We start from the raw sequence: 115,343 nt of genomic DNA on the forward strand, positions 1-115,343 counted from the left end.
CTCTGACAAAATGCCAGCACCCGCTCATAGCTCAATGCTTCACCGGGGAAAGCACCCAGAGGCAGCAAAATAGCGACCAACAGAATAACAGCCGGTGCAATGATGGCACTCCACATGCCGCCCGCACCGAACAGACCCCAGAAGATAGGTTCATCGGAGCGCTTAGGGACTTGATTCATCTTGTTCTCCTCCGGGTTAGAGTAAGGCAACGGCCAGAATAATCGCGGTAGCCACGATAGTCACAACCCACAGCGCCTTGATAACTGGCTCTGGACCCATTTTTTCGTCTTTAATAATAATATTGGCGGCTTTCGGTGCCAGTTCAAACCAGGTTTTGGTATGTAACACGGCGGCCAATAACGTAATGATATTGATTAATAACACTAGCGGATTTTGCAAGAATCCGACGAAACCTTCCCACCCAGCCGGGCCGCTTTTCAGTGCGAACACTCCGTAAATCAGTAGGATACTGAACCACACTGTGGGCACGGAGGTGCCTTCACGCAACATATAAAAACGATAGAAACCGAGCTGTTGCCACCAGTTCGGGGCCATGGTACGGACGTAAGCTTTACGTTTAGTAGTCATTACTGTTTCCCCTCCCTTATTGTGGTTTCAGCATGGCGATCATGAAGTCTTTCGCACTCTCAACCTTGCCTTGCTGGATAGCTGCGGCAGGGTCTACGTGTTTTGGACAAACTTCAGAACAGTAGCCGACGAAAGTACAACTCCAGACACCATTTTTGCCGTTAAGCTGTGGCATACGCTCTTTCTTACCGTGGTCACGGTTATCCAGATTGTAACGATGGGCCAGAGTGATGGCTGCTGGGCCAATAAACTCAGGATTTAAACCAAACTGTGGGCAAGCGGCATAGCATAGGCCACAGTTAATGCAGCCAGAGAACTGGTGGTATTTCGCCATCTGAGCCGGAGTCTGCTTATTCGGGCCGTCTTTTGGTTTGCGCTCATTACCAATAATATAAGGTTTGATAGCTTCCAAACTCTCAATAAAGTGAGTCATATCAACCACTAAATCGCGCTCTATAGGGAAGTTACCCAGTGCCTCGACTTTCATCCCGCCGGTATATTCGCGCAGGAAAGTCTTACAGGCGAGTTTTGGCACTTTGTTGACCATCATGCCGCACGAACCGCAAATCGCCATCCGGCAAGACCAGCGATAAGACAGGTCAGGTGCCAAATTATCTTTGATATAACCCAGTGCATCCAGCAGAGAAGTCTGCTCATCGTAAGGCACTTCAAAGGTTTCGAAGTGAGGTTCGCTATCACGTTCTGGGTTATAGCGCATGACTTCCATTTTCAGGAGTTTCATATCAGTCATTCGCCTGCTCCTTATCCTTTAAATCTTTCGCATCTTTGGCGTCTTTAGCATCTTGCGCGGTGGCTTCACCACCATAAACGCGTTTTGCTGGTGCCAGTTTGGTGATTTTTACGTCGCTGAGTTCAAGGCGTGGTGCGCCGTTTGGATTATGGAAAGCGAGTGTGTGCTTGAGGAAATTAACATCATCACGCTCGGTACAACCTTCATCCAAGCGCTGGTGCGCGCCGCGGGACTCTCTACGGTTCAGTGCTGAGTGAGCCATACATTCGGCCACATCCAGACCATAACCCAGCTCAATGGTGTAGAGCAGGTCAGTATTGAAAACACTGGAGTTGTCGGTGATTTTCACGCGTTTGAAGCGCTCTTTCAGCTCTGCCAGTTTATCCACGGTTTTCTGCATCAGTTCCGGTGTGCGGTAAATGCCGCAGCCTTCTTCCATTGACAGACCCATCTCATCGCGAATTTTAGACCAGTTTTCAGTCCCTTCCTGCTTCATCAAGTTGCTCAGGCGGTTTTCCACATCACGGGCCTGGGCATCCAGCGCACTGCCGTTAGCCGGGCCGGTTTCCATGGCGCGCAAAGCGGCTTGTTCACCAGCAAGACGGCCAAAGACCACCAGTTCTGCCAATGAGTTAGAACCCAGACGGTTTGCACCGTGCAGACCAACAGAAGAACATTCACCGACGGCGAACAGCCCTTTGATTCGGGTTTCACACTGCTGGTTGGTTTCAATGCCGCCCATGGTGTAATGCGCGGTTGGGCGCACTGGGATTGGCTCTTTAACCGGATCGACACCGACATAAGCTTTTGCCAGTTCACAAATGAATGGCAAGCGCTCAAGTAGTTTTTTCTCGCCAAGGTGGCGCAAGTCCAGATAGACAACATCACCACGCGGAGTCGCGATAGTGCGGCCAGCACGCCATTCATGCCAGAAAGCTTGCGAAACTTTATCGCGCGGGCCTAATTCCATGTATTTGTTCTTTGGCTCGCCGAGCGGGGTTTCTGGCCCCATGCCGTAATCCTGCAAATAACGGTAGCCGTCTTTATTGACCAGAATACCGCCTTCACCACGGCAACCTTCCGTCATCAAGATGCCAGAACCCGGTAGGCCGGTTGGGTGATATTGCACAAACTCCATGTCACGCAGTGGAACGCCGTGGTGGAATGCCATCCCCATACCATCACCGGTAACAATACCGCCGTTGGTGTTATAACGATAAACACGACCTGCGCCGCCAGTGGCCATGATCACAGCATTCGCACGGATTTGCACCCGCGTGCCTTCCATCATATTCATGGCAACAACACCGCGAGCTTGGCCATCATCGACCAGAATATCTAGCACGAAATGCTCATCAAAACGTTGAATTTGCGGATATTTTAACGAGGTTTGGAACAGGGTATGCAGCATGTGGAAGCCGGTTTTATCCGCAGCAAACCACGTACGTTCAATTTTCATCCCGCCAAAGCGGCGAACGTTAACAGAGCCGTCGGGTTTACGGCTCCATGGGCAGCCCCAAATTTCCAACTGTGCCATTTCTTCCGGGCAGCTATGGACAAAGTGATCCACAACATCCTGTTCGCATAACCAGTCACCACCGGCAACGGTATCGTGGAAATGATAGTCAAAGGTATCGTGGTCCTGTGTGACAGCAGCTGATCCCCCTTCGGCAGCCACAGTGTGGCTACGCATTGGGTATACTTTCGAGATCAGAGCAATCTTCAGCTGAGGGTTGGCTTCCGCTGCGGCTATTGCTGCACGTAAACCAGCGCCCCCGGCCCCGATAATGGCAAGATCGGCGTTAAAGGTTTGCACTGCGCTTCTCCATTGTTCAAATGTTCAAGTGAAAAATATATAAAGTGAATCACTACTCTTAATGGTTTTTAATATTATTACCTGGCTAACTTATTAACTGTTAACCAGCATGATGCTATTAAGAATAGCTATTTCTTACTTTTTGCATGGGAATAATTATACCCAATGCTAAGTGGTAGAAATTTGATGTGATCGATTGTTTTGTTTTATTTGAACCGCCTCAAGGGCATTACTAACAAAAACGTGATCCCAAACAGGATATGCTGGGCAAAAGTCTTTTTTGCAGAGTGAAATGCTGAATCCGAGCCGGAAATCGGCGTCGTGAGTGACAGATTTGTCTGAGTGAGTAGATGCGAGTAGACTGCATCCCCTGTTTGATTTCGGAGTTAACCACCATGAGCGAAACGGCAAGCTGGCAGCCGAGTGCACCCATCGCCAATTTGTTGAAGCGCGCAGCAATAATGGCAGAGATCCGGCGTTTCTTTACCGATCGCGGCGTATTAGAAGTTGAAACGCCCACCATGAGCCAAGCGACAGTGACGGACATTCATTTGGTCCCATTCGAAACCCGGTTTGTTGGCCCGGGCGCTGCCGAGGGTTTGACGCTGTACATGATGACCAGCCCGGAATATCACATGAAGCGCCTGCTAGCGGCGGGCAGCGGTTCTATCTATCAAATGGGGCGCAGCTTTCGCAATGAAGAAGCTGGCCGTCATCACAATCCTGAATTCACTATGCTGGAATGGTATCGCCCGCATTATGATATGTACCGCTTAATGAATGAGGTCGATGACCTGTTGCAGCAAATTTTGGATTGCAACAGTGCAGAAACCTTGTCTTATCAACAAGCATTCTTGCGCCATTTGGATATTGATCCCTTGTCGGCGGACAAAGCGCAATTACGCGAAGCGGCGGCAAAACTGGATTTAAGCAATATTGCCGATAGCGAAGAAGATCGCGACACGCTGCTGCAATTGTTATTCACCGTCGGGGTTGAACCTCACATTGGCCGCGAAAAACCGGCTTTTGTTTATCATTTTCCCGCCTCTCAAGCATCCCTCGCCGTGATCAGCACTGAAGATCATCGTGTAGCAGAACGTTTTGAGGTTTACTTTAAAGGTATGGAACTAGCGAATGGCTTCCATGAGCTGACTGACGGTGATGAACAACTAAAACGGTTTGAGCAAGATAATCGCAGCCGTGAAAAACGCGGTTTGCCACAGCATCCCATTGATATGAATTTGATTGCTGCCCTGAAGCACGGCTTGCCGGATTGTTCTGGTGTGGCGCTCGGGGTTGATCGTCTGGTGATGTTGGCGTTGGGCGCAGAAAGATTGAGTGATGTTATTGCCTTCCCGGTCAATATTGCTTAATTCCTCTTCGTCCTTGGCGCCGCAGCGGTGTTCGCTGCACTCGCTCACCCGAATCACTTACTACAGTAAGCTCATCGGGATGCGCTTATTTGCTGCCTTGCTGTAACACCAATGACTTTGAGGAATGCGAGTGTTCTTGGCGCCGCAGCGGTGTTAAAAGAAATGCCCTGACCTGTGAAGGTTCAGGGCATTTTTGTTTCTTACTCACTGATCTTACAAGCTGCCCGGTGTGCGGCTGCGATTCGACGAAACCACGCGCCCACGGCCCAAAGTTTCCAGACGGGCCTGGAAAGGTGGGAATGGCAGAGTAATACCGTGCTCGCGGTAACCGGCCAGAATCAACTGATGAATCTCATGACGCAGCGGCATACGGTGGCCCATTTCGGCGGCGTAAATACGCAGCTCGAAAATTTGGATCCCTTGCTGGAGATCGACCAAATAGACCTCGGGTGGCGGGTTATCCAAGACCAAGGTACAGCGGCGCGCCGCGGTCAGTAATACTTCCGTCACTTCTTCGCTACTGGTTTCTGCTGGGGCCGGTACCGTCAAGACCACACGGGTAATGGAATCCGACAGCGACCAGTTAATAAATTGCTCAGTAATAAAGGCCTTATTCGGCACGATAATTTCTTTACGATCCCAATCTGAGATGGTCGTGGCGCGAGTATTAATTTTGGTGACGCTACCGGTGAGGTCACGGATAGTCACGGTATCGCCGATGCGGATCGGTTTTTCAAACAAGATGATCAAGCCGGAGACGAAGTTGGCGAAAATCTCCTGCAAACCAAAGCCTAGCCCCAAACCCAGAGCAGCAACCAGCCATTGGAATTTCGCCCATTCGATTCCCAGCATAGAAAAACCAACCAAACCCCCAATCAGGATCAACAGATATTTGGTAATCGTGGAGATGGCATAGCCGGTTCCGGGGGTCAGATCCAAATGTTGTAACAGTGCCAGCTCCAGCAGGGCTGGGAAATTACGCACCAGTTGGGTTGTCACGATCATCACCAGAATAGCGATCAGCAGTGATCCCATGGTGATCGCCTGTACTGACTCAATACCGTTTATCGTCGATGACGAGTCCCACAAGCGAATATTTTCCAGGAAACCAAAAGCTGAATGAATCTCAGACCACAGCACTATCACAGAAACTAACGCGATCATGGTCAGAATGGATCGCACCAGTCGCAGAGACTGCGCGCTGATCACATCCAGATCAATCACCGGTTCTTCAACATCAATGGAGCCTTCCGTGCTGTTATTGTGCGGTATTGTATCGTCTTCGCCACGGGCACGTTGCGCCAGAATATCAGCACGGCGCTGTTTGGCGCGATCAAAGGCAATGCGGCGGCGCTGAATCAGCATCCAGCGGCGGATAATATGATAAACCACCAACAAGAAGAACCAGATAGCGACCGAGGTTTCCAGACGGGCTAACAATGCTTGTGACGTGGTGAGATAACCCAGAGCAGATGCCAATGCTGCCATCAATGGCGCAGACAGTAAAAGCCCCCATAGCGCGGTGTTAACAATATTATCGCCAGAACCTTTTTTATCCAGATAGAGTGGAATACCCGCCCGCTTCAAGCTGTTGGTGACCAAACTTAAGGCAATACACAGCAAAATAAAGCACAGCCGGCCCAGTGTGCCAGCGAATTCGCGGTCGTTATAATTCTCGAATGTAATCAGCGCCATCATCAGTGGGATAATCAACCACACTGACATGCGATAGAAGCGCATTGCCCGGCCCACTTGGGTTGGTGACCAGCGGAAGTGGGTAATAAACAGGCCATGTGGATGGGCAAATGAGGCGCTTATCATAAATACCCACAGCACCGGCACGGTCGCGGTGACAGCATTACCAATGGCGATAGCCATCGGATATGACCAGGCATTTTGCAAACCATATCCGACCGCCGCCCATAAGACAGGCAACGGCAACGCCATCAGAATGGACCAGAATACGGTGCGCAACGTCAGGGAGAAATGGTCTTGTGTAACCTTGCCAACACGGCTGCTGGCGCGCTCCAGGAAAGCATGATAATGGCGGCGAGAGCTGATACTGAAACCGACAAACAGTAGCGCGCCAATAATTGGCAGCAATGTTTCTTGGCTAGTCATCATCATGACAAAGGCTTGGCTGAGCTGCGAAAGGGTGTCGAGTGACAGCAAACGGGTGAGGTCATGGGCGACGTTAAGCGGATAAGAGAGTGATATCGGGCTAACATCCGCCACCCAAAACAGGTAGCGGTGGGTCGCTTCGCGAACTTCACTTAAGGCATCCACTAACTGACTGTTGGCCACTTTCAGCTTGGTCAGCTCAAGAATCTGAGTGTCATAACCGGATAACAGAGAATTCAGTAATTCGCGCTGCGTGCGCCACTGAGCATCGAGAATTCGCTGTTGCTCAGTGGTCAGTGGCGTGCCATCGTCTTGTGTTAATTTGACATTTTGCTGCTGTAACTTCTCCAGCATGTCTTCATATTGCAGACGTTGAACTCGCAATTGGGCCATATCGCGATCCAATTGCTGATTTTTGGGCACATCGGGCAACCTCGCCACTTGTGCTCGCAATGCTTCACCCAATGCGGTTGAAACCCCCAACCATTGAGCTTGCTCACGGATAGTGCTAAGTGCCTGACGAACCTGCTGAGTTTGTGTGACGGCCTGGCGTTGCTGCGAGGAAATCAGGTCAATGCGCTGCACTTGCTGATTTAGCGCTTGAGACAAATCGCGGTTTATTTGCAACTGTTGGGTAATAGATTCAGGTAAATCACCGCCTTGTTCGGCCAGTAATTCTGTGCGCTCGAGCGCTTGTTCTGCGGCTTGTTGGCGCTGACTATTCAGGTTGTTACGCAAGCTCTGGAGTTGAGCATCGACCCGCTCCTGGCGCTTTTTGTATAGCTCGGCCCGTAGCCGGGAAAGCTCTTGGCGATTATTGGCGGAGAGTTGGGAAAGCTCCAGCTCATTGGCTTTCGCTTTGCGGGCCACGGCTTCAGCTTGCAATAATGCCAACTGCGCTTGTGCTACTGGGGTGGTGGGGCTACTTTGCGCCTGAAGTCGCGTGCTGATTTCTGCCAGAATGCGCCGGGCTTCTGATTGTTGTTGCGGCAGCTGATTCAGTGACTCACTGATTTCCCGTGCGCGGTCTTGCTCCTGCTGTGACAGGCGGCTTAACTCTAATAATTGGCTGCTGACTTGCAGCACTTGCTGTTCCAGTTCGGACGTGGACAGATTATTAGGGACTGGCAGGGGTTTATCCCCTTCCTGCGCCAATTGTTGGCGTAACTCACGGGTGAGCTTAGGAAAGTCATCAATGGCTTTTTGATACTGCTGGGCGCGGATATCAGATTCTTTGGCATCCGCTAACCAACTAAGAGCCCCTTGCAGCGCCTGAACAATTTCTGCCTGATTTACCATCCCTTTATTGGCTTCAGCCTGTTTCAGCTCTTGTCTGAGCTGATCTTCATTCGGCTGAGTTGCCGCATGAAGCGGCAGGGACAACAACATGACTAATGACAGTAAAATGGCTGAAAACCATGAAATTATTAGGCGCACGTAAGGGTTCCTTAACATCAATGTCTTGTCAGCCGAGAGCTAGCACGGCGGGGTCGCGGGGATAGCTTCGGCTAATACTTCACCCATGCGGGTAACCGAACCGCTGTTTAACTGTGGCGCTAAATGTACTTTGCCCTCAGCAAACAAGTTAATCACCGTCGAGCCCAACTTAAAGCGGCCCATTTCTTGCCCTTTCTCCAGCGTGACAGCACCTTCAGCCCCAGCCTGCGGGTAAGTCCAGCGGCGAATCACACCTTCCCGCGGTGGGGTAATAGTGCCCGCCCAGACGGTTTCTATGCTGCCCACGATAGTGGCACCCACCAGAATTTGTGCCATCGGGCCAAAGGCGGTGTCAAAGATACAAATGACGCGCTCGTTACGGGCGAACAGGTTAGGAACATTCGCTGCGGTCAATGGATTGACCGAGAATAAATCACCCGGAACATAAATCATTTCACGCAACACACCATCACATGGCATATGCACGCGGTGATAATCGCGCGGAGCCAGATAAGTGGTGACGAACTGCCCATTCTGGAACTCAGCAGCCAGCATATAGTTACCTGCCAACAAAGCTTCCACACTGTAGTCGTGGCCTTTTGCCTGCAAGATTTGCCCATCATGAATGGTGCCTAACTGACTGATAGCGCCATCAGCGGGTTGAACTAATAGATTTTCTTCAACCACAACGGGGCGCGCACCGGCACGGAGCGGGCGCACAAAGAATTCGTTAAATGTGCGATAAGCAGAGAATTCAGGTGCTTGTGCTTCTTTCATATCAACTTTGTAATAGCGAGCAAACGCCTTGATAACCAGTTGCGTCAACCAGCCACCTTGTTTATCTGCGCCCCAGCCCGCCAAACGGGTCAGACCAAGCTTAGGAAGTAAATATTGTAATCTGATTTTGAGACTATCCAGCACGTAGACCTCTTGGGTAAGCTGTTTGTGATAAATTGTATCGAATAGAAAGCTGCGACTAAAACATCATTTTTCGCCACTATTTCTCATCACTATCTGATGTCTTGCGCGGCTTCGCCTGCTCCATACTTTCCAGAATGCGATGATAATTATCAAAGCGCTCCTCGGCAATTTTACCTTGCTCTACCGCTTCGCGCAGCGCACAGCCGGGATCGGTGGTGTGGCTACAATCGCGGAACTTGCAATGACCAAGATAATCACGGAATTCGACAAAACCTTGCGTAATTTGTTCCGGAGCCAGATGCCACAGACCGAATTCACGTACCCCCGGTGAATCAATCACATCACCACCATGCTGGAAGTGATATAAACGAGCGGCGGTGGTGGTGTGCTGGCCCAGCCCTGAGTTGCCGGACACGGTATTGACCAAAATTTCATTATCTGTTGGCGGCAACAAGGCATTCAATAGGCTGGATTTACCCACCCCTGACTGACCGGCAAAGATACTTATCCGCCCAGCTAGCGCCTGTTCAAAGGCTTCCATCCCTTCACGGGTTTGGCTGGAAACTTCTAATACGTTGTAGCCAATACGGCGATAGATATCCATCATGCCATCAACGAATTTACGGCCATCGGCGTCCAGTAAATCGATTTTATTCAGTACGATTAACGGCTCGACATCTAATGTTTCACAGGCCACCAGATAGCGGTCGATGATATTGAGCGAAAGTTCGGGCAAAATCGCCGAAACGATCACAATCTGATTAATATTCGCGGCGATCGGCTTCACACCGTCATACAAATCAGGGCGCGTTAGAACGGATGTCCGCTCATGAACGGCTTCGACAATACCTTTAACTCGCACACCTTCCTGCGCTTGCAGGCCGGGACGCCAAACCACACGGTCACCCGTCACCAGTGACTTGATGGTACGGCGGATATTACAACGATGCTGAACACCATCGGCAGCTTCGACATCAGCATGCTGACCGAAGCGACTGATTACGATACCTTCTTGCGCATCGCCAAGCTGAGAGTCATCTAACTCAGGTTTTCTATCAGTGCGTAGCCGGCGCTGATGGTTAGCCTGTACACGGCGTTGCTGACCTTTCGACAGTTTATTCTTACTCACTGTGCCTCACTTGAATCTGCATTAATACCCTTAGTATTTGAAGCCGCAGGGGTGTTCGCTACGTTCACTCATCCGAATCACTTACTTGAGTAAGCTCATCGGAACTCGTTCGCTTGCTGCCTGCCTGCAACTCCAATTTCTTTGGGTATATCGCTGGTTGCGACCAAAAGGGCTATGATACACATTATTTTATCAATTAACCGTTTGTTCGGTAGCTCACCCGCTAACAGGCAGGAAAAATCATGGCAGAAAATCAAAATAATCTAATCTGGATCGATCTAGAAATGACCGGTCTTGATCCGCAGCGGGATCGGATCATCGAGATAGCCACACTGGTTACCGATGCTAACCTGAATATCCTGGCGGAAGGCCCGGTGTTGGCCGTCCACCAGTCTGATGAGCAGCTTGGGCTAATGGATGAGTGGAATGTGCGCACGCATACCGGCAGTGGCTTGGTTCAGCGCGTTAAAGACAGCCCCTTTAGTGATAGCGATGCTGAGTTGCAAACAATTGAATTTCTAAAGCAGTGGGTTCCGGCAGGCGTTTCCCCTATTTGCGGTAACAGCGTGGGTCAAGACCGGCGCTTCCTGTTCCGCTATATGCCAGAGCTTGAAGCTTACTTCCATTACCGTTATCTGGATGTCAGCACCTTAAAAGAACTGGCCCGCCGCTGGAAACCTGAGATTCTGGCGGGTTTTAAAAAGAAAAATACTCATCAGGCACTGGATGATATCCGCGAGTCAGTGGCCGAGCTTGCTTATTATCGCGAACATTTTATTCAATCTTAATCCCTTTCGGCCTTGAAGCTGTGGGGGTGTTAGCTGCGCGCACTTACCCGAATCACTTACTGATGTAAGCTCAACGGGATGCGTTTGCTGCCTGCCTACCCACAACTCCAATGACTTTGGGGAACCTTTCGGCCTTGAAGCTGTGGGGGTGTTAGCTGCGCGCACTTACCCGAATCACTTACTGATGTAAGCTCAGCGGGATGCGTTTGCTGGCTGCCTACCCACAACTCCAATGACTTTGGGGAACCTTTCGGCCTTGAAGCTGTGGGGGTGTTAGCTGGTAGCCTGGCCTGAAATTTCAATAACTTTGGGTTTATGCTTTGCATGGTGCTGGTAAAAACATCATATTGCTGTTTTAATCGGCACTTAAACCGAAAAATGATTTTTTTGCTTTCAGGGGCTTGCGGCAAAACGGATTTCTCGTATAATGCGCACCCCGTACCGATGAAGAATTCGCGAGCTTGCGCAAACAGATTCAGTACTGGAAAGTGTGACACAGAGCGGGAATAGCTCAGTTGGTAGAGCACGACCTTGCCAAGGTCGGGGTCGCGAGTTCGAGTCTCGTTTCCCGCTCCAATTTCTTGAATCAAAAGAGATTGGTCATAAAGAAATAATCAGTATAGAGATAAAAAGTATAGAAGTTGATGCGCTGTTTTTCTTTTATAGTGCATGACAGCGACGCGGGAATAGCTCAGTTGGTAGAGCACGACCTTGCCAAGGTCGGGGTCGCGAGTTCGAGTCTCGTTTCCCGCTCCAAATTTTTATTTTTTTGCGCTGGTCATTTCAGATAGTCAAATGCTGTTTTAACGGCATCTCAATGCGGGAATAGCTCAGTTGGTAGAGCACGACCTTGCCAAGGTCGGGGTCGCGAGTTCGAGTCTCGTTTCCCGCTCCAAAATGTTTCATTCAATCTTGTCTTAATTATCCACAGCCCAATCATACGCTGCGCCCCATTGCACATACATTGTATTAAATTCTTCAACAGAGTTATCCACAGATTCTGCTGTTTTTATATTCAGTTCATAAATCAACCGCTTTAATTTCCTGTTTTATAAATATTTGATTTGTTTGCATATATATTTATGTGAAAACGTTATGCTGATCACTTGTACTTTTTTTTTACACTTGATTGACAAGGTGTTTTTATTTTTATACACAGGAAAAGTCTGGGTTTATTCATAATAAAAATAGTTAAAAAAACTCTGCTCAAGATTAAGCAATATTAGGTAACCGCGGTATCAGGCATCTCGTGGCAGGCCTTTTTCAATCGCTCTCACCAGCCGTTTTTTCTGCGGTGACTGAACATCCCCAATCAGTGTAGACCGTCTTTTTAATTGTTGTGAAATTGCCCACTCAATATGTTCATCTAACATCGGATTAATGCCGCGGCGTGCTTTCAGTGCCAATACAACATTGTCGAGATAGGGCGCATTGCCCAATGCCACAGAGATATTACGCAACCAGCGCAGGTGCCCAATTCGCCGAATGGCGGAGCCTTCGGTTATCCGTAAAAATTTCTCTTCATTCCAGCTAAATAAATCCAGCAACTGTGGAGTGTGCAGCACTGCGCGAGGGCTGAAATCTTCTTCGTCAGTTAATTGGGAGAAGCGGTTCCACGGGCAGATAAGCTGGCAATCATCACAACCATAAATACGATTGCCCATCAGGGGACGAAACTCTTCCGGTATCGCGCCCTCCAACTCAATAGTTAGATAGGAAATGCAGCGGCGAGCATCAACAGTATAGGGCGCGACGATAGCCCCAGTCGGGCAGGTGGTCATGCAAGCAACGCAGCGCCCGCATTGTTCTTCTTGCGGTTTATCGACGGGCAGCGGCAGGTCAATGAGCAACTCACCCAGGAAGAACCAGGAACCGGCCTCACGATTTAAAATTAGTGAGTGCTTACCAACCCAGCCAATGCCCGCTTTAGCCGCCAGGGAACGCTCCATTATTGGCGCAGAATCGACGAACGGGCGGAAATTGACATCACCGGCCGCCTGCTCCAGACAATAATTTTGAATCATGTCACCCAATTTTTTCAGGCGTTGGCGTAACAATTTATGATAATCACGGCCTAAGGCATAACGGCTGATATAGCCGAGTTCTGAATTCTTTAATGTGCTGGCAAATGCGGCCTTGGCAGGCAGGTAATTCATTCGCACGCTGATCACCCGCAAAGTGCCAGGCAATAATTCATGCGCGCGCGCGCGCAGCATACCGTGGCGGGCCATCCAGGCCATTTCGCCATGATATTGTTTATCAAGCCACGCCTGTAACCGCGGTTCTTCGGCTGACAAATCTGTATCGCAGATACCGACTTGCTGGAAACCTAGCGATTGCCCCCATTGCTTGATATGTTGGGCTAATTGATTCAGATCGAGGGGGTGTGCCATGACGGACCATAGTAAGAAACAAATCGGTATTAGTTTACCACACTCTGTTTTTTCTGCGGACTGGGTGCGCCAGAATGAGGCGGTTGCCGCGGCACACTTCTCCCTGAGCTTATTTGACCTGATGGTGAGAGCAGGAAACGCCGCATTTGAACTGGCGCGAAAGCAATACCCCGCCGCGCACCACTGGCTGATTTTATGCGGCCACGGTAATAATGGTGGCGATGGCTACATTGTTGCCAGCCGGGCATTGGCCGCGGGTCTGAATGTGACACTGATTGCTTGCCCTGGCAATCGGCCCCTGCCCGCAGAAGCCCATCAGGCGCAATCTCAATGGCTGGCAGCGGGCGGCGTGATTAATCAACCTGATATCTTATGGCCACAACATATCGATTTAATTATTGATGGTTTGCTAGGTATTGGCCTGCGAGCCGCGCCGCAAGGTGTTTATGCTACGTTGATTGACACGGCAAACCGCCACCGTGCAGCAAAAATCGCCTTGGATATCCCGTCAGGGCTGAGTGCTGATAGCGGTGCGGCTCCCGGCTCCGTCATTCGCGCGGATCACACTCTGACGTTTGTCACCCTAAAGCCCGGTTTGCTCACTGGGCAAGCCCGTGATTGGGTCGGGCATTTACACTGTAATGATTTAGGATTGACACCCTGGCTGGCTGCTCAACCCGTCCAAATTGAGCGCCTGACCGCCGGTAATTTGCCACAATGGTTGAAACCGCGTCGCCCTTGCGCCCATAAAGGTGAGCATGGGCGGTTATTGCTGGTAGGGGGCGATAAAGGGTTTGGCGGCGCGATTCGCATGGCGGGAGAAGCTGCGCTGCGTAGCGGTGCTGGGCTGGTGCGAGTGCTTACTCACATTGAGCATGTGGCCCCGATTTTGGCCGCTCGTCCAGAGCTAATGGTGCAGGAGTTAACCCCTGAAACCCTGGCGCAAAGTATGAGTTGGGCTGATGTATTGGTGGTCGGCCCGGGGTTAGGGCAATCTGATTGGGGCCGAAATGCTCTGAATTTATTGCAACAAAGTGATAAACCAGCATTATGGGACGCTGATGCACTCAACTTGCTGGCATTAAATCCGCTGAAGCGTCAGAATCGGGTATTAACTCCCCATCCTGGCGAAGCTGCCCGCCTGCTCGGTTGCCGCGTTGCTGATATTGAGAGTGACCGCTTACTTTCTGCCCGTAACATCGTTAAACAATATGGTGGTGTGGTGGTCTTGAAAGGGGCTGGTACTCTTATTGCCAGTGAACAGGGCGAGATGGCGATTGCTGATGTCGGTAATGCGGGTATGGCCTCCGGCGGTATGGGGGATATTCTGTCCGGCATTATTGGGAGTTTGATAGCACAAAAGCTGGTGCTGTATGATGCCGCCTGTGCAGGTTGTGTTGTGCATGGCGTTGCCGCAGACAAACTGGCTGAAGTTCAAGGCACCCGGGGTTTACTGGCCACAGATTTGCTGTCAGTTATTCCGAAGTACGTTAATCCTGAGTTAGCAAAATAGATATCACAGAATGAAAGAACTCGTTTTACCTCTGCCTGATGAGGCAGCGACCGTTGCATTAGGGGGCACTTTGGCTCAGGCCTTCGAGGGTGCCAGCGTTATTTATCTGTTCGGTGACTTAGGTGCCGGAAAAACAACTTTTAGCCGTGGCTTTCTTCAGGCCCTTGGCCATTCAGGGCATGTTAAAAGCCCGACTTATACCTTGGTTGAACCTTATGCGCTAGCCCCAAGGCCGGTTTACCATTTTGACCTATATCGTCTGGCTGACCCCGAGGAGCTGGAGTTTATGGGCATTCGTGATTACTTTGATAAGCAAGCAATTTGCCTGGTGGAATGGCCACAACAAGGGGCTGGGTTCTTACCTCAAGCGGATGTTGAGCTGCATTTGACTTATCAGGCCGAGGGGCGCGAAGCCCGCCTGGTGGCCCTTTCTGATGCCGGCGCGGATGTATTGCGCCGTTTAGCTGCTGTGCAAGGACGATTTAATAATGATGCATAGCTCTACGCGACTAATAAATAGCTTTACGCGACCAGGTTGTTGGACGAAAAAGACTTTCTGGCGACCATCATTGGCTGCCGTAATGCTGATTATGGTGAGTTTATTTGCTCTGCCTTCTGCATTCGCCGCCAAGCTTACCGATATTAAGGTGAACAATGGCTCGACTGAAAGCAAAGTGACACTCAGTTTTGATGGTCAGCCGGTTTATGCTTTCTTTTCTTTAAATTCACCCGAGCGGGTGGTGCTTGATGTCCGTCAAAGCGGCAATCTTTCCGGATTACCACTGGAATTCAGTGGGCAGAATCTGCTGAAAAGAATCCGCTCCAGTACCCCGAAAGATGAACAAAGCACCCGTCTGGTGCTGGAATTGACACAAAAAGTCAAAACTCACGCGGTGACTCAGCAGTCGGGTAACAATTACACCGTCGTGATCACCATGACAGCGTCGGCGAGTGCCCCTGTGCGGCAAACTCAGTCTTTAAGCCCAAATAATACGCCGCTGAACCAAACCAATACGCCTAGCCCTAATGCCGGGCGGTTAACTTCACCGGCGACGAATGCGAATACGGAATCACGGATCACGAGCGCCAATACCACGTCAGTAGCTAAAAACCCGTTTAACAACAAGCCGACTGTGGTGGTGAGCAGCGAGAACATCACGACGAATACTGCGCGACCGATCAAAACTGCCCGCCAGACCAACACTGCCAGTGCGGCGAACAGCTCCCGAGTGGTGGTAGCGATTGATGCCGGTCATGGTGGTCAGGATCCCGGTGCGATTGGGCAAAATGGCTTGCAAGAGAAGAGTGTCACTATCGCCATCGCCCGTCGGCTTGAAGCACTGCTTAACAGTGACCCGATGTTTAAACCGGTATTGACCCGCAATGGCGATTATTTTATTTCGGTAATGGGCCGTTCTGATGTGGCGCGTAAGCAGGGCGCTAACGTGTTGGTCTCCATTCATGCTGATGCGGCGCCTAACCGCAGCGCAACCGGGGCGTCAGTTTGGGTATTGTCGAATCGCCGCGCTAACAGTGAAATGGGTAATTGGCTGGAGCAGCATGAGAAACAATCCGAACTGCTTGGTGGGGCCGGTGATGTATTGGCCAACACCGCCTCTGACCCTTATTTAAGTCAGGCGGTGCTGGATTTACAATTTGGTCACTCACAGCGGGTAGGTTATGACGTCGCCACTAAGGTGCTGAATGAGCTGCAAAGAGTGGGCGATATTCACAAACGTCGGCCGGAACACGCCAGTCTTGGGGTGTTACGTTCACCGGATATTCCGTCATTGTTAGTGGAAACCGGCTTTATCAGTAATAGTACGGAGGAGCGGCTGCTTGGCAGTAGCGCGTATCAGGAGAAAATTGCTCAAGCCATTTATAAAGGTTTGCGCAGTTATTTCCTCGCGCATCCGCTACAAGCCGACCCAAAGGTCGAAAACCGTCCGCTAATTGAAACCGCGGCGGTTGATTCTTCTTCACGGCGTTCAAGTGTTAGCCAGCCAGAGCCGGTGGTCAGCAACATAGCAAGCAGCGGCAGATCATCTGCCGCCAAACCGGCTGCGACGGGTAAAAGCCAGATTCATAAAGTCCAACGCGGCGAAACTTTATCCGGTATTGCCAGTCAATACGGCGTCAGCATGGCGGTGTTGCGGCAAAATAACACACTGAAAAATGATGTGGTCTGGGTGGGGCAGCGCTTGAAAGTCCCCGCCTCGGGAATCGCCGCGCCAAAAGCTGTGGCGAAAGCCAAGCCGAGCAAAAGCCAGCCGGTTAAGCATCAGGTAAAACGCGGTGATACGCTGTCGGCTATTGCAGCCAGATATGGTGTGTCGATGAGTGAGATTGAGCGGGCGAATAAGATAAAGTCAGGTAATGTCCAACTGGGGCAAACTCTCACTATTCCACAGTCGTAAGCGAAAGGAACTGCTATGCCAATTCAGATTCTACCACCACAGCTTGCTAACCAAATTGCCGCCGGTGAAGTGGTAGAGCGGCCTGCGTCGGTGGTGAAAGAGTTGGTAGAAAATAGCTTGGATGCCGGTGCGACACGGATTGATATTGATATCGAACGTGGTGGGGCGAAACTGATTCGTGTCCGTGATAATGGCTGCGGCATTGGTAAAGACGATTTGGTATTAGCATTGGCGCGCCATGCCACCAGTAAAATAAGCTCGCTGGAAGATTTGGAAGCCATCCTCAGTATGGGGTTTCGTGGCGAAGCACTCGCCAGCATCAGCTCAGTCTCGCGTCTAATGTTGACATCGCGCACCGCCGAACAAAATGAAGCCTGGCAGGCGTATGCTGAAGGCCGCGATATGGCGGTGACCATCAAACCTGCGGCTCATCCGGTCGGCAGCACCCTTGAAGTGCTGGATCTGTTTTATAACACGCCGGCCCGTCGCAAATTTATGCGGACTGAAAAAACCGAGTTTGGTCATATTGATGAAGTGGTGCGGCGCATTGCGCTGGCGCGTTTTGATGTGGCAATCAATCTTAGCCATAACGGTAAGTTAATGCGGCAGTATCGCGCCGCGCCTGACCCTTCCCAACATGAGCGCCGCCTGGCGAGTATCTGTGGCCCGGCATTTTTGCAGCATGCGCTGGCGATTTCCTGGCAGCACGGTGATTTGACGATTCGCGGTTGGGTAGCAGACCCTGCTGCCAGCCGTACACTGAGTGAAATGCAATATTGTTACGTCAATAACCGCATGATGCGCGACCGGCTGATTAACCACGCGATCCGCCAGGCTTATCAAGATTTACTCAAAGATGACCAGCAACCCGCCTATGTATTGTATCTGGATATTGACCCACATCAGGTGGATGTCAATGTGCATCCGGCTAAACATGAAGTGCGTTTCCATCAAGCGCGGCTAGTACATGATTTTATTTATCAAGCGGTTACCACGGTTTTACAGCAAGCCGCTACTCCGACTCTGAACATCAATGAAGATGGTGAAGAAATCGACGCCCCGCGCTGGCAACCAGAAAATCGCGTGGCGGCGGGGGGGAATAAATATGCTCAACCGGAACCGGCGAAAACCGCGCCAGTAGCACGAGTTTCTTCTCCGGAGCGGGCTGCCATGGCAGCACGGCCAGTCGCTCGTGAACCCGCCCCGACTTATAACGCCGGTCAACCCTACCAAAAACAACAAGGTGAATTATATCGCCAACTGGTGCAACCGGCCGTAGTGAATAAACCGGCGGCGGTTAGCCAACCTCCGGCCTCGCCTGCGCCACGTCAGAGACTTAATGACGAGCCACTGCACGGCGATAATTACAGCTTTGGCCGGGTGCTCACCGTGTTTCCGCCTTGCTATGCTCTTATTGAATATAAACAGGGCGTGGCATTACTGGAATTAAGGGTTGCTGAGCGTTGGTTGAAACAAGCTCAGTTGAATCCGCCCGCGGAAGGGTTGCGCCCTCAGCCGCTATTAATCCCCTTAAAACTGACATTGGATAAAAATGAAGCAGCCGCGTGCCAGCGTCATCAGAAATTGTTAGTGACCATGGGAATAGAATTGGCCGTGGAACACGAAAAGGCGACTTTACGCGCAGTATCTTTACCATTACGCCAACAAAATTTACAAAAACTGATACCGGAACTGTTAGGCTATCTGTCGCAGCATGAAGAGATATCGCCAGATGCTCTCGCCACATGGATTTCTCGCCATCTTGGCAGTGAACATGAGGTATGGAATGTGTCTCAAGCGATACAATTATTGGCAGATGTTGAACGTCTTTGTCCACAGTTGGTAAAATCACCACCAACTGGGCTATTACAACCTATTGATATAAAGGCTGCATTGGCAACCCTGAAACATGAATGATATTGAAAATCTAGACCGGCCACCGGCAATCTTTATTATGGGGCCAACTGCCTCGGGTAAAACGGCGCTCTCCATTGCGCTGAGACAACGGCTACCTGTGGAGTTAATCAGTGTCGATTCTGCCCTGATTTATCGCGGTATGGATATCGGCACCGCGAAACCCAGCGCAGAAGAGCTTGCATTAGCGCCACATCGGCTGATTGATATCCGCGATCCCGCGCAAGCATACTCCGCCGCTGATTTCCGTAAAGATGCATTAAAAGAAATGGCCGAGATTACTACCGCCGGGCGAATTCCGCTGCTGGTGGGCGGCACTATGTTGTACTTTAAAGCGCTGTTGGATGGGTTATCGCCATTGCCGAGCGCAGACCCGCAAGTGCGCCAGCGTATTGAACAGCAGGCAGCGGAACTGGGCTGGGAAGCATTACATCAACAATTGGCTGAAATCGATCCCGTCGCGGCGGCGCGAATTCATCCTAATGATCCCCAACGGCTCTCCAGAGCACTGGAAGTTTTTTTTATTTCAGGTAAAACTCTAACAGAACTGACTAAAATTTCGGGTGAAACCTTACCGTATCGGGTTCACCAATTTGCGATTGCGCCTGTTAGCCGAGAACTGTTGCACCAGCGGATTGAATTACGTTTTCGTCAAATGCTGGATGCAGGGTTTGAAACCGAGGCTAGGGCGCTTTTTGGCCGCGGTGATTTGCATACGGATATGCCAGCCATTCGTTGTGTGGGATATCGGCAGATGTGGTCTTATCTGTCCGGTGAGATTGATTACGACGACATGGTTTACCGCGGAATCTGTGCGACACGCCAACTGGCAAAGCGCCAAATGACCTGGTTGCGGGGCTGGGGTTCAGTCCAGTGGCTTGACAGCGATAAGCCGGGAGAGGCTTTAGACTCTGTAATACAGGTTGTTAGTGCATAGGTTGAATGATTGTGTACAATTGATTAGTACTCAACGCGCGGATTTTTTTACGCAGTTTATTTTCGAGCCGATAGGTTCTTAGTTAATAACAACAAGCAAATAAGGAAAATACAGAATGGCTAAGGGGCAATCTTTGCAAGATCCGTTCCTGAACGCATTGCGTCGTGAACGGGTTCCGGTTTCTATTTATTTAGTGAATGGTATTAAACTGCAGGGCCAAGTTGAGTCTTTTGATCAGTTTGTCATTCTGTTAAAAAATACAGTCAGCCAGATGGTTTATAAACACGCCATCTCTACTGTTGTGCCTTCTCGCCCGGTTTCGCATCACAGCAATAGTCCGAGTGGTAGCACTAATAATTATCATGGTAGTAATCCATCTGCGCCGCAATCACCGCAGCAGGATAGCGATGACGCTGAATAAAGCGCATTGCTGGTCAACCATGACGGGGAACATAAGCAACGGATTCGGGTTTATGTTCTCCGCACTAGCGGTTTTGATCCGTTTGAGAGGTTGCACGTTTGTTTGACCGTTATGAAGGCGGTGAGCAGGCCGTACTGGTTCATATCTATTTCTCGCAAGACAAAAACTCAGAGGATCTGCGTGAGTTCGAAGCGCTGGTATCTTCTGCGGGCGTAGAAGCTTTGCAAATTGTGACGGGTAGTCGCAAAGCTCCACATCCTAAGTTTTTTGTGGGCGAGGGAAAGGCAGTAGAAATTGCTGATGCAGTGAAAGCCAGTGGTGCGTCTGTTGTCTTGTTTGATCATGCCCTTTCCGCAGCGCAGGAGCGAAATCTTGAGCGTTTGTGTGAGTGTCGGGTTATTGATCGTACTGGGCTGATTTTAGATATTTTTGCCCAACGGGCCCGTACCCATGAAGGTAAATTGCAGGTCGAATTAGCGCAATTGCGTCATATTGCGACCCGCTTGGTACGTGGTTGGACGCATCTTGAGCGTCAAAAGGGGGGCATCGGCCTAAGAGGGCCAGGTGAAACCCAGTTGGAGACCGACCGCCGTTTGCTACGTGACCGCATCAGCTTGATTTTGAGCCGTTTGGAGCGAGTTGCAAAGCAGCGTGAGCAGGGGCGGCGCGCGCGCACCCGTGCTGATATTCCGACAGTATCTTTGGTGGGATATACCAACGCCGGTAAATCTAGCCTGTTTAACAAAATTACGGCAGCTGATGTTTACGCGGCTGACCAACTATTTGCCACGCTGGATCCCACTTTACGCCGTATTACTGTGGCTGATGTGGGCGATACAGTGTTGGCGGATACGGTAGGCTTTATCCGGCATTTGCCGCACGATTTGGTTGCTGCTTTTAAAGCGACATTACAAGAAACGCGGCAAGCCTCATTACTGCTACACATTATTGATGCAGCTGATCCTCGGGTGGCCGAGAATATGGCCGCAGTCGATTCTGTATTGGCAGAAATCGAGGCGGATGAAATCCCTACATTATTAGTAATGAATAAAATTGATTTGTTGGATGATTTCGTCCCGCGAATTGATTGCAACGAAGACAATCTGCCAGTCAGAGTTTGGCTTTCGGCCCAAACTGGCGCAGGTATCCCGTTGCTCTTTCAAGCGTTAACGGAGCGTCTTTCAGGTGAGATCGCACACTTTGAATTACGTTTGCCGCCTCAGGCAGGCCGTTTACGCAGCCGTTTTTACCAGCTTCAGGCAATTGAAAAAGAGTGGATAGACGAGGACGGGAACGTCGGTATGGTGGTAAGAATGCCTATCGTTGATTGGCGTCGTCTCTGTAAGCAAGAGCAAGATTTGGTCAGTTATATTACTAATGAGCCAGTACGGCTAATTAATTGATTATCTGATTGATTTTGCGAGATTAAGAGCCAGCTTCTTTGGCGTGTGCTCTTGGCCTGAAGAAAACCAATCATAGAAGAATGGAGCTAAAACATGGCGTGGAATCAGCCCGGTAATAACGGACAGGACCGCGATCCGTGGGGGAGCAGCAATAATAATGGCGGCAACTCTGGCGGAAATAACAATAACAATAATAATAAAGGTGGCCGTGACCAAGGGCCGCCCGATCTGGATGATATCTTCCGGAAACTGAGCAAAAAGCTAAGTAGCCTCACAGGCAAGGGTGGCGGCAACGGCAATGGCAATAATGGCGCGACACAAGGCCCTGCTTTCAGTGGGCGTATTGTGGGTATCGCTGTGGTTGCGGTTGTGGTTATCTGGGCGGCAAGTGGTTTCTATACAATTAAAGAAGCTGAGCGCGGTGTTGTGACTCGCTTGGGTAAATTAAGCCACATTGTACAGCCAGGTTTGAACTGGAAACCGACCTTTATTGATGAAGTTACTCCGGTTAACGTCGAGTCTGTACGTGAATTGGCGGCTTCAGGTGTCATGTTGACCTCTGATGAAAACGTCGTTCGTATCGAAATGAACGTCCAGTACCGCGTAACTGACCCGGCCGCTTATCTATTTAGCGTGACAAACCCGGATGACAGTCTGCGTCAGGCCACTGACAGCGCAGTGCGTGGTGTTATTGGTAAATACACCATGGACAAAATCCTCACCGAAGGCCGTACCATCGTCCGTAGCGATACTCAGCGTGTACTGGAAGAAACTATTCGTCCATACAAAATGGGTATTACTTTGCTGGACGTTAACTTCCAGGCAGCGCGTCCGCCGGAAGAAGTTAAAGCGGCATTTGATGATGCGATTGCTGCCCGTGAAAACGAACAACAATATATTCGTGAAGCAGAAGCTTACACCAACGAAGTTCAGCCTCGTGCTAATGGTCAGGCGCAGCGTCTGTTAGAAGATGCTCGTGCATATGCCGCACGTAAAGTGCTGGAAGCGCAGGGTGAAGTTGCTGGTTTTGCTAAGTTGTTGCCTGAGTATAAGGCTGCACCGGAAATTACCCGTGAGCGTCTGTATATCGAAACCATGGAGAAAGTCCTCGGTCATACCCGCAAAGTGCTGGCGAATGACAAAGGTAATAGTCTGATGGTGCTGCCGTTGGATCAACTGCTGCGTGGACAAGGTGCTACAGAGAAAACGGATGGCAACAAAGACACCAGTCTGATTCGTTTGAATCCGCCTTCCTCTGCTAATAGCAGCCAAGAATCTGGTGCAAGTAACTCGAATACCAGTTCAACCAGTGGCTCTATCATGGATCAGCGCCGGGCGAATGCTCAGCGTGATACTTCCACTCGCGTAGGGAGAGAATAACCAATGCGTAAGTCTATTTTACTTATCGTCGTTGTGGTGTTAGTCGCACTCTACGCTTCGCTGTTTGTGGTACAAGAAGGTCAACGCGGTATTGTACTGCGCTTTGGCAAGGTATTACGTGATAGTGAGAACAAGCCGCTGGTGTACGCGCCGGGCCTGCACTTCAAAATACCATTTATCGAAACAGTGAAGACGTTGGATGCCCGTATTCAAACCATGGACAACCAGGCCGACCGTTTCGTGACCAACGAGAAAAAAGACCTGATTGTTGACTCATACCTGAAATGGCGTATCAGCGATTTCAGCCGTTACTATCTGGCCACCGGTGGTGGTGATGTATCTCAGGCTGAAGTGCTGTTGAAACGTAAATTCAGTGACCGTTTGCGTTCTGAAATCGGTCGCCTGAATGTGCGCGACATCGTAACAGATTCACGCGGTCGTCTGACTTCAGATGTTCGTGATGCGCTGAATACCGGTAGTGTGGGCGATGAAGCCGTTACTACTGAAGCGGATGATGCTATTGCCTCTGCGGCAGCCCGTGTTGAACAGGAAACCCGTGGCAAACAGCCAGCGGTTAACCCGAACAGCATGGCGGCTCTGGGGATTGAAGTGGTTGACGTGCGTATCAAGCAAATCAACTTACCGGCAGAAGTCTCTGACGCTATCTTCCAGCGTATGCGTGCTGAACGTGAAGCGGTAGCCCGTCGTCACCGTTCGCAAGGTCAGGAAGAAGCCGAGAAGTTGCGTGCAACAGCTGACTATGAAGTGACGCGTACTCTGGCAGAAGCAGAACGTCAGGCGCGTATTACGCGTGGTGGCGGTGATGCAGAAGCGGCTCGTCTGTTTGCTGACGCATTCAGTAAAGATCCAGACTTCTATGCTTTCATCCGTAGCTTGCGCGCGTATGAAAATAGCTTCAGCAGCGGCAACGATGTGATGGTTCTGAGCCCTGAAAGTGATTTCTTCCGCTACATGAAATCGCCGGATAACTCTAGCAAACGTCCATAACGACTGCCGTGACAGCCGGTTTTTGACAGCAACAGTAAGGCCCGTTCACGCGGGCCTTTTCTATTTTAGGCCGCCTTTTCCATTTGATTGAGACAGAAAATGAATTCAACCATCTTGTTAGCATTGGGTTTGGTTTTGGTGCTGGAAGGGCTTGGCCCGATGCTTTACCCCAAAACCTGGCGCAAAATGATTCAGGCAATGACTGAATTACCTGATGCCACTTTACGTCGTTTTGGCGGAGGATTAGTGGTTGCAGGCGTCGTTATCTACTACATGTTGCGTAGCCGCATGGGTGGCTAAATGTAAGCACAAAAATTGTGCAGTTATGTGTTAAAAATTACTGAAAGCAGCCGAATGAGATGTTAGAATCCTTTTTTAAGCAACCTGGTGATTTTTGAGATGGGTAAGAACGTCGTCGTACTGGGCACCCAATGGGGTGACGAAGGTAAGGGCAAGGTCGTTGACCTGCTGACTGAACGGGCTAAATATGTTGTGCGCTATCAAGGTGGTCACAACGCTGGCCATACTTTGGTTATTAACGGTGAGAAAACCGTTCTTCATTTAATTCCCTCAGGTATTCTGCGTGAAAACGTAATCAGCATCATCGGCAACGGTGTTGTACTGGCACCTGACGCTTTAATGAAAGAGATGACAGAACTTGAAGCGCGCGGTGTGCCTGTACGTGAGCGACTGTTACTCTCCGAAGCATGCCCATTAATCCTGCCTTATCATGTAGCTCTGGATAATGCGCGTGAAAAAGCACGTGGTGCAAAAGCTATTGGTACTACCGGTCGTGGTATCGGCCCTGCCTATGAAGATAAAGTTGCTCGCCGCGGTCTGCGTGTAGGCGATTTATTCAACAAAGAAACTTTCGCGATCAAACTGAAAGAAATTGTGGATTACCACAACTTCCAGTTGGTGCATTACTACAAAGAAGAAGCTGTTGACTACCAGAAAGTGCTGGATGAAGTATTGGCTATCGCCGATATTCTGACCGCAATGGTCGTTGATGTTTCTGAATTGTTGGACGGTGCCCGCAAACGTGGCGATTTCATGATGTTTGAAGGCGCACAAGGCACCTTGCTGGACATCGACCACGGTACTTATCCGTATGTGACTTCATCTAACACCACCGCAGGTGGCGTAGCGACAGGTTCTGGCCTGGGTCCACGTTATGTTGATTATGTACTGGGTATCGTTAAAGCTTATTCCACTCGTGTAGGTGCAGGTCCATTCCCGACTGAACTGAATGACGAGACCGGCGAATTCCTGCGCAAGCAAGGCAACGAATATGGTGCGACCACTGGCCGTAGCCGTCGTACCGGCTGGTTGGATATCGTTGCGGTGCGTCGTGCTGTGCAGATCAACTCCTTGTCTGGCTTCTGCATGACTAAATTGGACGTGCTGGATGGCCTGAAAGAAGTTAAGCTTTGTGTTGGCTACCGCATGCCAGATGGTCGCGAAGTGACGACCACTCCGCTGGCTGCTGAAGGTTGGGAAGGTATCGAGCCAATCTACGAAACCATGCCAGGCTGGTCAGACGTTACTTTTGGCGTGAAAGAACACAGTAAGTTGCCACAGGCAGCCCTGAACTACATCAAACGTGTAGAAGAGCTGACAGGTGTTCCGGTTGATATTATTTCTACCGGCCCAGATCGTGAAGAAACCATGATCCTGCGCGACCCATTTGATGCATGATTAGTTAGCTGATAGCTAAATAATCAGAATTCAGATTCCAATAAACCGGGCTTACGTCCGGTTTATTGTTTATACCTTTCTTACTTGATGTTGCCGTGTTGTTAGTTGCAAAGCTAAGATTTTTGGGTATGACTGTGTGCAGAAGTGACCTCGGATAAGCCGTTTTACATCAAAAGACTCGCCCTCCATCTAAAAGATTAGCCGCAAGCTTTATGGCTGGTTTATCATTCAAACTATAAGTTTCTAAATAGCACTTAGAATCGCACTTATAATCTATCCAAAACGTGTCATCTTAGATGGGTTTAAGCCGAGTAAACTGATACTCAGGGGTATACGTGCAGTTAACAAGTTTTACCGATTATGGTTTGCGGGCGCTGACTTATATGGCCTCGCTACCTGAAGGCCAAATGACCAGCATTTCTCAGGTAACTGAGGTCTATGGCGTGTCTCGCAATCATATGGTTAAAATAATCAATCAGTTGAGCCGTGTCGGGTTGGTCACTGCCGTGCGGGGGAAAAACGGCGGCATACGGTTAGGTAAACCGGCTGACCAGATTCGAATTGGTGATGTTGTTCGCCAGTTAGAACCTCTTTCTCTGGTGAATTGCAGTAGTGATTTTTGTCATATAACCCCCGCTTGCCGCCTGAAACAAGTGCTTAATCAGGCAGTACAAAGTTTCCTTAACGAGTTGGATAACTATACTTTAGCCGATATGGTTCAAGATAATGCCCCGCTCTATAAGCTATTACTTGTTGAGTAGCTTTTTGTTTAATAAAAAGATACATATACCCAAAGAACGTGGAGTTGCAGCTAAAGCCCCTGCGGCTTCAAGTAAGACGGGGATAGCAACCTGCTGCTGACAACGGAGGAACCGCAATGTCACAAGATCCATTCTTGGAACGAGAAGCAGAGAAATATGAGTCACCGATCCCTAGCCGGGAATTCATTTTGGCTCATCTCGCCAAGCGCGAAACACCCGCCAGCCGTGAAGAGCTGGCCAATGAACTTAATTTATCTGGTGAAGAACAGCTAGAGGCGCTGCGTCGCCGCCTGCGCGCAATGGAGCGTGATGGGCAATTGGTCTTCACCCGCCGTCAGTGCTATGCCTTACCTGAGCGTCTGGACTTATTGCGCGGGACAGTTATTGGCCACCGTGATGGTTTCGGCTTTTTGCGTGTTGAAGGCAGTAAAGACGATCTGTATCTCTCCGCAGAACAGATGAAAACCGCGATTCATGGTGATGTGGTCTTGGCCCAGCCGGTTGGCGCTGACCGCAAAGGCCGCCGTGAAGCACGTATCGTGCGCGTATTAGTCCCGAAAACCAGCCAGATTGTCGGCCGTTACTTTACTGATGCCGGTACCGGTTTTGTGGTGCCGGATGATGGCCGCTTGAGTTTTGATATCCTGATTCCACCTGATGCTATCTGCGGTGCGCGGATGGGCTATATGGTCGTGGTCGAGTTAACTCAGCGCCCGACTCGCCGTTCTAAAGCGGTGGGTAAGATTGTTGAAGTGCTCGGCGAGAATATGGGTACCAGCATGGCGGTAGATATCGCGCTGCGCACCCATGAAATCCCGCATACCTGGCCGCCACAAGTTGAAAAGCAAGTTGCGGATCTGAAAGAGCAAGTGCCGGAAGAAGCGAAAAAAGGGCGGGTGGATTTACGCAACCTACCTTTGGTCACTATTGATGGTGAAGATGCCCGTGACTTCGATGATGCGGTGTATTGTGAGAAAAAACGCGGTGGTGGCTGGCGCTTGTGGGTGGCGATTGCTGATGTCAGCTATTATGTACGCCCGCGCACTGCGCTGGATGATGAAGCTCGCAGCCGTGGTAACTCGGTTTACTTCCCGTCACAAGTTGTTCCGATGCTACCGGAAGTGCTGTCCAACGGCCTTTGCTCCCTGAATCCACAGGTAGACCGCCTGTGCATGGTGTGTGAGATGACCATCTCCGCCCAGGGTAAGTTATCGTCGTATAAGTTCTACGAAGCAGTGATGAGCTCCCACGCGCGTCTGACCTACACCAAAGTGTGGCGGATTATTGATGGTGAAGAGTCGCTGCGTGAACAATATAAGCCGCTGGTGCCGCATTTGTTAGAGCTGCACACCATGTACAAAGCGCTGGATCAGGCCCGTGCTGAACGCGGCGGTATTGCCTTTGAAACCGAAGAAGCCAAGTTTATCTTCAATGCCGAACGGCGCATTGAGCGGATTGAATCGACGGTGCGTAATGACGCGCATAAGTTGATTGAAGAGTGCATGATTCTGGCGAACATTGCTGCGGCACGTTTTGTGGAAAAACACAACGAGCCGGCGCTGTTCCGGGTGCATGACCGTCCAAGTGATGACCATATCTCCGCACTGCGTAGCGTGCTGGGTGAGCTGGGCCTGACTCTTGGTGGCGGTTTAAAACCAGAGCCAAAAGATTATGCGGTGCTGATGGATGAAGTGGCGGATCGTCCGGATCATGAAATGCTGCAAACCATGTTGCTGCGCTCGATGAAACAGGCGATTTACGATCCGGAAAACCGGGGTCACTTTGGCTTGGCATTAGCGTCTTATGGGCATTTTACCTCGCCAATTCGCCGTTATCCTGATTTAGCCATGCATCGGGCTATCAAATACCAGCTCGCTAAAGAGCACGGCAATGTGAAAGAGCGCTGGACACCCACCGGTGGCTGGCACAGTGAATATGACGAGATGCTGCAATTGGGCGAACATTGCTCAATGACTGAACGCCGCGCTGATGAAGCTACCCGTAATGTGGCGGATTGGCTGAAGTGTGATTTTATGCAGGATCAGGTCGGTAAAGTCTTCACCGGGATCATTGCCAGTGTCACCGGCTTTGGTTTCTTCGTGCGCCTCGATGACTTGTTTATTGATGGTCTGGTGCATGTTTCCAGCTTGGATAATGATTACTATCGCTACGACAACATCGGCCAGCGCTTGATCGGCGAGTCTTCCGGTATGACCTATCGGCTGGGCGACACCGTAGAAATTCGCGTTGAAGCGGTACATATGGATGAGCGCAAAATTGACTTTGCACTGGTCTCCAGTACCCGTAAACCGCGCGGCGAAGGCAAAACGGCGCGTGATAAAGCCAAAAAAGCTGATGGTCAGCGCACTCTGCGCGATACCTCCACGGGGCGTGGTGGACGCGGCGCTTCATCTGGAGCACCGCGCCGTGATAGTGCACCGGCAGGAAGTGGGCAGAAACGCCCTCGTCGTGCTAAAAAACCGGCAAACTTTGAGCCGGATAGTGCTTTCCGTCCGGTAGATGCTGCCGCTAAGTTAGATGAAAAAGCATTGGCCGAGAAAAAAGCCAAAGCGAAAGCGAAAAGAGCATCAGCTAAGACTAAGAAAATTGCCGCTGCCACTAAGGCCAAGCGCGCGAAGAAAAAAACCAGCAGCGACCAATAATGGCCTGCTGATTGTCGGGCGGCCCTGGTCGCCCGAATTCATTGATATTTAATCATTTATAAAAGAGCATCATGAGCGAAATTATTTACGGCATTCATTCCGTCAAAGCCTTGTTAGACAATGATCCACAACGCTTTTTGGAAGTTTTTATTCTGAAAGGTCGTGACGATCGTCGCCTACAGCCCTTGATTGCTGAACTGGAAGCTGCCGGTTTAGTGATTCAGGTTGCCAGCCGTCAATGGCTGGATTCACAGGTTGAAGGCGGTGTCCATCAGGGGATTGTGGCGCGAGTCCGTGAAGGGCGTCAGTATCAGGAAAATGACTTGCCAGCATTACTGGAAAGTGTCGAAACGCCTTTCCTGTTGGTGCTGGATGGGGTCACTGATCCCCATAATCTGGGCGCGTGCTTGCGCAGTGCGGATGCGGCGGGTGTCCACGCGGTTATCGTGCCGCGGGATCGCTCAGCGCAGCTTAATGCTATTGCTAAGAAAGTCGCCAGTGGTGCTGCCGAAAACGTGCCATTAATTAAAGTGACAAATTTGGCGCGTACGCTGCGAGTGTTACAAGAGCACAATGTCTGGATTGTCGGGACGGCTGGCGAAGCTGACCACACGTTATATCAGAGCAAAATGACCGGCCCGATGGCGCTGGTGATGGGGGCCGAAGGTGAAGGTATGCGCCGCTTGACCCGCGAACACTGCGACGAGCTGATCAGCATCCCGATGGCGGGGAGTGTTTCCTCCCTCAATGTGTCGGTCGCTACCGGTGTGTGTTTGTTTGAAGCAGTGCGTCAGCGAACACTGAAAATCTAATATTCATTTCATCCCTGCATGTCAAAAAGGCCAACATTTTCGGATGTTGGCCTTTTGTTTGTCAGATAGGGGGATTTTTCACCACTATCAGTGATATCGAGTAGATCAATATCTGTTTGTGATAAGTCCGCCAGCAAAAAGCCACGTCTGCACCATACTTAACCCTGATTTATGAATGACGGTTTCATAATGAATATCGGAATGGAGGAAAGTATGGAGTGGCAGACTCACTTAGTTTTCAACCAACCAGAGCCATTATCGAACAGTAATTTATTTCTGTCTGATATGGCCCTGCGGGAAGCTGTGTTGCGGGAACATGCTAGCTGGGATGGGGAAAATCTTTCTCGGATTGGACTGCAACTGGGTTCGCAGGGGTCACTTGAGCTAGGGCGGCTGGCAAATGCTAATCCGCCAGAATTATTGCGCTACGATGCCGCTGGGCAGCGCTTGGATCAGGTGCGATTTCATCCGGCTTGGTATGTGTTAATGCAAGAGTTGGTCAGCCACCGGGTGCATAATTTGCCGTGGCAAGAAGATGCCCGGAGAGGCTCTTTTGTTGCCCGTGCGGCGCGCTTTATCCTGCATGCCCAGGTGGAGGCAGGGACGTTATGCCCGATAACCATGACATTTGGCGCGATCCCGCTGCTGCAACAAACACTTCCACCACTATTCCAAAATTGGCTACCGCCACTGCTTTCAGACCGCTATGACTCTCATCAAACCGTCGGTAGCCAGAAGCGGGGTTTATTGATTGGCATGGGCATGACGGAAAAACAGGGCGGCTCTGATGTATTAAGTAACTCTACCAGAGCCGAGCCGCTGGAAGTGCGCGGCCATGGAGAAGCTTATCGACTGGTCGGGCACAAATGGTTTTTCTCGGTGCCACAAAGTGATGCGCATCTGGTGCTGGCGCAAGCTGAGGGCGGTTTATCTTGCTTCTTCCTGCCGAAAATATTGCCGGACGGCACCGATAACGCCATCCGCTTAGAGCGCTTGAAAGAGAAACTCGGCAACCGCTCGAATGCCAGCAGCGAGGTCGAATTTGATCACGCCACCGCCTGGTTATTGGGGGAGGAGGGCGACGGCATTCGCCAAATTCTAAAAATGGGCGGATATACCCGTTTTGATTGCGCGCTCGGTAGCCATGGCCTGATGAGGCGCGCTTTTTCCGTCGCGTTATATCATGCCTGGCAGCGGCAGGCTTTTGGTAAAGCACTGGTTGAGCAACCTTTGATGCGGCAAGTCTTAAGCCGCATGGCATTGCGTTTAGAGGGCCACACCGCGCTATTAATGCGCTTAGCCAGCGCATGGGAAAAAACCGGCGAAATTCATGAGCAGATATTCAGTCGATTACTGACACCGGCGGCAAAATACCGCGTCTGTGGGCTGGGCAGTGGGTTTGTTGCGGAGGCGATGGAGGTGCTCGGCGGGATTGGCTATTGCGAACAAAGTGAGTTGCCGCGGATTTATCGGGAAATGCCGGTCAATAGTATTTGGGAAGGCTCCGGCAATATTATGTGTCTTGATGTGCTGCGCACATTCCGCAAACTCCCCTCTGCGATAGACATGCTTCAGCAAGAGTTTTATCCCGTACGAGGGCAAAACCGGCTATTTGACCGCGCATGGCGGCAATTGCAGCAGCGGCTGAAAAATCCTAAGGAAGAACAAGGGCGGGCAATAACCCAGCAACTGTTTGATTTATGCTGTGCATCGCAATTACTGCGGTTTACCTCACCGCCGTTAGCCGATGCCTGGTGCCATATGACGCTCGATCATCGGGATCAATATATGTTGCCGGAAGCTGTTTGCGCGCGGTTGTTGAGCCGCGCCACCGGGATTGCGGGCTGACAATTCAATAATTTACTTATACAACAGTGCGTTGGCATACCAAATGCCCGGATAAATACTGTCAGACATCATGATAATCAAATAGTAGGGCGCGCCACTGGCATTTGCCCTGCGTTTAATTTCAGCTTCGATATCCATTGGGCTGCCAAATACTTGAGCTGAGACGGTGCCCACTTTTTGTAAATTAAGGCTCTGTGCGCGGGTAATTTCCTGAGCATAGGGCTGAGCCACAGGCGGCGGGGCCGGGGTGACGTGAAAAGCACTGCAAGCTGAAAGTCCCAGAGTGATCAGTAGGAACACCATTGCGCGTTTTATCTTCATTTTTACCTCTTTGTCAGCAGGGCCGTCACCGCCCTGCCCATTATTTCTCAAGTGTAACGCTCAAGCGCCAAGATGAGGGAATATCTTGGAAGAAATTAGTTTAAGACTTTATACCCGCCATACTTCAAACTGCATTAAGTTTTTAAGTCTATAAATCAGTTTTTCGTATTGATGCTGTGCTTGATAAATAAAGGATTCTCGCCATGATTGAGATGTCGCTGGAAAACATTAATGGGATTGAGGTCATCCATGCGGCCCCTGCGGGTAAGCGCCAGCAGCCGCTACCGACCATTTTCTTTTATCACGGTTACACCTCGTCAAAAGAGGTTTATTCCTATTTTGCTTATGCTTTCGCACAAGCAGGTTTTCGCACTATCGTGCCGGATGCGGACATGCATGGCGCGCGTTTTGAGGGTAATGAAACTCGGCGACTTTCTCATTTTTGGGAGATCCTGAAATCGAATATTGATGAGTTGCCCGCGATTAAACAACATTATCAACAGGCGGGATTGATTGAGGGAGAGCGGATTGGTGTTGCGGGGGCATCAATGGGCGGGATGACGACGTTGGGCGCGTTTGCCCGCTATCCGTGGGTCAGTGTCGCCGCCGATTTTATGGGGTCGGGTTATTTTACCTCGCTGGCGCACACGCTGTTTCCTCCCTTGGAGGACGGACGCGAGGTCAGCGCGGCAGAGTTTGAGCGCCGTCTGGCACCTTTGACAGATTATGACCTTACCCATCAGTTAGAAAAAATTGCTGATCGGCCATTATTGGTTTGGCATGGTGAAGCGGATGAGGTGGTACCGGCGGCAGAGAGTGCGCGGTTGGTTCAAGCTCTGCAAATCAGTGGGCGCGATAAGCACCTAACCTATCTCACCGAAGCAGGGATTGGGCATAAAATCACCCCAACCGCCTTGGCTGCGGGGACGCTTTTCTTTAGTAAATATCTATAAAAAACCCCCGACAAGCGGGGGGAATGGGTCTGCGGGCAATCTTTTTCTTTCTCTGTATTTCTGGGTGTTTCTCTGGTGTTGTATTTATCTATTGAATCTTAGCGATAGAGAACGGCATTAACGTGTATGGAACTGTTATCGCCAGGTTCATGCATAGCAATTATCTGATAAGAACTGGCTCCGCGTTCATCGGCTAATTGACTGATTTGCGCCGTGGCGTCATCAGGAGAAACCACATTGTGGCCCAGTGACAATGCGCCGATACTGACGCGCTGTTGCTGCATAGCTTGTTGGGCGGTTATTTCTGTGGCAGCGAAAGTGCTGGTCGATAAGACCAAGCCGAGTAGGGTTGCGATGGTGAGTGTATGTTTCATCGGTGACTCCAATATCTTATTTATATACTTTGAATAACTTTCAGTTAGCTGCGCCGCTTGTTTTGCGGTGGATGTAATTAATTTTAGTCTCTTTTGTTAATTTAAAAATACGTGATAATTGATTCACTTTGTCAAAAAAAATGAATAATATTCATGCGGAGCTAATGATTTCATTGAAAGATTTAGCGGACTAATGGATTAACATCCATAGGTTCTGTCATGAACAAAAAGTGCGGTTTTAGCAGAGTAATGGTTAGAACAAGAATAAATCCCCGGCAATCCTTGAGTTTCAATCCGCCCGCAAGTATAGTTACGCGTCATTTTTCAGCCGCACACAAACACGTTCCTTGCCTCCATGGGCCGCGGTTGACCCTATCAGGAGGCTGAATAATCCGTAAGGAGCAATAATCGATGCGTCATTACGAAATCGTTTTTATGGTCCATCCTGACCAAAGCGAACAGGTTCCGGGCATGATCGAGCGCTATAGTGCAACAATCACTAATGCTGCTGGTACGATCCACCGTCTGGAAGACTGGGGCCGCCGTCAGCTGGCTTACCCGATCAATAAACTGCACAAAGCTCACTACGTTCTGCTGAACGTTGAAGCCCCGCAGGAAGCGATCGATGAGCTGGAAACAAACTTCCGCTTCAACGACGCCGTTATCCGTAGCATGGTTATGCGCGTTAAACACGCGGTAACTGAAGCATCACCAATGGTTAAAGCGAAAGACGAACGCCGTGAGCGTCACGACTTCGCGTCAGAAGCCAATGATGATTCTGAAGCTGGGGATTCTGAAGAGTAATTGCCGTGGTGACCACTAATCGTCTGGTACTCTCTGGCACTGTGTGCAAGACACCGGTTCGAAAAGTCAGTCCTTCTGGCATTCCGCATTGTCAATTTGTGCTTGAGCACCGATCAACACAGCAGGAAGCCGGATTCAGCCGACAAACATGGTGCAGAATGCCTGTTATTGTCAGCGGACAAAAGTCACAAGCATTAACTCACAGCATAACGGTCGGCAGTCAGTTAACCGTTGAAGGCTTCATTAGCTGCCATCAAGGTCGCAATGGGCTGAACAAATTGGTTCTGCATGCCGAGCAGATTGAATTTATAGATTCTGGAGACTAGCCAAATGGCACGTTATTTCCGTCGTCGCAAGTTCTGCCGTTTTACCGCGGAAGGCGTTGTAGAGATTGATTATAAAGATATCGCTACGCTGAAAAATTATGTCACTGAAAGTGGCAAAATTGTCCCGAGCCGTATTACCGGTACTCGCGCAAAATACCAGCGTCAGCTCGCCCGTTGTATCAAGCGCGCACGCTACCTGTCTTTGTTGCCGTACACTGATCGTCATCAGTAATCGGCCACTGTCCATTAACGACTTTGAGAGGATAAGGTAATGCAAGTTATTCTGCTTGATAAAGTAGCAAACCTGGGCAGCCTGGGTGACCAAGTGAATGTTAAAGCGGGCTACGCTCGTAACTTCCTGGTTCCACAAGGTAAAGCTGTTCCGGCAACTAAGAAAAACGTAGAGTTCTTTGAAGCACGCCGTGCAGAATTGGAAGCCAAATTGGCTGGCGTTCTGGCTGCTGCTGAAGCTCGCGCTGCTAAAATTAACGAACTGGTTAGCGTTACTATCGCTTCTAAATCTGGCGATGAAGGCAAACTGTTCGGCTCTATCGGTACTCGCGACATCGCAGACGCTGTAACTGCAGCTGGCGTTGAAGTGGCCAAGAGCGAAGTTCGTTTGCCGAATGGCGTTCTGCGTACCACTGGTGAGCATGAAGTTCACTTCCAGGTACACAGCGACGTATTCGCTAAACTGAACGTGATTGTGGTTGCAGAAGCGTAAGTTACGCTGCTGTTAACCTGCTAAAACGCCAGCCTTGTGCTGGCGTTTTGCTTTCTGGCGGTGCTTTGTTTTCTGACAGTGTCTGGCTTTCTGGTAAAAAGTAAATGGCCGTTAGGATGCTGATTCCGATGGCAAAATATCAAACTGACACTCCTCAGCCGCCACTTTTGAACAGTGGTAAATTTCAAGAAAAGCCGTCTGCTGATATTGCCAATGAGGCTTGCCACTGATGGAGACCGGCCAGGTTTTATTCCCGTAATACATATCTAACTGCCAACCCTCGGCCTGCAAGTTATAAATACACTTTTGAAATATCCCCTGATGGACGCTGTTTCCCTCCTCATTTTCACTATTGAGAATTAAAAGTGCCTCACTGAAATCTTTAATCGCGGTTTTGTTTTGCGGTATAGACCCTTGCAAGGAGCCTGTCCATTGCTCGTCACCGTCGGCTTCGGCGGAATAAAATAACCCTATTTGTTGGATAGTATTAATCGCCGGACAGTGCTGAGCCACTGCGCTAAATGGGGCGTAAAGTAGCCATAAAACAGGCAATTTATATTTCATAATCACTCCCTTGTGAGTATGGGTATTCGCTGGTGTTATGAATGGTGTGGACCATCCATAAACAACCTACTGCGGGAGCGGCGGGATAACATTATCAAAGAAAATAAGGCGGTAAACAGAAGTGGTTCTGGGCGGCTGGGGTTAACGTTCGCGACGATAACTGCCATCATTTTGCCGGGTAAATAGCGCTTCCGTACTATTGGTAGATTCAATGGCTTTGGTAGATTCAATGGCTTTGGTAGATTCAATGGCCAGCGCCACCACCACGCCTTCTGCATCCAGCATGATTTTAACTTCTTGTCCGGCTTTGAGATTACTGAGCGGTTTATCATTCCCTTCAACTTGCGCCATCGCAAAAACTTCATTCACCGGCAAGTTATTATCGCGGAACAACTGCGCCAGTGTTTTTCCTGATTGAATTTGATAACTCTGCCAGTTCCCTTGTAACGGCGGTATCTGTGGAGACGCCACCGTTGGAGGTGGCGGAGCATCAAGATTACCTTGTAATTGGGCCTGTAGTGGCACGTCAGTGGACGGCGCACTCACCGGGAAGGTGTTGGTATTATCACGGGAAGCCGGCCACAGCAGTGCCAGCAGTAATACCGTGGTCGCAATAATGACCCAGCGGCGGTGAAAGAGAGGCAACGGCTCCATCCACTCAAAACTGTCCGGTAAATGCCAGATTTTCAGTAACAGCCCTTTAATCCCTTTTTCCTGTGCAACTGCTGCGGCAGTTTGCGGGGACACATTATTTTCAGTCGAGGCGATATCCTCAGCAGGAGAAATGTGTTCAGACACACTGACTTCTGACATCAGATTTTGATCATCAGCATTTTTAGTCTCCGGCAATACCTTCTGCCGGATACTCAGCCAGGCGTGTAGCAATGGCTGATAAACTCGAGTGTTTTTCCTTCTCCTGGGCGCGATTCTGCCCATGGTGACCTCTCTTCAACAACATAAATAACAAAAGGGCAATTTACCCATAGGCTTCTAAGTATAACCTTTCTTGCTTGAAGCATGACGGGTATAAACGGGGATATTCCCCATTAGCTTGCTACCATTGTTTCTTTTTCTACGATAAAAGTCATCATTCACGAAGCAAGATTTTACCGCGCTCCCCTGCTGCTGTTATGCTGGCGGCTTCGACATGATTAGTGACTAAAGGAAAATCCATGACAATCCCTTCTTTTGATAGCGTTGAAGCGCAAGCGAGCTACGGAATTGGTTTACAAATCGGGCAGCAATTGCAAGAGTCCGGGCTGGAAGGTTTATTGCCAGAAGCATTGTTGGCAGGTTTGCGTGACGCGATGGAAGGGAATACACCGACTGTCCCTGTTGATGTAATACATCGAGCATTGCAAGAAGTGCATGAAAAAGCTGATAAAGTTCGCGTTGAACGCCAACAGGCTTTGGTAGAAGAAGGGAAAACATTCCTGGAAGAAAATGCCAAGCGTGATGATGTCACCACCACCGAGTCCGGCTTACAATTCTCTGTATTACAGGCGGGTGATGGCCCAATTCCATCTCGCCAAGACCGTGTACGTGTGCACTATACTGGTCGCCTGGTTGATGGCACGGTATTTGATAGCTCAGTTGAGCGCGGCCAACCAGCCGAGTTCCCAGTCAGCGGCGTTATTCCCGGCTGGATTGAAGCTCTGTCCATGATGCCAGTTGGGTCTAAGTGGAAGCTGTATATCCCACATAACCTGGCCTATGGCGAGCGTGGTGCTGGTGCGACTATCCCACCATTCAGCGCATTGATGTTTGAAGTGGAACTGCTGGAAATTCTGTAAGTTAGACAGAGAATGGCATGAGAAAGGGCGACATGATGTCGCCCTTTTTGCGTTTATTGAACGGGTCTGTAATCTACAGTGAGGTTATTCGCCATCCAGTGCGCGGGGAAACAGCAAATTATTTTCCAGATGAATATGTTCCATCAGGTCAGTTATGAATTCATTGATACCGGTATAAAGCGCCCGCCAGGTGTTACAGGCACCCTCTGGTGGCGTCATATTTTGTGTCAGTTGTTTAACCACTTCTAACTGTTGTCCTACCGCATCATGCTCAGCTTCCATGACAAATATTGGCCCACCGGCTTGTGACCCCATACCGCGTTTGATCATCGGGAACAGAATTTGCTCCTCTTTGTACATATGCTGGGTAAGTTCTTCTAAAATAGCGCTAAGTTCGGCCGCCACCCCCCGAGGACATGCTGGTTTTTCGCCATGAACGCGCTCAACCTTTTCAGCCATTAGAATCAATTCTGGCAGTTGCTCGCGATGGCGGTTGTGATAGCGGCTGATAATAAAATCAATGATGTTTGCCAGCGGTTGTTGCTGCCAATCTTCAGATGATTGTAGCTCGGTTTGCAAGGCGCTCAACTGCGCCTCTAGCGCGTCAATATCCAGATTTAGCTTAGTGGCTGCTCGTAACAGTGTTTGCTTGCCACCACAGCAGAAATCCAACTGATGCTGACGAAATAATTTTGTTGCCCGTGGAATGGCGATAGCCAAAGCACCCAGAGACTGATTGCGGTAATCCATGATGACACCTCATTGAGTAATTAAATATCTATAACATGCATAATAAATACATGTTATGGTTCGAGATATAGCTCTAAAGAGGTAAGCGAGCTAGCAACAGCGCTCCGTAAAGCGCTGTTGCTAGCAGTTATTTCTTCTGTAAATCAATTTGATACACTTCAAAACCAATCTCGTCCGTCCCCATTGCTTTCATTGGGTATTGTGCTTTTTGCTGAATAAATTCAGCGGCTTTGGCACTTGGCGAGGTTTCAAAGCGGATATCCAGCGGATGCTGACTCTCAAGAGTCGCCAGACGCCAGTTGTTATCTGCTTGCGGGGTCACTTGCCCCTGTTTTTTGGTTTCCGCACTGATATAAGCTGATAGAACCGCGCGGTTTTCATCCGGTGAGGCGAACGCGATATGACTATCACCGGTACCGGAAAACTTACCGCTATAGGCGCGATAATTGTTGGTCGCAATCAGGAAAGTCGCTTTTGGATCAATGGGTTTGCCGTTGAAAGTCAGATTTTTGATGCGCTCGGCTTTGTCATTAATCAGCGCACACTCGCCGTCATAGCGGGCAGGTTGGCTGACATCAATTTCATAGTTAACTCCGTCGATAACATCGAAATTATAAGTGCGGAAACCGTCCCAATTAATCAGCGATTGCGGCTTGCTGCTGTTGACATCAATTTGATTAAATTGCGCGGCAGAGCACTCCAGCCACTGCTTGACGTCCGCGCCACTGGCTTTGACCACCACTAAGGTGTTCGGGTAAAGGTACAAATCGGCGGCATTGCGGAAAGTCAGTTCGCCTTTTTCCACTTCGACAAAACTGGCTGGGTCATTCTTACGGCCACCGGCTTTAAAGGGGGCGGCGGCAGAAAGCACCGGTAAATCAGCTAAATCAGGATCGCCCTGAATAAAGTGTTCGGTATAGGCGCGTTGGGCATTATTGACAATTTGTACTGTCGGATCGTCTTGGATCAGTGACAAATAGCTGTACATATTATCCGAGGCTGTGCCAATCGGCTGGCTGACAAAATCGCGGGTGCCTTGGTGATCGGCAGCTAACACCTTGACCAGGTTTGTATTTTCGGCGGCTAATGATTTTTGTGTGGCTTTATCAAAGATAGGGCGAGCTTCGGCTTTGGCTTGAGTCACTTGCCATTGGCCTTGGTCATTATTCAACACAAAATCAACCACGCCAAGATGGTCACCCCACTGACCGGGCATCACTGCCGGAATACCGTTGAGTGTCCCTTGCGCGATATCCGCCCCTTTGATAGCGGCAAAATCTTTGCTTGGGAAGACAGCATGGGCATGACCAAACATAATGGCATCAATTCCCGGCACCTGGCTGAGGTAATAAACCGAGTTTTCCGCCATGGTTTTATAGGGGTCACTGGAGAGGCCGGAGTGGGGGATGGCGACCACTAAATCGGCACCTTGCTGGCGCATTTCCGGCACCCACTTTTTGGCGGTTTCGGTGATGTCATCGACGGTGACTTTGCCGGTGAGATTGGCTTTATCCCATATCATCACTTGCGGGGGCACGAAGCCAATATAGCCGATACGCAGATTATGGCTTTTCCCGTCGCGATCTTTGACCGGGGTGTCGACAATTAAATAGGGCTGAAACAGCGGTTTACCGGTTTTGACATCAATGACGTTGGCATTCACATAGGGGAATTTGGCCCCCGCCAGTGATTTTTTTAGGTAATCCAGACCATAATTAAATTCATGGTTGCCGATGTTACCCACGGTATAGTCCAGTGTATTCATCGCCTTATAAACAGGGTGAATCTCACCGGCCTTTAGCCCTTTGGCGGCCATATAATCGCCCAGAGGGCTGCCCTGAATGAGATCGCCATTATCCACCAGCACACTGTTAGTGGCTTGTTGGCGAGCGGCTTCAATAAGGCTCGCGGTGCGAACCAGACCAAATTTCTCGGTAGGTTTATCTTTGTAGTAATCAAAATCCATCATATTGCTGTGCAGGTCGGTGGTTTCCAGTACTCGCAAATCAACAGTAGCGGCTTGCGCGGTTGAGGTTGCGACAGCAATCAGGCTGGCAAGGAGGGATAACGTCAGTGGACGTTTAAACATGGCTTTCTCCATTGTGTCTTTTCCATTAACAAAACAATTCGACCTGTATCGCAAAAGAATATGTAAATTTAATAGGTCGTCATAGCAAAGTGTGAAGTTTGGCAGAAAATGGTTTCGGATAACGCCGAGATGCTCACAGTTGCAGCAGGTTAATTCCCCTGATCTCATTGGGCCTTATCCTGCAAAGGTGGCTATTTGGCTGGAAAATTATTAGTCTGCCAAAGGGGTGCTCGGCTTTGTCATGATTAATTTTTATTTTAGTTTTACGTTCTAAAATGAATATAGAGTGAGACCTTACAGGAACCCTTATTGATTTAAGCATCACTATCAATATTCGACATGACTCATAATACCAAGGGGTGGATGATGTTAGAGCAAATTTGCCAACTGGCCCGCGAGGCAGGCGTGGCGATTATGGCGGTCTATCAGGGCGAGAAGCCCCTGGATGTGGCCCACAAAAAGGATGATTCTCCCGTCACGGCGGCGGATCTAGCGGCTCACCAGATTATCAAAGCCGGGTTAGCGGCATTGACCCCCGATATCCCGCTGTTATCGGAAGAAGATCCCCCGACTTGGGCGGTGCGGCAGCACTGGCAGCGCTATTGGCTAGTTGACCCACTGGATGGTACCAAGGAATTCCTAAACCGTAATGGCGAGTTTACCGTCAATATCGCCTTGATTGACCAAGGGGTGCCGGTGCTGGGAGTAGTCTACGCCCCGGTGACCGAGGTGATGTACAGCGCGGAAAACGGTCAGGCGTGGAAAGAAGAGTGTGGTCGGCGCATGCAGATTGAGGTGCGCGATGCCGTCCCGCCGCTGGTGGTGGTCAGCCGCTCCCACAGTGATGCCGAACTGGAAGATTATTTGGCACAATTGGGCGAGCATCAGACGGTATCTGTCGGCTCATCACTCAAGTTTTGTTTGGTAGCCGAAGGAAAAGCACAATTATACCCCCGCTTCGGGCCAACGAATATATGGGATACTGCGGCCGGACATGTTGTTGCTATGGCCGCTGGGGCACAGGTTCACGATTGGCAGGGTAAACCACTGTCTTATACCCCCCGTGAATCTTTCCTGAACCCCGGCTTTCGGGTGTCTTTATTCTAGTTCTCTTGTTTTACGAGCTGGTGCAGTTGGTCGATGACCTGCTGCACTTCGGTGGGGGGCAGCGCGCCGTCTTTGAAAAATTTAACATTTCCTTGCTGATCCAGTACCACAATAGCCGAGCCTTTCTCTGCTAAACCCCAAGCCTTTTTGACATTCCCGGTGCTGTCGACTACAAACTGCGACCAGGGGAATTCCCGCTTATTGGTTTCGATGCTATTACGCACAAACACCGCGGTACCGAAGATAGCGTCATCGGTATTGACGATTGTCGTCGTTTGGTAATGTTCGTGTGGCAGATTAGCGTGCTTGATAGCTTCCACTAACGGCGCATTCAGTTCTTTTGCTGATGTGCGGCCTGCAATATGCTGGACAACTCGCACTTTTCCGGGCAATTGCGCGCTATTCCAGTTTTTGTAGCTAAACTGATCAGTAGCCTTATCGTAATTTAATTCGCCTTTATCGCTGACACCCACCGGCGGAACCCGCTGGCCAACTTGGATGGTGAGCGCGCTAGCCATAAAGGGGGTTAACAGCAGCGACAGTATAAGCAGGCTATTTTTTATCATGGGATGTCCTTTGGGATCTTATGGCTATTATGAATCATGTCGGTGCTTATTCCTGTAAACAGGCAAGCTACCCAATAATAGGTGCAGATCAGAGGTCTGTCCTGTTTGTCTAAAATAATTATTTCTGACAGTAACTAGATGGTTATTCTGTTACAAACTCTCACTCTCTCTCAATAACACTGTAATATTGTGCAAGTCCAGCATTAATGACTGGTTTTGCGGGAACTTAACACGATACTCTAGGTCTATTACTCTGCAATTATCTTACGCTACCTGCTCACTTGGTCGCTAAGGCGCCAAAGGGTGCGTATCAGTGCTATGGGAGGAAAGTAAAACAATGAGGATCTTCCAACGTTACAATCCGGCAAAAATCGCGATGTATGTCAAAACACTGTTTCGTGGCCGGTTGTATATCAAGGATATGGGGGCTTTTGAGTTTGATAAGGGCAAAATTTTAATCCCGAAAGTTAGGGATAAACGCCATTTTGAGGTGATGTCGGAAGTTAACCGGCAAGTGATGCGCCTACAAACAGATACCCTTCTTTCTTGAAGTCACAGCGTTGTTAGCGGCACTCACTCACCCGAATCACTTACTTGGGTAAGCTCATCGGGGTTTATTCGCTTGCTGCCTAGCTGTAGCTCCAATAACTTTGGGTATGACATCAGTCCGTACAGAATTAATTGCGGCCCCTAATTAGGGGCCGCTAATGTTTTCAGGAATCACGATTTTGGTTAGTTGGCCGGCTATGCATCGCTGCTTTCATGTGGCGCTTTTGGCAATATGGGGGTCGGCTGGTCACTGAATCTGGTCACTAACAACTGGTCGATTTTGTAGCTATCAATGTCCACCACTTCAAACTTGTAACCGGCATACTTGACGAAATCGGTGCGCTTGGGAATTTTGCGCAGCATATACATCATAAAGCCGCCGATGGTTTCATAATTGCCGGATTGCGGGAATTCATCAATATGCAGAACGCGCATGACATCTTCAATTGGGGTGCCGCCCTCAATCAGCCACGAGTTTTCATCACGGGCCACAATCTGTTCTTCTTGCCCTTGGCCGACTAAATCGCCCATCAGCGTGGTCATTACGTCATTCAGAGTAATTATCCCTACGACCAAAGCATATTCGTTGAGAATAACTGCGAAGTCTTCACCCGCCGTTTTAAAGCTTTCCAGGGCTTCAGAGAGTGTCAGTGTGTCCGGCACAATCAACGCCGAGCGGATTTGCACCCCACTGCTGAGTACCAAGCTTTGGTTGCCCAATACCCGGTTCAGTAAGTCTTTAGAGTCAACATAACCTACCACTTGATCAATATGACCATCACAGACCAAAAATTTTGAATGCGGATGGGTCGAAATCTTTTCTTTGATGCTGTCTTCACTTTCCCGCAGATCAAAATAAATCACACTTTCGCGGGATGTCATGGAAGAGGGGACGGTGCGAGATTCCAGCTCAAAGACGTTTTCAATCAGCTCGTGCTCTTGTTTGCGTAATACCCCCGCCAATGCACCAGCCTCTACCACGGCGTAGATATCATCCGATGTGATGTCATCATTGCGAACCATTGGCAGCTTGAATAGGCGGAAGATCAGATTCGCCATCCCATTGAAGAACCAAACTAATGGGCGACAAATCATTATGCAGAAGCGCATCGGGTTGACGATACGAACGGCAACCGCTTCAGGTGAAATCATACCGATGCGCTTCGGGGTTAAATCTGCAAACAAGATAAATAAGCTGGTCACCAGCACAAATGAGCAGATAAAGCTGACTTGATCAGCCAGCTCCGGCGACATAACGCGTTCGAATATCACTTTGAAAGAAGGGGAGAATGCGGCATCACCGACAATACCGCCGAGGATAGCAACGGCATTCAGCCCAATCTGCACCACGGTGAAGAAAATCCCCGGAGTCTCTTGTAATTTAAGTACCCGTAAGGCGTTGATATCGCCTTCATCTGCCAGAAGTTTTAATTTAATTTTTCGCGATGCTGCCAGTGAAATCTCGGATAACGAGAAAAAGGCACTCACTGCGATTAAAAATAGAATCAGTAAAATACTGTTTAACATAATCTGTCCGTGTCGTACCGACGATAGCGCCGGCGCTCGTAAGGAAGGGCCATACTGTTTTATTGGGTTAATTCAATGAGTTCAATGTTGAATTCAAGATGACGGCAGAAAGCCGCTATCGGGCTGAGTAAACAGCCTGAAGTAGTATAACCCGTCTTACTTTAAGTTGCAGCGGTGTTAGCTACGTTCGTTACTCGGCCCGTCCATGGGCCTCGCCTCTGCGAGGCCGCTGCAAGCAGCGTTCAAATCGGTTCCTGACCGATTTGTCACCCGAATCACTGACCCGTGTCAGCTCATCGGGATTTATTCACTTGTTGCCTACCTGCAACGCCAAGTCATTAGGGTTAGCAGTTGCGACGAGAGCACCGCCAGCCTTACAAATTAGGTGGCATACAAACGCCAATGCCGCCCAGGCCGCAATATCCCTGCGGATTTTTGTATAAATACTGCTGATGGTCATCTTCAGCATAGTAAAACGGCAGGGCGGCAGTGATGTCACTGGTAATCATCCGGCGGTCACCGGCTTTTTCCATGGCTTGCTGGAACAGTGCTTTGCTCTCTTGCGCTTGCACTTCCTGCTCGGGTGTCAGCACGTAAATGGCTGAACGATATTGAGTTCCGACATCTCCCCCCTGGCGCATTCCTTGAGCGGGATCGTGATTTTCCCAGAAAATCTGTAATAGTTGCTTATAGCTAATCACGGCGGGGTCAAAAACAACGCGCACGACTTCGGCATGGGCGGTGTGCCCGCTGCACACTTCATGATAAGTTGGGTTTGGGGTATATCCACCACTGTAGCCCGCAGCGGTACTATAAACGCCCGGTTGCTGCCAAAATAGGCGCTCGACACCCCAGAAACAGCCCATGGCGAAGATAGCAACTTCACTATTTTCAGGTACATGCGTCATGGAGTGCCCATTAACCACATGGAGAGTTGCCACTGGCATTGGTGTCAGTCGCCCCGGTAAAGCATTTGCCACATCAATGACGGTAGTTTTATCAAAATTTTGCACCACAATAGGCTCCAATGTTTACAGTTAGTCCAAAGTTTACAGTAAATAACTAACAAGATGTTTACAGTGAATGGTTATAGACAGTTGTATCTGATTGCGAGTTTGCACACAATAAGACCCATTCCACGTTAATGTAGCGGCTTAAGGTGGAGTTTTAGGGGAAACAGGCTTTAATCGGTCTTTGTACGCGGGATAATATACTCGTCATACTTCAAGCTGCATGTGCGTTGGCTACGTTCAATCACCCGAATCACTTACAAAACAGTAAGCTCATCGGGTTTCTCTCGTTTGCCGCCTTCCTGCAACTCGAATTATTTAGAGTATAGTGCATTTGATGCCACTTTTTTACATGCCCGTAAGATCGTTTTTTATAGGAAAGTACAATTCACTAGGAGTGCGCGTGCCACGATACCCTATTCTATGTTTTTTGTGTGTATTGCTCGCCACACCCATCGCCTATGCGGCCAATGTTCGGTTGCAGGTAGAGGGCCTTAGCGGGGATTTAGAGAGAAACGTCAGGGCGCGTTTATCCACAATTGGCACTGATGAAATCACGGCTGATGGGCGTTTTCGCTCGCGGGTGGATGAAGCCATTCGCCAAGGGCTACGGGCTTTGGGTTATTACGACCCCACCATCACTTTTGATTTACAACAGCGCCCAGCACCCGCGCGCTCCGTTTTAGTCGTCACCGTGGTTCCCGGAGAGCCAGTCTTGATTGCTGGTGTGGATATTGTGCTGCAAGGCGGGGCGAAAACAGATCCCGACTATTTGGCACTGGTGCGCCGCGATACGCCCAAAATTGGCTCGGTTCTTAATCATGGCGCTTTTGATAATTTCAAAAGTTCATTGACCGGTCTGGCATTACGCCGGGGTTATTTCGATGCCAATATGATCAAAAGCCAGTTAGGTGTTGCCGCAGAACTGCGCCAAGCTTTCTGGGATATTGATTTCGACAGCGGCGAGCGCTATCGCTTCGGTAAAGTTATCTTCCAAGGCTCACAAATCCGCGAGGATTTTCTGCAAAATTTAGTGCCATTTCATGAGGGGCAATTGTATTCCGCAGATGATCTGGCTGAACTGAACCGCCGTCTTTCTGCGACTAACTGGTTTAACTCCGTGGTCGTCTCACCCGATTTCCGCGATGCGAAAAAAACCAGAACTTTGCCGCTCGATGCAGTCGTGACGCCACGAACAGAGAATACCGTTGAGTTGGGGGGCGGTTATGCTACTGATATCGGCCCGCGTTTGACCGCCAGTTGGCGTAAACCTTGGGTGAACTCCTACGGCCACAGCCTCACCACCAGCACCACTCTCTCGGCTCCTGAGCAGACGCTGGATTTCAGCTATCGAATCCCGCTGTTAAAAAACCCGCTTGAACAATATTACCTGTTGCAGGGCGGGTTTAGACGCACGGATCTGAATGACACCGAATCAGATACCACCACCCTTAACGTCGCCCGCTTCTGGGATTTATCCAGTGGTTGGCAGCGGGCAATCAACTTGCGCTGGAGTCTGGATCACTTTACTCAGGGCAGTGTGACGGACACCACCATGCTGCTGTATCCGGGGGTGAGCATTAACCGCACCCGCCAGCGCGGTGGAGCAATGCCGGTCTGGGGTGATAGCCAGCGCTATTCCATTGATTGGTCTGATACCACTTGGGGGTCTGATGTTGATTTCGGCATCTTCCAGGCGCAAAACGTGTGGATACGCACCTTGGGTGAGAAAAACCGTTTTGTCGTGCGCGGCAATTTGGGCTGGATTGAAACCAATAACTTTGACCGCGTGCCGCCGTCATTACGCTTCTTCGCCGGTGGGGACCGCAGCATTCGCGGCTATAAATTCCGTGATGTTTCTCCGCGCGACAGTGAAGGTAAGTTAACCGGTGCCTCTAAATTAGCCACCGGCTCCCTCGAATATCAATATAACGTCACCGGCCGCTGGTGGGGGGCGGTATTCGTCGATACCGGTGAAGCGGTAAATGATATTCGCAAGAGTAATTTAAAAACCGGTGCCGGGGTCGGGGTGCGCTGGGCTTCCCCGGTTGGCCCGATTAAGCTGGATATCGCGAAACCTATTGGTGACAACGAAGCACGTGGCGTGCAATTTTATATCGGTTTGGGGCCTGAACTATGACTCAGATAAAAGAACCGACGCAGATAGAGGAACAGGTGCCGGTAGAGAAACCGATGCCGGTAAAGAGACTGAGGTGGGTAAAGAGACTTAGTATTGCGTTTCTGCTCATTATCCTGCTGTTGGTCGGAACTGTGGCGGGCTTACTCGGCACCACCAGCGGTTTGCATTTTTTGATCAACAGCGCCGCGCGTTGGGTACCTGGCTTGGATATAGCCAGTGTCAGTGGGGGCTGGCGTGACCTGACACTCAAAGGTATTCAGTACCAAATGCCGGGTGTCAGTGTGAAAGCCGGGCAGCTTCATCTGTCTTTACAGCTTTCATGCTTGAAACGCAGTGAACTGTGCGTCAATGCGCTGACCGCACAAGATGTGGATGTGGTGGTGGATACCAAAGCCATGCCGCCGGCGGCAGAAACCCCGGCCAGCACTGAGCCGATGGGCGAACTGAGTACCCCGTATCCCATAACTTTACGTTTGCTATCGCTGAATAATGTCAAAGTGACTATTGATGACACCGCGATTTCACTGGATGAATTTCGCTCGGGCGCACATTGGCAGCAACGGGCGTTAGATTTGATGCCGACTAAAATCAGTGGGTTATTGATAGCATTGCCGAAAACCGTGCCCGCTATTGTCCCTGATGCCGCTAAACCTGCAGTTGAAACCGCCATCGCCGTCAAAGAAGCGGTTGAGCAACAGGCCGCGGCTCCCGCACTACCTGAAACTCCGCTGGGCGACACCTTAAAAGAATTGTTTGCCAAGCCGTTATTGCCCGATTTGCCGGACTTCCGGCTGCCGCTGGATTTACAGATTAAAGAAATTTCAGGGCAACAGCTCCGGCTGACCGGTGATACCGATGTGCTTATCACCCATGTTTTACTGCAAGCCAGTACCCAAGAAAATCGCATCATACTGAATACGCTAGATATAAAATCGCCGCAGGGGACATTGTCCGCCCAAGGTGAGGCGACACTGGCGGATAAGTGGCCGCTGAGTATGACCATCAATAGTGGGTTGAATATTGAGCCACTGAAAGGCGAGAAAGTGAAGCTGACTGTGGGCGGCGCACTACGTGATCAACTCAAGGTCGCGCTTAATTTGTCCGGCCCGGTCAGTGCGCAACTAGAGGCCGAAACCGCGTTGGCGCAGGCGGGTTTGCCAATGGCACTCACTCTGCAAAGCAAGCAATTGCATTGGCCACTGAGCGGCGAACCTCAGTTTCAACTCGATAATCTTAGAATGCGCTTCAATGGGGCGGCGACAGATTATGCGCTCTCCATTCGCTCGGATTTTAAAGGAACCGACTTGCCGCCCGCGATTTTCACTTTGGATGGCAAAGGGAATGTCGAGCAATTCAATCTGACACGTTTACGTCTGGCGGCACTGCAAGGTAATTCTGACCTGACCGGGGTGGTGGATTGGAGCAAAGCGATCAGTTGGAACTCGGTATTAACTTTATCGGGCATTAATACCGCCAAACAGTGGCCGGAATGGCCAGCAAAACTGGATGGCAAGATTGTGACGCGCGGCAGTCTCCACGGCGGTAGCTGGCAATTACAGGTGCCGGAGCTAACACTGGACGGCAATGTAAAACAAAATCGCGTCACTGCGCGCGGTTCATTGACCGGCAATGCAGCGGGTCAGTGGCATATTCCGGGCATCAATCTGGCATTAGGGCGCAATAAGCTGGATGTCAAAGGCGACCTGAATGATAACTGGCTGCTTGATGCCAATGTCGATGCGCCACAACTGGATGGCGCGTTGCCGGGGTTGGGCGGTGTGGTTAAAGGGACGCTGAAATTACGCGGGAACCTGAAAGCGCCGCAGTTATTGGCGGATCTCACGGCGAATCGTCTGCAATGGCAAGAATTGACCATTAACCGGGTCAAAATTGATGGCGATGTTCGCTCGACAGATCAAATTCAGGGCCAGTTGGCCATCAGAGTCGAGCAACTCAAGCAAGCTGACTTGCTGGTCAGCCTCCTGACGTTGGATGCTCGTGGCAGTGAAAAACAGCATCAGTTACGCCTCAATATGCAGGGCGAGCCGGTTTCCGGGCAGTTGGCGTTGGAGGGAAGCTTCGACCGGCAGCAAGAGCGCTGGCGTGGAACGCTGAATAATACGCGCTTTGATACACCGGTCGGTGAATGGCGCTTAAGCCGTGCTATTGCATTGGATTACCAAAACACCCTCGAGCGGGTCACCATCGGGCCACATTGTTGGCTTAACCCGAATGCCGAGCTTTGTGTGCCGCGCGCAATTGAAGCCGGCCCGAGTGGGCAGGCGGCGGTGGTACTGAATCGCTTTGATTTAGCCATGATAAAACCTTTCCTTGGCCCAGATACCACCATGAGTGGCGTATTCAGCGGGCGGGCTGATGTGAGCTGGAAGGCAGGTGGCAGCTTGCCGGATGTGCGGGTGTCACTCAGTGGGAATGGCGTCAAAGTCCAGCAAACGGTGCAGGGCAACCCGCTGCCAATTGCTTTTGAAACCCTGAATCTGAATGGCGGTTTGGCGAATGGGCAGGTGCGGGCCGACTGGTTGATTAAACTGGTGAATAATGGTCAATTCTCCGGGCAGGTGCAGGTGGCTGACCCGGAAGGGCGGCGTAATTTATCCGGTAACATTGCTATCAGTAATTTCTCGCTAGCAATGATTAACCCGATTCTGAGTGACGGTGAAAAAGCCGCTGGGACACTAAACGCCAACCTCCGTTTGGGCGGCAATGCGAAAAGCCCGTTAGTCTTTGGCCGTCTGGCGCTGGATAACGTGGATGTCGATGGTAGCTGGATGCCATTTGATATCACTGAAGGGCGTCTGGCGATGAATTTCGACGGGATGACCTCGACACTGGAGGGGTTGATTCGCACCTCTCAGGGGCAGCTTAATCTCTCTGGCGATGCCGACTGGCGTGATATTAATGCCTGGCGGGCCAGAATTGCGGCGAAAGGCGATAAGTTGCGGGTCACTGTCCCACCGATGGTGCGGATTGATGTTTCGCCGGATATTGTTTTTGAAGCCACGCCGCAACTGTTTACTCTCAATGGCTCGGTTGATATCCCGTGGGCGCGCATTACCGTGCAAGAAGTGCCGGAAAGCGCGGTCGGCGTCTCGCCTGATGAAGTGATGCTCAATAATGATTTGAAGCCAATTTCACCGCGCTCAGCCAGTATTCCGATTAACAGTAATCTGGTGATTCGGGTGGGTAATGATGTTCGTCTGAATGCATTTGGCCTGAAAGCGCGTTTACAGGGCAATTTAAAAATGGTGCAGGATCAGCGCGGGTTAGGGCTGAATGGGCAGATTAATATCCCATCCGGCAGCTTCCGCGCTTATGGCCAAGACTTGATTGTTAACAAAGGGATATTGCTGTTCTCCGGGCCGCCGGATCAGCCGTTACTCAATATTGAGGCAATTCGTAACCCTGATGCGACCGCCAACGGCGTAACAGCGGGCGTGCGGGTGACCGGCATGGCGGATTCACCACGGCTAGAAATATTCTCAGACCCGGCGATGTCGCAGCAAGAAGCATTATCCTATCTGTTACGTGGGCAGGGCTTGGGCAATTCCGGGGCTGACAGCGGCATGATGACCTCAATGCTGGTCGGTATGGGCGTAGCGCAAAGTGGTAAACTGGTGGGTAAAATCGGCGAGGCATTTGGTGTCAGTAACCTGGCGCTGGACACTCAAGGAGTTGGCGATAGCTCACAAGTGGTGGTGAGTGGCTATGTCACCAAAGACCTACAAGTAAAATACGGTGTAGGTATATTTGATTCGCTGGCTACGTTAACATTACGTTATCGGTTGATGCCAAGGTTGTATCTGGAAGCGGTGTCTGGTATTGATCAGGCATTAGATGTGCTTTATCAGTTTGAGTTCTAACAATGCGAATTATTGTCTACGGTAGTTTACGGCGCAAGCAAGGTAATAGTCACTGGATGACGGACGCCCAGTTATTGGGCGAACATGACCTTGAAGGCTTTGATATGTACAATTTAGGTCATTATCCGGCAGTTGTTCCCGGAGACGGCACTGTGCATTGTGAAGTTTATCGGATTAACTCGTCTATTATGAATGAGTTAGATGAACTAAAAAGTAATACCAAGGATTATCGGCGTGAGTTGATCCAAACGCCTTACGGCAGTGCTTGGATATATCTTTATCGTTTACCGATTGAAGGGTTACCGCGCATTTACAGTGGTGATTGGCTCAAGCGCAATGACGAAAATGAAAAGCCACAAAGTTAGATATCCACATAAAGAAAAATAAAAACACCGCGCAATGGCGGTGTTTTTTGCTGTTCACTCAAAAGGCACCTTTTCAGAAGGTGCCTTTTTTGCCATGTGCTTTTTTCAATGTAAAACAGAGAGTTACTTCTTCGCACGCTCGAAAGAAGACAAGATCTCAGCTTTAGCTGCGGCGGCATCTTCCCAACCGTCAACTTTTACCCACTTGCCAGTTTCCAGATCTTTGTAATGCTCAAAGAAATGTTTGATCTGAGCTTTCAGCAGCTCTGGCAGATCTTGCACGTCTTTAATGTGATCATATTCTTTGGTCAGTTTGCTGTGCGGAACCGCAACCAGCTTGGCATCTTCGCCCGCTTCGTCAGTCATTTTCAACACGCCAACTGGGCGGCAACGAATCACTGCACCTGGCTGCAACGGATACGGCGTTGGCACCAGCACATCAACCGGGTCACCATCTAATGACAAGGTGTTGTTGATGTAGCCGTAGTTGCACGGATAAAACATAGCTGTAGACATGAAGCGGTCTACAAACAGAGAGCCAGTCTCTTTATCGATTTCATATTTGATCGGATCTGCATTGGCAGGGATTTCGATCACAACATAGATATCTTCTGGCAGGTCTTTACCTGCAGGTACGTCGTTCAAGCTCATGTCGGTTTCCTTTTATCAAACCAGAAATGGAGTGCTGGCTATTATAGCCAAGTCTTATCTGAATTCCTGTCCTTTTCATTGCTTGATGGCGGTGAGATTGCCTGAATCAGGGCTATTTCATTGAGATAAAATCCCGTCATTAGCTAAATGTATCTATTTTAAGCTGTTTTTCCGGTGATAGTTCAAGACGACTCTGTGACCGCCGATAACTTAATCAAACAATAAGACCGTCCTCTGTACTGCTAATACTTTGTAATCTTAACCATTTGCATATAACCGGAAAAAACCGATGTTAAAAAAGATTACCATTAAAAATGGGCTTATTGCTCAGTTAAGCATTATGTCATTGATTTTATTAATTGTTAGTATCATTGGCGTAAATTCAATTCGAGAAAGCTCACGCGCATTGCAAGCTATCAATCAAATCCAGGGGGAGGAACTGGGAGCGCTATCGAATAGCTTCAACGCCACATTAAGCGCCAGAACTGAAGCCGCGCTGGCAATCCATCAGTTAGAAATTGGGCTAATTGATGAATCATTAGAAACGGCAAAGCAGGCCGAAGAGTCATTGGCATTATCACAAAAGGAGATGGCCCATTTTATTAGCGCAGTATCTGAGCGGGGAGATGGACAGACACTGGCGACTAATATCCAGAAAAGCTATAAAGATTATGTAGATAATGGCGTGAATCCCATGCTCGCTGCTATTAAAGCGGGCTATGCGGATGAGTATTATGAGGTGCTGGAAAAGAGCATTACTGCTATCAGTAAAGCTTTTAATAATGATGTCGTGGCCTTTCGCAGTTATGCGCAGAATGCCGGCCGTCTACAAATTGATAAAGCCAATAGTGCCGCCAACATCAAACTGACGATCATTGTGGTTGCGGGGATAATTACCTTAGTTTCTGCGGTACTGGCCTGGTTTGCGCTTAAATACATTATTTTGCGGCCATTGGAGCAATCAATTCACCAGTTGGAATATATAGCCGCTGGTGATTTAACCCACAGTATTAACAGTGAAGGCAACACGGAATTGGCTCGGCTAGCAAGAGCACTGGAAACCATGCAGCAATCGCTGGTGGTGTCGGTCAGTAATGTTCGTGATGTTGGTGGGCAAATTGGGGTGGGTTCGCGGGAGTTAGCCGCAGGTAACACCCATTTAGCTGAACGAACGGAAGAATCAGCATCTTCATTAGAACAGACTGCGGCCAGTATGGAGCAACTGACCTCGACAGTGAAAATGAATGCTGAAAACTCAGATCAGGCTAATCGCTTGGCGATGAGTGTGTCGGACATCGCCAATAAAGGCAGCAAAGTCGTCAGCCATGTGGTTGATAAAATGCAGGCAATTACCACCAGTTCGCGCCGCATCTCCGATATTATTGCCGTCATTGACGGCATTGCGTTTCAGACTAACATTCTGGCGCTTAATGCGGCGGTTGAAGCAGCCAGAGCCGGTGAGCAGGGCCGTGGTTTTGCGGTGGTCGCGGGCGAAGTCCGTAACCTGGCACAGCGCAGTGCGCAATCAGCAAAAGAAATTAAAGATTTGATTATTGAATCGCAAAATCGTGTGCGGGAAGGCGCGGATATGGCTGAATCCGCAGGGAAAACTATGCATGAGATTGCTGATGAAGTCAGTCGCGTGACGGCATTGATGCGCGAGATATCAGCAGCTTCTTATGAGCAAAGTAGCGGTATTGAACAAGTGAATGTGGCAATTGCTCAAATGGATCAGGTTGCGCAGCAGAACGCGACATTGGTTGAACAGGCCGCTGCGGCGACGCGTTCATTGGAGGAGCAAGCTGATGCATTGTCAGCCAGTATGGCGGTATTTAAATTACAGGGTGATGAGCTGGCGGTTGTAGCATAAAAAAACAGCGGCTTAGTGGCCGCTGTTCTCGGATACAAAACGTAAATATCAAGCCACCCAATAGGTGGCTTTTATGATATTACTGAGCTTCTTCATCCGGGAATTTGGCGATAAAGCCTTCGGCATCTTCCACCATAGATTTAGTCCCGACGAAGAAAGGTGCGCGCTGATGCAGTTTCTCCGGCACGATATCCAGAATGCGGTTAACCCCATCGGTGGCTTTCCCGCCGGCTTGTTCTGCCAGGAACGCCATTGGATTGCATTCGTACAGCAAACGCAGTTTCCCTTGCGGATGGCTGGCGGTGCTTGGATAAATATAAATCCCGCCTTTCAATAGGTTGCGATGGAAGTCAGCGACCAATGAGCCAATATAGCGCGAGGTATAAGGGCGGTGAGTGGCTTCATCCTGCTCCTGGCAATATTTGATGTATTTCTTCACACCCAGCGGGAATTTAATGTAGTTCCCCTCGTTGATGGAATACATGCAACCGGTTGCGGGGTAGCGTACTTTTTCGCCGGATAAACAGAAAACACCCAACGACGGATCATAAGTGAAAGTATGAACGCCATAACCGGTGGTATACACCAACATGGTTGAAGAACCGTATACCACATAACCTGCGGCAACTTGTTTGGTGCCCGGTTGCAGGAAGTCAGCTTCAGTAATCGGTGTACCAAATGGTGTGATGCGACGATAGATAGAGAAAATAGTACCGACGGACACATTCACGTCAATATTTGAAGAACCATCCAGTGGGTCCATCAGAACCACATATTTGGCATTTTCTGCGCGGCCACCATCAAAGATAACAATGTCATCTTCTTCTTCGGAAGCGATACCGGCCACTTCGCCACGCGCTTTTAGGGCTGCTTTCAATTTTTCATTGGCAAACAAGTCCAGTTTCATCTGGTCTTCGCCCTGAATATTTGAAACACCACTGGCACCTAAAATATCAACCAGACCTGCTTTGTTGATGTCGCGATGAATGATTTTTGCGCCGAGTTTGATTGCTGAAAGTAATGCAGTTAATTCGCCGGTGGCGTGAGAGAAATCTAGCTGCTTCTCAACGATGAATTCGCCTAACGTTTTCATGACACAATCCCTGAATCTACGGTTAAATATCGATTTATTAACGAACAACTCACTTAATGGCAGCAGTGTAGCCCAAAGGTGAGAATGATTCATAGGCAATTCCATTTCTTCTCTTTGATTCTGAGCGGTAGAATGGTGACAAACTCGAAGCTTATTAATACGGAAAATTTATGCGCATTCACATATTAGGTATCTGCGGCACTTTTATGGGCGGCTTGGCTATGCTTGCTCGCTCATTAGGTCATGAAGTGACGGGGTCGGATGCTAACGTGTATCCACCGATGAGCACATTGCTGGAGAATCAAGGGATCAACTTGATCCAGGGATACTCTCCGACTCAACTGGATCCTGCTCCAGATCTCGTCATCATCGGCAATGCCATGACTCGCGGAAATCCCTGTGTTGAAGCGGTATTGGAACGAGGTATTCCTTATACTTCTGGCCCACAATGGCTGCATGATCATGTGTTGCCGGAGCGCTGGGTATTGGCCATCGCCGGTACTCACGGTAAAACCACCACTGCCGGGATGGTGACCTGGATACTGGAAGCTTGCGGTTATGAACCCGGTTTTGTCATTGGTGGCGTGCCGGGTAATTTCGATGTCTCCGCCCGTTTAGGTAATAGCCCATTCTTTGTTATTGAAGCGGATGAATATGATTGCGCCTTCTTTGATAAGCGCTCTAAATTTGTTCACTACAGCCCAAGAACTTTGGTCATGAATAACCTCGAGTTCGATCATGCTGATATCTTTGATGATCTTAAGGCGATCCAGAAGCAATTCCATCATTTGGTGCGCTTAGTTCCAGGGACAGGCAAAATTATCGTGCCGGATAATGACAATCATTTGAAACAAGTGATGGCAATGGGCTGCTGGAGCGAACAAGAAATGGTGGGCGAAACGGGCAGTTGGTTTGCACGTAAAGTTGCGGTAGATGCCAGTGTCTATGAAGTGTTCCTCGACAATGAGTTAGTGGGCGAGGTCAGCTGGTCATTGGTGGGCGAGCATAATATGCATAATGGTTTGATGGCCATTGCCGCCGCCCGGCATGTCGGCGTGTTACCAGCAGATGCTTGCCGGGCACTGGGTGATTTTATTAATGCGCGTCGCCGGTTGGAATTACGCGGCGAAGCTCATGGTGTCACGGTTTACGATGATTTTGCTCATCATCCCACGGCAATTCTCGCGACACTGGCGGCCCTGCGCAGCAAAGTGGGCGGAACCGCACGAATTCTGGCTGTACTAGAACCGCGTTCTAACACCATGAAGTTAGGTATGTGTAAAAATGAACTGGCGCCGTCATTGGGCCGTGCTGATGAAGTATTCCTGTTCCAGCCGCAGCATATTCCTTGGCAAGTCGTTGAAGTTGCCGAAGCCTGTATTCAGCCTGCGCATTGGAGTGCTGATATTGATACGTTAGCTGATATGGTTGTCAAAACAGCGCAACCAGGGGATCACATTCTGGTGATGAGTAATGGCGGTTTCGGCGGGATCCATGACAAGTTATTGAATACCTTGAGCCAAAAAGCAGAGTGCGAAGCTCAATCTCAGGAATAAGCCGGATAAAAAAATCCCCCGCATAGCGGGGGTAAAAGGGTTCGTCGGATAGACGACGAGGGATTATTCTGTTGCGGTGCTGATGTAATTCACCAACTTTTTTCAATCGATACTCTATTCAATATGCTGGAAATGAATGTTTCAACAGATTGAATAAACCATCATGCTGGAAAGTATGCCCCTACGAGCGGGGCATTTACTTTCATGCTTAGCGCATAATCTTATTTGTAAATCTTAGCTGTTGCGTGCCAGCCATTGTCATCATTAATGCCAATGACTTTGTAAGCAGTCGCGCCTTTGCTGTCTGCTTTATCGGCAATTGCCTGCTCAATATCAGAAGGTGCGCCAGTAATGCCGCTAACACTAATCGCACCCAAATCCGTCATTTTGCTAGCTTGAGCAGCATCGACTGATTGTGCTGCTGATGCGCCGAAGGCGACAACAGAAAGTAAACTTAAAGCGGTTAGCGTTGTTTTGATTTTCATGATGATTTCCTAGATAAAATTTAACAATCCAACAGCGCTTATTATGCATTTTGGTGCTTTTGGCCTGTTGGTTTTACTGCTGATTCAACTTAAATCTCAACTGTGGCTTTGCCGCCATTCTTTATATCTCGATGATAAATGACGACCAACTCAACAATTATTGGTAGATAGTGGCGGTGGCATGCCAATTATTCTCTTCACGAGCTTCAATCACTTTGTAAGCTTTAGCGCCCATAGCATCGGCTTTCTCAGACAGCGCCTGACGAATATCAGAAGGTGCGCCATTCAGGCCACTGACGGTAATAGTGCCCATCGGCTGTAAGTTTTTGGCCTGGCTTTCGCTGATTGAATCGGCTGCAAAAACACCAAATGACAGCGCAGATAGAATGCTAATGGTCGCGATGGTAGTTTTAACTTTCATATTATTGCCTCTATTTATTCTTTTATCACTTCAAAGGAAGTGTGATTTACGTCACGAAAATGAGTATACATCTAGTAACGGAGAATATTAATAGTCCGCTAATAATATTTAGAGTCACTTTACCCTTGGTTATTACTTTTTAAGAACTAAAAGGAATAAAAAATGATTAAAAAACAGCAGGTTTGTTAAAAAAGGTATTAATTTCAATGAAATGAGTATTTTTGACTAAAAGTGCGAAAGAGTCTGGTGGGTTTGACCGTTAATAAGAGGAAAACAGAATTATTTTGTGGTGTAGAAAGGAATAGGAAGTCGGATACTCTGGTTTAGAGCTAAAGAGGCAGATGATAGAGAGAATAGAGAAACAGGCTCAAAAGCATAATGCGGCGTATCACGCCGCACCAGATAAAGTGCCGAGTTAAAGCTCTTGCTCGAACAAGCGGAGGATAGCTTCATGTAACTGTTCGACAGTGAAACCTCTGGCCGGCGTGGTGAAAATGGTGTCGTCACCGGCAATGCTGCCTAGAATACCTTCCGCTTTACCTAATGAATCCAGCAGGCGGGCAATCAATTGGGCCGCTCCTGGGCTGGTATTAATCACGACTACCGAATCGTTATAATCGACATCTAATACCAAGTTCTTTAGTGGGCTGCTGGTTGTCGGAACCCCTAATTCAGCCGGTAAACAATAAACCATTTCCATTTTTGCATTACGTGTTCTGACCGCACCAAATTTGGTCAACATACGCGAAACTTTGGACTGGTTAATATTTTCGAAACCTTCTTCTTGCAAGGCTAAAACGATTTCACCTTGGGAACTGAATTTCTCTTCTTTCAATAACGCTTTAAACGCCTTGATAAGATCTTCTTGTTTGGCGGGGTTACGCATTGTTTATGCCCTGAACAGTCAATCGTGAATAGGATTATTATGCATATAAATGAATTTTTATGCAACATGACTATGGAGTATTGGCGATAAAAGCCCTGATATCAAGGTGCGCTGGAATGTTAACATCATCTCGCTGTTACAATTATGCTAAATATACTTTTATTAACATTTGGTTTGGGTAGCTAAAATGTTATTAAAATGATGTTGTTTTGATGTGAAAAAAGGGTGTAATGTAACCGCCGATTAACCTGTCATGAATACTGCGAGGAATTTTAGAATAATGTGCGCTATATCATTAATGAATAAGCGATTTACTCTAAAATATACAAACCTTATGCGCCTTTTTGATGCGTGATATCTCAATCTGACTGTTAATAGATTGTGTTTAAAATCGCAATAAATTATGGTTCGTAAATAGATGAATTCACGGCAAATTTAAATTAAATATAATAAGGAGTATAGGATGAAAGTTGCAGTTCTCGGTGCCGCTGGTGGTATCGGCCAGGCCCTCGCTCTTCTACTCAAGACCCAGCTTCCTTCAGGTTCAGACCTCTCATTATATGATATCGCGCCAGTGACTCCTGGTGTTGCGGTTGATCTGAGCCATATCCCGACTGCTGTTAATATTAAAGGCTTCAGCGGTGAAGATGCTACCCCAGCCCTGGAAGGGGCAGATATTGTTCTGATCTCTGCGGGCGTAGCACGTAAACCTGGTATGGACCGTTCAGATCTGTTCAATGTTAACGCCGGTATCGTGCGTAATCTGGTTGAGCAAATCGCGCGCACTTGCCCGAAAGCATTAATTGGTATCATTACTAACCCAGTGAATACTACGGTTGCTATCGCCGCTGAAGTGCTGAAAAAAGCCGGTGTTTACGACAAAAACAAATTATTCGGTATTACTACGCTGGATGCCATCCGTTCAAACACCTTTGTGGCTGAACTGAAAGGCAAACAACCTCAGGATATCGAAGTGCCAGTTATTGGTGGTCACTCAGGTGTGACTATCCTGCCATTACTTTCACAAATTCCAGGTATCAGCTTCACAGAACAAGAAGTTATTGATCTGACAAAGCGTATCCAGAATGCAGGTACTGAAGTGGTTGAAGCAAAAGCCGGTGGCGGGTCAGCGACTCTGTCTATGGGGCAAGCTGCTGCACGCTTCGGTCTTTCTTTGGTTCGCGCTCTGCAAGGCGAAAGCAATGTTGTGGAATGTTCTTACGTTGAAGGCGATGGTAAATATGCCCGCTTCTTTGCTCAGCCAATTCTATTGGGCAAAAACGGCGTAGCAGAACGTAAAGATATCGGCAAACTGAGTGCTTTTGAACAACAAGCGCTGGAAAGCATGCTAGATGTCCTGCACAAAGATATTGAGTTAGGCGAGCAGTTCGTCAAATAAATCTGTGTAGCAGGGGCTAACGTCGCCCCTGAAATGACACCATCAACCGCCGAAGCAGTTTATTGGCGGTTTTTTTATGCCTGGACAATAGGCTGGCGAATCCTCACTTTTCGGTCGATAAGGGCACCGGTTTTTGAATCAAAATAGCGTGTTGGCCAAATTTCGGAAGGATGAATGTCCAGGCATTCTGCAATCAACCATTCTCCCTTGGGCCAAGGGCGTGTTAATGCATTAGCAAGTGTGGATGAACTTAAACCTGCTTTTCGAGAGACCGCCGCCAGAGTGGTGTCTTTCTTACGAAGTGCAGCAATGATGTCGGCAGGGTGCCAATCAGATTTCCTTAAAATCATCTTTAATCCTTTTTTTTTTCTAAGCCGCTGACGTGTTAGTGATATAAATAACGGTACATTGTTAATCGTACGGTGAACAGAAAGTAATCATTTAGAAGTATACTAACATTTATTTTCTGAAAAATTTTAAATGTTTTCTAAATATTCCTTTTTTGTGTCATAACGCATATTAGGAAGCAACACCATGAAAAAAGAGTGGTTTGCCGCTAAGGAATTGGCAGGTCTTGATGGGTTACCGTCATCTCCACAAGGAGTCAACCTCATGGCTAAACGTGAGGGATGGGAACAGCGCCGTCGTCGTGGTGTTCAGGGTAAGGCTGTCGAGTATCATATTGAAAGTTTACCTGTCACCATATTGAATTCATTACAGTTAAGAGAAGAGCCAGCCCAATATATTACAACGAGGCAGGACCCTCTGGTGCTATGGGTTGAAGCGTATTATCGTTTTACAGAAGCCGAACGTGAGCAAGTTATCGCATTTATTTTTCGTGAGGGCGCTAAAAGCTTAATAGAGCGGTTGACGATAGATGAGTGTGGATAATGGTGGGCGAGGTGCAGCTTTTGTCATGAATGAAATACAACAGTTACAGGCTATTTAACTCTTTTAATATCAGTAGATTGATATGTATCTCAATGTTTTTGGTGACTAACAAAAGGAAAACTCCGGCAAGGTGCCAGAGTTTTCCTAATGGTTTCTTAAAATGAGCGTTGTACAGAAATATGAGCTAATCCTTCCAGTGCCAGTCGATATTCGCTTTCAGGGAGAACCTGCAAGGCAGCAATGGCTTTATCGGCTTCTTCTTCAGCACGCTGGCGGGTGTAGTCCAGTGATCCGCACTGTTGCATGGCAAGCAATACCGGTTCGAGTAAATGGCGGCCATTCCCTTCTTCAATGGCTTGCCGAATCATTGCGGCATGTTCCGGCGTCCCATTACGCATGGCATGCAGTAAGGGAAGTGTCGGCTTGCCTTCATTGAGGTCATCACCGGTATTTTTACCCAAAGTGGTGCCATCGGAGCTGTAATCCAGCAAGTCGTCGATAAGTTGAAAAGCGGTGCCCAGATAGCGGCCATAATTCTGTAATGCGAGTTCTTGCTCTTGCGTGGCATCAGACAATATAGCCGCAGACTGTGAAGCCGCTTCGAATAAGCGCGCTGTCTTGCTATAGATGACCTGCATATAGTTTTCTTCAGTGATGTCAGGATTGTTGCAGTTCATTAACTGCAAAACCTCACCCTCAGCAATCACGTTCGTGGCTGCTGACATCAATGTTAGCACCCGCAGTGATTCAAGGCTGGTCATCATCTGGAATGAGCGCGTATAGATATAATCGCCCACCAATACGCTGGCAGCATTACCAAAGGCGGCATTTGCTGTAGCCTTACCTCGGCGCATATCAGATTCATCGACGACATCATCATGCAGCAGAGTGGCCGTATGAATAAATTCAATCAATGCTGCGACCGTGATATGTTTCGTCCCTTGATAGCCAAGCGCTCGAGCCACCAAGACAGCGATCATGGGGCGAATGCGTTTGCCGCCACCACTGATAATGTAATGGCCCAATTGATTGATGAGAACAACATCAGAGTTCAATTGGTCGAGAATAGTTGTGTTTACAGCCGCCATATCTGGCGCGGTTAAGTCGATAATCTTTTCTAGGTTCATTGTTATATTCAGCTGTTTTTCTCTTTAACTGCGATGAGATTACCGCCCACATTATTACATGACGTTCCCTGAGACTATGATTGTACTTGAAAAATCCATCAAATAAACGAGATGTAAGAAACTGTGCTTTTTTTCTTCTCTTGAGCTGATTATATACTTGTCATTCACTACATTTTTGCGTAGAATTCGCGCCCTATTGTGAATATTTATAGTGCGCTCTGGACTACAAAAGTGGAGTGCGCGGAAAGCGGAGTTTTATATGTACGCGGTTTTCCAAAGTGGTGGTAAACAACACCGAGTAAGCGAAGGTCAGACCATTCGCCTGGAAAAGCTGGACATCGCAACTGGTGAAACTGTTGAGTTTGACCAAGTTCTGATGATTGCTAACGGTGAAGAAATCAGTATCGGCGCTCCTTTAGTCGATGGTGGCAAGATCAAGGCTGAAGTAGTTGCTCACGGTCGTGGCGAGAAGATTAAGATTGTTAAATTCCGTCGTCGTAAGCATTACCGTAAGCAGCAAGGTCATCGTCAGTGGTTCACTGATGTCAAAATCACCGGCATCAGCGCTTAAGATTTAGGAGAGCGGATAAATGGCACATAAAAAGGCTGGTGGCTCGACTCGTAACGGTCGTGACTCCGAAAGTAAACGTCTTGGCGTAAAACGTTTTGGCGGCGAAGCAGTTCTGGCAGGCAGCATCATCGTTCGTCAGCGTGGCACTAAGTTCCATGCAGGCATCAACGTTGGTTGCGGCAAAGACCATACTCTGTTTGCTTTGGCTGACGGTAAAGTCAAGTTCGAAGTTAAAGGCCCGAAAAACCGTAAATTTATCAGCATCGAAGCTGAATAAGTTTTTCGCGTCCTGTAAATAGATGTAAGCCCTGCAATTTCGTTGCGGGGCTTTTTACATTTCTGGGTTAACCCCCCTGGTAAAAAATGGATACGAAGCAGCAGGCTGGTTTAGGTATTTTTTTGGCACTGACCACTGCCGTATTCTGGGGTGCCTTGCCGATTGCAATGAAGCAAGTGCTCGAGGTCATGGAGCCTTATACCATTGTTTGGTATCGTTTTATGATGGCGGCTATCGGCTTGGGGATTATTCTGGCTTCACGCCGTCAGTTGCCCTCGCTTAAACTTTTTCGCCAACGTCGCTGGCTGGTATTACTGATTATTGCGACCTGTGGCTTGCTGGGGAATTTCATCTTCTTCAGTTCATCATTACAATATCTCAGCCCGACCACATCTCAGGTCATCGGGCAACTTTCACCCGTCGGGATGATGGTTGCCAGTGTGCTGATTTTAAAAGAGCAGATGCGCATCAACCAAGTTATTGGTGCGGTTATGCTGATTTGTGGCCTGATGTTATTTTTTAACACCAGTTTGCATGAAATTTTTACCCGTTTGACTGATTACACTCTTGGCGTGGTATTGGGAGTTTGTGCAGCGGTTGTCTGGGTGAGTTATGGTGTTGCCCAGAAGGTGCTATTAAGGCGTATGGCATCGCAACAAATCTTATTATTGTTGTACACTTTATGTGCAATTGCATTATTCCCATTAGCAAAGCCAGCCGTTATTTTTCAGCTAAATGGGTGGCAGTTTGCCTGTTTACTATTTTGTGGGGTTAATACCCTGGTTGGTTATGGTGCTTTGGCTGAGGCCATGGCGCGCTGGCAGGCAGCGCAGGTAAGTGCGCTCGTCACATTGACGCCGCTATTTACCTTGTTTTTTTCAATTTTATTGGCGCTGGCCTGGCCAGATATGTTCGCCGCACCATCTCTCAACTTTGTGGGATATGTAGGCGCATTCGTGGTGGTGGCAGGTGCAATGTTTTCCGCAATTGGGCACCGTTGGTGGCCACGTCGGACAGCGATAAACCCGGTTGCTGCGCAAAAATAGCAGCCTGGTGAATGATTTACGGAGAAAGTAAATGAAGTTTGTTGATGAAGCTACGATTTTGGTTGTAGCCGGTGACGGTGGTAACGGTTGTGTCAGTTTCCGTCGCGAAAAATATATCCCTAATGGTGGCCCTGATGGTGGCGACGGTGGCGACGGTGGCGATATTTACCTGCTGGCTGATGAAAACCTCAACACACTGATTGATTACCATTTTGTGAAATCTTTCCGTGCTGAACGTGGGCAGAATGGTCAGAGCCGCGACTGTACCGGTAAACGGGGTAAAGACATCACCATTAAAGTCCCGGTGGGTACCCGCGTATTGGATCAGGGAACAGGTGAGATTGTCGCTGATATGACCCGTCATGGTCAGCGTCAGATGGTCGCAAAAGGCGGTTTCCACGGATTAGGTAATGCCCGCTTCAAATCCTCAGTTAACCGTGCCCCGCGCCAGAAGACTATGGGTACTGAAGGCGAGACCCGTGACCTGACGTTAGAGCTGCTGCTGCTGGCTGATGTTGGGATGCTGGGGTTACCTAATGCCGGTAAATCAACCTTTATCCGCGCGGTTTCTGCTGCTAAACCAAAAGTTGCTGATTATCCATTTACCACTCTAATCCCAAGCTTGGGTGTGGTGCGTATGGATTACGAGCAAAGCTTTGTGGTTGCCGATATTCCTGGTCTGATTGAAGGCGCTTCAGAAGGTGCTGGCCTGGGTATCCGTTTCCTAAAACATTTGGAACGTTGCCGCGTGCTACTGCACTTAGTCGATTTGGCCCCCATTGATGAATCTGATCCGGTTCAAAATGCCAAAGTCATTATTAATGAGTTGCAGCAATACAGTGAAAATCTGGCTAAGAAGCCACGCTGGCTTGTTTTCAATAAGATTGACCTGCTAGACCCAGAAGAAGCTGAAGCACGCGCTAAGGCCATTGTAGAAGCTCTGGGATGGGAAGATAAGTATTATATGATCTCGGCTGCAAATCGCGACAACGTGAATGCGCTGTGCTGGGATGTAATGAACTTCATTAACTCGCAACCCAAAGAGATGGCTATTGCTGAAAGCGCGCCAGAAAAAGTTGAATTCATGTGGGATGACTATCACCGTGAGCAACTGGCTGAAGTGGAAGCTGAAGCAGAAGATGAAGACGATGATTGGGATGAAGAAGACGATGACGGCATAGAGTTTATCTACGAACGCTAATTTGTCCGTTGTAGTTTGTCTGTAAGAATTATAGTTTGTCTGTAAGAATTATAGTTTGTCTGTAATAATTATAGTTTGTCAGTAAGAATTATCGTTCATCAGTAAAAAAGAATTGAAACAAAGGCTACCTTTCATGGTGGTCTTTTTGTTTATAAAACAGATGATTATAAAGTTGATATTTGAACTGCTGACTTTAGCTATGGGTGGTCGTCGGTATCCAACATTGCGCTTTTAACCCGGAGCGATCAGTGCGATTCTCCAGCGTTAGACGGCCTTGGTGCAGTTGGGCAATTCGGATCACAATATTCAACCCTAAGCCGCTGCCGCCATAACGCTGATCCATACGGCGAAACGCCTGAGTCAGTTCACCGGCTTGTTCCTGCTTTATTCCCGGCCCTTCATCTATGATTTGCAACAGGTTGCCCTGAGCTTCGGTCGCGAGTTTGACGGATATTTGGCTGCCTACCGGGCTGTAACGATGTGCATTCTCCACCAAATTACGCAGCATCAAACGTAGTAATGTAGCATCGCCCTGAGTCTGAGCATCAGGGGGAAGTGCCCACAGTAGAGTTTGCTGGCGCTGAGCACACATTTCCTCCAGCTCTTCTTTCAGTGGTTGCACCACGTTTTCTATCCAATCGAGAGTCTGATAAAGGCCGCTGGCAAAGTTTTGCCCAGCCCTCGACAGCATCAATAATTGCTCAATGGTATGTATTAATAAATCAATCCGGCTGATAAGCGGTTTGCTTTCAGCAATACCTTGCTGTTCCATCAATTCAAGATGCAGCCGAATGCCGGCAAGCGGAGTGCGCAGCTCGTGCGCAGCATCGGCGGTGAACAAGCGCTCCTGTTGAATAGTATTGGAGAGCCGGGATAGCAGCTGATTAAGGGTCGAAGTGACCGAGACAATTTCTTGCATGTCACTGTTAACAATGACGGGCGTCAGATTATCGGCGGAACGCTCGGCTAGCTTCTGCTGTAATTGGTCCAGTGGCCGAATAATCCAACTGATTGCCCATAAAGAGAGCAGCAGGGTGATAGCCATCATGATGAGCGACGGCGCAAGTAGTGAGGCAATGGCTTCGGCGATTTCGGTATCAACCCGCTCATTGCGCACTTTGGCACTTAGGGTTTCATCGACCAGAAAGCTGATTTGCTCTTGGCTTTCATGCCATAACCAAAACGCGCTGATCAACTGAGTAATCAGTAATATTAACGCCAGCATTAAAATGAGACGGCGTCGCATACTGATCATCATAGTGCTTCCAGTCGATAGCCAATGCCCCGGACTGTCCGGATCCTGTCTTTACCCAATTTACGCCGCAGATTGTGAATATGTACTTCCAGCGTATTGGAGCCGAGATCGTCATTCCAGGTATACAGGTCTTGCTGCAACAATTCACGATTGACAGTTTGGCCAGCCCGCATAATTAAACGCGAGAGAATCGCAAATTCTTTGGGCGTGACTTCCAACTGTTGGCCCTGCAAACACACTTGCTGGGTAGACAGATTAAGACTCAGGTCATCTTGCTGGACCAGATTGTCACTTTGCCCTTGATAGCGGCGGATCAGCGCTCGAACACGGGCCAGCAATTCTGCGAGGGCGAAAGGTTTTATTAAGTAATCGTCAGCACCGGCATCCAGCCCGTCAACTCTATCCTCAAGTGCATCGCGCGCTGTCAGGATAAGCACCGGCAGCGTGACATGCTCGCGCCGCCATTGACGAAGCAATACGGCACCATCTTGATCCGGTAAACCGAGGTCAAGAATCACCATGCTGTACTGGCTGGTGAGCAACAAACTGTGCGCCTCTGCGGCGGTACCCGCGCAGTCACAGGGATAGCCCGCGTTAGTCAGCGCCATGGCGATCCCTCGTTGTAACAGTTCGTCATCTTCAACAATCAGTAGTTTCATGGTTTTTCGCTATCATAATAAGGATGTTAGTTATTCTGATAAATATCTTTATACAGGCGACTTTCGAAACGAACTAATGGTGCCCGACGATTTTTTTGGTCTTCAGGTGGTACCGCGTAGCCAGATAAAAATTGTACAAAGGCCATACGCTGCCCACTGGCGGTAGTTATAAATCCGGCCAGATTGTACACGCCTTGCAAAGCACCTGTTTTCGCTGAAACCTTGCCGTCAACCCCGGCTTCGTGTAGCCCACCACGATAACGTAATGTGCCGTCGTAGCCTGATAATGGCAGCATTGAGATAAAGTTAAGCTCTTGATCGTGTTGAGCAATATATTGCAACGTCTGCATCATGGTTGCCGGTGAAATAAGGTTATGCCGTGATAAGCCAGACCCATCCACGACAATACTATTTCCGAGGTCTACCCCCGCTTTTTGGCGCAATACTTGGCGTACAGCATCAGCGCCAGCGCGCCATGTACCTGGCACCCCAAACCGCTGATGACCAATAGTTCTAAATACCGTGTCCGCAATCATGTTGTCAGACTTTTTCAACATGATTTTCAATAAGTCATGTAGCGGCGCTGATTGCGCTTGAGCTAACAGGGTGCCTGCTGGATTTGGCGTAGTTTGACGGCGCAAACTGCCATCAATTTGGATATCAGCTTTCTTCAATTCATCCTTCAAAATAGCCCCGGCATAGCTGGCACCATTTTGTACTGCGAAGGCCAAGGGCAGCGGCTCACTGCGTTGTGTCAGGCAGCCCGTCAGTGTGAACCGGTTTAACTCACCGGGCACCACATCTAATTCGCAATATTGTGCATCAGGCGAACCTTTAGCTAAGGTGCGGACTTCACTGAACATCTGCACCGGGTAATAAGATGCGACTCGGATAAACGCCATGTCGCCGGGGTTCGGGGCGCTATAGAGGGAGACTGAAAAACAGTTCCGGTCGACAATCGCCGCAGCTGGCGGGGCGCTAAAGCATTGCGTCATGTCGTTCCACGGCCAACCAGGGGCTTTGTCATGGCTGGCAAAAACCGACGTATCGATAATCAAATCACCGGCGATTTGTTTTACACCCGCTTTTCTGAGTGTCGTCACCATATTACGCAACTGTTGGCGTGTTAAGGTGGGATCACCGTCAAAACGAGCAATTAAATTGCCACGTAATACACCATCCGTGATTGTGGCGTGGCTTTCTAATGTGGTATTAAAGCGAAAATCTGGGCCAAGTTGCAACAATGCCGCCAGCGCAGTCAGGACCTTTTGCGTACTGGCAGGTAATGCCATTTGCTGAGCGTGATAGTCTATTACCGGGGTTGTGGCCCCGATTTTTTGCACGACTAACGCAAGATTTGCCCCATCAGGCAGATATTGTGTGTAATTCTCAACTTGAGCCGCATTGGCATTAGATATGCTGATATTGATTGCAATAGCACAGGCCAATCCACTGACAATTCGTGAAAAATGCATAATTTCGATATAACTGCTGAATAACGTGTTGCCATACTACGGTGCAACGAGGGCGAAAGTAAACGATGACCCTAAAGGAACTCTACGTTAAAATGCATATCAAAATGCAAAATCGATCCTGACTTGGGGTTTTAGCTCCGGGGGTGATTTTTTTGTTTATCGCCTGGAGGCGGGTAAAGTATCTGACTTGCCGCATTTTCATTCGAAAACGTTAGGATGACGGTTTTTTGAACAGGATAGATTTAGAGGTATTTAAAAGATGAAACAGATTCCGATGACGGTAAATGGCGCAGAAAAATTGCGCGAAGAGCTGGATTTTTTGAAAGGCGTTCGTCGCCCTAAAATTATTGCTGATATCGCTACTGCCCGTGAACATGGCGACTTAAAAGAAAATGCGGAATACCACGCAGCCCGCGAGCAGCAAGGGTTCTGTGAGGGCCGCATTCAAGAAATAGAAGCAAAGCTCTCTAATGCGCAGGTGATTGATATCACCAAAATGCCAAATAATGGCCGCGTTATTTTTGGTTCCACTGTGCGTGTATTAAATGTGGTTTCTGAAGAAGAGCAGCAATACCGGATTGTGGGTGATGACGAAGCTGATTTTAAACAAAATCTTATTTCCGTTAACTCACCTATTGCTCGTGGCCTGATTGGTAAAGAAGTCGATGACGTAGTTGTTATCCGTACTCCAGGTGGCGAAGTAGAATATGAAATTCTTACCGTAGATTATGTGTAATACTTGTTCAACTGAACAGTAAGCATGCATTATTTATAAAAAATGAAGTTGTAAAGAAAAGTAAAAGGCCGCTTGCGGCCTTTTATCAGAACAAAGTGCATGGCACCTTTTCTCTAAAACAAGCGTCATTAACGCGGTAAAATAATTTTGCGCTCTTTTGCTGGACGATAGAGCACTAAAATATTACCGATGATTTGGACGTTAACGGCACCGGTCTCACGCACGATGGCATCAGCAATTAGGGCTTTGGTTTCACGCTCTTCAGCAGTGATCTTCACCTTAATAAGTTCATGATGTTCCAGCGTTTGTTCGATTTCAGCCAGCACCCCTTCGGTTAATCCGTTATTGCCTAACATGACTACTGGCTTTAATGGATGGGCCAAGCTTTTCAGGTGCTGTTTTTGTTTGTTATTCAGATTCATCGTCTTTTTTGCTTAAGTTGGGATTGAAAACGGTTCATTCTACCGCCATCTCATGTGTATCACCAAATCGGTCTACGCCGAGAGGGAGTTTACGCGAGCTAAGCAATAGATGCGCGGACTCTTAATTAAGATAGTTGGAAAAAGAGATGTCTAATAAAAAGCGTTCAGGTAGCTCGAGTCGCTGGTTACAAGAACACTTTAGCGATAAATATGTCATTCAGGCACAGAAAAAGGGGCTTCGCTCCCGTGCCTGGTTTAAACTTGATGAAATACAACAAAACGATAAACTTTTTAAACCCGGTATGACAGTCGTCGATTTAGGCGCTGCACCCGGAGGTTGGTCTCAATATGTTGTAACCCAGATCGGCGGTAAAGGGCGAGTCATCGCATGTGATCTTCTACCAATGGATCCTATCGTTGGTGTCGATTTCCTTCAGGGCGATTTTCGTGATGAACTGGTTCTGAAAGCTTTACTTGAGCGCGTTGGGGATAAAAAAGTTCAGGTGGTCATGTCTGATATGGCCCCGAATATGAGTGGTACTCCGGCAGTTGATATACCTAAATCAATGTATCTGGTTGAATTAGCTTTGGAAATGTGTCGTGATGTACTTGCACCAGGCGGAAGTTTCTTGGTGAAAGTGTTCCAGGGAGATGGCTTTGATGAATACCTACGGGAAATTCGCTCCCTGTTTACGAAAGTTAAGATTCGTAAGCCAGACGCTTCTCGTGCGCGATCACGTGAAGTGTACATTGTAGCGACAGGGCGGAAACTGTAGTACCCTAACGCTGTTTGTTAACACAGTTGTAATATGAGGTTAATCCCTTGAGTGACATGGCGAAAAACCTAATACTCTGGTTAGTTATTGCAGTCGTATTGATGTCTGTATTCCAGAGCTTTGGACCCAGCGAATCGAATGGTCGTAGAGTGGATTACTCTACTTTCATGTCCGACGTAACCCAAGATCAGGTTCGTGAAGCACGTATCAATGGACGTGAAATTAACGTCAGTAAGAAAGATAACAGCAAATATACGACTTTCATTCCGGTCAACGATCCAAAGCTGTTAGATGTCTTATTGACTAAAAATGTGAAAGTTGTTGGTGAGCCACCGGAAGAACCGAGCTTGCTGGCTTCTATCTTTATTTCTTGGTTCCCAATGCTGTTGCTGATTGGGGTCTGGATCTTCTTTATGCGTCAAATGCAGGGCGGCGGCGGCAAAGGGGCAATGTCCTTTGGCAAGAGCAAAGCCCGAATGCTGACGGAAGATCAGATAAAAACTTCTTTTGCTGATGTCGCCGGTTGTGACGAAGCAAAAGAAGAAGTCAGTGAATTGGTTGAATATCTACGCGAGCCAAGCCGTTTCCAGAAATTGGGCGGTAAAATTCCGAAAGGCGTATTGATGGTCGGCCCTCCGGGGACGGGTAAAACCTTGCTGGCGAAAGCCATTGCAGGTGAAGCTAAAGTGCCATTCTTCACCATTTCGGGTTCTGACTTCGTAGAAATGTTTGTTGGTGTGGGTGCATCCCGTGTCCGTGACATGTTTGAACAGGCTAAGAAAGCCGCGCCTTGTATCATCTTTATTGATGAAATTGATGCGGTAGGCCGTCAGCGTGGCGCAGGTCTGGGCGGCGGTCATGACGAACGTGAACAGACTCTGAACCAAATGCTGGTGGAGATGGATGGCTTTGAAGGTAATGAAGGCATCATCGTCATCGCGGCAACTAACCGTCCAGACGTTCTTGACCCGGCGTTACTGCGTCCAGGCCGTTTTGACCGTCAGGTTGTGGTGGGTTTACCGGATGTTCGTGGTCGTGAACAGATTTTGAAAGTTCACATGCGCCGCGTGCCATTAGATACCGATATTGATGCTTCCGTCATCGCTCGTGGTACACCAGGCTTCTCTGGTGCTGACTTGGCTAACCTGGTCAACGAAGCCGCACTGTTTGCCGCTCGCGGTAACAAACGTGTTGTTTCAATGTCTGAGTTTGAGAAAGCGAAAGACAAAATTATGATGGGTGCGGAACGTCGCTCCATGGTAATGACAGAAGCGCAGAAAGAATCGACGGCATATCATGAAGCAGGGCATGCGATTATCGGTCGCCTGGTACCTGAGCATGACCCAGTACATAAAGTGACCATTATCCCGCGTGGTCGTGCATTGGGTGTGACATTCTTCCTACCGGAAGGTGATGCAATCAGTGCCAGCCGTCAGAAACTGGAAAGCCAGATCTCGACTTTGTATGGTGGTCGTCTTGCTGAAGAAATCATTTATGGCCCGGAAAAAGTTTCTACCGGTGCATCGAATGATATCAAAGTCGCTACGTCTATCGCACGCAACATGGTGACACAGTGGGGCTTCTCCGAGAAACTGGGGCCGTTGCTGTATGCTGAAGAAGAGGGCGAAGTGTTCCTTGGCCGTTCTGTTGCGAAAGCCAAGCATATGTCCGATGAAACAGCGCGTATTATTGATCAGGAAGTTAAATTACTTGTCGAGCGTAACTATCAGCGCGCGCGTACTTTGCTGATGGAAAACATGGATGTTCTGCATACCATGAAAGACGCTTTGATGAAGTATGAAACTATTGATGCTCCACAGATTGATGACTTGATGAATCGCAAAGAAGTCCGCCCGCCAGCGGGGTGGGATGATGTAAACAAGACTAAATCATCTGACAACGATAGTACGCCAAAGGCACCAACACCGGTTGATGAGCCACATACACCAACGCCGGGCAATACTATGTCAGAGCAGTTGGGCGATAAGTAAGTCTACTGTTGGCATCTAAAAGCGATGTGATTAATATAAACCTCGGGCTTGCTCGGGGTTTTTCTTTTTTGAGGCGTAATAGTATGCATTTAAAGGCTAGAGGTCTGAAGTTGGATCTCACTCGCCCGCAGGTTATGGGTATTCTGAATGTCACACCAGATTCATTTTCGGATGGTGGGCATCACAATAATCTTGATAAAGCATTACAACACGCCCAACTGATGTTATCGGCGGGTGCTACGCTAATTGATATTGGTGGTGAGTCCACTCGCCCCGGTGCTGCTGAAGTTAGTGAGCAAGAAGAACTTGATCGGGTCGTGCCTGTGGTGGAAGCATTGGCGAAACGTTTTGATGTTTGGCTATCTGTAGATACATCCAAAGCAGCGGTAATCACTGAGTCAGCTCGTGTCGGCGCTCACCTAATCAATGATATTCGTTCGTTGCAAGAACCCGGTGCGCTTGAAGCTGCGGCAAAAACCGGCTTGCCGGTGTGCCTGATGCATATGCAAGGGCAGCCACAAAGTATGCAGCAGTCCCCTCATTACGATGATCTTATGACTGATATAAATCAGTTTTTTAAGCACCATATTGACCGTTGTGTTGCGGGCGGTATCGCAAAAAGTAAATTGTTACTCGACCCGGGCTTCGGTTTCGGTAAAAATCTGGCGCATAATTATCAACTACTGGCACGGTTGGCCGAACTTCACCATTTTGATCTGCCATTATTGGTCGGGATGTCACGAAAATCTATGGTTGGGCAGCTATTAAATGTTCCGCCACAACAACGGGTTATCGGGAGTGTCGCTTGCGCTGTCATTGCCGCAATGCAAGGCGCGCAGATTGTCAGAGTGCATGATGTCAAAGAAACTGTCGAGGCGATGTGTATCGTCGAGGCAACACTTTCAGCGAAGGGATAAATAAAAATTATGAGTAACCGTAAATACTTTGGTACAGATGGCATTCGCGGCAAAGTGGGTGACAGCCCGATTACGCCAGATTTTGTATTAAAGCTGGGCTGGGCTGCCGGTAAAGTTCTGGCTCGACATGGTTCTCGTAAAATTATCATCGGTAAGGATACGCGCATTTCTGGCTATATGCTGGAATCAGCACTGGAAGCCGGTCTGGCTGCTGCAGGGCTATCCGCTTCATTCACCGGTCCGATGCCGACCCCTGCGGTTGCTTATTTGACGCGAACTTTCCGCGCAGAAGCGGGCATCGTTATTTCGGCATCCCATAATCCTTTCTATGATAATGGCATTAAATTCTTCTCAATTGACGGCACTAAATTGCCTGATGATGTGGAAGAGGCGATTGAAGCCGAGATGGAAAAACCATTAACTTGCGTAGAATCTGCGGAGCTGGGCAAAGCCAACCGTATCGTGGATGCTGCGGGCCGTTACATTGAGTTTTGCAAAGGGACATTCCCGAGCGAACTCAGCTTGAATGAGCTGAAAATTGTGGTCGATTGCGCTAATGGCGCAACTTATCACATTGCGCCAAGCGTATTGCGCGAGCTAGGTGCAACCGTCATTACTATCGGCTGTGAGCCGGATGGTATGAACATTAACGAGCAATGTGGTGCCACAGATGTTCGCTTGCTGCAAGAACGTGTTCTTGCCGAAAAAGCGCATGTTGGGCTGGCATTTGACGGCGACGGTGACCGGCTGATGATGGTCGATCACTTGGGTAATAAGGTTGATGGCGACCAGATCCTCTATATCATTGCTCGTGAAGGTCTACGTCAAGGCCAGCTGAAAGGCGGCGCTGTCGGCACTCTGATGAGCAATATGGGGTTGCAACTGGCGTTGAAGGAGCTGGGCATTCCGTTTGTTCGCGCTAAAGTAGGCGACCGCTACGTGCTGGAAGCTATGCAGGAAAAAGGCTGGAGAATTGGTGCTGAAAACTCAGGCCACGTAATCCTGTTGGATAAAACCACCACTGGTGATGGTATTGTGGCTGGTTTGCAGGTGCTGACTGCGATGGTGCGTAACCATATGAGCTTGCAGGATTTGTGCAGCGGTATGAAGTTATTGCCACAAATTCTGGTCAATGTGCGTTTCTCTGGTGATCATAATCCACTGAAATCAGATTCAGTTGAAGAAGTGACCCGCCAGGTTGAAAAAGAACTGGGCGACCGTGGCCGAGTTCTGTTGCGTAAGTCAGGTACTGAACCATTAATCCGAGTGATGGTTGAAGGTGATGCTGAAGAGGCACTGATTTCTGAAATGGCGAATCGGATTGCTGATGCGGTAAAAGCGGCAGGATAATGATTTTTTAGCGGGGGAGGGGGTTCTCTCCCCTGTAAATTATGCTGAAGTTGAATAACTTGACGTTTTTTTCCGCAAATAAACCTATGTAATGAAATTGCCCTTGCGTGTACTAGACGCTTTGGTTAGTATTCACACCCGCTTAAGTGGGTGAATAAGTCCCCCGCTTGATGGGTGAGAAGCATTTGGCATGCGGTGAACCCGCAAGGATACAGGTACAACTATGTACGAAGCTCTTCTGGTTATTTTCTTGCTGATTTCGATTGGGCTAGTTGCTCTGATCATGCTGCAGCAAGGTAAAGGCGCGGATATGGGAGCCTCATTCGGAGCAGGTGCTTCTGCAACTCTGTTCGGTTCGAATGGTTCCGGTAACTTTATGACCCGCATGACGGCTGTATTGGCGGCGCTATTTTTCGTCATTAGCTTGATTTTGGGCAATATGAGCACCAACCAGGGCAATAAAGGCAGCGAGTGGGAAAATCTGGGTCAGCCAGCAAAAGCTGAACAGACTACAGCACCAGTAGCGCCGACTAAGCCGAGTAGTGATATCCCGCAGTAATGTTTCAAAAGAAGTCAGTAGTCAGAAATAGAAAGAAAGTTTTAAAGTGGTTGTGACGACTTAATCAGTAAAAACAACCATTTGAATCAGTGCCGGGGTGGTGGAATTGGTAGACACGCTACCTTGAGGTGGTAGTGCCCGATTGGGCTTACGGGTTCAAGTCCCGTCCTCGGTACCAAATCAGACAGATAACTTGCTTTTTTGTCGTTATCAACGTAATATTTGCCACGTTTTCGGACGCGGGGTGGAGCAGCCTGGTAGCTCGTCGGGCTCATAACCCGAAGGTCGTCGGTTCAAATCCGGCCCCCGCAACCACTTTCCTAAAGTGTTTTTTTTCAAATGTTGTATTCGGTAGACCTCAGATACTTTCGATTTCAATTTGAAAAAAATACTTGTCAGAAAGTTGTACCGAAGCCGCTTTGCGGCAAACAGGGTCCAGTTGCATAAAGCCCCGAATTTCGGGGTTTTTTGTTATTTGACAGCAGAATCACTGGGCTATTAGGCCCTTTTTTTATGTCTTGGGGGTGGGCTTGTCCACATTAGAACAAAAGTTAACAGAGATAATTTCAGCACCGGTAGAGGCCTTAGGCTATGAATTAGTCGGCATCGAGTTCATCCGGGGGCGCCAATCGACGCTACGAATCTATATTGATAGTGACGACGGAATCACTGTTGATGCTTGTGCTGATGTCAGCCACCAGGTCAGCGCTGTCTTGGATGTCGAAGATCCCATTACGGTCGCTTACAACTTAGAAGTTTCCTCTCCGGGCCTTGAACGCCCAATGTTCACTGCTGAACACTATACTCGTTACCTTGGTGAAGAAGTTACTTTGGTGTTGCGTATGGCTATGCAGAACCGCCGTAAATGGCAGGGCATTATCAAAGCCGTTGATGGTGAAATGATCACGGTTACTGTGGATGGAAAAGATGAAGTGTTCGCGCTGAGCAACATCCAGAAAGCGAACCTGGTACCCCACTTTTAAAGTTTGGATGAGGCAACTAGGATGAACAAAGAGATTCTGGCTGTTGTAGAAGCAGTTTCCAATGAGAAATCCCTTCCGCGCGAGAAGATTTTTGAGGCGTTGGAAACCGCTCTAGCGACAGCGACCAAGAAAAAATACGAACAAGAAATTGAAGTTCGCGTCAGCATCGACCGTAAAACCGGTGATTTCGACACCTTCCGTCGTTGGGTTGCCGTTGATGAAGTCACGATGCCAACTCGCGAAATTACGTTAGACGCGGCTCAATATGAAGATCCATCGCTCCAGTTGGGCGATTATGTTGAAGATCAGATTGAATCTGTCACTTTTGACCGCATTACCACCCAAACTGCCAAGCAAGTTATCGTACAAAAAGTGCGTGAAGCAGAACGGGCTATGGTAGTTGAACAATTCCGCCAGTATTTAGGTGAGATTGTTACCGGCACGGTTAAGAAAGTTAACCGCGACAGTATTGCACTGGATCTGGGCCATAATGCCGAAGCTGTTATTAACCGCGAAGACATGTTACCGCGTGAAAACTTCCGCCCAGGCGACCGTATCCGTGGTGTTTTGTACGATGTTCGTCCAGAAGCTCGCGGTGCTCAGCTGTTTGTCAGCCGTTCACGCCCTGAAATGCTGATCGAACTGTTCCGCATTGAAGTGCCAGAAATCGGCGAAGAATTGATCGAAATTAAAGCCGCTGCCCGTGATCCAGGTTCGCGTGCTAAAATTGCGGTTAAAACCAACGACAAACGTATCGACCCGGTCGGTGCTTGTGTTGGTATGCGTGGTGCCCGTGTTCAAGCTGTTTCCAGCGAACTTGGCGGCGAGCGCATTGATATTGTATTGTGGGATGATAATCCAGCCCAGTTTGTTATTAATGCCATGGCGCCAGCTGATGTTGCGTCAATTGTGGTTGATGAAGACAAACACACAATGGATGTTGCCGTTGAAGCCAGTAACCTGGCACAGGCAATTGGCCGTAATGGCCAGAATGTGCGTTTAGCGGCACAGCTGAGTGGCTGGGAACTGAACGTAATGACGGCGGACGATCTTCAGGCGAAGCATCAGGCCGAGGCTCATGCCGCTATTGATACCTTCACCAAATATCTTGATATCGATGAAGACTTTGCCACCATCTTGGTAGAGGAAGGTTTCTCTTCTCTGGAAGAATTGGCTTACGTGCCAATGAAAGAACTTCTGGAAATCGATGGTCTTGACGAAGATACGGTTGAAGCGCTGCGTGACCGCGCCAAAGCTGCATTGACCACGCTGGCCCTGGCACAAGAAGAAAGTCTTGGCGACCAAAAACCCGCTGATGATCTGCTGAATCTGGCTGGTCTGGAACGTAGCATGGCATTTAAATTGGCTGCGCGCGGTGTGTGTACGCTGGAAGATCTTGCCGAGCAGGGTATCGATGATCTGGCAGATATTGAAGGGCTTAGCGATGAGCAAGCCGGCGAGCTGATAATGGCTGCACGTAATATCTGTTGGTTTGGCGATAACGCGTAATAAACTGTAGCAGGAAGGAACAGCATGACAGATGTAACCGTAAAATCGCTGGCAGCTGAGATTCAGACTCCAGTTGATCGCCTGGTACAGCAATTTGCTGATGCAGGGATCAAGAAGTCTGAAGTAGACTCAGTTACCCAGCAAGAAAAAGAAACATTGCTGGCGCACTTAAACCGTGAACACGGTAGTGCGCCTAATAAACTCACGTTGCAACGCAAAACGCGTAGCACCTTGAATATTCCGAGCACCGGCGGAAAAAGTAAATCGGTGCAAATAGAGGTCCGCAAGAAACGCACTTATGTAAATACGCCGGAAGCTGAACAAGCGAAAGCGGAAGAGCAGGCACAGCGTGAAGCGGAAGAGCAGGCACAACGTGAAGCGGAAGCAGCAGCGCAGAAAATCGCTGAAGAAAAAGCTAAACGAGCGGCCGAAGAACAAGCCAAACGTGAGGCCGCTGAAAAAGCTAAACGCCAAGCAGCGGAAAAAGAAAAAGTGACGAATCAACAAACCGACGAAAAAACCAAGCCAGCTCAGACTGATAAAGCACGCCGTGAAGCTGAAGCTGCCGAGCTGAAACGCTCTGTAGAAGAAGAAACACGCCGTAAGGTCGAGGAAGACGCTAAACGCGTTGCTGAGGAAGCCCGTAAAATGGCAGCCGAAAATGAAGGTAAATGGCCAGCACCTGTGACTGAGCAGACTGAATCTGCCGATTACCATGTGACCACCTCACAACATGCGCGCGCCGCGGAAGATGAAAACGACGCCAAAGTTGAAGGTGATCGCCGCAGCCGCACTCGTGGTGGTAAAGCAACTAAACAGAAGAAAGGCAATAAACTCTCCGAGTCTAAAGCTGATCGCGAAGAAGCACGTGCTGTTGGCCGTAAAGGCAAACGTAAACCAAGCACATTACAACAGAGCTTCAACAAGCCTGTTGTTGCCGTTAACCGCGATGTAGTGATTGGCGAGACGGTAACTGTTGCTGAACTGGCAAACAAAATGGCTGTTAAAGGCTCTCAGGTCATCAAAGCAATGATGAAACTGGGTGCAATGGCAACCATTAACCAGGTTATCGATCAGGAAACAGCACAGCTGGTTGCTGAAGAGATGGGCCACAAAGTTATCCTGCGTCGTGAAAACGAGCTGGAAGAAGCGCTGATGAGCGACCGTGATACCGGCGCTGAAGCTGCAGCTGAGCACCGCGCTCCAGTTGTGACCATCATGGGCCACGTTGACCACGGTAAAACTTCTCTGCTGGATTACATCCGCTCCACGAAAGTGGCGTCAGGTGAAGCCGGCGGTATTACACAGCACATCGGCGCTTATCACGTTGAAACTGAAAACGGCATGATCACTTTCCTGGATACACCGGGACACGCCGCGTTTACTTCAATGCGTGCCCGTGGTGCTCAGGCGACTGATATAGTGGTGCTGGTTGTTGCAGCCGACGATGGCGTGATGCCACAGACTATCGAAGCTATTCAGCATGCCAAAGCGGCGAACGTGCCAGTTGTGGTTGCTGTGAATAAAGTCGATAAGCCAGCCGCTGACCCAAGCCGTGTTAAAACTGAATTGATTCAATACGGTATTATATCCGAAGATTTTGGCGGCGATGTTCCATTCATCGAAGTCTCTGCGAAAGTCGGTACCGGTATTGATAATCTGCTGCAAGCAATTCTGCTGCAAGCTGAAGTCATGGAACTGAAAGCAGTTCGTACTGGCATGGCAAGTGGTGTTGTTATCGAATCCTTCTTGGATAAAGGCCGTGGCCCAGTTGCTACCGTGCTGGTTCAACAAGGTACGCTGAACAAAGGCGATATCGTACTGTGTGGCTTCGAGTATGGCCGTGTACGTGCGATGCGTGACGAGCTAGGCCGTGATATCACGTCTGCTGGTCCTTCTATTCCGGTTGAGATCCTGGGCTTGTCCAGTGTTCCAGCTGCTGGTGACGAAGTTACTGTTGTTCGTGACGAGAAGAAAGCCCGTGAAGTTGCACTGTATCGTCAGGGCAAATTCCGCGAGGTTAAGCTGGCTCGTCAGCAGAAATCTAAACTGGAAAACATGTTTGCTAACATGACCGAAGGTGAAGTTTCTGAACTGAACATCGTCATCAAATCTGACGTACAGGGTTCTTGTGAAGCTATCTGTGATTCACTAGAAAAACTGTCTACCGATGAAGTGAAAGTCCGCATTGTGGGTTCAGGCGTTGGTGGTATCACCGAAACTGACGCAACACTGGCCGCAGCTTCTGGCGCAATCATCCTTGGCTTTAACGTTCGTGCTGATGCTTCAGCGCGTCGTGTAGTAGAAACTGAAGGCTTGGATCTGCGTTACTACTCAGTCATTTATAGCTTGATTGATGAAGTTAAGCAGGCGATGAGTGGTATGCTGGCACCTGAGTACAAACAACAAATCATTGGTTTGGCTGAAGTTCGTGATGTGTTTAAATCACCGAAATTTGGCGCCATTGCTGGTTGTATGGTTACTGAAGGTGTGATTAAGCGTAATAATCCAATCCGTGTTCTGCGCGACAACGTGGTTATCTATGAAGGCGAGCTGGAATCTCTGCGCCGCTTCAAAGATGACGTTAGCGAAGTTCGTAATGGCATGGAATGTGGTATCGGCGTTAAGAACTACAATGACGTCCGTACGGGTGATGTGATCGAAGTCTTCGAAATTATCGAAATCAAACGTACTATCGATTAATCGCCTTAGATCTGCTTATATCCATTTGGGGGGCCTTGGCCCCCCAATTTGTCTGGAGAATCCAAATGGCAAAAGAATTCAGCCGTTCTCAGCGTGTTTCACAAGAAATGCAAAAAGAGATCGCACTCATCTTACAGCGCGAAATCAAAGACCCTCGTGTTGGCATGGCGACCGTGTCAGGTATCGAGCTATCTCGTGATTTGGCTTACGCTAAAGTCTTTGTGACCTTCCTGAATGTGTTAACTGACAATGCTGATCCGGATACAGTAAAAAATGGCATTAAAGCACTGCAAGATGCCTCCGGTTATATCCGCACTCTGCTGGGTAAAGCAATGCGCTTGCGTATCGTGCCAGAACTGACTTTCGCTTATGACAACTCTCTGATTGAAGGGATGCGGATGTCTAACCTGGTGACTAACGTCATCAAAAATGATGCAGAACGTCAGGTTAATCCAGGAAACGACGAGGAGAAGTAATGGGTCGTCCACGTCGTCGCGGCCGTGACATTAACGGCGTTCTGTTATTGGATAAGCCGCTGGGCCTCTCCTCTAATGACGTTTTACAAAAGGTAAAACGCCTCTTTAGCGCAAACCGCGCAGGTCATACTGGTGCACTTGATCCTTTGGCGACCGGTATGTTGCCTATCTGTCTGGGTGAAGCGACCAAGTTTTCCCAATTTTTGCTAGATTCAGATAAACGCTATCGTGTTGTGGCCCGTTTAGGTCAACGGACTGATACCTCGGATGCCGAAGGCGCATTAATCAGCGAGCGGGAAGTTAATGTCACGCAGGCGCAGATGGATGCCGCTCTGGACAGTTTCCGTGGTGATAGCCAGCAAGTGCCATCCATGTATTCTGCGTTGAAGCATCAAGGCAAGCCACTGTATGAATATGCCCGTCAGGGGATTGAAGTAGAGCGCGAAGCGCGCAGTATTACTGTGTACGAGCTGCTCTTTATCCGCTGGGAAGGTAATGACCTAGAGCTGGAAATTCATTGCTCTAAAGGGACTTACATTCGCACCATTGTTGATGATTTGGGTGAATTGTTGGGTTGCGGCGCGCATGTCAGTTATTTGCGCCGTTTGCAGGTAGCGACTTATCCAAGTGATCGTATGGTGACTTTAGAGCAGTTAACGGCGATGGTTGAAGCGGCACAAGCAGCAGAGCGTTCGCCAAATGCGGAACTGGATGCGCTGCTATTGCCGATGGACAGTGCAGTATTAAATTTCCCTGAAGTCAATCTGTTACCTGCTGTTGCTGCTTATATAAAACAAGGGCAGCCGGTGCATGTAGCCGGTGCGCCAGGCGAAGGAATGGTTCGTATCACTGAAGGTGAAGAGCGTAATTTCATTGGTATTGGCACCATTGCAGAAGATGGCCGAGTGGCTCCTAAGCGCTTGGTTGTGGAATATGCTGAGTAGGGCCTAGCGGCCTACCTTGCGATCCCGCAGTTCAAAGAGTAGAATAGTGCGGCTTACATATTGGGTTGCTGAATTAGAGATCGGCGCCTGTCTTAATTTATCTATATATTTATATTTGGAGTTGTATCATGTCTCTAAGTGTTGAAGCGAAAGCTAAAATCGTTGCTGACTTCGGTCGCGGTGCCAATGACACCGGTTCAAGCGAAGTTCAGGTTGCTCTGTTGACTGCTCAAATTAACCATTTGCAAAGTCACTTCTCCGAGCACAAAAAAGATCACCACAGTCGTCGTGGTCTGCTGCGTATGGTATCCACGCGTCGTAAGCTGCTGGACTACCTGAAGCGTGAAGACATATCGCGTTATGCTTCCCTGATCGAGCGTCTGGGTCTGCGTCGCTAAGTCTGCGAGTTTCGGGAGAAAGGGGCCAAATTGGCCCCTTTTTTCTAAGAAGCAATGATAAAATACGTTAGTATATTGTTGTTGTTCTATATTTTAAAAAAAGGATCTTCCGGTGCAGAGGTTCGCGCGGCTAATGAGAGACTTTAACTCAATGGGAGTTAAGGGTTGTCATTAGTCGCGAGGATGCAGTGTGAAGGTATTAGTAACAGGTGGATGAGATCGTCAATACGATCCGGCACCGCATAGTATAAGGATACTATTTTGCTGACTCCGATTATTCGTAAATTCCAGTACGGCCAACATACCGTCACCATCGAAACTGGCATGATGGCTCGTCAGGCAACTGCTGCTGTAATGGTAAGCATGGATGACACAGCAGTATTCGTCACTGTTGTTGGCCAAAAGAAAGCCAAACCAGGCCAGAGCTTCTTCCCTCTGACAGTTAACTATCAGGAGCGTACTTACGCTGCTGGTCGTATCCCAGGCAGCTTCTTCCGTCGTGAAGGCCGCCCAAGTGAAGGCGAAACACTGACTTCACGTCTGATTGACCGTCCGATTCGCCCACTGTTCCCAGACAGCTTCCTGAATGAAGTTCAGGTTATTGCGACTGTTGTTTCGGTTAACCCACAAATTAACCCAGATATCGTGGCATTGATTGGTGCATCAGCTGCGCTAAGCCTGTCAGGTATTCCATTCAACGGCCCAATCGGTGCTGCGCGCGTTGGCTTTATCAACGACCAGTACGTGCTGAACCCAACCACTGACGAGCTGAAAGAAAGCCGTCTGGACTTGGTTGTTGCCGGTACTGCTGCTGCAGTATTGATGGTTGAATCAGAAGCTCAAATTCTGTCTGAAGATCAAATGTTAGGCGCGGTTGTCTTCGGTCACGAACAACAACAAGTTGTGATTGAAAATATCAACGCTCTGGTTGCTGAAGCGGGCAAACCGAAGTGGGATTGGCATGCAGAACCAGTGAATGAAGCGCTGCACGCGCGTGTTGCTGAGTTGGCTGCTGCTCGTCTGGGTGACGCATACCGTATCACCGAGAAACAAGAGCGTTACACACAAGTTGATGCTATCAAAGCTGACGTGACTGAAGCGCTGTTAGCGCAAGACGATACTTTAGATGCTGCTGAAATTCAGGATATCCTGGGCAGTGTTGAGAAAAACGTCGTGCGTAGCCGTGTATTAGCTGGCGAGCCGCGTATTGATGGCCGCGAAAAAGATATGATCCGTGGTCTGGATGTGCGTACCGGCGTATTGCCACGTACTCATGGTTCTGCGTTGTTCACCCGTGGCGAAACTCAGGCACTGGTTACTGCAACATTGGGTACTGCACGTGATGCACAAAATATTGATGAGCTGATGGGTGAGCGTACTGACTCATTCCTGCTACACTATAATTTCCCTCCATATTGTGTTGGTGAAACCGGTATGGTTGGCTCACCGAAACGTCGTGAGATTGGCCATGGCCGTCTGGCAAAACGTGGTGTGTTGGCAGTAATGCCAAGCCCGAGTGAATTCCCTTACACGATTCGTGTGGTTTCTGAAATCACCGAGTCTAACGGTTCTTCCTCAATGGCTTCTGTTTGTGGTGCTTCTCTGGCCTTGATGGATGCAGGTGTGCCGATTAAAGCCGCTGTTGCCGGTATCGCAATGGGCTTGGTTAAAGAAGACGAAAACTTTGTGGTGCTGTCTGACATTCTGGGTGACGAAGATCACTTGGGCGACATGGACTTTAAAGTAGCCGGTAGCCGTGACGGTATCACCGCATTGCAAATGGATATTAAAATCGAAGGTATCACCCGCGAAATCATGCAGGTGGCTCTGAACCAAGCTAAGGGTGCGCGTCTGCACATTCTGGGTGTTATGGAACAGGCTATCAGCACACCGCGTGGCGATATCTCTGAGTTCGCGCCACGCATCTACACCATAAAAATCAATCCTGAGAAAATCAAGGATGTGATCGGTAAAGGTGGTTCAGTGATCCGTGCGTTGACTGATGAAACCGGTACTACCATTGAGATCGGCGATGATGGCACCATTAAGATTGCGGCAACCGACAGCGAAAAAGCACAGCATGCTATCCGCCGTATCGGAGAGATTACTGCCGAAATCGAAGTAGGTCGTATCTATAATGGTAGTGTGACCCGTATTGTTGACTTCGGTGCATTTGTGGCCATTGGTGGCGGTAAAGAAGGTCTGGTTCACATTTCTCAAATCGCTGACAAGCGTGTTGATAAAGTGACTGACCATCTGCAAATGGGCCAGGAAGTTCCAGTGAAAGTAATAGAAGTTGATCGTCAGGGACGTATTCGCCTGAGTATCAAAGAAGCTTTAGAAACTGCCACTCCTGCTGTAGAAACTCCGGCAGCTGAGTAATTAGTATTCCACAGCTCCTTGCTGATGAGTGAGGGGCTGTGTTATCTCGAGGGCAGGATGCTCTTGTATTAAACAAATGGATGAAAGGATATTTATCCAATGTTTGTCTTCGGGAGTAGGAAATGAAGCCTTTCTTGCGCTGGTGTTACGTTGTGACAGCACTGATGCTGGCAGGATGCAGCAACCATGATTGGCGTAAAGACGAGGTGTTGGCAATTCCGTTGCAACCTACGTTGCAGCAGGAAGTGATTCTGGCGCGCATGGAACAAATCCTTGCAAGTCGGGCACTTACGGATGATGAGCGCGCGCAGCTTTTATATGAGCGCGGAGTGCTGTATGATAGCCTCGGGCTACGGGCACTAGCGCGAAATGATTTTTCGCAAGCGTTAGCTATTCGTCCTGATATGCCAGAAGTTTTTAACTATCTGGGCATTTATTTAACGCAGGCAGGCAATTTTGATGCTGCCTATGAAGCGTTTGATTCTGTACTAGAGCTTGATCCAACTTACAATTACGCGCGTTTAAACCGGGGTATCGCTCTGTATTATGGCGGTCGACTCCCGTTGGCGCAGGATGATCTGCAGGCGTTTTATCAAGACGATCCAAATGATCCCTTCCGTTCGTTATGGCTGTATCTGGTGGAAAGAGAAATCGATCCTAAGACAGCTGCAGTAGCGCTACAACAGCGCTATGAAAAATCGGACAGAGGGCAATGGGGATGGAATATTGTCGAATTCTACTTGGGCACAATCAGCGAAAAAACGCTGATGGAACGGCTCAAGGCAGATGCAATGGATAACACTTCGCTCGCTGAGCATCTCAGTGAAACTGACTTCTATTTAGGTAAACATTACCTAAGTCTGGGGGACAAGAACACTGCTTCGGCGCTGTTCAAACTGACGGTAGCTAACAACGTTCATAACTTTGTTGAGCACCGCTATGCATTGTTGGAATTGGCGCTTTTGGGCCAAGAACAAGACGACCTATCGGAATCGGACCAGCAATAGCTGACGAACAATTATTAGCCTGATATACCTTGGTTTTTACCAACGTTAATCACCCTAACAGGTGATGGCCTTTTTGTTCGTTTTATAATCTAATTTGAGCCGGTTCACACTTTTCAATGAAAATGACTGAAAATTTTCTCGACGAGTTATGTAGACTGGCTGCCATTATTAATGAGGCACGTGTACATGACTACTGAGCTTGAAACCTCTTTTGCTGATCTGGGGCTGTCCGCTCCAATTCTTTCCGCTCTGACTGATCTTGGTTATGAAAAACCATCTCCTATTCAGTTGGAATGTATTCCACACCTGTTGAACGGCCGTGATGTTCTCGGCATGGCACAAACCGGTAGTGGTAAAACAGCCGCATTTGGTCTGCCGCTGTTGCACAACATTGACCCAACATTGAAAGCGCCACAGGTACTGGTGTTAGCACCGACCCGTGAGTTGGCTATTCAGGTTGCACAGGCACTGACCGATTTTTCAAAACACATGAACGGCGTTAACGTGGTGGCCCTGTACGGCGGTCAGCGTTATGACGTTCAATTACGCGCTTTGCGCCAAGGGCCACAAGTTGTTGTCGGCACCCCAGGTCGTCTGTTAGACCACCTGAAACGCGGTACTCTTAACCTATCTAACCTGAGCGGTTTAGTGTTGGATGAAGCAGATGAAATGCTGCGTATGGGCTTTATCGAAGACGTCGAAACTATCATGGCGCAGATCCCAGCAGAACATCAGACTGCACTGTTCTCTGCTACCATGCCAGAAGCGATTCGTCGTATCACCCGTCGCTTTATGAAAGAGCCACAGGAAGTCCGCATTCAGTCTAGCGTGACGACCCGCCCTGACATTAGCCAGAGTTTCTGGAGAGTTGGTGGTGGTTATAACAAGAAAGAAGCATTGGTTCGTTTCTTGGAATCTGAAGATTTCGATGCAGCCATCATCTTCGTGCGTACTAAAAATGCGACGCTGGAAGTTGCAGAAGCTCTGGAACGTAGTGGTTACAACAGCGCTGCATTGAACGGCGACATGAACCAGGCGCTGCGTGAGCAGACACTGGATCGCCTGAAAGATGGCCGTCTGGATATCCTGATTGCGACTGATGTTGCTGCTCGTGGGCTGGATGTTGAACGTATCAGCTTGGTTGTAAACTATGATATCCCTATGGATTCAGAGTCTTATGTTCACCGTATCGGCCGTACTGGTCGTGCGGGTCGTGCAGGCCGCGCATTACTGTTCGTAGAGAACCGTGAACGTCGTCTGTTACAGAACGTTGAACGTACCATGAAGCTGACTATCCCTGAAGTTCAGTTGCCAAATGCAGAATTGTTGGGCGAGCGCCGCTTAGCTAAATTCGCAGCGAAAGTGGGCCAACAGCTGGAAAGCAGTGATTTGGATATGTACCGCGCGTTGTTGGCGAAGCTGCAACCAGAAGAAGAGTTTGATCTCGAAACTCTGGCTGCCGCACTGTTGAAAATGGCACAGGGCGAACGTCCTTTGATCCTGCCACCGGAAGCTCCGCGTCGTCCACAGCGTGAATTCAATTCTCGCGATGACCGTGGTAGTGATCGCGGCCGTGATCGTAATGACAGCCGTCGTGAACCTCGCTCTGACAACCGTGAAGGTGGCGAGCGTCCAGCACGTCGCGAACGTCGTGATGTTGGCGAGATGGAACTGTACCGCATTGAAGTGGGTCGTGATGATGGTGTTGAAGTTCGTCATATCGTTGGCGCTATCGCTAACGAAGGTGATATCAGCAGCCGTTATATCGGCAACATCAAGCTGTTTGCTTCGCATTCAACTATCGAGCTGCCAAAAGGCATGCCGGGCGAAATGTTATCTCACTTCACCCGTACCCGTATCCTGAACAAGCCGCTGAACATGCAGCTGTTGGGTGATGCACAGCCGCATGAGCGCCGTGAGCGCCCAGCGGGTGGTAACGGTGGTGGTGAGCGCCGTGGTGGTGCTGGCCGTTCAGCCGGTGGCGAACGTCGTGAAGGCGCAGGTGCTCCTCCTCGTCGTTCATTCGGCAGCGACCGTGCTCCAGCTGGTGGTGGCGAACAACGTCGTGGCAATCGTGATGGTCAGCGCTCAGCTGCACCAGCACCACGTCGCGATGATGCCGCAGCGCCAGCCGCACCCGCTCGCCGTCGTTTCGGTGATGCATAAGTCTTAGTCATCTTTGATGATTAAAAAAAACCAGCCCTCGGGCTGGTTTTTTTATGTCTGCAATGTTCAACCTGTGAGTGAATTACAGGCGCTCGGCGGGTTGCAAGTCTTGCTGCAAACCGGCCACTATCTCAAATGAATACAATCGTGCCTGGTGATCAAAAATCTGGCCATTGACCATCAATTCATCGGCCTGAGTTTCCCGCAATAGTGACTGAAGCCCGTGCCGGACTTTACTTTTATCGCCAATGATAGACAGGCGCAGCGCTTGGTCGACACCAAACTGTTCGGCTGGCGAGCAGATTTTTTCCATATCGTCGATAGGCGGCGGCAACTGGCCCGGTGTGCCACGGCGCAGATTGACAAACTGTTGCTGCATCGAGGTAAACAGAAAACGGGCATCACGCTCAGTATCTGCGGCGACGACATTCACACACACAATCGCATAAGGTTTTGGCCACTGAGTGGAGGGTTTGAAATTCTCCCGATACAGTTTGAGCGCCTGGAATAGCATGTCTGGTGCAAAATGCGAGGCGAAAGCAAAGGGCAGGCCCATGGCGGCGGCCAATTGCGCACTATACAGGCTAGAACCCAGCAGCCACAGCGGGACATGCAAACCCTGGCCGGGGACGGCTTGTACCGCTTGCCCTGGTTGCGCATCGGCAAAGTAGTTTTGCAGTTCGCGTACATCGGACGGGAAATTATCCACCTCACCAGAGAGATGGCGGCGTAGCGCCATCATAGTGCGCTGATCACTGCCGGGGGCCCGGCCAAGGCCGAGATCGATGCGGTCAGGATACAGCGAGGCAAGGGTACCAAACTGCTCAGCAATCACCAGTGGCGAATGGTTTGGCAGCATAACACCGCCAGAACCGACGCGGATGGTGCTGGTGCCACCGGCAATATAGCCAATCAGCACGGAGGTCGCGGCGCTGGCAATGCCAGTCATATTATGATGTTCAGCCAGCCAATAGCGGTGATATCCCCACTTTTCAGTATGTTGAGCTAAATCCAGCGAGGCATGAAATGCATCTCGTGGGGTCTTACCCAGTGCTATTGGTGATAAATCGAGAACCGAAAGCGGTACTGGCGAGCTATCTGCCATAGAAACGTTGTTATTATTCATAGAATCGTCCATCTTAACCTTAGTCGAGTCGCTTGAAGGGCGAGCGCGTTTATTGATAACCGCATTGATTTTAAAGAGATAACTACGGATTACTATATTCACCATGTGAATAAATCACAGCCATAACAGCCATGCATGAATAAGAGCATAATCGAAATAGTGTCTTTCGGGAGGGGAATAAATGCGGCCTGAAAGGGGACAGATTGTCTGCGTGAATAATCAATGTGAATAAATGGGGAGCCGTGGCCCCCCGCCTAATCTATTAGGACACCAATTCTAGCCCGGCTAATCGCCGCCAGTAGCCGTTACAATCGGCTTTATTGGCCAAGGTCAGGGGAACTAAACCTTGCTCGTTGGCGCGGAACTGGTCGATAACATTCAGTGTATCAATACCTTGTGGCGAAAGACGGACGATATCCACCAAACCTTGCATGGAAATCAAATCATTACCGAGGTTATAGCAGTAGCCACTCTGAGTTTGAATGCCATTGAGAATAAACACCTGCTGCTCTTCTTGTGACCGCACTGGCCGCCCTTGTGGGTACTTAATGCAGCAAGTTTCACATTGGTCTTTAGCTAGATTTTCTGAACGCGCAGTAAAACAGCGGGCAGAATAAGCCAATGGCAGATGGCCGTAGCTCAACACTTCGACTTCAAACTGATTGCGGAACCCCAGCTCTTCACACTGTTGCAGCACATTAGCCAGCCAATCGCGAGATAGCTCAACTGGCATACACCAGCGCATCATCCCCTGGCGATGTAAAATCCGCAGGGTATAAGCGTTGTAGCAATTGAGTGCATGACCGGCCACAAACGGCAAACCGCGTTCGGCCGCCATATTCACCGCACCCAAATCATTCGCTTCCAGCAAGAATTCGCCGTTTTCCACATAGCGCTTTAGTTCATTTAACTCTGATGGCGCTTGCAACAAGGCGAGAGTGGAAATCACCACCTGCTTACCGCTGGCGGCAACTTCTTTGGCTAAAGCTAACCAATCACCCACTTTCATTTCGCGGCGCTTGGTGCAAACATTCTCACCAAGATAAATGATATCGGCGCTGCTGCTGACTGCGGCCTGATAAAAAGCTTCAATATCGGTTTTTGGCCAGTAATAGAGCACTGCGCCTAAGGCGTACTTCATATTTCCTCCGGCTACTGCCACTTACGATGATAAGCGCCCAGGGTGGTTTGGGTGCCTTCGGACATTGCGCCCAGTTGTTCCATCCATTCTGCTTTAGCAGAAAATTGCGCAGGGTTTGCCTGATAGCGGTCAATTGCCTGCCGCCATACTTTGGCGACCTGGCTGACATAAGCCGGGCTGCGCTGACGCCCTTCAATTTTCACTGAGGCAATATTGGCGGCAAATAATTCTGGTAGCAGTTCAAGGGTATTCAGGCTGGTCGGCTCTTCCAGTGCATGATAGCGCTGGCCATCCACCAGATAGCGCCCTTTACACAGGGTCGGATAACCGGCGTTTTCGTTATCTTCATAACGGTCGATCAGCACCTCATTGAGGCGAGATTCCATCCCTTGCGGGGTTTGCTGCCAGCGAACAAAGCGCGCTGGTGAACAGGCACCCACGGTATTGGGGGATTCACCGGTCAAATAGGATGAAAGATAACAGCGGCCTTCGGCCATAATGCACAAGCTACCAAAGGCAAAGACTTCCAGCGGCACCGGGCTGGTGCGGGACAATTGCTTAACCTGATGCATGGATAGCACGCGCGGTAAAACGACCCGTGCCACATCAAAATGGCGTTGATAGAAACGGATAGCTTCATCATTGGTCGCAGATGCTTGCACCGACACGTGGCGCTCAACCTCTGGGTAGCGTTCAGCGGCATATTCCAACATGGCCAAATCCGCTAAAATCAGAGCATCGGCTCCCAGTTGCGCCGCCATATCCACCGCTCGCTGCCAACGGGAATAGCCGTCGGGGTGGGCGAAAGTATTAATAGCGATATGTAATTTGCGCTTGCGGCTGTGAACGTAATTGACCGCTTCCTGTAGCTTTTTCTCGGTGAAATTCAGTCCGGCAAAATGGCGGGCGTTAGTATCATCTTTCAAGCCGATATAAACTGCGTCAGCACCATTATCAATTGCGGCCTTTAATGCGGGTAAATTGCCGGCAGGACAAAGCAGCTCCATAGAATTTTCCCTATCCGAAGATGATATTAGAATATAGCGAAGGGCGATTTTAGTTAACCTGCTGTGAACTGACCTTGATTTAGGGCAGTTTCTTTGGCATTGGCACCATTCTCCTGATATTTAGCAAGACTTTCAGAGACAACTTGGTGCAAAATTTATCGATATAACATATTTATCTGGATTTAGAGGAGTCACCGCCTGTGTTGGGAGAACTACGAGCGCGCCTTGTGCGCCAAGGGCCTGCGCTGCTGCGGGGTCCGTTAAAATTGACACCATTTGCCTTACAGCGCCAGGTACTAGAACAGGTGTTGGGTTGGCAATTCCGTCAGGCACTGCTGGACGGTGATTTGGAATTTTTAGAATCTCGCTGGTTAAAAATTGAAGTGCGCGATCTCGCATTGCAATGGTTTATGACGGTAGAAAGCGGTAGGCTGGTGGTCAGCCAACAGGCTGAGGCAGATGTTAGCTTTAGTGGTGATGCCAACGATCTGATTTTGATCGCTGCCCGTAAAGAAGATCCGGATACACTGTTTTTTCAGCGCCGGTTGCGAATTGAGGGGGATACCGAATTGGGCCTGTATGTGAAAAATCTGATGGATGCCATTGAATTGGAATCCATGCCGACGCTACTGCGAGTAGGTCTGCAACAATTGGCTGAATTTATTGAAGCAGGTCAGCAAGAGGGTGCGGTGGGTGCTTCCCGTACATTAGCATCATGCTGATCCGGGTTGAAATTCCAGTCGATGCGCCGGGGATTGACACCTTATTGCGCGAGGCATTCAAGCGAGATGATGAAGCGGAATTGGTGCAACAACTGCGCGAGGACGGCTTACTGACGCTGGGTGTTGTGGCGACGGATGATGAGGGCGGTGTGGTTGGTTATGTCGCATTCAGCCCGGTAGATGTGGGCGGTGAGGACCGGCAATGGGTTGCGCTGGCTCCGCTGGCAGTGGAGGATGGCCTGCGTCGGCAAGGTCTGGCGGAGAAGCTGGTATATGAAGGTCTCGACTCTCTGAATGAGTTTGGCTATGCCGCTGTCGTGGTATTAGGTGAGCCAGCTTATTATCAGCGTTTTGGTTTTGTTCCTGCCACCCGTCATCAATTAACCTGCCGTTGGCCTGATACTGAAGAAGCCTTTCAGGTGTATGCGTTGGCAGACGATGCACTGACTGACGCTGATGGCGAAGTGGTGTTTTCTGCGCCGTTTAATCGGTTCTAACCTCTAGCAGAGATACCAATGAAGAAGGCTGGCTCATCACCAGCTTTTCTTTTTGCTGCTTACTAAGCTGTTTCACCCGATATTCTAGTTTTAAGGCAGTTGAACGATCCCCTGCTTCACAATGAAATACCAGCGCTAACTCCCCCTTGCCCCGCAGCGCTTTTGCGCCTTTTCCTGCTTGATGTTGCGTGAGTCTTCTGGCCACATCAGTGGTAATGCCGGTATACAGCATGCCGCTGGCGGTGCGCAGCAAATAAAGATGCCAAAGGCTGTCCGACATAATCTTATTCCAGTCCGGGGTGGCGGTTAGGAACATTATTACCGGAATTTCCTATTGCATCCTGACTTTTTTATCTGCTGGCACCTGATCAGTTTAAATTGGCCCTATCTTGCTCGATATGAGCCATTCTGTTGCTTATTTAGTCTTTGCTGCAAACTCAAAGCGCGGTGAAACCAAGCCGTACAGTGTCCAACCAAGGAACGTCACAATCGCGCCCCACGTCATGGCTTCCTGACCAGAACTGTAAAGCGCATAGAAGCTGTACATTGCACCAATAAAGGCAATGATATTGGCTTTGCGCGCTTTGGCTGGTGGAACATTGGCAGTTTTCTGAATAATCACCAGCGCTGCCATAGATAGAATGTATGGGATGATATTGGTCACGACCGCCAGATTGACCAGCACATTGAATTGTTTATTCAATGACGGGCTAATGGTCATTAGCGACAAGACACTCTGGATGACAACAATGGTCAGCATCCCTTTGATTGGCGCATTAGCTTTGCTGACTTTAGAGAAAATTTTCGGGAAGAAACCTTCATCAGCAGAGGATTTAAAGACCTGAGCAATGGTGAACTGCCAGCCGAGCAATGAACCGATACAAGACATAATCATCAATGCCATGATGATTTTACCCACGGCTGGGGTAAACATATAAGCGAATGCCAGGCCAAACGGCGCAGTTGAGTTCGCCAAATCCATATTCGGCACAATACCGGCGATGACGTTGGTCGAAATAATGTAGATAACTGCTGCACCTAAAGTCCCGCCCAATACCGCGATCGGAACGTTACGTTCAGGGTTTTCTACTGCATCGGTGTTGGCACAGGCAGATTCCAATCCCAGAAAAGCCCATAACGTCATAGAGATAGAAGAGCCGATAGCTTCAAAGGTCGGCACGTTATGTGGATTCCATGCTGCCATATAGGCCGAGCCGCTAAACCAGAACCAGCCCACAATAGAGATGCCTACCACCGGGATAATGACCCCCCAGATAGTGACGCTGCTGATTTGTCCGGTAATGCGCGCGCCACCGAAGTTAGCCACAGTTGCCAACCACAACACGCCGATGGTGGCGATACAAATACCGAGTGGCGTTAAAGTGGTACCCAGTAATTCTGTCCCGTACCCGACGGCTGATATCGCAATGGCGATATTGGCAATCAACAGGGATGCACCATAGGTATAGTTGGCCATAAAGTTGCCGGATTTGCCGAACGCGTATTCTGCATAACCGCCCATCCCCCCTGATTTGCGGCTGAACATCCCGCACTGAGCAAAGGCGTAAGCCAGTGCCATAGAACCCACTGCGGTAACTAACCACGAAACGATAGAAATCGTCCCAACTTCGGCGAGTTTGGTTGGCAGCATAATTATGCCGGACCCCATCATATTGACGGCGGTCAGAATAGTCAGCTGGACGACTCCCATCTTATTATTTGTTTTACTCATTTTTATTATCTCTTTTAAAATTTCAGAGACTGCGGGGATAATTCCCCGCAGGTTTGAGTTATTTATTTTTCATCATATAGCCGTATGCACGGTTCCATCCGTCTTCATCGACTTGTAAATAAACACCTTGTAATTCAGGTGCAAAACCGGGCAATAAATTAATACTTTCTTCAAGTGCCAAGAAATAACGTTGAGCTGCGCCGCCCCAAACTTCACCAGGGACAACACACAATACTCCCGGTGGGTAAGGAAGTGCGCCTTCAGCGGCAATTCGACCTTCTGCTTTGCACAATGGTACTAATTCGGCATGTCCACGGACGAATTCAATATTGGCATCCTGAGGATTCATCACGACTTTAGGGAAATATTGTTTGCGGAACATTTCTTTTTGCAGTTGTTTCACATCATAGCTGACATAAAGATCATGCATTTCCTGACATAGTTTTCCGATGGTATATCCTTTATAACGAGTTTCGTTATTACGATAAACAGTTGGTAATACCTCACTTAATAATGCATCTTCTTCAATAAAACGTTCAAAACGAGCAATTTGCGCCACCAAGTGTTGCATTTTTGCCAAGTCTTCTGCTGGCGTTAATAAGAACAGGATGGAGTTAAGGTCACATTTTTCTGGCACGATGCCATTTTCACGCAGGAAGTTAGCTAGAATAGTCGCTGGAATACCCGATGCAGTATATTCGCCAGTATTGGTATCAATCCCAGGTGTGGTTAATAATAGTTTGCATGGGTCAACAAAATATTGTGATTCTTCGTAGCCTTCAAAAGCATGCCATTTTTCGCCCGGAATAAAATTAAAGAAGCGTAAATCTTGTGCCATGGCATTGGTGTCATATTGTTGCCAAGGTTTACCATCAACCTCTACCGGAACAAAAGGCTTAATCATTTTACAGGTATTTAAAATCATTTTACGGGCTTCAATACCAGTCTTAACACAATCTAACCACATGCGCTGGCCACTTTTTCCTTTATGCATTTTGGCATTAACATCTAATGCCGCGAATAATGGATAAAATGGGCTGGTGGATGCGTGTAGCATAAAGGCATTATTAAAACGCTTATGGTTACAATAACGGTCCTGACCTTTAATATGTTTATCTTTCTTATGAATTTGCGAAGTTTGTGAGAAACCAGCCTGTTGTTTATGTACTGATTGCGTAACGATAATCCCCGGATCATTTTCATTCAGTTCAAGTAATAATGGTGAACAATCTTTCATCATCGGAATAAATTGTTCGTAGCCCACCCAAGCGGAGTCGAACAGAATATAATCGCAAAGGTGACCAATTTTATCCACGACCTGACGAGCATTATAAATGGTGCCGTCATAAGTCCCCAATTGAATAATGGCCAGGCGGAATGGGCGAGCTTGATTGGCTCGCTCAGGAGCGATGCTATGTATTTGTTCACGAAGGTATTTTTCTTCGAAACAGTGGGCGTCAATACCGCCGATAAAGCCGAATGGGTTACGGGCAGTCTCCAGATATACCGGTGTTGCCCCAGCTTGAATCAGTGCGCCATGGTGGTTGGATTTGTGATTATTACGGTCAAATAGCACCAGATCACCACGGGCTAACAGAGCATTAGTGGCCACTTTATTCGAGGCAGAAGTCCCGTTCAGTACGAAATAAGTTTTATCGGCATTAAATACTTTTGCTGCATGTTTTTGAGCATCACAAGGTGCGCCTTCATGAATAAGCAAATCACCTAATTTGACGTCAGCATTACACATATCAGAACGGAAAATAGTTTCGCCGTAGAAGTCAAAGAATTGACGGCCAGCGGGATGTTTACGGAAGAATTGGCCCCCTTGGTGTCCTGGGCAGGCAAAAGAGGAATTTCCCATTTCTACATATTTTTTTAATGTATTGAAGAAGGGCGGCAATAATTCTTTCTCATATTTTTCAGCGGCGGATTCCAGCTGTTTACCGTAAAAATCAGTATTGTCACCGCACAGCTCAAACACCCCATTTAAAGACGGTAATACATCAGTATTTAGTTCTTCTTCACAACAAACCGCCGCAAAAATAGGAATATCCAGACCTAATGAATGAATGTTTTCAATGACATCATTATTAATATCCTGAACAGAAAGCACCACAGCAGCAACATCAGTAAAGTCTGTGTGTAAAACATCTACTACTTCGCGTTGAGTTTCAAAGCAGGGTATTGCTGAGGTACTTGCCGCGATATTTAACTTTTTCATTTATTTTTCTCTCTTTTTTTATTTAGGGTATATGAACCCGTCCAACATTTTTTCAAGTTGGATTTAGTCGTTTAATAAATTCTGTGTATAGCAATCCGTATCAATGAATTAATATTCATTAATAAATAGTTTGCTTGTCTGCGCACACGTTGCCTTTATATCATTCATTTCTTTGGTATAAAAAAGGACTGAATTTAAGGCGCAGTTGTCCTTATGTCATGAAGCATCAATGACAAAGGTGACATTAATTTTTTACGAGATAGCTATGTTTCTGCTGAAAGACGTAAACATCGCACTAATAGAGATTGAGTCATAAAATGCACCCATCTGTTAGGCATGGAAATATTACGATTGTTCGTCTTTTCGAATAACGCAGACAATAGTTAACATTACGCCAAGGTAAGAACACGCTTTTCGTCGCTGTTAAAAATTGAGCATAGACAATGACTATCCAATAAAAATGGATGTCATCGCAGGAGGGAGATTATCTATAATGGTAATAAGAAAAATTAAAATAACTACGGTGTGCGGGCATCATTAAATGCGTTGTTCGCCTTATATGTGCCATTTTCTTGTTGTTATTTTCCATTTGTGTAAGGTCTCTGGTTTTTTAAACAAATTTCTGGTTTTAAACAAGGTTGCCGTTTTAAACAAGGTTTTCAAAAAATGAACTGATGGCGGCTATTCTAGTCATAACACTCATTCGTTCTGTGATTTGGGTCACGTTTTTATCCGATTTTTAAATGCCTTTTGACTAAAAAATGAATAAATAACTATTTTTATTCGTTTTTAACGGTATTTATTCAAAACTGTACTGGATGTTATGCAATACAGTAAGATTATATTTAACATGGCAGATACATTGGCGGGTTTATTATTATGCGATTGCCAGCAATGAGTGCGGCTTCTTAATAGATTTTGTATTTTATTTGTTAATCTATAATTATTTGTTACATCCGAACTTATACGCTTATTTTGCATATAAATTCATATGTATCTTATGTAGTAAATGCTAACTAAATCACGTTATCAGGCTGTTTCTCGCCATAAATCCTTTTCTATGGGGGGATGTGCTGGGAATGTCTCTGCTAAAAGAGATAAGTATCGACACAGAGGGGCAATGATTGCCCCATCCGGAATAAAATTAACTGAATAGCGGTAGGTTACTGTCGGTAAAGGGAATTTTTACCTGTATAACCTGCTGTTGACGAGTTAATTTGATGGATAATATCTCGCCATTATTGTCCACTTGAACATCCAACAGTGGGTCGTGGTTATTCATATCAAATACGCAAGTGACCAGTGACTCGGGTTGATGATGACGTAAAACCAGATAACTGATATCACGCACTGACGGGTTTGCTGGTGCCAGCCCTTGGAATAGGGTGGCATCCGCAGCGAGCCAAAGTGATAATGGGTGTGCTGCTGCTGTTTGATAGTGGCACTGAATCACGCCATTAAGTGGTTGGGCGGTAACCTGATGTAAATATTGCATCGGCCCACTGTTACTGAAGGTGGTACTTTCCCCGACTGATTCCATTGCCATGCCGTCAATATGCAGTGTCCAGCTCCACTCTTGCTGATGTGGATTAATGATACTGCTGAGGTCAATAATGGCGTCATCCAGCCACAAAATACGGCGACGGAATTTTACATCGCGATAAGCTTCGCAATCCCATTGAACACGAGTATGGCTGTCTAACTCGGGCGCTTTTTTACGCCAATCTACCTCTGTATCCAACCAACTAAATTTTGCCGATTGATGCCAGTTATGAATCACCGGCACAGCGGGCGGCTGATTTGCCTGGTTAATACTAAGCGTATTGTGAGTGGCGCTATTTTTGTAGTAACCATAATGTAGCTGCGCGCCATAACCAGTGGTGCCTAAATCCGGCAGAATTTCGTGCCCTTGCTCAAACAGAATTAAATTTAGCCGATCATAATGATCGTGTTCACCTCCGTAAGGGCTGTGTTTTACCAACAAAGCACGACCAGACTGCGGTTGGCGCAAGATGGTCAGCCCGCAATCCGGTGCATGCAGTGTATCTGTTGGAATGACATCAATCATTTGTGGTGGTAATTCTTCAACGCCATACAGCAGAGCATCCAAATTTAGGCGCGGCTCATGGCGATAAATATGCTGTAGGGCGGCAGCATATTCATCATTACCATAAGTTTTAAAAGCAAACTCATACAAATGGGCATGATTGAGTTGCTCTTGACCCGCAGTACAATCATTGATGCGCGGGAATGTGCCATCGGGCATCAGCAGTTTTAAAGGGAAGCTGAGCATATCGCGGTAATAAGGTAACGCCAGCAGACTGTAGCGGCTACCGGCGGCCAGTTTTTCAAATGACCAGAAGCCTTGCAGCGCATAAAAGTGATAATGCACCGAGCCTTCAAACCATAATCCCTCATTGAACAACCCATGTTCTAGCTGATAACGCAGGCCATACTCGGCATTCACCGCAAACTCAATATAGTGTTCATCTTCGAGGATCAAGCCGATCACCGCGATAGCGCTGCTGATCTTCACTTCATGGTTATGCAACTGGCGGGTGCGGTGTTGCATTAAGAAATCCGCACCCTCCCGCAATAAACGCCCGGCGATACAGTCGCGTTGTTCCTGACTGAGCGTATCGGCAATAAAGTCATAACCCAATGCAAAATCAAGCAGGCAATTGGCCTCACACAATGTCTGCGCATTGGCTTTGCCCGGCCCGTTGTACGGTATCCCCCCGTGAACTTCATAGTCAGGATAGTAGCGGGCGTAATTGATCAGAATATCCCGCACCTTTTCGAAGTAACGTATTTCTCCAGTGAGTTGCCACAGTAAACCGAGCTGATTACAAGCTTTGGCATTGAGGCCATTAAGCGCCCGCCACCAGGCGCCGTCATAGGGTTCTCCGCTAAACAGATGCGAGTCTATCGGGCACCGGTGTTGAGTCGGTGAATGGCGATCCCACTCCAACATCACACCGTGATCAGGGCAATAATAGTAATGGTTCCAGGTGGCGATACCGGTGGTCGGGACTTGTGTTTTTGAGTCCAAAATCACCTGATTACCCGCAATCAGCGTGGCAATAATATCCGGCTGCTGCACTGTATTTCCTTGATATTGCACTGTATTTTCCTGATGTAGCACAGCGCGCTGGCGGATTTTTGCCATCTGCCGATCCGTAAACTGCTTCATATCTGGTGTGTCCTCGCGGTGCTTATTTTTTTGTGTTCAATGGCTGTGTTATTGGGTAAAGCAGGATTTCAACGGCATCCGGATATTGGGCAATCAGGTATTGCGCTTTCTGTTGGAAATCAGTGTCAGCCGGGTAGGCGCGGGCGGCCGTTATCATATTGACCAAGGCTTTTTTATCTTGTACCCCGTCCAAGTCTTTGTACGGCCAAACCTGGTCGGTATTGATAAAGCCCGCGACATATTGATAGCCTTTTTTCAAACTGTGTTCATCAAGGCTAAAGTTCCAGATATCTTTATCGGCGACTTCACCCAGGCGGCCCAGCTTGTTGTAGGCTTCCAGATGGAAATTACTGTAATGCCATGGGCGGGTGCGTTCCAGTTCTGCATTTTGGCGGCCTTGCATATCAAAATGTGACGGAATTCGGCGCAGTTGCGTGATTTCTAAGCGTTTTTGTGCGGCGGCTTTTTGGTCGCTGAATAACGCAAAAGAGGCGGCTTGCATATCAAAATAGGTGCCGTGGTTATTATGCCAATTATCCTCTTCGAAACCATTTTGGCTGGTGGTCATCCATTGATAAAAATCTTTGTACCAAAGTTTGATCGCTTGATAGTCGGCGTCATTGAGGACATTTGCGGGCCTTATCAATTCCACCGCATCAATCACGTCTACCAGTGCCCGGCTATCTATCAAGCCAATACCTCGGCCTTCATTGATGCCTGGAATAGCTTGAGCATATTGTAGATTCGGGTTCATTCGGGTGTTAGGGTTGACGAACCAATTGACCAATAAATCGCGCGCTTTTTCGGCATACTCTGGCTTGCCGGTAAAGCTGTAAGCTAATGCCAGATAATAGACATCGGCACTGAAGCTGTTCATGCGTTTTTTATCAGTCGCGTCGCTATTGGCATCAGGATTCGTTTCGCCGTCTTTGCGTAAATAAGGCATGCCGTCTTTCTTACTTGGGTCCGGCCACCAATAAGGCGGGAAGCTGTAATAGTCATGTTTATCACCACTGGCGGCCAACAGACTTTTATCCATGACAGAGTAGAGCGGCGCTTTCAGGGCAATGTCTGCTTTAGCTATCAGATTTTTATAGGATTTCTCATATAGCGGATTGTTTTGTTTAATTTGGTCAATGCTATAGTTTATATCATTCATCTTTAATAATAATGGGTGGCTTTCTGCCGCGTAAATAAATGGCGAGGAGCCAAGAAGAATAGCCAGTAATAGGTTATTTTTACCCAACATTTTCATCATACTTTCCTTATTTTTTATGATTTACATGATTAAAAATAAAGTGTCTTGGTTAATTTAATTAATTTATTCATTTTTAATGAATAGTTTCCTTACCTTTCAAAAAACAAGGTTATTAAATTTATTGGTGCATTATCAATAAAGAGAACGCTGTTTCATTTCAGATGGATTTGAATTCTAGGGTAAAGTTTTAGGACTTTTGTGATCTAGATCGATATTATAAATCATCTGTTAATAAATGATTTAAATTGTGATTGGCATCAAATTAAATCTCTATTTTAGACATTTTTTAGGCAATTTAAATAATTACACGGTTTTTTTGTTTTTTTAAATGAATATTATAACTTTATGTTTTTAAATGTTAATTTAACTTAATTGTTATTTTGTCTCATTTTTCAAGTGTGATCTTAAGCATAAATTTTAAAATGGAATTAAGTTTTGTTTTTTATGGTGTAGTTTTTTGTTTTCCTCTGGGTTCTAATGTTGTCGAGTGTTTCGTGATTTTATTCTGTTATTTAAACTTCTGGGTAAATTCATAAAAATTAGATTTCAACGAGGACGCTAAGATGAAGACAAAAATGATAATGTCAAAAGTAAAAATAAAATCTTTGCTGGTGTTAACTTATTTAGCCATGGGGGTTCCTTCTCTCCACGCAGCAGAGACATTACAGGTGTGGATACGCGCCAGTAATGATTCAAAAAATATTTATAAAGCAGAAGCTGAAACTTTTGAGAAGAAAACCGGCATCAAAATTGAATATTTCAATGCCACCACCGATTTTGAACAGCGCCTGGCAAGGGCTGCGGCAGGTAATGCTTTGCCGGACTTGATTTTCAACGATGCGGCGGCTATCGGGCAGTTTGTTCAGCTCGGTATTGTTGAGCCGATTGAACCGAAAAATATTATTGGCGGGTCAGATATCTTAGATACCGCTTGGGAGAGTGCCCAATATATTGATGGTAAATATTATGGCGTACCCACTTCAGCACAAACTTTTGCTTTGTTTATCCGTAAAGATTGGCGCGAAAAACTGGGGTTAGAGTTACCGAAAAGCTGGGAAGATATCAGCACTCTGGCCAAAGCCTTTACCTTTAATGACCCCGATGGTAATGGCAAAAATGATACTTACGGCTTTATTTTGCCTGCCTCCACCACCCGTGGTTACACCAGCTGGTTTATCAGCTCCTATCTGTGGCAAGCCGGTGGTGACTTCATTCGCCCGGCCGGTGAGGGCAAATTTAAAGGCTCACTAGAAGAACCCGCAGCAGTTGAAACACTGAGCTTCATTCGCGGCATGGTGTGTGACAAAACGGCACAGCCGGGCGCGATTAATGCCACCACCGCCGATGCCATCCCTTCTTTCCGCTCCGGTCAAAGCGGCATGTTCGTCACCGGCCCATACCATATTGCTCTATTTGATAAAGATCCTGGTAAAGATGCTTTTGAAGTGATCCCGCCGCCAAAAGGGCCAAAAGGGCAGGCAACACTGGCCGAAGGTACCACGGTATTTATGATGAAAAGTAGCGAGAAAAAAGAAGCTGCTCAGAAATTCATAGAATTCATGATTTCACCTGAAGGCCAACAAATCGGCATGGGCATGGGCAGCAACAATATGCCGGTGGTGCGCTTATCCATTAATAAACTGGTTGATACCAAAGCAGTTTATAACGACCCACGCTGGGCAATGTTTGCAGATTTGTACGCCGAACATGGCCGCTATATTCCGCAAGTACCTAACTGGACGCCAATTCGTCAGGTCACTGCTGAAGGTTTCAACCGCATCTTAGCCAACTGTGAAGGTGATATTCCTGCTGAATTAAAAGCAGTGAATCAGAAAGTGAATGATGAGTTGGCTAAACAGAATGTCTTAGGGCAGTGAGTAAATCATGATAACGCTAACCCCCCGACTAAAACGTAATCTGGTTCCGTGGCTGTTCTTGGCCCCGGCACTGGTCATCTTCACCTGGTTTAAATTCATCCCGATGCTACAAGGGTTGGTGATGAGTTTTTACAAGGTTAACTTTAACCAGCCAAATGAGTGGGTCGGGTTTGACAACTTTTCCCGCGCGATGGGTGATGAAGCACTGCATTCTGCGGTTTTCAACACCCTGTTATATGTGGTGGTCACCATGGTGGTGGCCGCTTTTATCGCTTTCTTCTTAGCGATGCTATTGGAAGGGCCAGCGCGGCATTTGCGTTTTATCCGTACCGCAATCTTCTTGCCAGCGGTGACCAGTGCAGCGATCGTCGCCGAAATGTGGCGAATTCTGTTTAACCCGACCAGCAACGGTGTCGTCAACCACATTTTGTCGTGGTTTAGCATTGAAGCGCAGGGTTTTCTGGCCGATACCGACCAAGCGCTGTGGACCGTGATGCTGCTGCATATCTGGAAAGCCGTGCCTTACAACATGGTTATCTTTATTGCGGGTCTGGTGGGGATTAGCCGTGATTTGTACGACGCCTCGAATGTGGACGGCGCTAACTGGTGGAACCGTCTGCGTTACGTCACTTTGCCGGGCATGATCCCCGCGCTTTCTGTGGTGCTGATGCTGTCATTTATCCGTGGTTTCCGGGTGTTTGCTGAAGTCTATGCCACCACAGGCGGCGGCCCGTCTAATGCGACAGAAATGATAATGACTCATATCTACAAGCTGGGCTTTGAACAGTTTGATTATGGTTATGCGTCAGCGGTGTCCTTCCTGTTATTCGCTTTCACTGTGGTGCTGACTATTTGTCATCTCACCTTGAAAAAGCGTATAGCCCGTTACTAACCCGAGCCGGAGACTGGTAATGAAAAGTAAAAGTTGGAACAGTATCGGCCGCTGGGTAATTTATGGTCTGTTGCTGGTGGTTTTTGTCGGCCCATATTGGGGCATCATTGCCACCGCATTCAGCGGCGCACCGGTAAAACCGGGGGAGCTGCTGGCCTGGCCCAATCAATTCTCGTGGGATAACTTTATCTTTGCCTGGATGGATATCGGCGTCTGGCAATACCTGCTGAACTCCATCGTCGTGGTGTTCTTCGGCACCATTTTACAGGTGTCGGTCAGTGCTCTGGCGGCCTATGCGCTAGCCCGTAAAAAGTTTGTCGGGGTCTCGCTGACCAGCTTGATTATTCTGTCGACCATGATGCTGCCGGAAGAAGTTATCGCCATCCCGCTGTATATGATAATCAACTGGCGGCTGCCGGTGATTGATGCCTCGCTGTACAACAGCTATCTGGGCATGATCCTGCCGGTCGTGGGTTGGGCTTTCTCTATCTTCGTGCTGACCGAGTTTATGGCGGCTATCCCGAAAGAGCTGGAAGAGGCGGCGCGCATTGATGGTGCCAGTGAATGGCAAATATTCTTCCACGTCATCTTACCGCTGGTTAAACCGGCATTGGGCACCGTGGTGACTTTCGGCTTTATCATGATTTGGGACCAATACCTGTTGCCACTGATTGTGGTGAATCAGGACAGTTTGAACACTATTCCGGTGATCCTCGGCACATTACGCACTGACGAGACCATCACACCAAATATCTTTATTGCCATCACTCTGTTGGCGATGTTGCCAAGCATCATCGTGTATCTGGGTCTGCAAAAACATTTCAATCGCGGGATCATGTCTGGCGCGGTTAAAGGCTAGGGAGAAACAAAATGGGATCGGTTGTACTTAAAAATGTCTGTAAATCTTACGGTGACACCCATGTGATCCGCGATGTATCGCTGGAAATCCCTGACGGTGAGTTCTGCGTGTTAGTTGGCCCGAGCGGCTGCGGAAAATCCACCTTACTGCGCATGATCGCCGGGCTGGAGGAGATCTCCGGCGGCACGGTGGGCATCAATGATAAAGACGTCACTGACGTTGAACCCAAGATGCGCGACATTGCCATGGTATTCCAAAGTTATGCTCTGTATCCGCAAATGACGGTGCGCGAGAACATGGGTTTTGCGCTGAAAATGGCCAAAATGTCCAAAGCGGATATCAATAAAAAAGTGGAATCCACGGCGGAATTACTGGGTTTACAAGCTTTGCTGGAGCGGCTCCCGAAAGATTTGTCCGGTGGTCAGCGCCAGCGAGTTGCCATGGGCCGTGCCATCGTGCGTAACCCACAAGTGTTTTTGTTCGACGAACCCTTGTCGAACCTGGATGCCAAATTGCGTACTCAGGTGCGTGGCGAGATCCGCGAATTACATCAGCGGCTAAAAACCACGTCGGTGTATGTCACTCATGATCAGATTGAAGCTATGACTATGGGGCAGATGATCGTGGTGTTGCGCGATGGGCGCATTGAGCAAGTCGGCTCGCCACTGGATCTTTACGATCGTCCCGCCAATCTATTTGTCGCCGGCTTTATCGGATCGCCGGAGATCAATCAGTTGAAAGGCACCGTAGTGCTCAATACTGGAGAGCAACAACAGGATGGAGAATTCTTGCTGCGGCTGGAAGACGGCTCTTTGCTGACATTGCCAGCCGGTTTGCAAGTGACTGATGGGCAAAATGTGGTGTATGCCATTCGTCCGGAGCAGGTCAATGTGGTGGATGAAACGCACCACGCCAGCGCACTGAAAGCAACCATTACCGCGATTGAAAATACCGGCTCGGATATGCAGCTATTTTGCAGCACTGGTGGGGGCCGCTTTACCTCGGTGTTCAAACAGCGTTTGGCGGTGAATGCAGGGGAGACCGTGTATTTGCAGCCTAAGCTGGCCGGTATCCACATTTTTGATGCCGCCACTGGCGTGCGGGTTGCCAGTCAGGCTGCATAAAGGAAGCAATGCCCATGACGCCAATGAAATTGTACACGCTCGATGTGGATTGCCTTGCCAAAGCGAAAGCGGTATTGCAGCAGCCATTTTCACCATTACAACCGGCATTGCGCCGGTTATTAAGTGAAGCCGATGCATTGCGCGATCAACCGCCGGAAAGTGTGACACACAAAACGCTACTGCCCGTCAGTGGCGACATTCACGATTATTACAGTTTTGGCACTTACTGGTGGCCGAATCCGCGTAAGCCCAATGGATTGCCTTATGTGCGTCGCGATGGACATACCAATCCACAGAGCCAGAATGACGATACCGACACGCAGCGCATTGAACGGATGTGTGACCGCTGCCTAACCCTCGGACTGGCTTACTATTTTACCGGAAATAGCCGCTATGCTCAGGTGGCGGCAGAGCAGATCCGTTGTTGGTTTTTAGATGCCAAAACCCGGATGAACCCGCACTTGAATTATGGTCAGGCCATCCCCGGCATTGTTTCTGGCCGTGGGACGGGGTTAATCGATACCCGGCTGATGTGGATGGTGATTGATACTATTGGGTTGATATTGCCCGCCAAGCTACTGGATACCGAGGATACCGCGGTGTTGCAGCAGTGGTTCCGTGACTTTAACCACTGGATGTTTCACAGCGAAGTGGGCCATTCGGAATATGTCTGGCACAACAACCACGGCACCTGGTATGACGTGCAGCGCGCGGCAAATGCGATGTTCTATGGCGATCGTGGGCTGGTTTCCACCATTATTCGCCAGGGGATAACCCAACGGCTGGCGGCACAAATAGCGCAAGACGGTAAGCAATGGATGGAACTGGAGCGCACCGTGCCTTTCCATTATTCCTTATTCAATATGGAGGCGCATTTGCTGCTGTGCCGCTACGGCGAGCATGTAGAAATAGGCCGCTGGGAGTGGGTGCAGGACGGCCGTAATGTGCAGCAAGGCATTGATTATTTACTGCCTTTTATTGCTGAACCCGAATTGTGGCCTTACCGCGATTTGCGCGGCATTGATTATGACAGCGCATTGCGGCTGTTATTACAGGCGGCTCGGGGCTATCCACAAGAGGCCAAACGCTATCAGGCGGTGCTCGCCACTTTGCCAGCAGACACCCTGACATCACGCGACCGTCTGATGTGGCAAAGCTAATAGAGGTAAAAGCTAATAGAGGCAAAAGTTAATCGAGCTAAAGTTGATGTACACTGAAAGCTGTTTTTAGCTGGAAAGTGATGTGAATATGAGTGACGTGAATAACCCTGATGATCTGATCTCCATTACCCGCTTCCTGCGCCAGCAACATGTCCTGACGCTGTGCGCTGGCAGCGGTATGGAGATGTGGTGCGCCAACTGTTTTTATGTCTTTGATGAAGCCCAAATGGCGCTTTATCTGATGACAGAAAAACACACTCGCCACGGCGAGCTGATGCAGGTAAACCCGCAGGTTGTCGGAACCATTGCTACCCAACCGCGTACCGTGGCCTTGATAAAAGGCATTCAATATCGCGGCGAAATAACTGAATTAACGGGCGATGCCGAACACCTCGCTCGCCAGCGCTATTGCCGCCGTTTCCCAGTGGCTAAAGTCGCCTCCGCTCCCCTCTGGCAGCTCAATTTGCTGGAAATCAAGATGACCAATAATACCCTTGGTTTTGGCAAGAAATTGTATTGGAATACATGCCCTTAGCCCTTGAAGTTGCAGGGGTGTTAGCTACTCTCACTTACCCGAATCACTTACTTGAGTAAGCTCATCGGGATAAGTTCGTTTGCCGCCTACCTGCAAAACTCCAATGACTTTGGGCATAGTTTCTTCGCTATGTTCTGGTGTTTCTGGTATTTATTATTCATAACAATTGATTTGATGATTGTCTCCATGTTGGGTGGTGCTAGTGTTTTTATTGGGAGGTTAGATGGCGAAGGTACTATTACTGGGGGCAAGTGGTTTGGTAGGGGGCGAATTACTGCGCTTGCTACGTTTGGATGCCCGCGTGACATCTATTATTGCGCCAACTCGTAAACCATTGGCTGCTATGAATAAACTGATTAATCCGCAAGGCGAGAATATCGGCGAGTTGCTAAAAACACTCAATGAGCCAGTGGATTTAGTTTTTTGCTGTCTGGGCACCACCCGTAAGCAAGCGGGCAGTCAGGCGGCGTTTCGGCAGGTGGATTATCGGCTGGTGCTGGCAGCGGGTGAAACCGGTTTGCGGCTTGGTGCGCGGCATTTCCTGCTAGTGAGCGCGATAGGGGCGAATCCAAATTCATGGCTGTTTTATAACCGCACCAAAGGTGAGGCTGAGCGGGATTTGCAAGCTCAGGGCTGGCCACAACTTACTTTCGCCCGGCCGTCCATGCTGGCGGGTCAGCGCACGGCACCACGATTAATGGAAAGTCTCAGCGCCCCGCTATTTGCCTTATTACCTGATAAATGGCGCTTAATTAAAGCCAAAGATGTGGCGCAAGCACTGCTGGATCAAGCTTTTGCTCCGCCGAAAGAGGGCGTGACAGTATTATCATCAGCCCAAATGCAACATCCCCTTCGTACTTGAAGCCGCAGGGGGGTTAGCTGCATTCACTCACCCGAATCACTTACTGGCGCAAGCTCATCGGAATTCATTTACTGGCTGTCTACCTGCGATTCCAATGACTTTGGGGAGCAATTATTATAAGCTAATTATCTGATTATCTTGAGCAATAGTGATGCCGGCGGGCAGTGTGTTGTCGAGCGCCCAGACATCCAACTGGTGACTAATGTGGGTCAGTAAAGTGGCTTTGGGCTGCAATAACTCACTGATGGCGAGCGCCATTGTCACGTCATTATGATTACGTGGCGGTGGATTATTTTGTGAAAGCTCCTGTGGCGGATGGCTGCAATCTTGCACCAGTAAATCAATGTTTTTACTGGTTAAAAATAGCGCGCTATCAGCCGGTAACCCAATGGTATCTGTCAAATAGGCGATAATTTTGTTGGTGCTTTGCAGTAAATAGCCGAAGGTGATTTTTGAGTGATTTAAGGGCACTGGCGTGACCCGTAAATTGCCAAATTTAATCGGGTGAAATGCCCTTAATGGCGGCTGAAAAGCCAGTATTCCTGGGTGCTTATACAGATCGTCACAGCCGTCAGGATCCGCAGGGCCATAGACCGGGATCGCATTTGCGCACCCCCAACGTAACGGAAATAACCCCTGAACGTGATCCATGTGGTAATGTGTAAGCAAAAAACGCTGAATTTCCCCCGCAGCAAACTGCTGATCCAGTGTCGGCAACCCCGCATCAATCAAGGTCGTTTCCCCCTGATAACGCAACATTGCACTGCAAGATTTACGGCGTAGCGCGGGCTGCACTCTGGCTTTGGCGCAAATCACACACTCACAGCCAAACACCGGCACCTGTTGGGCGCATCCGGTTCCTAACAATGTCAGTTCCATGATTGACTCTCTTTGGTGTGTTCTGATGACGAGCCGATTGCCAGTAATTGCTGCAATTGCCCCAGTGTGTGGTACAGCTCGCCGTCATTGCAAAGTTGCAAGCAGTTAACTGGCAGTTGTTGCTGATAATGTTGCGCCCGCTGTAAACGCGCCTCGATTTGCTCACTGTTTTCACGGCCACGTTGCTGTAAACGCTGGGCTAAAATAGCGGGCGAAACAGTCAGACACAGCGGCAGTAATTGGTCGTGATAGCGCCGTAGGGCCTCAGGTAAATAAGCGCGGGAGCCATTTACCACCACATCCAGCCCGCGTTGCAGCCAGATATCAATCTCAATTCCCACCCCATAATGATGCTGATGTGCTTGCCAACACAGCGCAAATAATCCCTGTTCGGCGCGCAATAAAAACTCCTGCTCACTCAGCGCAATATGATTTTCAGCGCCCGCGTGGGCCTCGCGGGTAATATAGCGGTGCGCTACCATCATATTGACGGGCATTGCTGCCCGTAGTGCGGACAGCAGGCAATCCTTACCGGCACCGGAAGCGCCCATTAGATAGATTAAGCGCGCCATCAAAACACCTGTATTCCTTGCCGCCAGACATTTTGCACGTAAACATGTTGACCCTGCGGGCCATCATGGGTGCGAGCTAAGATCAAATCCGCGCGTTTTCCCTCGGCAATGACACCGCGATCCTCCAGCCCCAAGGCCCTGGCCGGGTTACGTGTCACCAGATTGACCGCTTGCGGCAAAGTGAAGCTGTTGGTCGAGTCCTGCGCGATACGGAATGCCGCATCCAGCAAGCTGGCGGGGTAATAATCGGAAGATAAAATATCCAATACGCCCAGTGTCGCCAGTTGGTGCGCCGCCACATTGCCGGAATGGGAGCCACCGCGCACAATATTGGGCGCACCCATCAAAACTTGTAACCCATGTTGGTGCGAAGCCCTGGCCGCCACTTCGGTGGTGGGAAATTCGGCAATGACGCTGCCCAATTGTTGTGATTCCGCCACATGTTCGGCAGTGGCATCGTCATGGCTGGCTAGTGCAATGCCCCGTTGGCGGCAGTGAGCGGCAATGGCCTGCCGGTTTTGCCCTGACCAGCGGGCTGAAAGGCTGATTTGCTCTTCTTCAAATTCTGCCATTTGCAAGTCATTAAGATGATATTTCCCCTGATAATATTCACGGTACTTAGCCCGTGAAGCAAACTGGCGCTGGCCCGGCGAGTGATCCATCAAAGAAACCAATGAAAGCTCTGGCTGCATCATCAGTTCTTCAAACAGTGGCAAGGTGCTGTCATGGGGTAATTCACAACGTAAATGAATCCGGTGTTCAGCTCGATTCAATCCCGCCCGCTGACTCTCAACCACCGCATTAATCATTTTTTGCAGATTATCCAGCCGATGACCGCCATCCCGTACATCGCCGACAGCCACGGCATCCAACACCGTGGTGATGCCGCTGGCCACCATCAGCGCATCGTGGCTGCTCATTGCTGAATGCGCGGGCCAATCCACATTGGGGCGCGGGGTGAAAAACTTGTCGAGATTATCAGTATGCAGCTCGATCAACCCCGGCAATAACCAGCTATTTTGTCCATCAAGAGCCGCTGAAAGTTGTGTCGGGCGATCACTGAAACTGCGGATCACGCCTTGCTGGATTTCCAGTGATCCGTTGACCACCTGATCCTCGAGAATAAGATTAATGTTATTGAGGATCATAATGAGACCTCCGTGCTGACATTAGAGGGCGGTGGGGTCATGGTCAGTAGGCGGTCACTGACATGATTTCGCACGTTTTCATCGTGGAAAATCCCGACAATCGCCGCTCCGCGCTGTTTAGCTTCATCAATCAGGCTAACCACTGCCGCGCTATTGGTGCTGTCCAGTGAGGCGGTCGGCTCATCCAGCAGTAAAATAGGGTAATCGACGATAAAACCACGGGCGATATTGACCCGTTGTTGTTCGCCGCCGGAAAAGGTGGAGGGGGCCAAATCCCACAATCTCGGCGGCACATTGAGGCGGGTTAGCAAGTCTTGCGCCCGCTGTTGGCAGATTTGCCGGTCAATCCCTAGCTCCAGCAAGGGCTGCATCACTACATTTAATGCACTGATCCGCGGGATCACCCGCAAAAATTGGCTGACCCAACCCACAGTATGGCGGCGCACGACCATAATCTGCCGAGCTTCGGCGCTCACCATATCCAGCCATTCACCCTGATGTTTCACCCAGATATGGCCGCTGTCGGGTAAATAATTGGCATATAAGGAGCGCAGTAAGGTCGATTTTCCGCTGCCGGAATGGCCGTGTAGCACGACACATTCTCCACTGCTGACTTCCAGCGAAGTTTGATGTAGCACCGGCAGACGAATGCCGTGCTGGTGGTGTAACACAAAGGTTTTACTGAGATTTTCAACTTTGAGTTGCAGGGGAGTCATGGGCAGTTGCAGGGAGTTCATAGTCAGCTCTCAATCAGTTTTGCAGCACGGATGAAACCAGTAATTGGGTATAAGGATGGTGAGGATCATCCAACACCCTGTCAGTTAGGCCGCTTTCGATAACCCGGCCCTCTTTCATCACCAGCAGGCGGTTAGCTAATAAGCGGGCAACCCCCAAATCATGAGTGACAATCACCACCGCCAGTTGCATTTCCACCACCAGATTGCGCAGTAAATCTAGCAACCGTGCTTGCACCGACACATCCAGACCGCCAGTCGGTTCGTCCATAAACACCAGTTTTGGATGAGTCACCAGATTGCGAGCAATTTGCAGCCGCTGTTGCATCCCACCGGAGAAGGTGGTGGGCATGTCGTCCAGACGGGATAATGGGATCTCGACATCCTCCAGCCAGCGGCCTGCTTGTTGGCGAATTTCGCCATAATGGCGCTGCCCGATGGCCATTAGCCGTTCGCCGATATTGCCGCCCGCCGAGACTTGTGGCCGCAGCCCATCAAGTGGATGCTGATGAACCACGCCCCATTCAGTGCGCAGTAAACGGCGGCGTTGGCTTTCTGCCATCTGATATAAATCAAGTGCTTGCTGTGCATCAGGGCGGTAAATAATTTGCCCCTGTTGCGGTGTCAGGCGGGCTGAAATGGATTTCAGCAAAGTTGTTTTCCCCGAGCCAGATTCGCCAACAATCCCTAATACTTCGCCGGGATACAGTTGGAAAGAGACATCGCTGAACCCCTTACCCGGCGCGTACAAATGGGTGAGATTCTCCACCGACAACAGCGGATGGGCGACGGGGGTTTTTAAAGTAATGGATGTTAAAATAGCGGCTTGTGAAATCATGGGATATTTACCTCTGGTGCAGCGGCCTCAGCCAATTGCTGCTGGCAATAATCAGTATCCGAGCAAACAAACATCCGGCTGCCTTTATCATCCATCACCACTTCATCAAGATAACTGTGGCGCGAACCGCACAGGGCGCAAGGCTCATCCCATTGCTGCACGGTAAACGGGTGGTCGTCGAAATCCAGACTTTCTACCTTGGTAAAGGGCGGCAGGGCATACAGGCGTTTTTCCCTACCGGCTCCAAACAGTTGCAGCGCGGGCATCATGTGCATCTTGGGGTTATCAAATTTCGGGATTGGCGACGGGTCCATCACGTAGCGGTCATTCACTTTCACCGGATAGGCATAGGTGGTGGCGATATGGCCGTAGCGGGCGATATCTTCATACAGTTTGACCTGCATCACGCCGTACTCCTCCAAAGCATGCATTTTGCGGGTTTCAGTTTCGCGCGGTTCAATAAAGCGCAGCGGCTCTGGGATGGGCACTTGATAGATAAGAATCTGATCTTCAGTCAGTGCTGTTTCTGGAATGCGGTGCCGGGTCTGGATCAAGGTGGCGTCAGTGGTTTTTTCCGTGGTGGCGACCCCACTGACGCGCTGGAAGAAGCGGCGGATCGACACCGCGTTGGTGGTGTCATCAGCCCCTTGGTCGATCACTTTCAGCACGTCATAGCGGCCAATCAAACAGGCGGTTAGCTGAATTCCACCGGTGCCCCAGCCATAGGGCATCGGCATCTCACGCCCGCCAAATGGCACCTGATAGCCGGGAATGGCCACGGCTTTGAGTAGCGCGCGGCGCAGGGTGCGTTTGGTTTGCTCATCCAGATAGCCCAGATTATAACCGGCGAGGATTTCAGTCATGGCGCGGCTCCTGCGGTTGTGAAGTGAGTGGCTGAGTGGATGGCTGTTGTAAAGTAAGTAAATGCTCACACCGCAGGCGCTTGAGTAACTCGAGTTCGGCTTGGAAATCCACGTAATGGGGCAGTTTGAGGTGAGAGACAAAACCGGCGGCTTCGACATTATCGGCGTGGGATAATACAAATTCTTCATCCTGTGCCGGGCTGGCGACATCTTCGGCATATTCCCGGCTTTGCAGGGCGCGGTCCATCAGTGCCATCGACATGGCTTTGCGCTCTCCACGGCCAAACACCAGCCCATAACCGCGGGTAAAGTGCGGCGGTTCTGACTCTGGGCTGACAAAACCATTCACCATTTCGCATTCGGTCAGCAGGATTTCGCCGATATCAATGGCAAATCCCAGTTCTTCCGGCTCAATGGAAATTGTCAGGTAGCCCGTGCGGATCTCGGCGGCGAATGGGTGAGTGCGGCCATAACCGCGCTGGGTGGAATATCCTAGCGCCAGCAGGAACCCCTCATCACCGCGCACCAGTTGTTGCAGCCGTGCCGAGCGATTGCATGGGTAAACCGGCGGATTGCGGGTGATATCTTCCGGCGGGGTATCGTCATCTTGCTCAACATGCGCTAATTGCTCTTGGGCCAATAAATCAAACACATGGGCGTAAAAAACTTGCGATAAATCTTCTGACGATGCTTCCCTGCTATTGGGGGCGCGCGGGGCATCTCCTGCGGCCATCAGGGTGAAATCCAGTAGCCGGTGGGTGTAATCGTAAGTCGGGCCAAGCACTTGGCCGCCGGGCAAATCTTTGTAAATGGCGGAAATACGGCGCTCCAGCCGCATATTGCCAGTGGTCAGCGGTTGGCTGACTGCCAGACGCGGCAAAGTGGTGCGGTAGGCGCGCAGCAGGAAAATGGCCTCCACCAGATCGCCACTGGCCTGTTTGATGGCCAAAGCGGCCAATTCGCGATCATAAATTCCGCCCTCGGTCATCACCCGATCCACCGCCAGTCCTAGCTGTTGCTCAATTTGTTCGCAATCGACCGCCGGGATTTGTGTATCGCCACGGCGCTGGTGTTCCAGTAACTGATGGGCGGCGGCAATAGCTTTTTCGCCCCCTTTGACGGCAACGTACATCAGCACACCTCCACATGGGTAGTGCGTGGGATTGCCATTAGGTTCTCGCCACAGGTGAGTAGAAAATCGAGTCCCGCAGGGAATGCGGCGGGGCGGTTAAGCAAGTAATTCAGCACAGCAGAGGGTAATTGCGGCGCGACCGTGCGGTAGTGTTCAATTCCCGGCCCGCGTAGGCGCAGAGGTACGCCGTGATGCAGGTTTTCGGCCTGAAGAATGACCGTGGTGGAGTGCTCCGGCGAAAGTTCATTACCCGCCGGGCAGTTAGCCAGCAAATCTTCGGTTATCTCATGGTCAAATAAGGCAAAGCTGGAGGTACTGATGCTAGCCGTCAGGGGCGCTCCGCAATGAAAACGCACATTCTGCTGCACGGCATCATTGTTAAGCACTGGTGCTAAATAGAGCGGCGTTTCCTGATCTGCCAGAGTCAGCAAAATACTGGTGGCGGCGGGATTTAATGGTGGCCAGCCGCGACTATGGGGTAGCGAAATCAAGACCCCAGGCTCACTTAACGCTTTGAGAATACGGCGAAAAGCATGTTGGGCATCATCAACCGGTTGGTCGAAATGGGTTAATAAGATCATTAATCTTCTCCTCGTACTAAGGTGAAGAAATCAACTTTGCTGGTGGCGATAGCTTGGGCGCGTAATTCCCGCCGTTCTTGCTGTATCGCCGCCAGTGGGTGAATGACGGTTTTCAGTAACAATTCACTCAGGCCAGCAGGTTTACCGTTAATTATTGAAAGCTGTAATAACGCATCCAACACGGCGCAAAGTTCTGCATGGGGCTTATTGCGCCCGGCAATGTAGCTGTAGCCGTAGGTGTCCGCGTTATCGTCGAGTTTGATAACCGCG

107 protein-coding genes and 5 tRNA genes (2 of these 112 cut by a window edge) are annotated in these 115,343 nt (G+C 49.0%); 66 read left to right on the forward strand and 46 right to left on the reverse strand.

Annotated features, from left to right (window positions below):
- The 4 genes in view from frdD to frdA are tightly spaced (at most 16 nt apart) and all read right to left on the reverse strand, a layout consistent with a single transcriptional unit that may run on beyond the window.
- Positions 1-179, reverse strand: the 5' portion of a protein-coding gene (frdD, locus tag DXZ79_RS02235; RefSeq protein WP_004392449.1) for a fumarate reductase subunit FrdD. It extends 178 nt beyond the left edge of the window; 179 of the gene's 357 nt are visible here — the first part of the coding sequence; its start codon is at positions 177-179; its stop codon lies beyond the left edge, outside the window.
- Between the two features lie 16 nt (positions 180-195).
- The gene (gene frdC / locus DXZ79_RS02240; RefSeq protein WP_032820814.1) at positions 196-588 is read right to left on the reverse strand and encodes a fumarate reductase subunit FrdC; all 393 of its coding nucleotides are present in this window, start codon (positions 586-588) and stop codon (positions 196-198) included.
- 16 nt (positions 589-604) lie between these two features.
- Entirely contained in the window at positions 605-1,339 is a 735-nt protein-coding gene (locus tag DXZ79_RS02245; protein WP_005156463.1) for a succinate dehydrogenase/fumarate reductase iron-sulfur subunit, read from the reverse strand.
- Complete coding sequence (frdA, locus tag DXZ79_RS02250) at positions 1,332-3,155, reverse strand: fumarate reductase (quinol) flavoprotein subunit (RefSeq protein WP_120011065.1); 1,824 nt, start codon at positions 3,153-3,155, stop codon at positions 1,332-1,334. Before frdA ends, DXZ79_RS02245 begins: the two co-directional genes overlap by 8 nt.
- Positions 3,156-3,550: 395 nt before the next feature.
- Between frdA and epmA the strand changes: the two genes are divergently transcribed.
- Positions 3,551-4,528, forward strand: a complete 978-nt coding sequence (gene epmA, locus DXZ79_RS02255; protein WP_038636964.1) for an elongation factor P--(R)-beta-lysine ligase — start codon at positions 3,551-3,553, stop codon at positions 4,526-4,528.
- Positions 4,529-4,741: 213 nt separating this feature from the next.
- Here the strand turns inward: epmA and mscM are convergent, their stop codons facing one another.
- The 3 genes from mscM to rsgA all read right to left on the reverse strand — a co-directional run bounded on the left by mscM (position 4,742) and on the right by rsgA (position 10,136).
- Positions 4,742-8,086, reverse strand: a complete 3,345-nt coding sequence (mscM, locus tag DXZ79_RS02260; protein WP_038636962.1) for a miniconductance mechanosensitive channel MscM — start codon at positions 8,084-8,086, stop codon at positions 4,742-4,744.
- Positions 8,087-8,125: 39 nt separating this feature from the next.
- Positions 8,126-9,007, reverse strand: coding sequence for an archaetidylserine decarboxylase (asd, locus tag DXZ79_RS02265; protein ID WP_038636959.1), 882 nt, complete (start codon positions 9,005-9,007; stop codon positions 8,126-8,128).
- A 76-nt stretch (positions 9,008-9,083) separates the two neighbouring features.
- The gene (gene rsgA, locus DXZ79_RS02270; protein WP_038636955.1) at positions 9,084-10,136 is read right to left on the reverse strand and encodes a small ribosomal subunit biogenesis GTPase RsgA; all 1,053 of its coding nucleotides are present in this window, start codon (positions 10,134-10,136) and stop codon (positions 9,084-9,086) included.
- Between the two features lie 242 nt (positions 10,137-10,378).
- Here rsgA and orn point away from each other — a divergent pair, with 242 nt between their 5' ends.
- The 4 genes from orn to DXZ79_RS02295 all read left to right on the forward strand — a co-directional run bounded on the left by orn (position 10,379) and on the right by DXZ79_RS02295 (position 11,819).
- Complete coding sequence (gene orn, locus DXZ79_RS02275; protein WP_038636953.1) at positions 10,379-10,924, forward strand: oligoribonuclease; 546 nt, start codon at positions 10,379-10,381, stop codon at positions 10,922-10,924.
- A gap of 500 nt (positions 10,925-11,424) precedes the next feature.
- Positions 11,425-11,500 (forward strand) — tRNA-Gly (locus DXZ79_RS02285).
- 104 nt (positions 11,501-11,604) lie between these two features.
- Positions 11,605-11,680: transfer RNA gene (locus DXZ79_RS02290), tRNA-Gly, on the forward strand.
- Positions 11,681-11,743: 63 nt separating this feature from the next.
- Positions 11,744-11,819: transfer RNA gene (locus DXZ79_RS02295), tRNA-Gly, on the forward strand.
- Between the two features lie 343 nt (positions 11,820-12,162).
- On the opposite strand, the gene queG is transcribed toward DXZ79_RS02295, so the two are convergent.
- On the reverse strand, positions 12,163-13,317 hold the full coding sequence (gene queG, locus DXZ79_RS02300; RefSeq protein WP_038636948.1) for a tRNA epoxyqueuosine(34) reductase QueG: 1,155 nt from the start codon (positions 13,315-13,317) through the stop codon (positions 12,163-12,165).
- Between queG and nnr the strand changes: the two genes are divergently transcribed.
- The 15 genes from nnr to DXZ79_RS02375 all read left to right on the forward strand — a co-directional run bounded on the left by nnr (position 13,316) and on the right by DXZ79_RS02375 (position 32,092).
- Positions 13,316-14,830: a bifunctional ADP-dependent NAD(P)H-hydrate dehydratase/NAD(P)H-hydrate epimerase gene (gene nnr, locus DXZ79_RS02305; protein WP_038636945.1), complete on the forward strand. Its 1,515-nt coding sequence runs from the start codon at positions 13,316-13,318 to the stop codon at positions 14,828-14,830. The two genes, queG and nnr, sit on opposite strands and share 2 nt — an antisense overlap.
- 10 nt (positions 14,831-14,840) lie before the next feature.
- A complete protein-coding gene (gene tsaE, locus DXZ79_RS02310) occupies positions 14,841-15,329 on the forward strand; it encodes a tRNA (adenosine(37)-N6)-threonylcarbamoyltransferase complex ATPase subunit type 1 TsaE (RefSeq protein ID WP_038636943.1) in 489 nt (162 codons plus the stop codon).
- 82 nt (positions 15,330-15,411) lie between these two features.
- Complete coding sequence (gene amiB / locus DXZ79_RS02315; protein ID WP_050291543.1) at positions 15,412-17,247, forward strand: N-acetylmuramoyl-L-alanine amidase AmiB; 1,836 nt, start codon at positions 15,412-15,414, stop codon at positions 17,245-17,247.
- 15 nt (positions 17,248-17,262) lie between these two features.
- A complete protein-coding gene (mutL, locus tag DXZ79_RS02320) occupies positions 17,263-19,164 on the forward strand; it encodes a DNA mismatch repair endonuclease MutL (RefSeq protein WP_120011067.1) in 1,902 nt (633 codons plus the stop codon).
- The gene (gene miaA, locus DXZ79_RS02325) at positions 19,157-20,098 is read left to right on the forward strand and encodes a tRNA (adenosine(37)-N6)-dimethylallyltransferase MiaA (protein WP_038636936.1); all 942 of its coding nucleotides are present in this window, start codon (positions 19,157-19,159) and stop codon (positions 20,096-20,098) included. Before mutL ends, miaA begins: the two co-directional genes overlap by 8 nt.
- A 115-nt stretch (positions 20,099-20,213) precedes the next feature.
- Positions 20,214-20,519, forward strand: a complete 306-nt coding sequence (hfq, locus tag DXZ79_RS02330; protein ID WP_042562589.1) for an RNA chaperone Hfq — start codon at positions 20,214-20,216, stop codon at positions 20,517-20,519.
- A 98-nt stretch (positions 20,520-20,617) separates the two neighbouring features.
- On the forward strand, positions 20,618-21,922 hold the full coding sequence (gene hflX, locus DXZ79_RS02335; RefSeq protein ID WP_120011068.1) for a ribosome rescue GTPase HflX: 1,305 nt from the start codon (positions 20,618-20,620) through the stop codon (positions 21,920-21,922).
- A 93-nt stretch (positions 21,923-22,015) separates the two neighbouring features.
- Complete coding sequence (gene hflK / locus DXZ79_RS02340) at positions 22,016-23,302, forward strand: FtsH protease activity modulator HflK (protein ID WP_038636930.1); 1,287 nt, start codon at positions 22,016-22,018, stop codon at positions 23,300-23,302.
- 3 nt (positions 23,303-23,305) lie between these two features.
- A complete protein-coding gene (hflC, locus tag DXZ79_RS02345; RefSeq protein WP_038636928.1) occupies positions 23,306-24,310 on the forward strand; it encodes a protease modulator HflC in 1,005 nt (334 codons plus the stop codon).
- A 99-nt stretch (positions 24,311-24,409) separates the two neighbouring features.
- Positions 24,410-24,610 carry a DUF2065 family protein gene (locus DXZ79_RS02350; protein ID WP_004392478.1) on the forward strand — a complete coding sequence of 67 codons (201 nt, stop codon included), beginning with the start codon at positions 24,410-24,412 and terminating at the stop codon, positions 24,608-24,610.
- 99 nt (positions 24,611-24,709) lie between these two features.
- Positions 24,710-26,008 carry an adenylosuccinate synthase gene (locus DXZ79_RS02355; protein ID WP_038636925.1) on the forward strand — a complete coding sequence of 433 codons (1,299 nt, stop codon included), beginning with the start codon at positions 24,710-24,712 and terminating at the stop codon, positions 26,006-26,008.
- Between the two features lie 335 nt (positions 26,009-26,343).
- Positions 26,344-26,769, forward strand: a complete 426-nt coding sequence (gene nsrR / locus DXZ79_RS02360; protein ID WP_004707017.1) for a nitric oxide-sensing transcriptional repressor NsrR — start codon at positions 26,344-26,346, stop codon at positions 26,767-26,769.
- Between the two features lie 116 nt (positions 26,770-26,885).
- Entirely contained in the window at positions 26,886-29,432 is a 2,547-nt protein-coding gene (gene rnr, locus DXZ79_RS02365) for a ribonuclease R (protein ID WP_038636920.1), read from the forward strand.
- A gap of 71 nt (positions 29,433-29,503) precedes the next feature.
- Positions 29,504-30,244 carry a 23S rRNA (guanosine(2251)-2'-O)-methyltransferase RlmB gene (gene rlmB / locus DXZ79_RS02370; protein ID WP_038636918.1) on the forward strand — a complete coding sequence of 247 codons (741 nt, stop codon included), beginning with the start codon at positions 29,504-29,506 and terminating at the stop codon, positions 30,242-30,244.
- A gap of 201 nt (positions 30,245-30,445) precedes the next feature.
- On the forward strand, positions 30,446-32,092 hold the full coding sequence (locus DXZ79_RS02375) for an isovaleryl-CoA dehydrogenase (RefSeq protein ID WP_038636915.1): 1,647 nt from the start codon (positions 30,446-30,448) through the stop codon (positions 32,090-32,092).
- Positions 32,093-32,104: 12 nt separating this feature from the next.
- Here DXZ79_RS02375 and bsmA read toward each other — a convergent pair whose 3' ends face one another.
- The gene (gene bsmA, locus DXZ79_RS02380; RefSeq protein WP_038636912.1) at positions 32,105-32,413 is read right to left on the reverse strand and encodes a biofilm peroxide resistance protein BsmA; all 309 of its coding nucleotides are present in this window, start codon (positions 32,411-32,413) and stop codon (positions 32,105-32,107) included.
- A gap of 203 nt (positions 32,414-32,616) precedes the next feature.
- On the opposite strand from bsmA, the gene yjfP reads away from it, so the two are divergent.
- Positions 32,617-33,366: an esterase gene (gene yjfP / locus DXZ79_RS02385; RefSeq protein ID WP_038636911.1), complete on the forward strand. Its 750-nt coding sequence runs from the start codon at positions 32,617-32,619 to the stop codon at positions 33,364-33,366.
- Between the two features lie 98 nt (positions 33,367-33,464).
- Here yjfP and DXZ79_RS02390 read toward each other — a convergent pair whose 3' ends face one another.
- Entirely contained in the window at positions 33,465-33,740 is a 276-nt protein-coding gene (locus DXZ79_RS02390) for a YdgH/BhsA/McbA family protein (RefSeq protein ID WP_038636909.1), read from the reverse strand.
- Positions 33,741-34,151: 411 nt separating this feature from the next.
- On the opposite strand from DXZ79_RS02390, the gene rpsF reads away from it, so the two are divergent.
- From rpsF to rplI, 4 genes are read left to right on the forward strand one after another with little or no spacing between them, the layout of a single operon-like run.
- Positions 34,152-34,544 (forward strand): 30S ribosomal protein S6, encoded by a 393-nt coding sequence (rpsF, locus tag DXZ79_RS02400; RefSeq protein WP_002210153.1) that lies wholly within the window; start codon positions 34,152-34,154, stop codon positions 34,542-34,544.
- Between the two features lie 5 nt (positions 34,545-34,549).
- On the forward strand, positions 34,550-34,870 hold the full coding sequence (gene priB / locus DXZ79_RS02405) for a primosomal replication protein N (protein ID WP_049613473.1): 321 nt from the start codon (positions 34,550-34,552) through the stop codon (positions 34,868-34,870).
- Positions 34,871-34,874: 4 nt separating this feature from the next.
- Positions 34,875-35,102 (forward strand): 30S ribosomal protein S18, encoded by a 228-nt coding sequence (gene rpsR, locus DXZ79_RS02410; RefSeq protein WP_004392491.1) that lies wholly within the window; start codon positions 34,875-34,877, stop codon positions 35,100-35,102.
- A gap of 39 nt (positions 35,103-35,141) precedes the next feature.
- The gene (gene rplI, locus DXZ79_RS02415) at positions 35,142-35,594 is read left to right on the forward strand and encodes a 50S ribosomal protein L9 (RefSeq protein ID WP_038636905.1); all 453 of its coding nucleotides are present in this window, start codon (positions 35,142-35,144) and stop codon (positions 35,592-35,594) included.
- Between the two features lie 111 nt (positions 35,595-35,705).
- On the opposite strand, the gene DXZ79_RS02420 is transcribed toward rplI, so the two are convergent.
- Positions 35,706-36,158 carry a DUF3757 domain-containing protein gene (locus DXZ79_RS02420; protein ID WP_038636903.1) on the reverse strand — a complete coding sequence of 151 codons (453 nt, stop codon included), beginning with the start codon at positions 36,156-36,158 and terminating at the stop codon, positions 35,706-35,708.
- Between the two features lie 141 nt (positions 36,159-36,299).
- Entirely contained in the window at positions 36,300-37,094 is a 795-nt protein-coding gene (locus DXZ79_RS02425) for an OapA family protein (protein WP_120011069.1), read from the reverse strand.
- Between the two features lie 236 nt (positions 37,095-37,330).
- Here DXZ79_RS02425 and bamJ point away from each other — a divergent pair, with 236 nt between their 5' ends.
- Complete coding sequence (bamJ, locus tag DXZ79_RS02430) at positions 37,331-37,951, forward strand: BamJ family beta-barrel-assembly machinery protein (RefSeq protein ID WP_038636897.1); 621 nt, start codon at positions 37,331-37,333, stop codon at positions 37,949-37,951.
- A gap of 84 nt (positions 37,952-38,035) precedes the next feature.
- Here bamJ and ytfE read toward each other — a convergent pair whose 3' ends face one another.
- Both ytfE and DXZ79_RS02440 read right to left on the reverse strand, forming a co-directional pair.
- Complete coding sequence (gene ytfE, locus DXZ79_RS02435; RefSeq protein WP_038636891.1) at positions 38,036-38,701, reverse strand: iron-sulfur cluster repair protein YtfE; 666 nt, start codon at positions 38,699-38,701, stop codon at positions 38,036-38,038.
- A gap of 127 nt (positions 38,702-38,828) precedes the next feature.
- Entirely contained in the window at positions 38,829-40,802 is a 1,974-nt protein-coding gene (locus tag DXZ79_RS02440; protein ID WP_038636888.1) for a bifunctional 2',3'-cyclic-nucleotide 2'-phosphodiesterase/3'-nucleotidase, read from the reverse strand.
- A gap of 354 nt (positions 40,803-41,156) precedes the next feature.
- Between DXZ79_RS02440 and cysQ the strand changes: the two genes are divergently transcribed.
- Positions 41,157-41,897, forward strand: a complete 741-nt coding sequence (gene cysQ, locus DXZ79_RS02445; RefSeq protein ID WP_038636884.1) for a 3'(2'),5'-bisphosphate nucleotidase CysQ — start codon at positions 41,157-41,159, stop codon at positions 41,895-41,897.
- Here the strand turns inward: cysQ and DXZ79_RS02450 are convergent.
- Complete coding sequence (locus tag DXZ79_RS02450; protein ID WP_038636882.1) at positions 41,894-42,463, reverse strand: YtfJ family protein; 570 nt, start codon at positions 42,461-42,463, stop codon at positions 41,894-41,896. The genes cysQ and DXZ79_RS02450 overlap by 4 nt on opposite strands.
- 337 nt (positions 42,464-42,800) lie before the next feature.
- Between DXZ79_RS02450 and DXZ79_RS02455 the strand changes: the two genes are divergently transcribed.
- On the forward strand, positions 42,801-43,013 hold the full coding sequence (locus tag DXZ79_RS02455) for a DUF1107 domain-containing protein (RefSeq protein WP_005175427.1): 213 nt from the start codon (positions 42,801-42,803) through the stop codon (positions 43,011-43,013).
- Positions 43,014-43,207: 194 nt separating this feature from the next.
- Here DXZ79_RS02455 and paeA read toward each other — a convergent pair whose 3' ends face one another.
- Positions 43,208-44,539 (reverse strand): polyamine export protein PaeA, encoded by a 1,332-nt coding sequence (gene paeA / locus DXZ79_RS02460; RefSeq protein WP_038636876.1) that lies wholly within the window; start codon positions 44,537-44,539, stop codon positions 43,208-43,210.
- Between the two features lie 374 nt (positions 44,540-44,913).
- The gene (gene msrA, locus DXZ79_RS02465; RefSeq protein ID WP_072103611.1) at positions 44,914-45,552 is read right to left on the reverse strand and encodes a peptide-methionine (S)-S-oxide reductase MsrA; all 639 of its coding nucleotides are present in this window, start codon (positions 45,550-45,552) and stop codon (positions 44,914-44,916) included.
- 400 nt (positions 45,553-45,952) lie between these two features.
- Here msrA and tamA point away from each other — a divergent pair, with 400 nt between their 5' ends.
- From tamA to DXZ79_RS02480, 3 genes are all read left to right on the forward strand, one after another.
- Positions 45,953-47,689, forward strand: coding sequence for an autotransporter assembly complex protein TamA (tamA, locus tag DXZ79_RS02470; protein ID WP_038636870.1), 1,737 nt, complete (start codon positions 45,953-45,955; stop codon positions 47,687-47,689).
- Positions 47,690-47,757: 68 nt separating this feature from the next.
- A complete protein-coding gene (tamB, locus tag DXZ79_RS02475) occupies positions 47,758-51,570 on the forward strand; it encodes an autotransporter assembly complex protein TamB (protein WP_144242901.1) in 3,813 nt (1,270 codons plus the stop codon).
- 2 nt (positions 51,571-51,572) lie between these two features.
- Positions 51,573-51,935, forward strand: coding sequence for a gamma-glutamylcyclotransferase family protein (locus DXZ79_RS02480; RefSeq protein ID WP_038636863.1), 363 nt, complete (start codon positions 51,573-51,575; stop codon positions 51,933-51,935).
- Between the two features lie 123 nt (positions 51,936-52,058).
- On the opposite strand, the gene ppa is transcribed toward DXZ79_RS02480, so the two are convergent.
- The gene (gene ppa / locus DXZ79_RS02485) at positions 52,059-52,586 is read right to left on the reverse strand and encodes an inorganic diphosphatase (RefSeq protein ID WP_038636859.1); all 528 of its coding nucleotides are present in this window, start codon (positions 52,584-52,586) and stop codon (positions 52,059-52,061) included.
- 289 nt (positions 52,587-52,875) lie between these two features.
- Between ppa and DXZ79_RS02490 the strand changes: the two genes are divergently transcribed.
- Positions 52,876-54,456, forward strand: coding sequence for a methyl-accepting chemotaxis protein (locus tag DXZ79_RS02490; RefSeq protein ID WP_038636855.1), 1,581 nt, complete (start codon positions 52,876-52,878; stop codon positions 54,454-54,456).
- A 79-nt stretch (positions 54,457-54,535) separates the two neighbouring features.
- On the opposite strand, the gene fbp is transcribed toward DXZ79_RS02490, so the two are convergent.
- Entirely contained in the window at positions 54,536-55,549 is a 1,014-nt protein-coding gene (gene fbp / locus DXZ79_RS02495; protein ID WP_004389206.1) for a class 1 fructose-bisphosphatase, read from the reverse strand.
- A gap of 170 nt (positions 55,550-55,719) precedes the next feature.
- On the opposite strand from fbp, the gene mpl reads away from it, so the two are divergent.
- A complete protein-coding gene (mpl, locus tag DXZ79_RS02500) occupies positions 55,720-57,105 on the forward strand; it encodes a UDP-N-acetylmuramate:L-alanyl-gamma-D-glutamyl-meso-diaminopimelate ligase (protein ID WP_038636850.1) in 1,386 nt (461 codons plus the stop codon).
- Positions 57,106-57,326: 221 nt separating this feature from the next.
- Here the strand turns inward: mpl and DXZ79_RS02505 are convergent, their stop codons facing one another.
- The 3 genes from DXZ79_RS02505 to argR form a co-directional block, all read right to left on the reverse strand.
- Entirely contained in the window at positions 57,327-57,590 is a 264-nt protein-coding gene (locus DXZ79_RS02505) for a YdgH/BhsA/McbA-like domain containing protein (protein ID WP_038636847.1), read from the reverse strand.
- Positions 57,591-57,747: 157 nt separating this feature from the next.
- On the reverse strand, positions 57,748-58,011 hold the full coding sequence (gene yhcN, locus DXZ79_RS02510; RefSeq protein WP_038636844.1) for a peroxide/acid stress response protein YhcN: 264 nt from the start codon (positions 58,009-58,011) through the stop codon (positions 57,748-57,750).
- Between the two features lie 415 nt (positions 58,012-58,426).
- Entirely contained in the window at positions 58,427-58,897 is a 471-nt protein-coding gene (gene argR / locus DXZ79_RS02515; RefSeq protein ID WP_004389210.1) for a transcriptional regulator ArgR, read from the reverse strand.
- Between the two features lie 463 nt (positions 58,898-59,360).
- On the opposite strand from argR, the gene mdh reads away from it, so the two are divergent.
- Entirely contained in the window at positions 59,361-60,296 is a 936-nt protein-coding gene (gene mdh, locus DXZ79_RS02520) for a malate dehydrogenase (RefSeq protein WP_038636841.1), read from the forward strand.
- A 74-nt stretch (positions 60,297-60,370) separates the two neighbouring features.
- Here the strand turns inward: mdh and DXZ79_RS02525 are convergent, their stop codons facing one another.
- Positions 60,371-60,646, reverse strand: a complete 276-nt coding sequence (locus tag DXZ79_RS02525; protein WP_038636837.1) for a helix-turn-helix domain-containing protein — start codon at positions 60,644-60,646, stop codon at positions 60,371-60,373.
- 184 nt (positions 60,647-60,830) lie between these two features.
- On the opposite strand from DXZ79_RS02525, the gene DXZ79_RS02530 reads away from it, so the two are divergent.
- On the forward strand, positions 60,831-61,187 hold the full coding sequence (locus DXZ79_RS02530; protein ID WP_038636833.1) for a DNA-binding protein: 357 nt from the start codon (positions 60,831-60,833) through the stop codon (positions 61,185-61,187).
- Between the two features lie 155 nt (positions 61,188-61,342).
- Here the strand turns inward: DXZ79_RS02530 and ispB are convergent, their stop codons facing one another.
- Positions 61,343-62,314 carry an octaprenyl diphosphate synthase gene (ispB, locus tag DXZ79_RS02535; protein ID WP_038636830.1) on the reverse strand — a complete coding sequence of 324 codons (972 nt, stop codon included), beginning with the start codon at positions 62,312-62,314 and terminating at the stop codon, positions 61,343-61,345.
- A 259-nt stretch (positions 62,315-62,573) separates the two neighbouring features.
- Between ispB and rplU the strand changes: the two genes are divergently transcribed.
- The 4 genes from rplU (at position 62,574) to cgtA (ending at position 65,409) form a co-directional block, all read left to right on the forward strand.
- A complete protein-coding gene (rplU, locus tag DXZ79_RS02540) occupies positions 62,574-62,885 on the forward strand; it encodes a 50S ribosomal protein L21 (protein ID WP_038636827.1) in 312 nt (103 codons plus the stop codon).
- 19 nt (positions 62,886-62,904) lie between these two features.
- Positions 62,905-63,162, forward strand: coding sequence for a 50S ribosomal protein L27 (rpmA, locus tag DXZ79_RS02545; RefSeq protein WP_002210179.1), 258 nt, complete (start codon positions 62,905-62,907; stop codon positions 63,160-63,162).
- Positions 63,163-63,248: 86 nt separating this feature from the next.
- Positions 63,249-64,208 carry a DMT family transporter gene (locus DXZ79_RS02550; RefSeq protein ID WP_038636824.1) on the forward strand — a complete coding sequence of 320 codons (960 nt, stop codon included), beginning with the start codon at positions 63,249-63,251 and terminating at the stop codon, positions 64,206-64,208.
- A 31-nt stretch (positions 64,209-64,239) separates the two neighbouring features.
- Positions 64,240-65,409, forward strand: a complete 1,170-nt coding sequence (gene cgtA, locus DXZ79_RS02555) for an Obg family GTPase CgtA (protein WP_038636821.1) — start codon at positions 64,240-64,242, stop codon at positions 65,407-65,409.
- A gap of 193 nt (positions 65,410-65,602) precedes the next feature.
- Here the strand turns inward: cgtA and pmrB are convergent, their stop codons facing one another.
- Genes pmrB through dacB form a run of 3 tightly spaced genes read right to left on the reverse strand, consistent with a single transcriptional unit; the run spans position 65,603 to position 68,798 of the window.
- Complete coding sequence (gene pmrB / locus DXZ79_RS02560) at positions 65,603-66,664, reverse strand: two-component system sensor histidine kinase PmrB (protein ID WP_038639877.1); 1,062 nt, start codon at positions 66,662-66,664, stop codon at positions 65,603-65,605.
- Complete coding sequence (pmrA, locus tag DXZ79_RS02565) at positions 66,664-67,323, reverse strand: two-component system response regulator PmrA (RefSeq protein ID WP_038636819.1); 660 nt, start codon at positions 67,321-67,323, stop codon at positions 66,664-66,666. Before pmrA ends, pmrB begins: the two co-directional genes overlap by 1 nt.
- A 26-nt stretch (positions 67,324-67,349) precedes the next feature.
- Positions 67,350-68,798 (reverse strand): serine-type D-Ala-D-Ala carboxypeptidase, encoded by a 1,449-nt coding sequence (dacB, locus tag DXZ79_RS02570; protein ID WP_038636816.1) that lies wholly within the window; start codon positions 68,796-68,798, stop codon positions 67,350-67,352.
- A 259-nt stretch (positions 68,799-69,057) separates the two neighbouring features.
- Here dacB and greA point away from each other — a divergent pair, with 259 nt between their 5' ends.
- Entirely contained in the window at positions 69,058-69,534 is a 477-nt protein-coding gene (gene greA, locus DXZ79_RS02575) for a transcription elongation factor GreA (RefSeq protein ID WP_038636813.1), read from the forward strand.
- 128 nt (positions 69,535-69,662) lie between these two features.
- On the opposite strand, the gene yhbY is transcribed toward greA, so the two are convergent.
- Positions 69,663-69,956 (reverse strand): ribosome assembly RNA-binding protein YhbY, encoded by a 294-nt coding sequence (gene yhbY / locus DXZ79_RS02580; protein ID WP_004389225.1) that lies wholly within the window; start codon positions 69,954-69,956, stop codon positions 69,663-69,665.
- A 146-nt stretch (positions 69,957-70,102) separates the two neighbouring features.
- Here yhbY and rlmE point away from each other — a divergent pair, with 146 nt between their 5' ends.
- The 17 genes from rlmE (at position 70,103) to DXZ79_RS02665 (ending at position 88,117) form a co-directional block, all read left to right on the forward strand.
- Entirely contained in the window at positions 70,103-70,732 is a 630-nt protein-coding gene (rlmE, locus tag DXZ79_RS02585; RefSeq protein WP_032819268.1) for a 23S rRNA (uridine(2552)-2'-O)-methyltransferase RlmE, read from the forward strand.
- Positions 70,733-70,788: 56 nt separating this feature from the next.
- A complete protein-coding gene (gene ftsH / locus DXZ79_RS02590; RefSeq protein ID WP_038636810.1) occupies positions 70,789-72,723 on the forward strand; it encodes an ATP-dependent zinc metalloprotease FtsH in 1,935 nt (644 codons plus the stop codon).
- 83 nt (positions 72,724-72,806) lie between these two features.
- A complete protein-coding gene (gene folP, locus DXZ79_RS02595; RefSeq protein WP_038636807.1) occupies positions 72,807-73,640 on the forward strand; it encodes a dihydropteroate synthase in 834 nt (277 codons plus the stop codon).
- 9 nt (positions 73,641-73,649) lie between these two features.
- A complete protein-coding gene (gene glmM / locus DXZ79_RS02600; RefSeq protein ID WP_038636804.1) occupies positions 73,650-74,990 on the forward strand; it encodes a phosphoglucosamine mutase in 1,341 nt (446 codons plus the stop codon).
- Between the two features lie 223 nt (positions 74,991-75,213).
- A complete protein-coding gene (gene secG / locus DXZ79_RS02605) occupies positions 75,214-75,549 on the forward strand; it encodes a preprotein translocase subunit SecG (RefSeq protein WP_004389230.1) in 336 nt (111 codons plus the stop codon).
- A gap of 91 nt (positions 75,550-75,640) precedes the next feature.
- Positions 75,641-75,727 (forward strand) — tRNA-Leu (locus DXZ79_RS02610).
- Between the two features lie 60 nt (positions 75,728-75,787).
- Positions 75,788-75,864, forward strand: a tRNA-Met gene (locus tag DXZ79_RS02615).
- A gap of 215 nt (positions 75,865-76,079) precedes the next feature.
- The gene (gene rimP, locus DXZ79_RS02620; RefSeq protein ID WP_005156279.1) at positions 76,080-76,532 is read left to right on the forward strand and encodes a ribosome maturation factor RimP; all 453 of its coding nucleotides are present in this window, start codon (positions 76,080-76,082) and stop codon (positions 76,530-76,532) included.
- Between the two features lie 21 nt (positions 76,533-76,553).
- A complete protein-coding gene (gene nusA / locus DXZ79_RS02625) occupies positions 76,554-78,041 on the forward strand; it encodes a transcription termination factor NusA (RefSeq protein WP_038636801.1) in 1,488 nt (495 codons plus the stop codon).
- A gap of 24 nt (positions 78,042-78,065) precedes the next feature.
- Positions 78,066-80,744, forward strand: a complete 2,679-nt coding sequence (infB, locus tag DXZ79_RS02630; RefSeq protein WP_042562590.1) for a translation initiation factor IF-2 — start codon at positions 78,066-78,068, stop codon at positions 80,742-80,744.
- 65 nt (positions 80,745-80,809) lie between these two features.
- Positions 80,810-81,220 (forward strand): 30S ribosome-binding factor RbfA, encoded by a 411-nt coding sequence (rbfA, locus tag DXZ79_RS02635; RefSeq protein WP_032819271.1) that lies wholly within the window; start codon positions 80,810-80,812, stop codon positions 81,218-81,220.
- The gene (gene truB / locus DXZ79_RS02640) at positions 81,220-82,164 is read left to right on the forward strand and encodes a tRNA pseudouridine(55) synthase TruB (RefSeq protein WP_038636795.1); all 945 of its coding nucleotides are present in this window, start codon (positions 81,220-81,222) and stop codon (positions 82,162-82,164) included. The genes rbfA and truB overlap by 1 nt, the downstream gene beginning before the upstream one ends.
- Positions 82,165-82,292: 128 nt before the next feature.
- Positions 82,293-82,562 carry a 30S ribosomal protein S15 gene (gene rpsO, locus DXZ79_RS02645; protein ID WP_038636793.1) on the forward strand — a complete coding sequence of 90 codons (270 nt, stop codon included), beginning with the start codon at positions 82,293-82,295 and terminating at the stop codon, positions 82,560-82,562.
- Positions 82,563-82,823: 261 nt separating this feature from the next.
- The gene (pnp, locus tag DXZ79_RS02650; protein WP_038636789.1) at positions 82,824-84,944 is read left to right on the forward strand and encodes a polyribonucleotide nucleotidyltransferase; all 2,121 of its coding nucleotides are present in this window, start codon (positions 82,824-82,826) and stop codon (positions 84,942-84,944) included.
- Between the two features lie 122 nt (positions 84,945-85,066).
- Positions 85,067-85,951 (forward strand): lipoprotein NlpI, encoded by an 885-nt coding sequence (nlpI, locus tag DXZ79_RS02655; protein ID WP_032819273.1) that lies wholly within the window; start codon positions 85,067-85,069, stop codon positions 85,949-85,951.
- Positions 85,952-86,073: 122 nt separating this feature from the next.
- Positions 86,074-86,148, forward strand: coding sequence for a protein YrbN (gene yrbN / locus DXZ79_RS21275; RefSeq protein ID WP_223499600.1), 75 nt, complete (start codon positions 86,074-86,076; stop codon positions 86,146-86,148).
- Positions 86,138-88,117, forward strand: a complete 1,980-nt coding sequence (locus DXZ79_RS02665) for a DEAD/DEAH family ATP-dependent RNA helicase (RefSeq protein WP_050291550.1) — start codon at positions 86,138-86,140, stop codon at positions 88,115-88,117. The genes yrbN and DXZ79_RS02665 overlap by 11 nt, the downstream gene beginning before the upstream one ends.
- An 82-nt stretch (positions 88,118-88,199) precedes the next feature.
- Here DXZ79_RS02665 and DXZ79_RS02670 read toward each other — a convergent pair whose 3' ends face one another.
- The 3 genes from DXZ79_RS02670 to ubiU all read right to left on the reverse strand — a co-directional run bounded on the left by DXZ79_RS02670 (position 88,200) and on the right by ubiU (position 91,391).
- Positions 88,200-89,222, reverse strand: a complete 1,023-nt coding sequence (locus DXZ79_RS02670; RefSeq protein ID WP_120011602.1) for a luciferase-like monooxygenase — start codon at positions 89,220-89,222, stop codon at positions 88,200-88,202.
- Between the two features lie 283 nt (positions 89,223-89,505).
- Positions 89,506-90,384 (reverse strand): U32 family peptidase, encoded by an 879-nt coding sequence (locus tag DXZ79_RS02675; protein ID WP_038636782.1) that lies wholly within the window; start codon positions 90,382-90,384, stop codon positions 89,506-89,508.
- A gap of 11 nt (positions 90,385-90,395) precedes the next feature.
- Positions 90,396-91,391 carry a ubiquinone anaerobic biosynthesis protein UbiU gene (gene ubiU / locus DXZ79_RS02680; RefSeq protein WP_038636779.1) on the reverse strand — a complete coding sequence of 332 codons (996 nt, stop codon included), beginning with the start codon at positions 91,389-91,391 and terminating at the stop codon, positions 90,396-90,398.
- Positions 91,392-91,591: 200 nt separating this feature from the next.
- Here ubiU and ubiT point away from each other — a divergent pair, with 200 nt between their 5' ends.
- Entirely contained in the window at positions 91,592-92,113 is a 522-nt protein-coding gene (gene ubiT / locus DXZ79_RS02685) for a ubiquinone anaerobic biosynthesis accessory factor UbiT (RefSeq protein WP_038636777.1), read from the forward strand.
- A complete protein-coding gene (locus DXZ79_RS02690; protein ID WP_038636774.1) occupies positions 92,107-92,610 on the forward strand; it encodes a GNAT family N-acetyltransferase in 504 nt (167 codons plus the stop codon). The genes ubiT and DXZ79_RS02690 overlap by 7 nt, the downstream gene beginning before the upstream one ends.
- Here DXZ79_RS02690 and DXZ79_RS02695 read toward each other — a convergent pair.
- From DXZ79_RS02695 to DXZ79_RS02720, 6 genes are all read right to left on the reverse strand, one after another.
- Positions 92,597-92,890 (reverse strand): GIY-YIG nuclease family protein, encoded by a 294-nt coding sequence (locus DXZ79_RS02695; protein WP_038639871.1) that lies wholly within the window; start codon positions 92,888-92,890, stop codon positions 92,597-92,599. The two genes, DXZ79_RS02690 and DXZ79_RS02695, sit on opposite strands and share 14 nt — an antisense overlap.
- Positions 92,891-93,025: 135 nt before the next feature.
- Complete coding sequence (gene potE / locus DXZ79_RS02700; RefSeq protein WP_050291551.1) at positions 93,026-94,342, reverse strand: putrescine-ornithine antiporter; 1,317 nt, start codon at positions 94,340-94,342, stop codon at positions 93,026-93,028.
- Positions 94,343-94,400: 58 nt separating this feature from the next.
- Positions 94,401-96,566, reverse strand: a complete 2,166-nt coding sequence (gene speF / locus DXZ79_RS02705; protein WP_038636767.1) for an ornithine decarboxylase SpeF — start codon at positions 96,564-96,566, stop codon at positions 94,401-94,403.
- 484 nt (positions 96,567-97,050) lie between these two features.
- Positions 97,051-97,155 carry a leader peptide SpeFL gene (speFL, locus tag DXZ79_RS21165; protein WP_105877053.1) on the reverse strand — a complete coding sequence of 35 codons (105 nt, stop codon included), beginning with the start codon at positions 97,153-97,155 and terminating at the stop codon, positions 97,051-97,053.
- Between the two features lie 555 nt (positions 97,156-97,710).
- Positions 97,711-99,759 (reverse strand): heparinase II/III domain-containing protein, encoded by a 2,049-nt coding sequence (locus DXZ79_RS02715; protein ID WP_120011070.1) that lies wholly within the window; start codon positions 99,757-99,759, stop codon positions 97,711-97,713.
- Positions 99,760-99,781: 22 nt separating this feature from the next.
- The gene (locus DXZ79_RS02720; RefSeq protein WP_162928769.1) at positions 99,782-101,014 is read right to left on the reverse strand and encodes an alginate lyase family protein; all 1,233 of its coding nucleotides are present in this window, start codon (positions 101,012-101,014) and stop codon (positions 99,782-99,784) included.
- Positions 101,015-101,580: 566 nt separating this feature from the next.
- Between DXZ79_RS02720 and DXZ79_RS02725 the strand changes: the two genes are divergently transcribed.
- The 7 genes from DXZ79_RS02725 (at position 101,581) to DXZ79_RS02755 (ending at position 108,326) form a co-directional block, all read left to right on the forward strand.
- Complete coding sequence (locus DXZ79_RS02725) at positions 101,581-102,894, forward strand: ABC transporter substrate-binding protein (RefSeq protein WP_038636758.1); 1,314 nt, start codon at positions 101,581-101,583, stop codon at positions 102,892-102,894.
- Between the two features lie 7 nt (positions 102,895-102,901).
- Positions 102,902-103,786: a carbohydrate ABC transporter permease gene (locus tag DXZ79_RS02730; protein WP_005156239.1), complete on the forward strand. Its 885-nt coding sequence runs from the start codon at positions 102,902-102,904 to the stop codon at positions 103,784-103,786.
- A gap of 19 nt (positions 103,787-103,805) precedes the next feature.
- Entirely contained in the window at positions 103,806-104,645 is an 840-nt protein-coding gene (locus DXZ79_RS02735; protein ID WP_038636754.1) for a carbohydrate ABC transporter permease, read from the forward strand.
- Between the two features lie 11 nt (positions 104,646-104,656).
- The gene (locus DXZ79_RS02740) at positions 104,657-105,769 is read left to right on the forward strand and encodes an ABC transporter ATP-binding protein (protein ID WP_038636751.1); all 1,113 of its coding nucleotides are present in this window, start codon (positions 104,657-104,659) and stop codon (positions 105,767-105,769) included.
- Between the two features lie 14 nt (positions 105,770-105,783).
- Positions 105,784-106,929 (forward strand): alginate lyase family protein, encoded by a 1,146-nt coding sequence (locus tag DXZ79_RS02745; protein ID WP_038636747.1) that lies wholly within the window; start codon positions 105,784-105,786, stop codon positions 106,927-106,929.
- Positions 106,930-107,017: 88 nt separating this feature from the next.
- The gene (locus DXZ79_RS02750) at positions 107,018-107,464 is read left to right on the forward strand and encodes a YhbP family protein (protein ID WP_038636744.1); all 447 of its coding nucleotides are present in this window, start codon (positions 107,018-107,020) and stop codon (positions 107,462-107,464) included.
- A 223-nt stretch (positions 107,465-107,687) separates the two neighbouring features.
- Positions 107,688-108,326, forward strand: coding sequence for a Rossmann-fold NAD(P)-binding domain-containing protein (locus DXZ79_RS02755; protein WP_050291552.1), 639 nt, complete (start codon positions 107,688-107,690; stop codon positions 108,324-108,326).
- Between the two features lie 114 nt (positions 108,327-108,440).
- Here DXZ79_RS02755 and phnP read toward each other — a convergent pair whose 3' ends face one another.
- The 9 genes in view from phnP to phnG are tightly spaced (at most 34 nt apart) and all read right to left on the reverse strand, a layout consistent with a single transcriptional unit that may run on beyond the window.
- Positions 108,441-109,205 carry a phosphonate metabolism protein PhnP gene (gene phnP / locus DXZ79_RS02760; protein ID WP_038636738.1) on the reverse strand — a complete coding sequence of 255 codons (765 nt, stop codon included), beginning with the start codon at positions 109,203-109,205 and terminating at the stop codon, positions 108,441-108,443.
- Positions 109,196-109,777, reverse strand: coding sequence for a ribose 1,5-bisphosphokinase (phnN, locus tag DXZ79_RS02765; protein WP_038636736.1), 582 nt, complete (start codon positions 109,775-109,777; stop codon positions 109,196-109,198). The genes phnP and phnN overlap by 10 nt, the downstream gene beginning before the upstream one ends.
- Entirely contained in the window at positions 109,777-110,925 is a 1,149-nt protein-coding gene (gene phnM, locus DXZ79_RS02770; protein ID WP_038636734.1) for an alpha-D-ribose 1-methylphosphonate 5-triphosphate diphosphatase, read from the reverse strand. Before phnM ends, phnN begins: the two co-directional genes overlap by 1 nt.
- Positions 110,922-111,641: a phosphonate C-P lyase system protein PhnL gene (gene phnL / locus DXZ79_RS02775; RefSeq protein ID WP_072103613.1), complete on the reverse strand. Its 720-nt coding sequence runs from the start codon at positions 111,639-111,641 to the stop codon at positions 110,922-110,924. The genes phnM and phnL overlap by 4 nt, the downstream gene beginning before the upstream one ends.
- 34 nt (positions 111,642-111,675) lie before the next feature.
- A complete protein-coding gene (gene phnK / locus DXZ79_RS02780; RefSeq protein ID WP_042562591.1) occupies positions 111,676-112,497 on the reverse strand; it encodes a phosphonate C-P lyase system protein PhnK in 822 nt (273 codons plus the stop codon).
- Positions 112,494-113,360 (reverse strand): alpha-D-ribose 1-methylphosphonate 5-phosphate C-P-lyase PhnJ, encoded by an 867-nt coding sequence (locus DXZ79_RS02785; RefSeq protein ID WP_038636728.1) that lies wholly within the window; start codon positions 113,358-113,360, stop codon positions 112,494-112,496. The genes phnK and DXZ79_RS02785 overlap by 4 nt, the downstream gene beginning before the upstream one ends.
- A complete protein-coding gene (locus tag DXZ79_RS02790) occupies positions 113,353-114,492 on the reverse strand; it encodes a carbon-phosphorus lyase complex subunit (RefSeq protein WP_038636725.1) in 1,140 nt (379 codons plus the stop codon). The genes DXZ79_RS02785 and DXZ79_RS02790 overlap by 8 nt, the downstream gene beginning before the upstream one ends.
- Positions 114,492-115,073 carry a phosphonate C-P lyase system protein PhnH gene (gene phnH, locus DXZ79_RS02795; RefSeq protein WP_120011073.1) on the reverse strand — a complete coding sequence of 194 codons (582 nt, stop codon included), beginning with the start codon at positions 115,071-115,073 and terminating at the stop codon, positions 114,492-114,494. Before phnH ends, DXZ79_RS02790 begins: the two co-directional genes overlap by 1 nt.
- Positions 115,073-115,343, reverse strand: partial view of a phosphonate C-P lyase system protein PhnG gene (phnG, locus tag DXZ79_RS02800; protein ID WP_038636719.1) — the 3' portion only. Its footprint extends 206 nt past the window's final position; 271 of the gene's 477 nt are visible here — the last part of the coding sequence; the start codon falls outside the window, past its right edge — the gene reads right to left on this strand; its stop codon occupies positions 115,073-115,075. Before phnG ends, phnH begins: the two co-directional genes overlap by 1 nt.

This window comes from Yersinia rochesterensis (genome assembly GCF_003600645.1).
Taxonomy (GTDB): Bacteria; Pseudomonadota; Gammaproteobacteria; order Enterobacterales; family Enterobacteriaceae; genus Yersinia; species Yersinia rochesterensis.

Coding starts and splice junctions, on each gene's coding strand:
- frdC (WP_032820814.1), bottom strand. CDS start 588: ATGACTACTAAACGTAAAGCTTACGTCCGTACCATGGCCCCGAACTGG.
- DXZ79_RS02245 (WP_005156463.1), bottom strand. CDS start 1,339: ATGACTGATATGAAACTCCTGAAAATGGAAGTCATGCGCTATAACCCA.
- epmA (WP_038636964.1), top strand. CDS start 3,551: ATGAGCGAAACGGCAAGCTGGCAGCCGAGTGCACCCATCGCCAATTTG.
- orn (WP_038636953.1), top strand. CDS start 10,379: ATGGCAGAAAATCAAAATAATCTAATCTGGATCGATCTAGAAATGACC.
- nnr (WP_038636945.1), top strand. CDS start 13,316: ATGACGGACCATAGTAAGAAACAAATCGGTATTAGTTTACCACACTCT.
- queG (WP_038636948.1), bottom strand. CDS start 13,317: ATGGCACACCCCCTCGATCTGAATCAATTAGCCCAACATATCAAGCAA.
- tsaE (WP_038636943.1), top strand. CDS start 14,841: ATGAAAGAACTCGTTTTACCTCTGCCTGATGAGGCAGCGACCGTTGCA.
- amiB (WP_050291543.1), top strand. CDS start 15,412: ATGCTGATTATGGTGAGTTTATTTGCTCTGCCTTCTGCATTCGCCGCC.
- mutL (WP_120011067.1), top strand. CDS start 17,263: ATGCCAATTCAGATTCTACCACCACAGCTTGCTAACCAAATTGCCGCC.
- miaA (WP_038636936.1), top strand. CDS start 19,157: ATGAATGATATTGAAAATCTAGACCGGCCACCGGCAATCTTTATTATG.
- hfq (WP_042562589.1), top strand. CDS start 20,214: ATGGCTAAGGGGCAATCTTTGCAAGATCCGTTCCTGAACGCATTGCGT.
- hflK (WP_038636930.1), top strand. CDS start 22,016: ATGGCGTGGAATCAGCCCGGTAATAACGGACAGGACCGCGATCCGTGG.
- hflC (WP_038636928.1), top strand. CDS start 23,306: ATGCGTAAGTCTATTTTACTTATCGTCGTTGTGGTGTTAGTCGCACTC.
- DXZ79_RS02350 (WP_004392478.1), top strand. CDS start 24,410: ATGAATTCAACCATCTTGTTAGCATTGGGTTTGGTTTTGGTGCTGGAA.
- DXZ79_RS02355 (WP_038636925.1), top strand. CDS start 24,710: ATGGGTAAGAACGTCGTCGTACTGGGCACCCAATGGGGTGACGAAGGT.
- rnr (WP_038636920.1), top strand. CDS start 26,886: ATGTCACAAGATCCATTCTTGGAACGAGAAGCAGAGAAATATGAGTCA.
- rlmB (WP_038636918.1), top strand. CDS start 29,504: ATGAGCGAAATTATTTACGGCATTCATTCCGTCAAAGCCTTGTTAGAC.
- DXZ79_RS02375 (WP_038636915.1), top strand. CDS start 30,446: ATGGAGGAAAGTATGGAGTGGCAGACTCACTTAGTTTTCAACCAACCA.
- bsmA (WP_038636912.1), bottom strand. CDS start 32,413: ATGAAGATAAAACGCGCAATGGTGTTCCTACTGATCACTCTGGGACTT.
- yjfP (WP_038636911.1), top strand. CDS start 32,617: ATGATTGAGATGTCGCTGGAAAACATTAATGGGATTGAGGTCATCCAT.
- DXZ79_RS02390 (WP_038636909.1), bottom strand. CDS start 33,740: ATGAAACATACACTCACCATCGCAACCCTACTCGGCTTGGTCTTATCG.
- rpsF (WP_002210153.1), top strand. CDS start 34,152: ATGCGTCATTACGAAATCGTTTTTATGGTCCATCCTGACCAAAGCGAA.
- rpsR (WP_004392491.1), top strand. CDS start 34,875: ATGGCACGTTATTTCCGTCGTCGCAAGTTCTGCCGTTTTACCGCGGAA.
- rplI (WP_038636905.1), top strand. CDS start 35,142: ATGCAAGTTATTCTGCTTGATAAAGTAGCAAACCTGGGCAGCCTGGGT.
- DXZ79_RS02420 (WP_038636903.1), bottom strand. CDS start 36,158: ATGAAATATAAATTGCCTGTTTTATGGCTACTTTACGCCCCATTTAGC.
- DXZ79_RS02425 (WP_120011069.1), bottom strand. CDS start 37,094: ATGGGCAGAATCGCGCCCAGGAGAAGGAAAAACACTCGAGTTTATCAG.
- bamJ (WP_038636897.1), top strand. CDS start 37,331: ATGACAATCCCTTCTTTTGATAGCGTTGAAGCGCAAGCGAGCTACGGA.
- ytfE (WP_038636891.1), bottom strand. CDS start 38,701: ATGGATTACCGCAATCAGTCTCTGGGTGCTTTGGCTATCGCCATTCCA.
- DXZ79_RS02440 (WP_038636888.1), bottom strand. CDS start 40,802: ATGGAGAAAGCCATGTTTAAACGTCCACTGACGTTATCCCTCCTTGCC.
- cysQ (WP_038636884.1), top strand. CDS start 41,157: ATGTTAGAGCAAATTTGCCAACTGGCCCGCGAGGCAGGCGTGGCGATT.
- DXZ79_RS02450 (WP_038636882.1), bottom strand. CDS start 42,463: ATGATAAAAAATAGCCTGCTTATACTGTCGCTGCTGTTAACCCCCTTT.
- DXZ79_RS02455 (WP_005175427.1), top strand. CDS start 42,801: ATGAGGATCTTCCAACGTTACAATCCGGCAAAAATCGCGATGTATGTC.
- paeA (WP_038636876.1), bottom strand. CDS start 44,539: ATGTTAAACAGTATTTTACTGATTCTATTTTTAATCGCAGTGAGTGCC.
- DXZ79_RS02480 (WP_038636863.1), top strand. CDS start 51,573: ATGCGAATTATTGTCTACGGTAGTTTACGGCGCAAGCAAGGTAATAGT.
- ppa (WP_038636859.1), bottom strand. CDS start 52,586: ATGAGCTTGAACGACGTACCTGCAGGTAAAGACCTGCCAGAAGATATC.
- DXZ79_RS02490 (WP_038636855.1), top strand. CDS start 52,876: ATGTTAAAAAAGATTACCATTAAAAATGGGCTTATTGCTCAGTTAAGC.
- fbp (WP_004389206.1), bottom strand. CDS start 55,549: ATGAAAACGTTAGGCGAATTCATCGTTGAGAAGCAGCTAGATTTCTCT.
- mpl (WP_038636850.1), top strand. CDS start 55,720: ATGCGCATTCACATATTAGGTATCTGCGGCACTTTTATGGGCGGCTTG.
- DXZ79_RS02505 (WP_038636847.1), bottom strand. CDS start 57,590: ATGAAAATCAAAACAACGCTAACCGCTTTAAGTTTACTTTCTGTTGTC.
- yhcN (WP_038636844.1), bottom strand. CDS start 58,011: ATGAAAGTTAAAACTACCATCGCGACCATTAGCATTCTATCTGCGCTG.
- argR (WP_004389210.1), bottom strand. CDS start 58,897: ATGCGTAACCCCGCCAAACAAGAAGATCTTATCAAGGCGTTTAAAGCG.
- mdh (WP_038636841.1), top strand. CDS start 59,361: ATGAAAGTTGCAGTTCTCGGTGCCGCTGGTGGTATCGGCCAGGCCCTC.
- DXZ79_RS02525 (WP_038636837.1), bottom strand. CDS start 60,646: ATGATTTTAAGGAAATCTGATTGGCACCCTGCCGACATCATTGCTGCA.
- DXZ79_RS02530 (WP_038636833.1), top strand. CDS start 60,831: ATGAAAAAAGAGTGGTTTGCCGCTAAGGAATTGGCAGGTCTTGATGGG.
- ispB (WP_038636830.1), bottom strand. CDS start 62,314: ATGAACCTAGAAAAGATTATCGACTTAACCGCGCCAGATATGGCGGCT.
- rplU (WP_038636827.1), top strand. CDS start 62,574: ATGTACGCGGTTTTCCAAAGTGGTGGTAAACAACACCGAGTAAGCGAA.
- rpmA (WP_002210179.1), top strand. CDS start 62,905: ATGGCACATAAAAAGGCTGGTGGCTCGACTCGTAACGGTCGTGACTCC.
- DXZ79_RS02550 (WP_038636824.1), top strand. CDS start 63,249: ATGGATACGAAGCAGCAGGCTGGTTTAGGTATTTTTTTGGCACTGACC.
- cgtA (WP_038636821.1), top strand. CDS start 64,240: ATGAAGTTTGTTGATGAAGCTACGATTTTGGTTGTAGCCGGTGACGGT.
- pmrB (WP_038639877.1), bottom strand. CDS start 66,664: ATGATCAGTATGCGACGCCGTCTCATTTTAATGCTGGCGTTAATATTA.
- pmrA (WP_038636819.1), bottom strand. CDS start 67,323: ATGAAACTACTGATTGTTGAAGATGACGAACTGTTACAACGAGGGATC.
- dacB (WP_038636816.1), bottom strand. CDS start 68,798: ATGCATTTTTCACGAATTGTCAGTGGATTGGCCTGTGCTATTGCAATC.
- greA (WP_038636813.1), top strand. CDS start 69,058: ATGAAACAGATTCCGATGACGGTAAATGGCGCAGAAAAATTGCGCGAA.
- yhbY (WP_004389225.1), bottom strand. CDS start 69,956: ATGAATCTGAATAACAAACAAAAACAGCACCTGAAAAGCTTGGCCCAT.
- rlmE (WP_032819268.1), top strand. CDS start 70,103: ATGTCTAATAAAAAGCGTTCAGGTAGCTCGAGTCGCTGGTTACAAGAA.
- ftsH (WP_038636810.1), top strand. CDS start 70,789: ATGGCGAAAAACCTAATACTCTGGTTAGTTATTGCAGTCGTATTGATG.
- folP (WP_038636807.1), top strand. CDS start 72,807: ATGCATTTAAAGGCTAGAGGTCTGAAGTTGGATCTCACTCGCCCGCAG.
- glmM (WP_038636804.1), top strand. CDS start 73,650: ATGAGTAACCGTAAATACTTTGGTACAGATGGCATTCGCGGCAAAGTG.
- secG (WP_004389230.1), top strand. CDS start 75,214: ATGTACGAAGCTCTTCTGGTTATTTTCTTGCTGATTTCGATTGGGCTA.
- nusA (WP_038636801.1), top strand. CDS start 76,554: ATGAACAAAGAGATTCTGGCTGTTGTAGAAGCAGTTTCCAATGAGAAA.
- infB (WP_042562590.1), top strand. CDS start 78,066: ATGACAGATGTAACCGTAAAATCGCTGGCAGCTGAGATTCAGACTCCA.
- rbfA (WP_032819271.1), top strand. CDS start 80,810: ATGGCAAAAGAATTCAGCCGTTCTCAGCGTGTTTCACAAGAAATGCAA.
- truB (WP_038636795.1), top strand. CDS start 81,220: ATGGGTCGTCCACGTCGTCGCGGCCGTGACATTAACGGCGTTCTGTTA.
- rpsO (WP_038636793.1), top strand. CDS start 82,293: ATGTCTCTAAGTGTTGAAGCGAAAGCTAAAATCGTTGCTGACTTCGGT.
- nlpI (WP_032819273.1), top strand. CDS start 85,067: ATGAAGCCTTTCTTGCGCTGGTGTTACGTTGTGACAGCACTGATGCTG.
- DXZ79_RS02665 (WP_050291550.1), top strand. CDS start 86,138: ATGACTACTGAGCTTGAAACCTCTTTTGCTGATCTGGGGCTGTCCGCT.
- DXZ79_RS02670 (WP_120011602.1), bottom strand. CDS start 89,222: ATGGCAGATAGCTCGCCAGTACCGCTTTCGGTTCTCGATTTATCACCA.
- DXZ79_RS02675 (WP_038636782.1), bottom strand. CDS start 90,384: ATGAAGTACGCCTTAGGCGCAGTGCTCTATTACTGGCCAAAAACCGAT.
- ubiU (WP_038636779.1), bottom strand. CDS start 91,391: ATGGAGCTGCTTTGTCCTGCCGGCAATTTACCCGCATTAAAGGCCGCA.
- DXZ79_RS02690 (WP_038636774.1), top strand. CDS start 92,107: ATGCTGATCCGGGTTGAAATTCCAGTCGATGCGCCGGGGATTGACACC.
- DXZ79_RS02695 (WP_038639871.1), bottom strand. CDS start 92,890: ATGTCGGACAGCCTTTGGCATCTTTATTTGCTGCGCACCGCCAGCGGC.
- potE (WP_050291551.1), bottom strand. CDS start 94,342: ATGAGTAAAACAAATAATAAGATGGGAGTCGTCCAGCTGACTATTCTG.
- speF (WP_038636767.1), bottom strand. CDS start 96,566: ATGAAAAAGTTAAATATCGCGGCAAGTACCTCAGCAATACCCTGCTTT.
- speFL (WP_105877053.1), bottom strand. CDS start 97,155: ATGGAAAATAACAACAAGAAAATGGCACATATAAGGCGAACAACGCAT.
- DXZ79_RS02715 (WP_120011070.1), bottom strand. CDS start 99,759: ATGAAGCAGTTTACGGATCGGCAGATGGCAAAAATCCGCCAGCGCGCT.
- DXZ79_RS02720 (WP_162928769.1), bottom strand. CDS start 101,014: ATGAAAATGTTGGGTAAAAATAACCTATTACTGGCTATTCTTCTTGGC.
- DXZ79_RS02725 (WP_038636758.1), top strand. CDS start 101,581: ATGAAGACAAAAATGATAATGTCAAAAGTAAAAATAAAATCTTTGCTG.
- DXZ79_RS02730 (WP_005156239.1), top strand. CDS start 102,902: ATGATAACGCTAACCCCCCGACTAAAACGTAATCTGGTTCCGTGGCTG.
- DXZ79_RS02735 (WP_038636754.1), top strand. CDS start 103,806: ATGAAAAGTAAAAGTTGGAACAGTATCGGCCGCTGGGTAATTTATGGT.
- DXZ79_RS02740 (WP_038636751.1), top strand. CDS start 104,657: ATGGGATCGGTTGTACTTAAAAATGTCTGTAAATCTTACGGTGACACC.
- DXZ79_RS02745 (WP_038636747.1), top strand. CDS start 105,784: ATGACGCCAATGAAATTGTACACGCTCGATGTGGATTGCCTTGCCAAA.
- DXZ79_RS02750 (WP_038636744.1), top strand. CDS start 107,018: ATGAGTGACGTGAATAACCCTGATGATCTGATCTCCATTACCCGCTTC.
- DXZ79_RS02755 (WP_050291552.1), top strand. CDS start 107,688: ATGGCGAAGGTACTATTACTGGGGGCAAGTGGTTTGGTAGGGGGCGAA.
- phnP (WP_038636738.1), bottom strand. CDS start 109,205: ATGGAACTGACATTGTTAGGAACCGGATGCGCCCAACAGGTGCCGGTG.
- phnN (WP_038636736.1), bottom strand. CDS start 109,777: ATGGCGCGCTTAATCTATCTAATGGGCGCTTCCGGTGCCGGTAAGGAT.
- phnM (WP_038636734.1), bottom strand. CDS start 110,925: ATGATCCTCAATAACATTAATCTTATTCTCGAGGATCAGGTGGTCAAC.
- phnL (WP_072103613.1), bottom strand. CDS start 111,641: ATGACTCCCCTGCAACTCAAAGTTGAAAATCTCAGTAAAACCTTTGTG.
- phnK (WP_042562591.1), bottom strand. CDS start 112,497: ATGATTTCACAAGCCGCTATTTTAACATCCATTACTTTAAAAACCCCC.
- DXZ79_RS02785 (WP_038636728.1), bottom strand. CDS start 113,360: ATGACTGAAATCCTCGCCGGTTATAATCTGGGCTATCTGGATGAGCAA.
- DXZ79_RS02790 (WP_038636725.1), bottom strand. CDS start 114,492: ATGTACGTTGCCGTCAAAGGGGGCGAAAAAGCTATTGCCGCCGCCCAT.
- phnH (WP_120011073.1), bottom strand. CDS start 115,073: ATGATCTTATTAACCCATTTCGACCAACCGGTTGATGATGCCCAACAT.